The organism is Novosphingobium sp. FG90, from assembly GCF_057808725.1.
The window spans coordinates 1-111551 of sequence record NZ_JBMDIO010000015.1; the positions used below are offsets into that span (position 1 = coordinate 1).

Genomic DNA, 111551 nt, shown 5'->3' on the forward strand with positions numbered 1-111551 from the left:
CGTGACGGGCGTGGTCGGAGGCCTGCTCGGCGGCGTTACCGGTGGTAGCGGAGGCGCAGGCGAGGTCATCACTCCGTTGACCGGCGTAGTCGGCGGTCTTCTCGGCGATACCGGTGCCGGGTCCGGCGCAGGGGGCCTGCTCGCTCCCGTAACCGGGGTCGTGGGCAGTGTAGTGGGTGCCACCGGTTCCGGCACGGGTACGGGCAATGTCCTTGCCCCGGTGACCGGACTGCTCGGCGGGCTGCTGGGGGGCGGCACGGGCAACTGAACTGAGGCCGGCGTGTCCACCGCCTTGTTGCCCTCCCCCTGGTTGGACACGCCGCAGCCCGACCTCGGATGACGAGGTGGGGGGAGGGGGCGGCCCTTGCCGTGGGTCGTCCCCTCTAACTGTTCGAGGAATATGGAAAGGAGTTCGTCATGATCGCCATCGGTTCCCAATCTGTACGCGAGTTGCTGGACACTGCCCGGCAGCTGTTGGAGGAAGAGAGGGCGTTCGCCGCCGCAGAGATGGTCTGCGGGGTTATCGATGCCCTCGAAGACAGCGCTCCCCGGCCGATTGGGGGGCGAATGCCGCCGCGGCGCTTCGGGCACGCACCGATCCGGCTGGGCACTTACCGCAGCTGTGCTTGAGGAAGCGTTCGGACGGTGTGTGGGCTGGTGATAACTGATCGATTTCTACGGATTTTCACCGGGCGTTATTGATTTGGAAACGGAATGACACCTAAGTGAAGGCAACTAGCACCGGATCGACGAATTCGGCGCAGTGGGAGAAGAAGCTCGATGGGCAACGATCAAGCTTTGGTACTGTTGATTGACGATGTTAACGCGATCGTCGAGGAATTGCTGACTTTCATGGCGCTCCATGACATCTGCGCGGTTGGCGTTGCGGATCTTGATCAGGCAATGGCCATGCTCGAGCAGCACCCGTCCATTCGCGTGCTCGCATGCGACGTGCGTCTCGGGAATGAATCGGGCCTGTCGATCGTTGCGCGCATTCGGGCTCACGCAATGCTGAGCCAGCGGGAATTTCGTTACCTTTTCATTACCGGGGACCAGCTCCGACCGGACCCTGAACTCGCGCTGCCGCGCCATCTGGTGCTCACCAAGCCGGTGCAGCCGCAACTGCTGATCAACACGCTGAACACGATGCTTGCCGACTTCGGCGACCTGCACGCAAATGCGGAAGGCCTCGAATGAAACCGAACGAGATCACCCAGCGCGATGTCGAGACGTGGGTGCGCTGCACGCCGACTAACCAGCTCTGCCGCCCGGCCGAAAGGGCCGCGACGCAGGGCGGGTGCGGCATCGATCAGGCCGAGATGCAGCACCTGTTCGAAACGATCGCCGCCAAGGCGCGCCTTGCCGATCTGGGTGAGCAGAGTTCCGAACTTGCGCACGAACTGCGTCAGCCGCTGTTCTCCATCGCCATCGCGAACGAAAACCTGCGCCTGCTGCTCGAACGTGCTGAGGGGATGCAGCCGCAGCTGGGCCGGGCGATCGAGCGGATCGCGGAGCAGGTGCAGCGTGCGCAGACGATCATAGATCATACGCTGGCCTATGCTTCGGGCAATAGCCGCGGCGTCGTGAGCGCGGATTTCGGAATTGCTGCGCGGGATGCGGTGCGGTTTCTGCAGCCGCTGTTCGACAAGACCAACATCGAAGTCGAGCAGTGCCGGGCCGTCACGGCCGCGCATGTCGGCTTGTGTCAGATCGAGGCCGAGCAGGTCCTCGTCAACATCCTGCGCAATGCCGCCGAAAGCATCGAGGTGCGCCGCGAGGCCGGCTGGCAAGGCAGGGGGCGCATTGCCATCCGCATCGATATCGAGGGCGGCACGGCGCGTTGCGTCATTTCGGACAACGGGGCCGGGCTTTCGATGGAACAGGCCCGCGCCGCCTTCCAGCAGTTCTTCACGACCAAGCCGCGTAACGGTACAGGTCTGGGCCTGCACATCTGCCGCCAGGTGCTCGGCAAGATCGGCGGCACCGTCGAGCTCTCGCCGGGCGAAGTGGAGGGCGCCCGGGTGGAAATCGCATTGCCCTTGTTCGCCGGGGGCTGATCCCCCGACAGGTCAGACGTCGTCGCGGCCGAGCCGGATGACGAAGCGCAGCGGCTTGCGGTTCTGCAGGACACAGCGGAACTCGCCGGATGCTTCCTGCGCGACTTGTTCCACCAGCCAGAGCGTTGCGCCATCGATCTGGCGGGCGCGCATCGGGTTGCCATCCTCGTCGATGCAATCGACGGTGATCACTACATGGGCAGGAGTAAGGCTTGCGTTGAGCAGCACTTCGCCCTTGTGCTTGTGCCCGTCCGTGCCGCGGAAGCTGGCAAAGGCGCTGAGCAGGGCCGCCACGGCCATCATCTGCAGGGCGCCGTACTGGCCGGGTACAAGCTGGTCGAGCGCCGCGCCGCGCACGTGCACGGCGACGCCGTGATGGCGCACATTGGAGCGGGTCGTCGCGATCGCGCACTCCAGGGCGCTTTGCACGGTCAACGGCGCGTCTCCTTCGCGACCATCCCGGCCGAACCAGCGGAACAGGCTGAGGATGTGTGCTGCGCCTTCGGTATGGTTGGCGATGCGCCCGACCCGCTCCTGGATCTGCTGGCGGCTCGCCTCGTCGATCTCCAGGTGGCTTACGATGTAGTCCATGTTGGCGTTGGCCATCGAGATGACGTTGAGCGGTTGCGCGAGATCGTGCAGCATCCCGCTGGCGATGCGGCCGAGCAGCAAGTCTCGGGTGACTTCCACCATGCCGCCGTCGCCCCATGCCAGCAACCGGGCATCGACCATGGCGAGATGGCGGGCAATTCCGGCCCCGATGAACGCGGCGCAAAGCGCGGCGACGATGCCGAGGGCTGGGCCGAGGATCGGCCCGGCCAGGAAGTTGAGGAACAGGCACAGGGCACCTGTCGCCATGGCGGCCGGCCAGGACCAGCGCGGGACCCTTAGCAGTGCAGTCGCGAAAGCGCGGGGCAGAAACGCCGCACCACAAAGCAGCAGGAGGTCGGTCCAGAAAATCGACGACGTGACTGCAGCCGTCAACGGAAGCGCCCCGATTGCCAGGAGGATCGCCGAGATGAGCGACAGGCGCGGACAGTGCAGGACGTAGAGCGCTCCGCATGATGCGGCCGAGATCACTCCAGCTCCCGGTGCGTATGGGGCGACAAGCCCGAGTGTCAGCGCGGCCAGCGCTGCGGTCACGGCGTAGAGCTGGGTGCCATCGTTCCACCCCCGGCCCTTGCGGGAGCGTCTGGATGCCGGGCTCGCTGCGCGTGCCTCCATGTTGTCGCCGATCGCTTCCTTAACGGGGATCATTGCCCGTTCCTCAAAGATGCTGCCTTCGTCAAAGTCGTGCCTCATCGTCAGATCGAGAGTCGGGAACCGCGATCGGCGTTCCGGTTCCTGCCCCTCTCAATAAGCAAGCCGAAGCCTGCGTTGGAGATTTATTTCGAAGATTCCCGGAATGTCTTTGTCGACGGTGCGTGGTTGCAAGGTCGGTCGGGACGGTCTGGACATGGTGTTCTTATTGCCTTGGCTATCGGCGCAAGTCACGAAAAGAACCAAAGTGAGGGTTACTTGTTGTTCATCGCGTTCCCCGCGCGCGGCTAATTACGGGCATGTACCACGCTGCACTGGTCCGGCCGCTCATGCGCAGCATCAATCTGCGTGAATCGGCCCCCGCGGTTCCCCTCGCATCGGCTCCTTCTCCATGAGGAAGTGAATCCGGCCCGGGTTACCATTCAGAAATGGATGCGGATCTGTCCCGGCAAGGAACGGTTCGCACTTTTTCTCGGAGTGCAGGGGCAGCACTCCGTTTGCGTAAGCGCAATGGCAAAGGGGAATTGCATGCGCCTGGGTTCGAAAGCGAAGCTGACGATCACTGTCGGGCTCGTTGCCGCCGCAACGTTCGGCTTCCTGGGCATCCGGGAGCTGGGCCGCTCGGCGACGCCGCGCGGTGTTCCGGGGACAGGCCCGGTATCGGGATTGGCTGCAGACGCTTCGCAGGTCGAAGGAGCCGTGCTCGCCGTCGCGACGCGCGACGTGAAGATCGGGGAAACGATCACTGCGGACATGATCCGCAATGCCTCGCTCGATCCTTCGCGTGTGCCCGGCGCAGCGACGCCTGCCGAAGTTGTCGGTCGGGTGGCCACACGCGACATTCGGGCCAACACGCCGATACCGCGCGAAGCGCTGCAGCAGGAAGGCAAGCTGGCCATCCGCGTGCCGGTGGGCATGCGGGCGATCAGTATCGACACCACTGCGGAGATCGCGGTGGCCGGCCTGGTGCGCCCGGGAGACCGGGTCGACGTTCAGGTGGTCTATCCCGGCGAGGATGCGATCGGCGGCGCGCGGGGCAATGGGCGAAGCCGCTCGACCACGCTGTTGCAGATGGTTCCGGTGCTGGCGGTCGGCGAGGTCGTCATCGGTGAGCCGGTCAAGGACGGGGTGACGGGCGCGGTTTCCGCGCCGCCGCCTCCGGCTCGCAATGTTACGCTGGCGCTCGATCCGCAGCAGGTGTCCGAACTCTCGCTCGCGAAGAGCACCGGCGCGCTCTACCTGTCGCTGCGCAATCCCGAGGACAAGCAGGAAGTCGCGACCGCGCAGGTCGCATCCATTCTCGAGGCTCCCTCGGCGGCGGCAAGGCCGACGCCGGCGTTTGCCGCCGCGCCGCCCCCTCGCGCGGCGGCAGCGCCTCCCGCCAGAGCGGCACAGCCTCGCCGCGCTCCCGCCCCCCATGCGATCGAACTGGTGGTCGGCGGCAATCGCGAAACGATCTATTCGGGGAGTGGCGCACAATGAAGGCGCAGTATGCAACGGGATTGCTGGCCTGCGCCTTCGTTCTGGCTCCGGCCGCGGCAAGTGCGCAGGATCAGCGCACGCTTCAGGTGGACGAGGCGCAGACGCTACGCTTCACGCGCTCGATCGCTCGCATCGAAGTCAACCGCGACAACGTCATCGCCGTTTCGGCGCCGACCTCGCAGTCGCTGCGGGTCAGCGGGCAGGGGGCGGGCGACGCCATGCTCGACGTCTATGCGGCGGATGGCTCGATGATCGGGCAGACACAGTTCCACGTCGATCCGCCGGCACCGTCCTATGCGACTTCCAACGGACCCCTGCGTGCGGGCGAGAAAGTGGTGGCCGTCGATGTCCAGTTTGCGGCGGTCTCTTCCTCCACGCTCAAGGCGCTGGGCTTCAGCTTCGCGAAGCTGTCGGGCGATATCCAGGGGGCGCTGGTTCCGTCCAGCAGCCTCAACGGATATTCATTCAACGGTTCAGGCAGCGGGGGCACATCGACGCCCGGTCTCAGCATCGATGCCTCCGCACCCATCCAGAGTGCGTTCAACCTGTTCCTCAGCAGCCGCAATCGCGGCATCGGCGCGGTCCTTTCCGCATTGTCCTCGAATGGGCTCTCGCAGCTTCTCGCGCAACCGACGCTGCTGGTGCGCTCGGGCGAGAAGGCCAGCTTCCTGGCGGGTGGTGAGTTTCCGGTGCCCGTCCCGCAATCGACCGGGGGCAACGGCAACACGATCTCCATCCAGTACAAGGAGTTCGGCGTGCGCCTTTCGGTGACGCCTTATGTGCTGAACGAGAACAGCATCGTCCTGAAGCTGGCGCCCGAAGTCAGCGAGCTTGACTACAACAACGGCGTCCAGCTTCAGGGCTACACGGTGCCGGGCATCCGCCGCCGCTCGACCGAGACGACGGTGGAACTGGGCAGCGGCCAGAGCTTCGTGATCGCCGGGCTCAACTATTCGAACAGCTCGGTCACCAAGGACAAGGTGCCGTTCCTCGGCGACCTGCCCGTGCTGGGGGCTTTCTTCAAGCGGCAGCAGAACCAGAAGGAGCGGCAGGAGCTGATCATCGTCGCCACGCCCCGGCTGGTCGAGCCCGAAGCGGTGAAGCCGATGCTGGCGACCGCCAACAAGCCGGTGGACCCAAGCATCGGGCAGATGATCGTCGGCAACGACGGTGTCGAACAAGGTATCCGGACCTTTGGCGTGGTGAGGCGCTGACATGGCACGCATCCATCTTCTTTCCATCGACCGCGCGCTGGCGCAGCGCATCTCCGACGCGATGGGCGCGCATGTGGCGGTCGAAATGGTGCAGTCTCTCGACGGCGCCGAGTTCGACGGGCCGGGCATCGTCGTCATCGACCACGCCTCGATCCCGGCCGAGCGTGCCATGGCCTCGGTCATCGCCGAAGTCTCGCAGGCGGCGGGCGGGCGCTCGATCGTACTGGCGACCGAGGACATGTACGCGGCCCATGTGCTCCAGGCGATCCGCTCGGGCGCCACGGACGTGATGCCGCGCGGCGCGGTCGCCGCAGAGGTCAGCGAGATCCTCTCGCGCGTGCTCAACACCTCGCTGGCGAGCCACGGGCGGCTCGGCCGTTTTACCCTCGTGCTCGGCACCGACCGCGATGCGACTGCAGTGCTGGCGACCGACATGGCGCTGGCGCACTGCCTCGATGGCACTTCCACGCTGCTGATCGACTGCACGCTGCCGACCAGCACGGCCGAGGCGTACCTCGACCTCAAGGTTGACTACGGGATCGCTTCGGCCATTTCCGACATCGACCGCATGGATGCCAGCCTGCTCGGCGATGCGCTGGCACATCACGAGCGTTCCGGCCTCTCGCTGCTGACGCTCGACGGCGGCACCGGCGCGGAGCCGGTCGGCATCGGGCCGGCCGATATCGTCGGGCTGATCCAGCTTCTGCGCACCAGTTGCGGGCATGTCGTGCTGTGCGGCGGATCGCTGCGCAATGGCGGCCTGCTGCGCGAACTCGCCTCGCAGGCACAGAGCGTCGAGGTGGTGTGCAGCCAGTCGATCCGTGAACTCGACGCCACCCGCCGCCTGCTGGACCGCGTGGCGATGGACACTGCGAGCGCGCAGCGCCTGCGGCTGCTGGTGTGGGAGCACGATCCGCGCATCCTGCTCGACGGCCGCCGCATTGCCGACACGCTCGACATCGATACGGTGCTCGGCGTGCCGGTGGACCACGCGCGCCAGCGCAATGCGCTCAATGCGGGGCGGCCGTTGATGATGGAGCGGGATGGAGGCACTTACGCCCAGGCGATCCGCCGGGCTTGCGGCATCTCCACCCAGGCCAAGGCCACCAACTTCGGCATTGATCGCATGCGGCGGGCCATCCTGCGTTCGGTGGAGCGCAGCGCATGAGCCTGCTCACCAACGACTTCGTGCCGGAGGAAGCACTGGCCGAACCCAAGCGCAAGGCCGCGATCGCCCAGCCCGCAGCCCAGCGGATGAGCGACAGCTACCAGGCGGTAAAGGCTCTGACTTGTGCGCAGGTGATCGAACAGCTCGAGGCCCAGGGCATCACGGCCGAGGCGCTCGACCGGCGTACCCTGAGGCATGAGATCGAGCAGGTCATTAACAGCCGCAGCCGTCGCGGCCAGCTGGCGCTCAACAGCGCCGAGCGGCTGTTGCTGATCGAGGATGTCGAGGACGAGGTGGTCGGTCTCGGTCCGCTCGCCCCGCTGCTGCGCGACACGAGCATCGACGACATCATCGTCAATGGTGCCGGCACCATCTACGCCGAACGCGCGGGGCTGCTGGAGCGGGTCGAAACCCGTTTCCGCGACGACGCGCACCTGATGAACATCATCCAGCGCATCGTCGGCCCGATCGGCCGCCGTGTGGATGAAGCGACGCCCTTCGTCGATGCGCGCCTTGCCGATGGATCCCGAGTCAACATCGTCATCCCGCCGATCGCGCTCGACGGCCCGCTGGTCTCGATCCGCAAGTTCCGGCTGCAGGCGCTGAGCATCGACGACTGCGTCGCGGGCGGCGTGATGAGCCCGGCGATGGCGGGTTTCCTCACCAGCGCGGTGCGGTCGCGGCTCAACATCCTGATCTGCGGAGGCACCGGCGCGGGCAAGTCGACACTGCTCAATGTGCTGTCGAGCTGCATCAGCAACAAGGAACGCCTCGTCACCATCGAGGACGCGGCCGAACTGCAACTGCGGCAGGAGCACGTCGTCCGCCTCGAAACGCGCCCCCCCAATGTCGACGGCAGCCGCGAGGTCAGCGCGCGCGACCTTGTGCGCAATGCGCTGCGTATGCGCCCCGATCGTATCATCCTGGGTGAGGTTCGCGGGGTCGAGGCGGTGGAGATGCTGCAGGCGATGTCCACCGGCCACGACGGTTCGATGGCAACGCTGCACGCCAATACCCCGCGCGACGCGCTCTCCCGCCTGGAGATGCTGCTCGGCTTCGCGGGCCAGCAGAACGACGTGCGCGCGGTGCGCCGCTTCGTCGCCAATTCGATCCACGTCATCGTCAACATCCAGCGGCTTGCCAACGGATCGCGCCGGATCACCTCGGTCGCCGAAGTTACCGGCGTGGAAGGTGAGGCTTACACCCTCAACGAGCTGTTCCACTTCGAGGAGCAGCCGCCGATGTCGGGCGAGGGGCTGCACCGCACCTTGTCGCCGCGCCCCTATCATGCCGCGCGGCTCAAGGATTATGCGAGCCCGGTCGTGGACAAGGATGGTTCGGCATGGTGAAGGGCGGCGCCTATATACTGCTGGCGCTGCTGATCGTGGGCGCCGTGGCATGGCACTGGTTTTCCCAGCGCATGCGCGACCGGGTGACGCTCGACCGCCGGCTGGAGGCGATCGCCTCGCCGGGGGCGGTGACCGTCCGGCCGCTGGCGGCAGTGACCGTGCCCGAGCGCATCGCGCCGCTGCTGGCGCAGGCGCAAGTCGAACTAACCGTGCCCGCGCTGCAGACCCTGATCGGTGTCATGCTGGTTCTGACGCTCATCGTGCTGCTGCTGTTCGGTCCGGCCGCCGCCGTCGTGCTGATCATCGGCGTGCCGATGGTGGCGCTCTCGTGGCTGCAGGCGCGCGCGCGCAAGCGGGTGGATGCCCTGACCGAGGCGCTGCCGCTCTACCTTGACGCCGTGCGCCAGCTTCAGTCGGTGGGCAATTCGCTTTCGCAGGCCCTTGCGCGGGCGCTGGCGGACGCGCCGGAGGCGGTGGCAGCCTATTTCGCGCCGGTCGGACGGCGGCTGGCAATGGGCGCGCCGGTCGCGGAGACCGTGCAGCAGCTTGCCGATCGGCTGCAGGTTCCGGAAGTCTCGATGCTCGCCGCCGCCATTCGCACGAATTTGCGCTACGGCGGTTCGATCGCCTCGGTCTTCGGCAATCTCGCCCATATCCTGCGCGAGCGCGTGCGTATCCGCCGCGACCTGCAGGCGGCGACCTCGGAAGCCAAGGTCAGCGGCAAGGTGCTGATCGCGATGCCGCTGCTGGCGATGACGATGCTGGTGGTGATGAATCCGGCCTATATCGACTTCTTCGTGTCCGATCCGCGTGGGCGTTCGATGTCGATGGTGGCGATCGGGCTGGAAATCATCGGCATCATGATCATCCGTCGCATGATGAGGCTGGCATTCTGATGCCCGGGTTGATCGCCTCGATCTCGCTGGTCGCCGCTATCGCGGGTCTCGCCGTGGCGCTGCTGGGCCTGCGCTGGCTGCAGACCGACACGCAGTTGCGAGCACGGGTCGAGGGCCAGGCGGCGTCGGGAGCTTCAGGCGGGACCTCTGCGGCCCGTGGCTGGCGCACCCTGCGGGCACCCCGCGCGCTGTTGGCGCAGGGGCGCGACAAGGCAGAGATCGAGACGCGCCTGCGCGCGGCCGGCTACTTCGACGCGGGCGCGCTCGACGTCTTCGTGGCGCTGCGGCTGGGCGCGACCCTGCTCGTCATGGTGCTGTCGATGGCGATCTGCTTCGTGGTGACCGGCAATCCGCTGCGGCCGATCTTGCCGACTTTCGCGCTCACGGGCTTCACCTACATCGGCGCCAAGTATGCGCTTCAGATGCGTGCGGCAACGCGCGAACGGGTGCTGACGGCGGAGTTTCCGTTCCTTCTCGACCTCATGCTGATGATGCTGGAAAGCGGCGTCTCGCTCGACCAGTGCTTTCGCGGCATCGCCCGCGACGAGCACGTGGCGGTGCCCAACCACGCGCGGCTGGTGGCGATGCTGGTCGACGACCTCGATCGGGGTCAGGACTATCAGGTCGCGTTCGACCGCTGGGCCACCCGCGTCGGCGTCAGCGGCGCGCGCGAACTGGCGGCGTTGTTCCGGCAGTCGCTGTTCCAGGGCATGGAACTGGTTCCTGCCCTGCGCGAATACATCCGCGAGTTCTCCCAGCGCCGCGTCGCCCGTGCGCGCGAGGCCATCGGCAAGATCACCGTGCGCATGGTCGTGCTCATGCTGGTGTTCTTTATGCCCGCGCTCTTCATCGTCCTGGCCGGACCGCCGGTCGCCGCCATCCTCGACACGCTGCGGAGTACCGGGAAATGATCCGTCGTCTGCTGCCTGCAACAGCGTTTCTTCTTCTTGCTGCCGGCCCGGCGCTGGCGGCCGACCGTTCCGCCGAAGTGCAGGAGGAAAGCTCCACCCGGACGTTGTACCTGACGCTGATCCAGCAGGCCCGCGCAGACGGTCGCGCCCGCGCCGCGCTGGCCTACCTCGACGATTTCGATCGCAAGCATCCCGATGATCCGCAGGCGCGCGTGCTGCGCGTCAACTGCCTGCTCGACCTTGGGCAGGTCGATGCCGCGCGATCTGCGCTGGAGCGCATTCCGGGAAGCGATCGCAGCGGCGCCGCACTTGCCGTGCGCGGACACGTGCTCGCAGCCGAAGGGCAGTGGCCGCAGGCGGCGGTGCAGTATGCCGCGGCATCCCAGGCCAGCCCGGCCGATGCCTTCATCACCAATGCGCTCGGCTATGCGCGGCTGCGTGCGGGACAGACCGCCGAGGCGGTCGAGACGCTGCGGGCGGCCCACGATCTCGCGCCGGCCGACGAAGTCGTGCGCAACAACCTCATCCTCGCACTCACGCTAAACGGGCGGCTGGGTGAGGCAGACGCGCTGCTTTCGGGAATGGCGGACACCAAGGCGAAGGCGCAGCTGCGGCAGCAGGTGGCGGGCGAAGCCGCGCGGATCGCGGCGGCAGGGAGCGGCATGAAACCGGCCGGGTCGTGAGCCGCCTGACGGCGCGCATCCGCCGACTGCGGCGGGACGAGCGGGGCGTGGTCGCGCCCGCGGTGGCGGTGCTCGGCGTGCCCCTGCTTCTTTCCGCCGGGCTCGCGCTCGATGTCGCACTCTACTACAGCGGCAATCGCGAACTGCGCATCGCCACCGAGGCGGCGGCGCTTGCGGCGTCGATGAGGCCGGGCGATGCCCGCACGCTGGCCGAGACCTACCTTCAGCACAACGGTTACGACCCTTCGGTACTTCGCAACGTCGAAATCGGTTACTACTGCGCGAACGACGACAGAAAAGCGGCGGACAACGCCGGTTCGCGCTTCTTCCTGCCCGGTGCCCTGCCTGCCGATTGCGCGGGCAGCGCCGTGCGTCCCAACGCGGTTCGGGTGACCACGGGCAAAGGCAGCCGCCGCTTTCTGACCGGCGTGCTGGGGGACATGAGCCCGATCCCAGACCTTGCCGCCACGGCAAGCGCAGCGCGCATCGACGAGGCCGGCATTTCCGCCACTTCCGGGCTGCTGGACGTCAGCACCATGGGAGTGGGCGGGCTGCTCCACGCGGTCAACGGTGTGCTCGGCGGCTTGCTGGGGATCTCGCTGAACCTGTCCTCATCGCAGATCGAGGCACTGCTGGGCGGCAACGTGGATGCCGGGCTGTTCTTCGACGAACTGGCGGAGCGGTCCGGCTTCGACGGAACTTACGGGGATCTCATCAAGGGGTCCTACGACTTGCGCGATATCGTCGCGGCGGCGGCGGAGGGGGCAGGTCCGGGGAATACCCGCAACGCGCTGAACGCCTTCAACACTTTCGTCCCGGCAGGGCACCGGGTGCCATTGAAGGGTCTGTTCAAGGTCGGCGTGTGGCGCAATATGAAGGTGGGCGAGGCCGACGTGGCGCCTGCCCTTCGCGCGGGCCTCAACGCCTACCAGCTGATCAGCTACGCGGTGCAGGACGATCCGGTCGCGGTCGATCTCTCGCAGGTGATCGCCGCAGTCTCGCCGCCGCCTTTGCTTACCGGTACTCAGGTATCGATCGCCGCTGCGGCGTCGGGACCGGTCAACCGCCCCCGCTTCTCGTTCGGCCCGGCCGGGGAGACCGAGGTCGGCACCTCGATGCTGCGGCTCAAGGTGCAGGTGACGCTGCTGAACCTGCCGCTGGGCGTGGCGAGGGCAAACGTTCCAGTAATTATAGATATCCAGTCGGCGGACGGTGCGATCGACAGCATCGACTGTGCGCCCGGCCGGGACCAGCAGACCAACACCACGGTGCGCGTCATCGGCCACTCGGCGCTGGTCAGCGCCTACATCGGGGACATGCCGAGCTGGGCGATGGACAAGCCGCTGCTGCCGATCAAGGCAGCGGACATCACCAGGACCGAGATCGTCCATGCAGGCATCCCGATCAAGCTGCCGTTGCTGACTCAGCTGATTGACGTGACGATCAAGGGCAGGGCGATCGCCGAGCCGGTGCTGGGAGGCGAGGTCCACGGCAACACGCTGGTCTTCGGGCCGGGCACTATCGGTGGGCCGACCCGTGCCGGTACGCCGCAGTCGGTGCTCAACGAGGCGCGCGTCGGCAATACCGTGCAAGGCCTCGTCAACAGCCTGACGGGGCCGGGCGGGCTGGAATTTGACTGCCTGATCGGACTGTGCTCGCTGGTCCAGCCGCTGCTCGATAGCCAGTTGATCCCGGCTGTCACCCAGCCCGTCACCGGCATCGTCTCCGGCGTGGTCGATCCGCTGCTGACCAATGTCCTCGTGGCCCTCGGCATCCAGCTGGGACACGGCACCTTCTGGGTGGGCGGCGTGCGCTGCGGAGTGCCGGTGCTGATCTAGTTATTGCATGACGTTGCGGGCTGCCCCTTCCGCCCGTGAACGCCTCTCACATCTGAAGGGGTAATGGGGAGTGTGAATTATGATGAATGCAATTATCAACCTGATGGGCCGCCTTCGGAACGACGAGCGTGGTCTTACAGCAGTCGAATACGCAGTGCTGGGCGGCATCGTGGTGCTCGCGATCACTGCGGCTACGGCTACTTTCGGCACCAATCTCACGAATGCGTTCACCAACATGTTTGACTGAGATTCAGGTAGGAGACTCGGAAAATGCGCATGACGGCAAGGACACCGCTCCGACTGCTGAAGTGCGACAGGGGAATAGCGGCGCTGGAGTTTGCCCTGCTGGCTCCGGCGCTGCTCGCCCTGGTGTTCTCGGTGATCATCTATTCCATCTACTTCACGGCGCTGACCGGCGTGAGGCAGGCGGCGGCCGAGGGGGCGAGGGCGGCAGTCGCCGGCCTTTCCCTGAGTGAGCGGGTAACGCTCGCCCGGGAGCGCGCCCAGAAGGTGATCGACAACTACGGTTCGCTGCTGGGCGGCCAGTCACCGCCCGAGATCATGGCGGGCGCGGGCGATACCAGCGGCACGTTCCGGGTCGAGGTGCGCTACGACATGAGCGGAAGCCCGATCATGAAGTACGGCGCCTTCGTGCCTCTTCCCGACAGCAACGTCGAAGCCAGTGTGACGGTGACCAACGGAGGATACTGACATGGAAGCTGCGGGATACTTCTATCTTGCCTTTCTTCTGCTTGTGCTGATCCCGGTCGTGGTCCTGCCCTGGGAAGGGCGGGCCACGCCGGACTGGCTCTATATCGCGCTGGCGACTTTCGGGCTGGTCGGCGCAGTGGCGCTGAACGGTGTTCCCGGACTGATCCGGGCCGGTGCTGCCGGGGTCGGCAGTCTGGTCATCGCCAGCCTCGCCGTGGCGCTGCTTCGGGCACGCACGGGCGCCCGCGTGCTTACCGGCGGTCAGATCAAGCTGCTGGCGGCGGGGTCCACGTGGCTGGGGATCAGCGGAACGTTCGCCATGGTGGCAGTGGCGCTGCTCACCCTGTTCACGCTTGCGGCCTTTCAGAAGGCGGGTGCCGTGCGGCGCCGTCCGGATGCTTCTGCGATTTTAGCTGTAGCAATCGTGTCGGTTGCCATGCAACAACATCTCCCGGGAATGTGACTGGGCGTTCTTAGAATACAATGGAATGGGAAGATGCGATGCCGAAGAATTGGCGGATACGCATTGGTGCGCTTCTTGCTCCACAGAATACTGATGCAGACGACAACGGAGCGGCAATCTCAGGAGACGCAACGCGGATGTCTGAAGTTCCCTCGGCAATGGAAGCCGGTCTGTTTCGCCAGGTCGCCCCGGTGCTTGTCGTCGATGACGATACCGACTGGGGCATGGAGTGCGCCTTCGCCTTGCGGCAGATGGGGTACGAGCCGTTCTTCGCGTCGAACGCGGACGAGGCGCAGGTGCTGTTCCGAACGCACGACATTTCCATCGCGATTGTCGATTATAACCTGCCCGGACTCGACGGCATCGCGCTGATCCGCGAGCTTTCGCGCTATGCCGACGAGCATGATCGCCAGCTTCGCTTCATCATCGCGACGGGTCATGCCTCCAAGGATGTCGCGATAGACGCCATGCGTGCCTCGGCGGCGGACTTTCTGGAAAAGCCGATCAGCCCCGCCGATCTGCGCCGCGCCCTGCAGCGGGTTCAGGGACTTCCCGAGGCGGTGGGTGAGCGCAAGATCCTGCTCGACCGGATGTCGCAGCTGAGCAGCGAGTTGCAGCGCCTTGCCGGCCTGATCGACGAACCTGTGCCTGCGACCTATCCCGGACGACCGGAAAAGGTCGCGCCGGTGCCTGCTGATGGCGACGTCGAGCCCACGCAAATGCGCAAGTTCATCAAGGAACTGCTGCGCAAGGAAAGCAAGCGGCGGGAGATCGGCGGCGGCGAACTCTTTGGTGACCCGACTTGGGCCATGCTGCTCGACTTGCTACTGGCGAAGATCGAGGAGAGACGGGTGTCGGTGTCGAGTGCCTGCATCGCGTCCGGCGCGCCGATGAGCACCGCGTTGCGGCTTGTCCGTCGTCTCGTCGATGAGGACGTGCTGTGCAGACTGCCGGACGAGCAGGACAAGCGGCGACATTTCCTGATTATCAACCCCCGCTTCGAACAGCCGCTCCTCGCCTATCTGACGGAGCAGTTGCGCAGCGGAGGCTAGGCCGGGTGCACGCACCCAACGGTGAGGTCAGGGAAGCGTGATCCGAACCTCTCTGGCGGTGCGATCGATCGCGAAGCCGAAATCCTCGGCTTCGGCCCTGCAGCTCAGCCAGTTACTGCCCGGATTCTCCCAATCGCTGACCGTCATCCGTTCGCCATCACGGGTCTGCCAGGCTACGGGTTCCGGGAAACGCCGGAACAGGCCAAGTCTGGCGGCTCTCGCGGCTGACAGAGCGGCGACGTGGGATTCCAGCGCGGTGTCGCGGGCTTCCCAGTCCACCCACCCGATCGCGTTGTCCTGGCAATAGGCGTTGTTGTTGCCGCGCTGGGTGCGCCCGAACTCGTCCCCGGCGGTCAGCATGATCGTGCCGGTCGAAGCGAACAGGGTGCCGAGCAGGGCCTCCAGATCGCGGTGACGGGTCAGCACGACGGTCGGATCGTCGGTCGGCCCTTCGACGCCGTTGTTCCAGCTGAAGTTCTCACCGTGACCGTCACGATTGTCCTCTCCGTTGGCCTGATTGTGCCGGTGCTCGTAGGCCACCGTGTCGGCCAGCGTGAAGCCGTCATGCGCGGCAAGGAAGTTCACCGAGCGGCAGCCCTCGGCCAGCGATTGTGGGCCGAAGATGTCGCTCGACCCGGCGAGCCGCGTGGCCAGTGGGCCAATATTGCCGCCCCCCTTCCAGAAGCGGCGCACATCGTCCCGGAAGCGGTCGTTCCATTCGAGCCAGTTGGCGGGAAACTGCCCGAGTTGATAGCCGCCGGGGCCGATGTCCCAGGGTTCGGCGATCAGGATCCGGTCGCCGAGCACCGGATCGGCAGCGATCTCGGCGAAGATCGGCGCGGCGGGATCAAAGCCGGGGCCACGCGCCATGATCGGCGCGAGGTCGAAGCGGAACCCGTCGATGCCGCAACGCCCGACGAAATGGCGCATTGTATCGAGCACCAGCCGCCGGACCGCCGGATTGGCGAAATCGAGCGTGTTCCCGCAGCCCGTGTCGTTGATGAGCTGCCCTTCGGGCGCATGCGCGTACATCGCATCGTCGAGCCCGCGCAGCGACAGGATGCCGCCATGCACGTCGCTTTCCCCGGAGTGGTTGAACACCAGGTCGAGCAGCACGCCGATCCCGGCGTCATGGAGTGCCGCCACGGTCCGGCGCAGTTCTTCGACACCGCCGGGGCAAAGGCCCGGATCGAGCGCCATCATCGCGACCGGGTTATAGCCCCACGAATTGACCAGCCCGAGCGGAGGCAGGTGTCGTTCGTCGACCCAGGCGATGATGGGCATCAATTCGATGGCAGTGACGTTGAGCTTCACGAAGTGGGCGAGAACTGCCGGATGTGCGAGTGCGGCCACCGTTCCGCGCAGGCCTTCGGGTACGTCTGGATGGAGCATCGTGAAGGCGCGGACGTTGAGTTCGTAGACGAGACCGCCGCGCGCGAAGCGGGGCGGGTCTGGTGGGCGGCCCTGCTTCGGCGCAGGGATGATTGCGCGCGGAACGATGTCGACGGTATCTTCCCCGAACATGGCCAGGCGCGGGTTCTGTACGAAGCGGCGGTCGAGTTCGACGGCGTAGGGATCTACCAGCAGCTTGGCCGGGTCGAACCAGTACCCCTCATGCGGCGCCCAGCGTCCACTGGCGCGATACCCGTAATGGGAACCGGAATGGTCGCCGGGGAGCACCAGCGTCCAGCTATCGCCATCCCGGCCCATCGAATGGCGCGTTTCCCGGTCGTCATCGAACAGGCAGAGCCACATCGCCTCGGCCCGGGGGGAGCGCACGGTGAAGCGGGTCTCGCCCGCTTGCACGCTGGCGCCGAGAGCCGTCATGCCACCAGAGCGCGATAGAGGTCGGCGTAGGCCTTGCCGCTGGCCTCCCAAGAAAAGTCGCTTTTCATCGCGTTCTTCTGGAGGCGTTCCCAGACTTCGGGCTGCGAATGCAACTGGACGGTGCGGGTGATCGCGGCGGCGAGGTCGTCGTAGGTGACACCGTCGAACTGGACGCCGGTGGCGCAGCCTGCCGCCAGAGCGGCCGGATTTGCGTCGATTACCGTGTCCGCCAGCCCCCCGGTACGCGCGACGACCGGCAGGCAGCCATAGGCGAGGCCGTAAAGCTGCGTCAGGCCGCAAGGCTCGAAACGCGAGGGGATGAGGATCGCGTCGCCGCCGGCCTGCATGCGGTGGGATAGCGCCTCGTCGTAGCCGATGCGGATGCCGATGCGGCCGGGATGGCGGGCGGCGCCTTCGATCAGGGCGCGTTCCAGCGCGGCGTCGCCGGAGCCCAGAAGTGCCAGTCTTCCGCCGATTCCGACGAGGTGGTCGAGCACTTCGGGCAGGACGTCCATGCCCTTCTGCCAGGTCAGGCGGGTGACGACGATGAAGATCGGGCCGTCGCCTTCGTCGAGACCGAATTCGGCCTCCAGAGCGCGCTTGTTGGCGCGACGTTTATCGAGGGTGCGGTGGCTGTAGGGCGCCGCCAAAGCCGCGTCGGAGGCCGGATTCCAGACGTTTGCGTCGATGCCGTTGAGGATGCCGTGGACCGCATCTCCGCGCTCCACGATCAGCCCTTCGAGGCCCATTCCGAACACGCTGGAGCGGATCTCGCGGGCATATGTCGGGCTGACCGTGGTGATCGCATCGGCGCTGGAGAGGCCCGCTTTCAGCATTCCGAGGCCACCGTGGTATTCGACCCCGTCCAGCGCCCATGCGCTTGAAGGAAGTTCAATGCGATCAAAGACTTCAGGAGCAAACCAGCCCTGAAAAGCCATGTTGTGAATGGTTATGACCGAACGGCACCCAGCGGCACTCAGCGGCACGTAACGCAGGTATGCGGGGGCCATGGCGGCCTGCCAGTCGTGCGCATGGAGCACATCGAAGCCCTGTGGCTTGCCCCGCTTGACGATCACCCCGCCTGCGATCTCGGCGGCGGCTTTTCCGAGAGCGGCGAAGCGCTGCCAGTTGTCCGCCCAGTCGATCCCGGCAGCGTCGGAGTAAGGGCCTCCCTCCCGCGAATAGAGCGCCGGGGCATCGAGCACCAGTAGCGGGTGGCCATCGGGCAAGCTGCCCGCCAGCAGCCGCGCCGGGGTACCGAGCAGCGCGTTCCATGCGTGGACTACCTTGGGCCGCCGTCCCAACGCCGCCAGCACCGAGGGGTAGCCGGGCAGCAGCGTGGTCATCTCCACCCCGTGCGGGGCGAGGGCGCCGGGCAGCGTGCCCGCGACGTCGGCAAGGCCGCCGGTCTTGACCAGCGGCACCGCCTCGGAGGCAACGGACAGGACTTTCAGCGAGGTCACGGTTTCACCATCACAGTTTCACCATCACAGGCCCAGCCGGTCGATCATCGGCTTGGTGATCAGGCACACCCCGTTGTCGGTGCGGCGGAAGCGGCGGGCGTCGAGTTCGGGGTCTTCGCCGACCACCAGCCCCTCGGGGATGCGCACGCCGGAATCGATGATCACCCGCTTCAGCCGCGCGCTGCGGCCGATGTTGCAGTAGGGCAGGATCACGCCCTCTTCCACGCTGGAGAAGCTGCCCATCTTCACGCCCGTCATCAGCAGCGAGCGCTTCGCCAGCGCGCCCGAGACGATGCAGTCGTTGGAGATCAGCGAGGAGATCGCATGGCCGCGCCGCCCGTCCTCGTCGTGAACGAACTTGGCGGGGGCGGCGACCACCGAGTCGGACCAGATCGGCCATTCGCGGTCGTACATGTCGAGCTGGGGCACGGTGTCCGTCAGGTCGAGGTTGGCGTCGAAATAGGCGTCGAGGGTGCCCGCATCGCGCCAGTATTCCTCGATCTCCTCGGCCGCGCGGATGCAGCTGTTGGTGAAACGGTGGGCCTGCGCCTTGCCGTGCTTGACGATGTAGGGGATGATGTCTCCGCCGAAGTCGCGCTTGCTGTCGGGATCGGCGGCGTCGCGGCGCAGCTGCTCGAACAGGAAATCGGTGTTGAAGACGTAGATGCCCATGGAGGCCAGCGCCATGTCCTCCTGCCCCGGGATGCCCGGCGGGTCGGCGGGCTTCTCGACGAAGGCGGTGATGCGGTCCTTCTCGTCGACATGCATGACGCCGAAAGCTACCGCCTCCATGCGCGGCACGACGAGGCAGCCCACCGTCACGTCCGCGCCCGAATTGACGTGCTCCTGCAGCATCAGCTCGTAGTCCATCTTGTAGACGTGGTCTCCCGCGAGGATGACCATGTACTTGGGATCGTGGACGGCGATGATGTCGATGTTCTGGTAGACCGCGTCGGCGGTCCCTTCGTACCACAGCAGTTCGGAGATGCGCTGGCTGGCGGGGAGGATGTCGAAGCTCTCGTTACGCTCGGGGCGCATGAAGTTCCACGCCCGCTGCATGTGGCGGATCAGACTATGCGCCTTGTACTGCGTGGCGACGCCGATGCGGCGGATGCCCGAATTGATCGCGTTCGACAGGGCGAAGTCGATGATGCGGGCCTTGCCGCCGAAGTAGACGGCGGGCTTGGCGCGGTTGTCGGTCAGCTCCCTCAAGCGGCTGCCTCGTCCGCCGGCCAGGACATAGGCCATGGCATCGCGCGCGAGCGGCGAGCCGGAAGCTGGTCTCATTTCTTGTCTCTCCGTTGTTATGGGTTGTTACTGGAAACTTGGTCGGTGATGGGATGGGTTTATCGGCTTATCCGGCGTATTCGAGCATGATCGTGGCCAATGGCGGCAAGGTGACCGTAGCCGCACCGTCCAACGCCTTCACCTGCCCAAGGTTACCCTTGCCGGTGCCGCCGTAGTGGACGGAATCGCTGTTGAGCACTTCGCTCCACTTGCCGTCGATCGGCAGGGGAATGCTGTAGCCGGTACGCATGATGGGCGTCATGTTGGCGATCACCGCGACCGGCTTCGCGCCAGGCGCCTTGCGCAGCCAGGCGAAGACGCAATTCTCCTTGTCGTCGACGATCAGCCACTCGAAACCCTCGGGATCGCAGTCCCCGGCGTGAAGCGCGGGCTTGGTTCGGTAGAGGCGGTTCAGGTCCTTCACCAGATTGCGCACACCTTCGTGCGCCGGCGCATCGCGCAGATCCCAGTCGAGTGCGCGCTCCTCGCTCCATTCGCGGCGCTGGGCGAATTCCTGCCCCATGAACAGCAGTTTCTTGCCGGGATAGGCCCACATGAAGGCATAGTAGGCGCGCAAGTTGGCGAACTTCTGCCAGTCGTCGCCGCTCATCTTGGCCAGGAGCGAGCCCTTGCCGTGGACCACTTCATCATGGCTGAGCGGAAGGACGTAGTTTTCCGAGAAGGCGTAGACGAGGCCGAATGTCAGGTCGTCGTGATGGTATTTGCGGTGCACGGAATCGCGCGCCATGTAGCGCAGCGTGTCGTGCATGAAGCCCATGTTCCACTTGAACCCGAAGCCCAGCGCGGTCTCGCGCCCCTTGCCGTCGCCTTCGTAGGCGGGCTGGGTGACGCCGGGCCAGGCGGTCGATTCCTCGGCGATGGTCATGAAGCCGGGGTGCTCGCGGTAGACCGCGCGGTTGACGTCGCGCAGGAATTCCACTGCCTCCCAGTTCTCGCGGCCGCCTTCCTGGTTGGGGATCCACTCGCCTGCCTTGCGCGAATAGTCGCGGTAGAGCATCGAGGCGACAGCATCCACGCGCAACCCGTCGACGTGATAGCGTTCCGCCCAGAACAACGCGTTGTTGAGCAGGAAGCTCTGAACTTCGCGTCGCCCGAAGTTGTAGATCAGCGTGTTCCAGTCAGGATGGAAGCCGAGCTTGGGGTCGGCATGTTCATAGAGCGCGGTGCCGTCGAAGCGGACGAGGCCGTGCTCGTCGGTGGGGAAATGCGCGGGCACCCAGTCGAGCAGGACGCCGATGCCTGCCCGGTGCGCGCCGTCCACGAAGCGGGCGAAGCCGGCGGGCTCCCCGAAGCGGGAGGAGGGGGCGTAGAGGCCGGTCGTCTGGTAACCCCACGAAGGGTCGTAAGGATGTTCGCTGATCGGCATGAATTCGATGTGCGTGAAGCCCATCTCGACCACGTAGGGGATCAGTTCGTCGGCCATCGCGTCCCAGTCGAGGAACCAGTTCCAGCGGTCGCGTTTCCACGATCCGGGATGGACCTCGTAGATCGAGACGGGCACCTTTCGTGCATCGACCGTGGCCCAGTGTTCGCGATGCGCCTTGTCGCCCCAGTCGAGTTTGGCGGGAATGGCGGTGACCGATGCGTTATCGGGCCGGATTTCCGACATGAATGCGAAAGGATCGGCCTTCAGGGGCTGGACCACACCGTCGGCGCCGACGACGTGGTACTTGTAGGCGCGATAATCGCCGATGTCCGGGATGAAGATTTCCCACACGCCGATGTCGGCGCGGGCGCGCATGACGTGGCGCTTCGCATCCCAGTCGTTGAAGTCGCCCACCACGCTGACCTGCCGGGCGTTGGGCGCCCAGACCGCGAAGTGGACGCCGTGTGCGCCTTCATGCTCGATCAGGTGCGCGCCCAGCTTGTCGAACAGACGATAATGCTGGCCTTGCGCGATCAGCAGGTCGTCCATCGGGCCGAGCACCGGGCCGAAAGTGTAGGCATCCGTGACCAGCCAGTCATGCCCGTGCGCGGCGCAGCGGTAGCGGATCGGCTGCGGCTTGATGCGCAACCGACCCTCGAACAGGTAGCGCGGATCGACCTTGTCGAGCTTGCCGAGCCAATGGCCGTCGAGGCTGAACGCCTCGACCTCCTCGGCGCCCGGCAGGATCGCGCGAAGGTGCGTGCCGTCAGGGCCGGCATGGGTTCCAAGAAGCGAGAATGGGTCCGCGTGAGAGCCAAGCAGCAGGGATTCGAGAGCGCTTTCCGTTGGCTTCACAGAACTTTCCAGATGTCCTTGGCATATTCAGAGATGGTCCGGTCGGAAGAGAACCAGCCGACGTTGGCAATGTTCCGGATCGCGGAGGCGCGCCAGCCCGCTTTATTGTCCCACCGCGCGTCGACCTCGCGCTGGGCGGCGGTGTAGCTGTCGAAATCGGCGGCGCACATGAACCAGTCATGCTCGTAGATGCCGTTGACCAATCCTTCGTAGCGGTGCGGATCGTCGTGCGAGAACACGCCCGAGGCGATGGCCGACAGGGCCTGCCCCAGTTCGCGCGATTCCTCGATGATGGCGCGGGGGTTGTAGCCCTCAGCGCGCTTGGCGGCGACTTCCTCGGCGGTGAGGCCGAAGATGACGATGTTCTCGTCGCCGACGTGCTCCTTGATCTCGACGTTGGCGCCGTCGAGCGTGCCGATCGTCAGCGCGCCGTTGAGGGCGAACTTCATGTTGCCGGTGCCCGAGGCTTCCATGCCCGCGGTCGAGATCTGTTCCGACAGGTCGGCGGCGGGGATGATCCGCTCGGCCAGGCTGACATTGTAGTTGGGCACGTAGACGACCTTGAGCAGCCCGCCGACCGAGGGGTCGGAATTGACGCGCCGGGCGATGTCGTTCGCCAGCTTGATGATGAGCTTGGCGTTGTGATAGCTCGACGCCGCCTTGCCGCCGAAGATCTTGACGCGCGGCACCCAGTCGCGCTCCGGATGGCTGCGGATCTGGTCGTAGAGCGCGACCGTCTCGATCAGGTTGAGCAGCTGGCGCTTGTATTCATGGATGCGCTTGATCTGGACGTCGAACATCGCGTCGGGGTCGAGGCGGATGCCCATGGTGCGCTTGATGTAGTCCGCCAGCGCGACCTTGTTCGATCGCTTGACCTCGGCGATGCGCTCGCCCAGCGCGGCGTCGTCGGCCAGTGCGTTGAGGTCGGACAGCTTCGCCGCGTCGTCCAGGAATTCAGGGCCGATGGCGTCCCTGATGACCTTGGTGAGCCCGGGATTGCATTGCTGCAGCCAGCGGCGCGGGGTGACGCCGTTGGTCTTGTTGTTGATCCGCGCGGGGTAGAGCGCGTGGAGATCGGCGAAGACCGTCTCCTTCATCAGATCGGTATGCAGCGCGGCGACGCCGTTGATCGAGTGCGCCCCCACGAACGCGAGGTTCGCCATGCGCACGCGGCGCTCCCCGCTCTCGTCGATGAGGCTGATCGCGGCGATCTGCGCGTCGGTCAGGCCCGCCTTGCGCGCTTCACGCAGGACGCGGCTGTTGATCGCGTAGATGATCTGCATGTGGCGCGGCAGCAGACGCTCGAACAGCGGCAGCGGCCAGGTTTCCAGCGCCTCGGGCAGCAGGGTGTGGTTGGTGTAGGAGATGGTCTTCTTGGTGACCTCCCACGCCTCGTTGAACTCCAGCCCTTCGAGGTCGACCAGCACGCGCATCAGTTCGGCCACGGCGACCGAGGGATGCGTGTCGTTGAGCTGGATCGCGGCCTTTTCGGGCAGGGTGCGGATATCGCCCTCGTACTGGACATGGCGGCGCACGATGTCCTGGATCGAGGCGGCGGTGAAGAAATACTCCTGCCGCAGCCGCAGCTCCTGGCCTGCGGGGCTGGAATCGGCCGGATAGAGCACGCGCACCAGGGCCTCGGCCCGCACCTTCTCGGCCAGCGCGCCGAAGTGGTCGCCGGCGTTGAAGGCATCGAGCTTCAGCGGGTCGATGGGGTTCGCCGTCCACAGCCGCAGCGTGTTCACGCGCTTGCCGCGCCAGCCGACGACGGGCGTATCGACGGCGGTGGCGTCCACTTCCTCGGCCGGATTCCACGTCACTCCGTCGCCCGCCGCGACGACCTCGCCGCCGAAGCCGATGCGGTAGGTGCTCTCCAGCCGCTCGAACTCCCAGGGATTGCCGTGGGCGAGCCAGGTCTCGGGCAGTTCGACCTGCCAGCCGTCGTCGATGCGCTGGCGGAACATGCCGTTCACGTAGCGGATGCCGTAGCCGTAAGCGGGAATGTCCAGCGTCGCGAGGCTCTCCATGAAGCACGCCGCCAGACGCCCGAGGCCGCCGTTGCCGAGCGCCGCGTCGGGCTCCAGCTCCTCCAGTTCGGCAAGGTCGAGGCCGAAGGTGGCCAGCGCCTTCTCCATGTCGCGCGTGACGCCCAGGTTCGAGAGCGCGTCGCGCAGCAGGCGACCGATCAGGAACTCCATCGAGAGATAGTAGACGCGCTTGCCGCCCGCCTCATAAGTTCGCTGGGTCGATTCGATCCACGCATCGATGATGTGATCGCGCAAGGTCAGGATCGACGAGGCGTACCAGTCATGCTGCTTGGCCGCGCGCTGGTCCTTGCCGATGCGGCGGCGAAGGACGCGCAGGATGTCCTTCTCCATCTGCGCCACGGCGTCTTGCTTGATGTCGGACACGGGTTCGCTGGCCATGAGAACTCTCCATAGCAGGCCAGGCCGACGCACCGGGTACGGCTCGACGGGACGGGCCGGGTAACGCAGGACCGGTGGGTGACCTTCCTCCCGCTCCTATGGAGATATGGCTAGCACAGGCTTGCGATGCGGCAAGAGAGATTGTGCAGTGCGGCAATGATTTCCTGACGGGAAAAGACCGGAGCCGCACAAGGCAGCTCCGGTCCCCTGCGCGGACCTAGCGGTCCTCCTCCCAGGTGCAGTCCTTGATCTGTATGCCGAGGTCGGCGACGAGCTGGCGCATTCCCAGCACGTCGAACAGCACTTCGCCTTCGCCGATGCGGCGGCGGAACTCCACTTCCTTGGCGGCGCGCGTCTCGGAATTGGTGACGGCCAGCTCCAGCAGCGCACGCGGGATCGCCAGCACCCCGTCCGAGTCGCCGACGATCACGTCGCCCGGCTCCACCACCACGCCGTCCACCACGATCGGCACGTTCACGGCTGCAGGTCCGCGCTTCTTGGGATGTTCGGGAGAGATCGCAGTGGCCCAGACCGGATAGCCCAGCTCGCGGATCGCATCGACATCGCGCGTGGCGCCATGGACGACGGTTCCGGCGAGGCCCTTCTTCTGTGCGAAAGTGCAGGCGACGTCGCCCCACAAAGCGCCCTGATGGCCGCCTCCGTTGGTCAGGACGAGGACGTCGCCCGCCTGCGCCGTGTAGAGCGCGGCATGGATGGCAAGGTTGTCACCGGGGAAATTCCATGCCGTCACCGCCGGGCCGCAGACCTTCTGGCCGGGCGCGATGGGAACCATCGCGGGGCTCATCAGGCACATGCGGCCGGCGATCTCTCCCAGGCCCTCGTGCAAATCGGCGATACCGAACCGGGCGGCGCGCGCAACGAGGGCGGGGTCGGGGCGGTCCACCCTGGCATAGATCACGGAACTGGTGGGAACGGTCACGGCAGAACCTCCGGATTGAGCAGCGTTGCGGGGACTTCGCCCCGGCTGACGGCGGCGATGACGGCGGCGACGTGGAGCGCCATGTCCTTCATGCCCGCCTCCGTCACGCCCGCGACGTGGGGCGAAAGCAGGCAGCTGCGCAGGCCGAACAGCGGGTGATCGGCGGCGGGGGGCTCATCCTCGAACACGTCGATCCCCGCTCCGGCGATCTGGCCGCAGCGCAGTGCCTCGGCCAGTGCCGCCTCGTTGACGATCCCCCCGCGCGAGCAGTTTACCAGCAGTGCATGGGGCTTCATCATGCCCAGCTCGACAGTGTCGATGAGGTTGAGGGTGGCCTCCGTCAGCGGCGTATGGATGGATACGAGGTCGCACGACAGAACCGTGGCAAGGTCCACCGGCTCCACCCCGGCTGCGCGCACTTCAGCAGCGGACACGGCGGGATCGTAGGCCGACACGTCGCAGCCGAAACCGGCGGCGCAGATCTTCGCCACCTGCCGGGCGATGCGGCCGAAGCCGATCAGGCCGACCCGCGCGCCCGTCAGGTCGCCCAGACGGATGCCCCAGCGTTCGTCCCAGCGACCTTCGCGGACCAGCGCGTCCATGTCGCGCGTGCGGCGCAGGAGGCCCAGCATCAGCGAGACCGCGCCTTCGGCCACTGCGGTGGAATTGTTGCCGCCGGGCGTGTTGGCCACCATCACGCCCTGTGCGCTCGCGGCGGGAATGGCGATGTTGTCCACTCCCGCACCATGCTTCACGATCGCCTTGAGCCCGAGCATCGATCCGAACACCTCCGGCCCCAGCGGGCTGGTGCGGATGACCACCACGGTCGTTTCGTCCACGCGCGGATCGTCCGGCCCGATCACCACATGCGCCGAGGCGATGCGTTCGACTCCTGCGGGATGGATTGGATCGATTATGCAGACGAGTTCTTGGGAACTCATCGGAAAGTCCTCCCCCGGAAGGTCGTGATGTATACCATCGTGGCGATGGGCGTTGCCGGTGTGGTGAAAGTTGTTTGCGGGACCGTCAAGACGCAATAAGTCTTCAGGCCGACAACATGTATCCGATCCGGGCGTTTGCCGTCCGGGCGATCAATCGAAGGAGAGGACGATGTTCGCCGCCCCGCCCGCCGTCACCGCGGAAGTGTTCTGCCGCATCCCCGACAGGTTCCGCCGCTTCGGCGAAAGCACGCAGTGGGCGCAGGTCCAGCTTCATGGCGCCGCCGCCCCGGTGTTCCTGGAGGGGCCGGTGTTCGACGCGGCGGGCAACCTGTGGGTCACCGACATTCCCTGGGGACGGCTGTTCCGGATCAGCCCGGATGGCGAATGCGAGGTCGGCTTCGAGTACGACGGCCAGCCCAACGGCATGAAGTTCCTGGCCGACGGCCGCCTGCTGGTGGCGGACCACCACAAGGGCATGGTGATCTGCGACCCCGCCACCGGCAAGGCGGAGCCGTGGTTCGACCGCTACCTGCTGGAGCCGTTCCTCGGCTGCAACGACCTGACCGTCGCCCGGAACGGAGATGTCTGGTTCACCGACCAGGGCCAGTCCGGCTGGCAGAATCCCAATGGCCGCCTGTTCCGCGTCCGCGCCGGCACAGGACGGCTCGAACTGATGCTGAACGGCATTCCCAGCCCCAACGGCCTCGTGCTCAACAGGGCGGAGACGGCGCTGTACCTTGCCGTGACGCGCGCCAATGCGGTCTGGCGCTGCCCCCTGGTCAACGCCACGGGGGAAGCGGGCGACGAGGTCATCTCCAAGGTGGGCACGTATATCCAGTTGTCCGGCGGATCGGGGCCGGACGGGCTGACCATCGACGAGAACGACAACCTTGTCGTGTGCCATGTCGGCTTCGGGGCGGTCTGGCTGTTCTCCGACCGGGGCGAGCCGATGCTGCGGATCGACGTTCCGGAAGGGCGCTATACCACCAATGCGGCTTATGGCGGGCCGGACAACAGGTGGCTGTTCTTCACGGAATCGAGCACCGGCACCGTCTACAAGGTGCAGATGCCGGTGCCGGGCAGGGAGATCCACCGGGCGCGGATCTGACTTCCCCCTCCCCGAGCTTGCCCGGGGAGGGAGCGTCCGCGCAGCGGGTGGCGGAGGGAGAAGAAACCCCTCCGTCAGCCGGCGATCAGACCGGCAGCCGCGATTCCCGCAAATGCCGCTTCCTCGTCCTTGTCGGACAAGTCGCCGGTCACGCCGACCGCGCCCAGCAGTGCGCCTGCCCCGTCGCGCACCAGCACGCCGCCCGCTGCCGGGATCAGCCTGCCGTGCCATGCGGCCGAGAGCGCGGCCATGAACTGCGGTCGTTCTGCCGCCATGTCGCCCAGCTTGCGGCTGGAAACGCCCATCGCCAGCGCGCCCGCCGCCTTGCCTGCGGCAATGTCGGGGCGGCCATAGCCCGAGCCGTCCTCACGCTCCATGGCGACGAGGTGGCCGCCGGCGTCGAGCACCACGACCGTCAGCGGATTGAGTCCCATCTCGCGGCCCCTGGCACGGGCGGCGGCGATCAGGGTGCGGGACTGGTCGAGGGTAATCATGGACAAGCGCTCTCCGAAAATCAGTGGGCGAACCTTGGGGAAGGCGGCCCCGGCCTGCCCGTCCGCCATGCGATTTACAAGCGTCCGTTTACTCCGCCGCGAGGGGCATCGCCCCGCCGTCGCCCAGCAGGTGCCCGTAGCGCAGGAGGCTGGTGCGCGTGCGCCGGATGTGCATGACGAGCGCGGCCTGCGCAGTCTCGACTTCCCGCTTGGCGATGGCGTCGTAGAGCAACTGGTGCTCCAGGTCGTGCGTGCGCCCTCCCGAACTCTTGGCGCCCGGCGTCGCGCCCGGGCTCGCCATCGCCAGCTTCATGTAGGCACGACGGTAGCTCTGCGTGGTGTCCCATACGCGCTCGACGATCTGCGCCAGCAGCGGGGTCGAATGGCGGCGATACGTGATCCAGTGGAATTCGCGGCCGAGCGCGATCGCCTCGTCGATATCGGTGGTCTGTTCGTTGCGCTCCATCACGGCGCGCAACTCGGCGAGATCGGCCTCGGTCAGGTGAGGGACGCTGTCGGCAAGCAGCAGCGGCTCGATCCGCTCGCGGATTTCGTAGGATACCTCGAGGTCGCGGCGCGTGAGGCTGGTGACCCGCGCTCCCGCATTCGCCCGCATGGTGACAAGCCCGCGCGCCTCCAGGATGCGCAGGGCATCGCGCACCGGGATGCGGCTGGTGGCCAGTTCATCCGCCAGCTCGTCCTGCTTGATCCGTGCGCCGGGGGGCAGCGCGCCCGATAGGATACGTTCGGCGAGGATATCGGCGACGCGCTGGCTGGCGACGCCCTGGGGAACGGCAAGGTCTCTGGTCATGGCGTCGCTTCGCGTTTTGGATACGATCCGGGCCATAGACGGTTACCCGATCCGCGCAAAGGGGTACTTAACGGCACCCAAGGGGTACACAGGGGGTGGATAGAGGGTGCACAGGGCGCCTTGAAGTGACCTGAGGGCCTGCACTTGAGCACCGGTCAGCGCACCATTCCTCTCCATCGCGGGAGAGGGAACCATGCGAAGCGTCGGGCGGGGCACGTGAAGGGGGCGTTCCCCGCCCGGCGGTCGCTCCTCCCCATCGCCGCGCGACAGGGAGGATTAAGAGTGATCACATCGCCGTCACGCCGCCGTCCACGGTGAATTCGCAGCCGGTTACGTAGTTCGCCTCATCGCTGGCGAGGAACAGGTTCATGTTGGCGATGTCCACCGGACTGCCCATGCGCTTCATCGGAATGCCGCCGACGATCTCCTTGAAGCCTTCCGGGTTGTCGCGGCGCGCCACGTCCTGCATCGCCGTCTCGATCATGCCGGGGTGGACCGAGTTGCAGCGGATGCCCTCGGCCGCGCATTCCAGCGCCACGACCTTGGAGAACAGCCGCACGCCGCCCTTGGCAGCGCCATAGGCTCCGCACATCGGCACGCCGACCAGCCCGCCGATCGACGAAAGGTTCACGATCGAGCCGCCGTGCCCGACCTTGCGCATCAGCGCCACCGCGCGCTGGGTGCCGAGGAACACGCTGTCGAGGTTGACCTTGTTCTGCTTCTCCCAGTCGGCGAGCGAGAGTTCCTGCAGCGGCTTGAGAATGGCGATCCCGGCGTTGTTCACCAGCACGTCGAGGCGGCCGTGGCCCTGCTCGATGGTCTGGATCACCTGGTCCCACGAGGCTTCGCTGGTCACGTCCTGCGCATAGGCTTCGGCCTGGCCGCCTGCCTCGCGGATCGACGCGGCGACCCCTTCGGCGTCCTCCAGCCTGAGGTCGGTGATGTAGACGAAGGCACCTTCCTCCGCGAAGCGCTGCGCGGTGGCGGCGCCAAGGCCCCGGGCATTGCCCGCGCCGGTTACCAGAGTGATCTTGCCTTCGAGACGGCCCATTGCATGTATTCCTTCTTCACAGTGAAGGGTGCCCGGCCCAGCCGGCAAGGGCTGAGACCGGGCACCCCATTTCCCCCGCTGGGGTAACAGGTCAGAACTTCACGCCGACGGTCGCTCCGTAGGTGCGCGGTTCCAGCGCCATGCCGAACGAGAACAGCCCCGCCACGGTGAATGCGTGAGTGGTGGTCTTCTCGTTGGCGAGGTTGCGGCCGAAGACGCGGAAGTAGACTTCCTTGTCGCCCATGTCGAAGTTGACGGTCAGGCTGGCGTCGATGAGATCCTGCGTGGTGGTACGCACGCGCGGGTCATTGCCGTTGACGGTAACGTCGGTCACTTCGCCCGCGCCGTTCAGTGTCGGGGTGAGGGAGCCTTGCGAGATCTGCTCGTCATAGGGGCTGATGTGGCGCCAGCCTCCCGTAGCGACGATCTTGCCGAAGCTGGTGGGCACTTCGTAGTCGGCGTTGATCGATGCGGTGAACCTGGGTGCATAGATCAGGCGGTTGGCCGAGTAGTCGAAGGGCACGAGGCCCGCGCCGCAGCTGTTGGCTGCCGCCGTGCCGGCGGCATAGGCGCCGCAGGTCACGAAGTTGCGGAAGTGCGACTTCATGTACGCGGTCGAGGCGGTGATGCGGAACTCCGGCGTGATGCGCAAGGTGGCGTCGGCCTCGATGCCCTTGATCATCGCGCCGCCCGGCACGTTGCCGGTGATCGTCTGGTTGCCGAGCGGGCCGCCGGGCACCGTCAGGTTCTGCTGCATGTCCTTGTAGTCGGAGATGTAGCCTGCGACGTTCAGCTCCAGCATGCGGTCGAACAGTCCGAGCTTGGCGCCCACTTCGTAGGCGTCCACGGTCTCGGGCTGGAAGGGCGTGCTGGCGGTGGCGGCGGTGGCGGCGCGGGGGCTGAAGCCGCCCGAACGATAGCCGCGCGACCAGCTGGCGTAGAGCATGGTGTCGGGGCTGGGGCGCCAGTCGATGCCGACCTTTGGCGTGAACTTGGTGAAGTTCGCGTCGCCGGAACCGATCAGGCCCGCCGTCGCGAAGCTGTTGGTCAGCTTCTTGTTGTCATGGCTCCAGCGACCGCCGAAGGACAGGCGCCACTTGTCGGCGAAGGCCCAGTTGAAGTCGCCGAAGAAGGCGTAGCTGGTGGTCTTGCCGATGTTGGTCTGGGCATTGGTGTCGAACTCCATCGGCGGGATCGAGGGATCGAAGCCGAAGAAGCGCGTCCACTGCGTCAGGCTGTACTTCGAATGGAAGTAGTAGCCGCCCACGACATAGTCGAACCCGGTGAACAGGTTGCCGGCGGCGCGCAGTTCCTGGCTCCACTGGGTGTAGCGCTGGCGACGGTCGACGTAGTAGAGGTCGCTGGAGGAACCGTCGAAGTCCTGCGTCTGCGCTTCCTTGCTGTGGCGCCAGCCGGTGATCGAGCTGAGCTTGATGCCGCCGAGGTCGTAATTCATCTGCAGCGTGGCGTTGGGGGCGCGGTACTTGCTCTTCGCGGGCAGGGTGAACACCGTGTAGAGGTCGGTCGTGTTGTTGCGCCCGCATTCGTTGGCGGGGATCAGGCCGCAGAACAGCTCGGTGCTGTTGGTCAGGTTGCTGACCACCGGCTCGAAGCTCTGCACCACGTTCTCGACCGAAAGCTGGGCGTCGAAGCCCGATCCGGTCGGCTCGAACAGCAGCGCCGCGCCATAGGCATCGGCCTTGCTGCCGCCCGCGCGGGTGTCGCGGATGGCGTTGCGGTAGAAGCCGTCGCTCTCGTTGTGGAAGTACCAGCCCTTGATGCCCCAGGTCTCGCCGTCGCCGTAGTTGACGATGGCCTTGCCCGCCCAGGTGTTCCAGCGGCCGTAGGTGAACTCGGCCTTGGCGCCGGGTTCCATGGTCGGCTTGGTGCGGGTGATGTTGATGACGCCGCCGATCGTGTTGGCGCCGAACAGCGTGCCTTGCGGGCCGCGCAGCACTTCGATCTGGGCGATGTCGAAGGCGTCCTGCAACTGGCCGGTGTTGGTGCCGATCGTCACGCCGTCCACCACGACGCCCACGGTCGGGGTCTGCGACTTCTCGATGTCGGCGTAAGTCAGGCCGCGGATCGAGATGTTGGCCGCCTGCGCGCCCGAATTCTGCTGGGTGATGAGCAGGCCCGGCGCGGCGCCCTGAAGATCGCCGATGTTGGCAGACGCCTTGTTCTCCAGCATCGCCGCGCTGACGGCGGTGATCGCGATCGGGGTTTCCTGCAGCGTTTCCGAGCGGCGGCGGGCCGAAACGATGATCTCGTTCGGATCGACGACGGCGGTATCGGCTGCCTGCGGCGCCGTGTCCTGCGCGAAGGCGGGAGCGGAAATGCTGGTCAGTGCGCTGGTTGCGAGTGCGAGCTTGAAGAGCGCGTTGCTCCGCGCTCCGCGGACATGTGCGGATGCCATCAGTCTATCCTCCCGGTGCGGCCGTGAATCTGTGCGTGGCCGTCTTCCGGTGCTCACTATGCATCGGATTGTTTCGAGCCCTACCTGTCGATTTGCACAGGTGCGGGTTTGTGTCCGAAATCGGACCAGTCGCATGAATAAAGGAGACGATGCCATGGCCGACAACCGGCGATTCCTGCTCGCGCGCAGGCCGGAGGGAACCCCCGTTCCGGACGATTTCATGCTGGTGACCGAAACGGTACCCGCTCCGCCGCCCGGCGGCATCGTCGTGCGCAACCATTACGCCTCGCTGGATCCGGCGCAGCGCGGGTGGATGGACGATGCCGAAAGCTACATGCCGCCGATTCCGCTCGGCGATCCAGTGCGCGCGACGACGGTGGGCGTGGTTCATGCCTCGAACAATTCGGACTTCGCGGTCGGCCAATGGGTCATGGGCCTGAATGCGCTGGAGGACTATTCGGTCGCCATGCCGGGTGGCTTCACGATGCCGATCGACGTGAACGCGGTGGCATCGCCATCGAATTTCCTGTCGGCGCTCGGTGCGGTCGGGCTGACGGCCTATTTCGGGCTGACCGAAGTGGCGAAGCCCCGGCCGGGCGAAACGCTGCTGGTCTCGGGCGCGGCCGGAGCCGTGGGCTCGGCGGTCGGCCAGATCGGCAGGATCATGGGCTGCCGCGTCGTGGGCATCGCGGGGGGCGCGGAGAAATGCCGCCGCCTGATCGAGGACTACGGCTTCGACGCCGCCATCGACTACAAGGGCAAGGACCACGCGAGCCTCGTTTCAGAGATCGCCGCCGCCGCGCCCGACGGCGTCAACGTGGTGTTCGAGAACGTCGGCGGCCCGGTGCTGGAGGCGGAAGTCTTCACCCTCGCGCATCATGCCCGCATCGTGCTGTGCGGGCTCATCGCGGAGTACAATAGCCCCGAGAAGCTGGGCCTGCGCAACCTGTGGCAGATCCTTGCCCGGCGCGCGACGATCCATGGCTTCCTGATCGCCGACTATGCCCACCGCTTTGCCGAAGGCGGCGCGCAGATGGCGCAGTGGCTGGCGCAAGGGAAGCTGCGCGCCGACGAGGACGTGCAGGAGGGGCTGGAGAACGCCTACCCGGCCTTCATGCGCCTGTTCTCAGGGGCGAACACCGGCAAGCTCGTGTTGAAGATCGCATGAGCGGGCGTCTGCAGGGCCGCAGGGCCGTGGTCACCGGCGCGGGTTCGGGCATCGGCGCCGCCGTTGCGAAGCGCCTGGTCGCAGACGGAGCGCAAGTCTTCACGGCGGACGTCCAGGGGGAGGTCGATTTCATCGCGGACCTCACCGGAGCGGACGCCAACGCGCGGCTGGTCGCGGCTGCGGCGGAGAGGATGGGCGGGCTCGACACCGTGGTCCCTTGTGCCGGCATCAGCGCCTTTCACCCGCTGGAGGGGCACGAAGACGCCTATTTCCTGCGCGTTCTGGAGGTGAACCTCGTCGCGGTGTTCCGGCTGGTGCGTGAGGCGACGCCCTGGCTCAAGGCGCATGGTGCGGGGCGGATCGTCACGATCGGCTCGACCACGTCGACTTACGGGGACGAGGGACTTTGCGCCTATTCCGCCTCCAAGCATGCGGTGCTGGGCTTCACCAAGTCGGTCGCGGCGGAACTGGGACCGTTTGGGGTCACCGCCACTTGCGTCCAGCCCGGGGCCATCGATACGCCGATGACGGCCCCCGCCTTCGACCAGATGCCGGAGTATCGAACCTTCTGGGAAGGCAAGGCCCCGCTGCGCCGTCTGGGCCGGCCGCAGGATATCGCCGACGTCGTGGCATTCCTGTGCAGCGAGGACGCCCGCTTCGTGTCCGGCCATGGCCTGTGGGTCGATGGCGGGGCGATGGTGCGGCACTGACGGCTGCGGCGAAAGGGTAATGGTGAGAGCCTGGCCGGCAGGGCGCATCGTGGGCATGACCGTCCCGGCCCTGTCGGGATAGAGGTGGCTTTTGCGTGATGGCGGGTTGGGTGGAAAGTTGCCGCTCCAGAAACAGACCGTCATCCCAGCGAAGGCTGGGACCGTTGTGACCATGATGTGCCCTGTCGGCAGGGCAGTGCGAACTTCATCCCAGCCTCGCCGAAAAGCAGCATGAGGATGAGAGCGGTCCCAGCCTTCGCTGGGATGACGATGATGTTTGGACGACGACTTTGGGGCGCTTGCCGACCGACCGAATTGATCGACGCAGCCTAGGCCGTCAGCCGCCGGTAGCAAGCAGTGAGCGACAGGGCGATCCCCGCGACACCCGCGCCGAACACCATGTCCACAAGGTAATGCGTACCCTCGACCGGCGTGGACAGCAGCATCCCTGCGTTGAGCGCGACGATCCACCAGCGCAGCGCCGGTATCCGCCAGCCCGCCGCGATGTAGAGCACCGCCGCCGCCGTGTGGAAGCTCGGCGCCGAGACGATGCCGCGCAAGTGGCCGAGATCGACGATATGGACCTGATAGGCCCGCAGCGCCGGGATCAGGCCCTCCTGCCACTGCTCGCTCTCGGGCATGTAGGGGATGGCGCTGTGCCACAGGTAGGAGAACGGGCCGATGGCGGGCATCAGGCTGAACAGCAGCAGGGTCAGGACCGTCGCCAGCCAGAACCCGGCGATGAAGCGATAGGCTTCGTCATGCCGCCCGCTCCGCGCCGCGCACCACAGCAGCACGGCGGGCGTGACGTAGATGCTGCGATAGACCACCGTGCCCACCGCCTGCAGCACCGGATGCGCGGCGACGAGGCGGTAGAGGCTCACCCAGTCGAACCCCATCGCCTCGTCGATCGCCTGCAACCGCGCGTCGGCATAGCCGCTGGTCAGCGCCGCCACCGGATAGCTTGCGGTCGCGCCCATCAGCGAGATCATCGTGAAGATCGCCGCGTACTCGCTGAAGTGCGCGAGCGGCAGGGCATGGCGCCAGCGGGTCCGGGGCAGCACGAAGCGTGCGATCAGGGCAAGCAGTCCGGCGGCGTAGAAGGGGCGATTGCCCGCCTGCCACGGATCGATGGCCAGCTGCGCGCGGTGCATCAGCACCGTCAGGACCGCGAGGCTCGCCAGCATCGCCGTCCAGACCTGCACGCGAATCGCCGGACCGGCGCGCCGCAGTTCGGCAAGTGCCGCCGTCGGTGCTGGCTCGGTCAGGGAGCAGGGGGAGGGAACGGCAGGGCCAGAGTGAGGGGCAGTGGTCGCCAACCTCGGCGGCATCGATGGCATTCCTGTCTCGTATCCTCGGCGGCGGCGGGCAAAGGCGCTCGCTGCCGACGAGAACCCCATCGCCGCTTAAGCCGGGATGAACCGGGGACGCAAGCCTGCCTCGGGTGGTCAACGGGCCGGAAATGGCACCGGGTTGGACATGATTGCCGATGACCGTCAGGCGGGGATCAGGCCTGCCTCGATCTTTTCGCGCACGTGGGCGGGCCATTCGACCGGGCGGTGGTCGTTCAGGTCCATACAGACCAGCACGACCTGCGCGCGCAGACGATCGCGGCCCTCTCCAGAGAAGACTACCTCGATCCCGCAGCTGGTGCGGCCGAGGCGCTGGGCGGTGACGGTGATCTCCAGCTGATCGCCGAGGCGGCTGGGCGAGACGAATTCGACATCCAGCTTCACCGTCGGCACGCCGATGTGGTGTTCGAGGTGCATTGCCGCGAAGTCCATGCCGAGGTCCTGCGCGAACCAGTCCTCCACCGCACCGTTCAGCATCTCGAAGTAGCGGGGGTAGAAGACGATCCCCGCCGGGTCGACATGTGCGAAACGCACTTGCGTGGAGGTGGTGAAAGGCATCGGCGAGAGGTCCTAGAGAATGGAAGTCTTGAGCTGGGTCAGCAGGGTCAGAAGCTGGCGCTGGCTGTCCTCGGGAAAGTCGGCGAGGGCTTCGCGCACCCAGCCGTGATGTGCTTCTGCCAGCGCGGTGAACTGGACGCGGCCGTTCGGCGTCAGCGAGACGATGGCCGAGCGCGCGTCCTCGGGATCGGTGCGCGAGGAAACGAGGCCCTGTTCCTGCAGCTGGCGCACGATCGCGGTGACGTTGCCGTTGGAGACCAGCAGCGCGCGCGACAGTTCACCCATGCGCAGGCCGTCCGGTGCGCGGTCGAGCGTCGCGAGGATGTCGAACCGGGGCAGGGTCGTGGAGAACTGGTCCTCGAAATTGCGGCGCAGGCGCTTCTCGATGATCTTGGCGCAGTCGAGCAGACGCACCCAGACGCGCAGGTCAAGCGTGCCGGACGGCGCGGTGCTGCCGGGAATCGTCTTCTCCATCGTCGCCAAGGCTCCTCCTGCTTGTGGAAGTTCCATAGCGGGCGATGCGATTATGTCGATTCCTACGGGCATAAAGTTTCTTTCGGGCGAGGAACCCTGCGTTGGGGCAGACCCTTCGACAAGCTCAGGGTGAGCGGGGTTGGAGAAAACCTCCCGATTCCGCTCAGGAGTAAGTAGATCTCTCAAATCCGCTCAGGCTGAGATTGTCGAAGCCCCGGCCGCAGGGTGCGAGGCTCAGGCCCGCGCGCCCTCTGCCTGCTTCGCGGCGCGCATCGCCATCTGCTGGCCCAGCTTGTAGGGCGCAGGGATCGGCTGCTCCTCATACCCGGCCGAGGCTGCGGCGCGCAGCGTCCACACCGGGTCGAACAGGTGCGTGCGCCCCAGCGCGACGAGATCGGCGCGGCCCGCCGTCAGGATCGAGTTGACCTGATCGGCATCGGCGATGTTGCCCACCGCGATCGTCGGCACGCCTGCCTCGTTGCGGATCTGGTCGGCGAACGGGGTCTGGAACATGCGACCGTAGACCGGGCGGCCTTCGGGCGCGGTCTCACCGGCGGAGACGTCGACGATGTCCACGCCTGCGGCGCGCAGGAGCTTTGCGATCTCGACCGCCTCGGCCGGCGTCACGCCCGCTTCGCCGACCCAATCGTTGGCGGAGATGCGCACCGCCAGCGGCTTGTCCTGCGGCCATGCGGCGCGCACCGCCTCGATGACGCGCAGTGGGAAACGCATGCGGTTTTCAAGGCTGCCGCCGAAGGCATCGTCGCGCGCGTTCATTACCGGGGTGATGAAGGCCGAGAGCAGGTTGCCGTGGCCCGCCTGCACTTCGAGCATGTCGAAGCCGGCCTTGTCGGCAAGCACCGTGGTGGCGACGAACTGCTGGACGATCCGGTCCATGCCGGCCGCGTCGAGCGCTTGCGGCACCGTGCCGCCCTTGCGCCACGCCTGTGCGCTGGCCGAAACGGTGGCCCAGGGCGCGTCCATCGGCACATCGTAGCCTACCGTTTCACCGGGAACCTGACACGCGGCGCGGGCACCGGCATGGCCGATCTGCGCGCAGGTCTTCGCCGCCGAGTGCTGGTGGGCGAACTGGTTGAAGGCGGTCCAGCGCTCGGCTTGGCCATCGTGCCACAGGCCGGGGCAGGCGGGGGTGGTGCGGCCCTCGGGCGCGACGGCGAGCATCTCGGTCACGACCAGACCCGCACCGCCCAATGCGCGTGAGCCGTAGTGGACCGAGTGGAAGTCGTTGGCATAGCCATCGACATCGGCTGAATAGGTCAGCATCGCCGGGATCACGACGCGGTTGGACACCGTCATTCCGCGCAGGGTGTAAGGCGTGAACATCGGCTGCACCGGCACGTTGCGCCCTTCGTTGCCCGCCCAGAACCAGCGTTCCAGCCCTTCCAGCCAGGTGCGGTCGCGCAGGCGCAGGTTCTCGTGGCTGACGCGCTGCGAGCGGGTCATCAGCGAATAGGCGAACTGCGGCAGGTCGAAGCCGAGGTAGCGGTCCAGCGTCTCGAACCACTCGGTCGAATTGCGGGCCGAGTTCTGGATCTTGAGCACCTCGACATGGCGCTCCTCCTGATATTCGGCGAGTGCGGCGGCCAGTTCCTCGCGGCCCGTGATACCGGGGCGGTCGAGAACCTGCGCCAGCTTGATCGCGTCTTCCAGCGCCAGCTTGGTGCCTGAACCGATCGAGAAATGCGCGGTGTGGGCGGCATCCCCAAGCAGCACGACGTTGTCGAACGACCACTGTTTGCAGATCACGCGGCGGAAGTTGATCCACGCGGCGGATCCGCGCAGGTGCGTGGCGTTGGAGATCAGCGGGTGGCCGTCCAGATGGCGCGCGAAGATTGTCTCGCACAGCGCGATCGAATCCACCTGCTCCATCACGTCGAGGCCAAGGCCGGTCCACGTCTCGGGCGAGCATTCGACGATGAAGGTCGAGTGCGTCTCGTCGAAGCGGTAGGCGTGCGCCCAGATCCAGCCTGCGTGAGTCTTCTCGAAGATGAAGGCGAAGGCGTCGAACAGCTTGGTGGTGCCCAGCCAGGAGAACTTGTTGGTCTTGGTCTGGATATCGACGCCGAACTTCTCTTCGTTGGCGGTGCGGACCATCGAATTGATGCCGTCCGCCGCCACGATCAGGTCGAAGTCCGCATAGTGCGACAGGTCGTCGCTGAACTGCGTTTCGAAGTGCATGATCACGCCCAGCTCGGCGGCGCGGGCCTGCAGGATCTGCAGCAGGTGCTTGCGGCCGATGCCGATGAAGCCGTGGCCCGAGGAGCTGACGGTGTTCTCGCCCACGGTGACGTCCACGTCGTCCCAGTGCGCGAAGCTTTCGACGATGGTGGCGGCGCTGACCGGATCGTTGGTCTGCAGGTTCGCCAGCGTCTGGTCGGAGAAGACCACGCCCCAGCCGAACGTGTCGCCCGCGCGGTTGCGCTCGAAGACGTGGACCTCATGCGCGGGGTCGCGCAGCTTCATCGAGATCGCGAAATAGATACCGGCAGGTCCGCCGCCGAGGCACGCAATACGCATAGAGGTCTCTCCTGATTTGCTTCAGGCCTAAACTAATATGGTTGCACGTGCAAGTTTAATCCTCCCCGGTACGGGGAGGGGGACCGCCCGCAGGGTGGTGGAGGGGCACAGGCCGAGTTGCGGGGCTTTTAAGGCGCGCGCAGCGAGGGCGCGCGGCCTCGCGCGTGCCCCTCCACCATGCTTCGCATGGTCCCCCTCCCCCGGTGGGGGAGGATTCAGTCCAGGTTGTCGTAGAGCCGCCCGAGCAGGTCCAGCATCTTCGAAAAGTCCGCCGCCGAGAACCCGCGAATGATCTGCTCATAAAGCGGCGCGGTCACTTCGCGCGCTTGCGCCAGCTTCACGCGGCCTTCCGCCGTCATGCGGATCTCGGTCACGCGGCCGTCCGATTCGCTTGGCGCCGTCTCGATGAGCCCGGCCTTGGTCATGCGCTCGACGATGCGCATCATGGTGGAGAGGTTGATCACCGCCGACTTCGCGACCTGCCCGATCGCCAGCGGCTCATGCTCGCCCAGGATCATCAGCACGCGCCATGTCGGAATGTCGATGCCGATCCCGCGCAGGCCCGACTCGATGACCACGTTGTAGCGGCTCGCGGCCCGGTTCAGCAAATAGAACGGGTAGGCGTCGAGGCGGAAATCCTCCGATCCAGGGTTACCGAAAGGGCGCAAATCCTCGCTCATCCTAGGCTCCAGCGGGCCGAAACGCCCGAGATGACATTTTAGTTGCATATGCAACTTAATCCGATACTCTTCGCCGTAATGGTCCAACAGGAGGCCCAAGTCCATGACAGACGTTCTCGCTACTTTCGCGCAGGCTCTTGCCGCCGGTGACATCACCGTCGTCGATCTGACCCAGACCCTCTCCGAAGACACCCCGCTGCTGGTGCTGCCCGAGCCGTTCGGGCAGACGGCGGCGTTCTCGCGCGAGGAAATCTCGCGCTATGACGAGCGCGGCGTCGCATGGCACTGGAACAACTTCACCGTGGGCGAGCACACCGGCACGCACTTCGATGCGCCGGTCCACTGGGTCTCGGGCAAGGATCTGCCGGACAACACCATCGACAAGGTGCCGCCGCAGAAGCTGGTCGCGCCTGCCGTGGTGCTCGATTTCTCGGCCGAATGCGCCGCGAACCCGGACTTCCTGCTGACGGCCGAGCATATCAGGGGCTGGGAAGCCGAGCACGGCCAGATTCCCGCTGGCGCCTGGGTGCTGTTCCGCACCGACTGGTCGAAGCTGGACGCCGATGCCTACACCAACCGCAGGGAAGACGGCGCCCACACCCCGGGTCCGGACGCCTCCGCCATCCAGTACATCCTCGACCGTGACGCGCTGGGCTTCGGCGTCGAGACGATCGGCACCGACGCGGGCCAGGCGCATCTGCTTGAGCCGATGTATCCGGCGCACACGCTGCTCCACGGCGCGGGCAAGTACGGCCTGCAGTGCCTTGAAAACCTCGACAAGCTGCCCGCCACCGGTGCGATCGTGATTGCCTCGCCGCTCAAGATCCTGGGCGGTTCGGGCAGCCCGCTGCGCGTCCTCGCGCTCGTTTCGGAGTAAGGCACAAGTGGCGGAGCGTTCATTCAAGAAGGAAGTCCTCAAGCTCACCGCGGGTGAGGGCGAGGTCTTCACCGGCGAGGGCATCCTGGCGGTCACCAAGGGGCTGCTGCAGTCGGGCGTTGCCTATGTCGGCGGCTATCAGGGCTCGCCGATCAGTCACCTGATGGACGTCTTCGCCGATGCCAACGACCTGCTCGAAAGCCTCGGCGTCCATTTCGAGGCGAGCGCCTCGGAAGCCACGGCAGCGGCGATGCTGGCGGCCTCGGTCAACTACCCGCTGCGCGGCGCGGTCGCGTGGAAATCGGTGGTGGGCACCAACGTGGCGTCGGACGCGCTGTCCAACGTCTCGTCGGGCGGCGTCACCGGCGGCGCGCTGGTGATCGTGGGCGAGGACTACGGCGAAGGCTCCTCGATCATGCAGGAGCGCACCCACGCCTTCGCGATGAAGTCGCAGATGTGGCTGATCGATCCGCGCCCCAACCTGCCCAGCATCGTCGACTCGGTGGAGCAGGGCTTCCGGCTCTCCGAAGCCTCGAACACGCCCGTAATGCTGCAGTTGCGCGTGCGGTCCTGCCACATGACCGGCTCGTTCGTGGCGAAGGACAACGTGCGCCCGCCGCTGACGGTGGGTGAGGCGGCGGCCAGCCCGGTGCGCGATACCGACCGCATCGTGCTGCCCCCTGCGAACTTCCTCCACGAAGTCGAGAAGATCGAGAAGCGCTGGCCCGCCGGCATCGCCTATGTCCGCGACAACAAGCTGAACGAGTGGTTCGGCCCCGAAGAGAGCGCAGAAGGCATCGGCCTGATCGTGCAGGGCGGCCTTTACAACAACCTCAACCGCGCGATGGAGCTGATCGGGCTGGCGGACTCCTACGGGGTCAGCAAGCTGCCGATCTACTGCATGAACGTGGTCTACCCGGTGATCCCCGAGGAGGTCGCGGCGTTCTGCAAGGGCAAGCGCGCGGTGATGATCCTGGAGGAAGGCCAGCCCGAGTTCATCGAGCATGAACTCAACACGCTGATCCGCCGCGCGGATCTGGACACGCGCATCGTCGGCAAGGACATGCTGCCGCGCTCGGGCGAGTACACCGCCGACGTGATCCGCAAGGGTCTGGCGAAGTTCCTCGAAGCCTACGCCCCCGCGCTGGCGCCGCAGCTGGAAGCGGCCAGCCCGCTGCCCGCGCCGGTCGCCAAGGAAATCCCGCAGCGCCCCGCAGGCTTCTGCACCGGCTGTCCGGAGCGCCCGATCTTCACCGCGATGAAGCTGGTGGAGCGCGAGCTTGGTCCCACGCACGTCTCGGCGGACATCGGCTGCCACCTGTTCTCGATCCTGCCGCCGTTCAACATCGGCAACACGACGATGGGCTATGGCCTCGGCGCGGCGGGTGCCTCGGCGTTCAAGCCCAAGGAGGGCGAGGGGTCAAAGCGCTCGATCGCGATCATGGGCGACGGCGGGTTCTGGCATAACGGCCTGACCTCGGGCGTCGGCAATGCGGTGTTCAACAAGGACGACACCGTCACCATGATCATCGACAACGGCTATTCGGCGGCCACCGGCGGTCAGGATATCCTGTCGTCGCGCGCCGAGAACGCCAATCGCGTGACCAAGAACCCGATCACCAAGGCAGTGCGCGGCGTCGGCGCGAAGTGGGTGCGCGAAACGCACCGGACCTATGATCTCAAGGGCATGACCTCGATGCTGCGCGAAGCGCTGACGACCGAGGAGAAAGGCCCCAAGGTCATCGTCGCGCAGTCCGAATGCATGCTCAACAAGCAGCGGCGCGAGAAGCGGGCGACTTCTGCGAAGCTGAAGGCGGGCGAACGCGTGGTGCGCGAACGCTTCGGCGTCGACAGCGACACCTGCACCGGCGATCACAGCTGCATCCGCCTGTCGGGCTGCCCCTCGCTGACGATCAAGCCCAACCCGGACCCGCTGCGGCAGGACCCAGTGGCGCATGTCGAGAACTCGTGCGTGGGTTGCGGCCTGTGCGGCGAGGTGAGCCATGCGGCGGTGCTGTGCCCCAGCTTCTACCGCGCACACATCGTTGCCAATCCCGGCAAGTTCGAACGCTTCAAGGCCAAGGTGAGCGGCGCCATCATGGCCCGCTGGCAGGCCGGTGCCGACAAGGCCCGCGCGGCACGGGCGTTCTAAAGCCATTCCTCCCCGTTGCGCAGCAATGGGGAGGGAGACCGCCGACGTAGTCGGTGGTGGAGGGGGCGGAACCCAGCCCGTCCCCTCCGTCAGCCCTGACGGGCTGCCACCTCCCCATCGCTTCGCGACAGGGAGGATGAAGCAAGAAAGTGAGAGACACCACCATGACGATCGCCAACGAAAACCGCATCACCATCGCCATCCTCGCCCTCGGCGGACAGGGCGGCGGCGTGCTGGCCGACTGGATTCAGGAAGTCGCCCGCGCCGAGGGCTGGCTGGCGCAGGGCACTTCGGTCCCCGGCGTGGCGCAGCGCACCGGCTCGACCGTGTACTACGTCGAACTGGCGAAGCCGGACGGTTCGGGCCGCCTGCCGGTCATGGCGCAGATGCCGATGCCGGGCGACGTGGACGTGGTTGTCGCCTCCGAACTCATGGAGACGGGCCGGGCGCTGCTGCGCGGGTTCTCGACCGTGGGCCGCACGACGCTGATCGGCTCCACCCACCGCATCTACGCCATCGGCGAGAAGCAGGCGATGGGCGACGGTCGCGGCAATGGCGACAAGATCATCGAGGCCGCGTACCAGCGTTCGAAGCGTTTCATCGGCTTCGACATGGAAGCGGCGACCGACCGTTCGGGCAGCGTCATCAGCGCGATCATGTTCGGCGCGCTGGCGGGCAGCGGCGGGTTGCCGTTCTCGGCGGACACCTATCGCGCGGCGATCGAGCACAGCGGCATCGCGGTGAAGAGCAACCTCAAGGGCTTCCAGGAAGGCTTCGACCGCGCCCAGCAGCCCGTCGCCAGGCCCGACGAGATCGTCCACGACCTCCCCGTGCCCACCACCGAGCAGGGCCGCGCGCTCGCCGCGCGCATCGCCGCGAACCTGCCCGCGCCCGCGCAGGCCAATGCGCTGCACGGCGTCGCCAAGCTGATGGACTGGCAGGACGGCGCTTATGCCGCACTGTATCTCGATCGCCTCGAATCCGTCGCCGCGCTCGATGCCGCGCCGTTCGAACTGACCGCCGAGACCGCGCGCCACCTTGCGCTGTGGATGGCCTACGAGGACACCATCCGCGTCGCCGACCTCAAGACCCGCGCCAGCCGCATCACCCGCGTACGCGGCGAAGTTAAGGCGGGCGACGAGCAGATCCTTTCGATCACCGAATTCATGCACCCGCGCCTGCAGGAAGTGTGCGAGACGCTGCCCGCCGGGATCGGCCGCCGCATCCTCGCCAGCAAGGGCCTGACGAAACTGCTGGGCCGCTTCTTCACCGAGGGGCGCCATGTCGAGACGACCGGCTTGCGCTGGTTCCTGGCGCTGCGGACGGTAGCGGCGATGCGCTCGATCCGCCCGTGTTCGCTGCGCTACATCGAGGAGCAGGAGCGCATCGAGCACTGGCTGGAGCTGGTGCGCGCCGAAGCGGCGAAGGACCGCGAACTGGCGCTGGAACTGGTGCTCTGCCAGCGGCTGATCAAGGGTTACGGCGATACCTTCGAGCGCGGCCTTGGCAACTTCCAGCGCATCGTCGCCGAACACGCCCGCGCCCCGCGCGATGCGGCAGGTATCCGCACTTTGCGCGAACTGGCGCTGGCGGACGACAAGTCGAGCGGGCTGACCGAAGCCCTCGCAGGTTGATCGCGGTATCGGGGCGATCCTTGCGGGATCGCCCCGGTTCGCTCAGTCCTCGGCCCGCTTCGCGCTGTCCCTGAAGGACAGCGCGAACACCACCGCGACCACGGCCGCCAGCGCCGAGGGGATCATCCAGAAGCCGGTCCAGTCGATCGTCCCGCCATTCGCGCCGCCGCTGTGCGCGACGTAGACGGCGTTCGCCAGCAGGCTGCCGATGATCGAGCCGACGCCCCAGGTGACGAGCGCCAGGAACGACTGCGCCCGGCCCCGCGTCTCGGTGGGGAAGCGCTGGTCCACCCAGATCTGCCCGGCGACGAGGAAGAAGTCGAAGCACACCCCGTGCAGCGCCAGCGCCACCAGCAGCATCGGCATATGCGGACCGCCCGCATCGAACCCGAAGGCGAACAGCGCATAGCGCGCGGTCCACGCCAGCATCCCGACGAGCAGCACCGTCTTCATCCCGAACCAGCGCAGGAACAGCGGCAGCAGCAGCAGGAAGCCGACCTCGGAAACCTGCCCGATCGTCTGCACGCCCGCCGCCGCGCCGACGCCCACGCCGACGAGGAACGGGTTGGCATAGGCGTAGTAGAAGCTCAGCGGGATCATCAGCAGCAGCGAACAGCCGATCAGCGCCCAGAACGAACGGTCGCCGCCCCTGATCGCGTCCAGACCCAGCAGCCCGGCGATTCCGGCGCGATCCGAACCGGCGGCCGGAGGCGTGGCAGGCAGGGTGAAGGCATAGAGGCCGTAGAGCACCGATACGCCCGCTGCCATGCGCAGCGGCAGCGCGGTCTCCTCCGCGCCCAGCCACCCGACCAGCAGGCCCGCGACGATCCAGCCGATCGTGCCCAGCACGCGGATCGCGGGAAACTCCTTCGCGGTGTCGGTCATCGCGGCGAAGGCGATCGCATTCGACAGGGCGAGAGTGGGCATGTAGGCCAGCAGTACGCCAAGCGTCAGGGCGAAGACGAGGCCAGGGTCGCTCCCCGCCAGAGACAGTGCGAGCAGCGCGCCGCCGCCGGCCAGATGGAGCACGCCGACCACTTTCTGCGCCGGGAAGTATCGATCCGCAATGGCTCCGACGAACAGCGGCGACAGGATCGCCGCCCAACCCTGCGCGGAAAACATAGTGCCGATCCACGAGCCCAGCCCGGCATGCATCAGGTAGCTGCCGAAGGGCACCCACCAGGCACCCCAGACGAAATACTGAAGAAACATCATCAGCGAGAGGCGCACTCTTGTGCCGATGTCCATTATCCGGTTCCCCTTTTTGTCTTGCGACGCCATTTGCTCTCCGGCGCCCGATATCGGACACAGGATTTTCCATCGGTGGCATCGAGTTCGATCCCAATGGCGGAAAGTGAATTCTGAATTTGCGTGAACAAGAATTTAGTTTATGACTGAATTATCATGGCCGAGGGGCTTCCGCAATGCAATCGCGGCGAAGATCGGCATCAAGACTCAGGAAGTATCATGCAGTTGTCGGGCGATGTCTCCTCGTATCTCGCAGGTCGGCCTTATGATCGCCGCTCCGCGCTGCGTGCCGGGCTTGTGGCAATGGAGGCAATGGCCGGCGCCGCCCTGCTGGGCGGGGTAGCGGGCTGCGCGCCGCAGGATGCGGGGAGCGCGGCGTATGGAGCCCTGGTGGGCGTGTTGATGGGCCACGTCATCCCGCCGGGCGCGACTCCAGGGGGCGGCAATCAAGGCAATACTGAATTCGTTTTGCGGGCGGTCGATGCCGGCCTGATGGGCACGCCGCGCGATACCCTCGCCCGCCTTTCGCAGGCGCTGGACGGCGAGGTGCCGGGACTGTTCGCCACGCAAGGCTTCATGGACCAGTCGCAGGCCCGGCAGGCGGCGATCCTGGCCGAGTACGATGCCCGCATCTTCGCCGCGCCGATCACGTTTCCCTGCCCATGGTTCACCACCAAGGCGCTGATCCTGATGGCCTACTACACGTCTGAAGCCGGGGCGAGCGAGCAGCTCGACTACGAACTGGCCCCCGGTCGCTACGACCGCGACGTTATAGTGACGCCCGCTTTCCGGCCGCTGTCGAACGACTATTCCGCCAACTCCATCAAGAAGAAGATCGCCGGGAAATGAGCGGGACTTTCGATGCCATCGTCATAGGCTCCGGGATCACCGGAGGCTGGGCGGCCAAGGAACTGACCGAGCGTGGCCTCAATGTCCTCCTGCTCGAACGCGGGCGGATGATCGAGCACCAGTCGGGCTATACCAATGAAACCACGCCGCCCTGGGAACTGCCGTTCCGGGGCTTCGGAGACCCGTTGCTCAACGCCGGCGACTACGCCGTGCAGAGCAAGGGCATGGGCTTCACCGAGTGGTCGCGCGACCATTTCGTCAACGACCGGCTCAACCCCTACCAGACCACCGAGACCGACTCGTTCCAGTGGCGCCGCGCCTACCAGCTGGGCGGCCGCTCGCTGGTCTGGGGGCGGCAGTGCTACCGCTGGGGCGACCTCGACTGGGGCGCCAATGCGCGCGACGGGCATGGAACCGACTGGCCTATCCGCTATGCCGACATGGCGCCCTGGTACGACCATGTCGAAAGCTTCATCGGCGTCTCCGGATCGCGCGAAGGGCTGGACCAGTTGCCCGATGGCGTGTTCCAGCCGCCGATGGAACTCAACGTTGTCGAGGCGGAGTTGAAGGAGCGCATCGCCGCGCGCTGGCCCGAGCGGCGGCTCATCATGGGGCGCAGTTCCAACATGACCGAGTCCAAGGGCGACCGGTCGCGCTGTCAGTACCGCAACATCTGCTCGCGCGGGTGCTCCTATGGCGCCTATTTCAGCACGCAGAGTTCCACGCTGCCCGCCGCGCGCGCTACCGGGCGGCTGACGCTGGTGACCGATGCGGTGGTCGACAGCCTCGAATACGATCCCGTCAACCGGCGCGTGAGCGGCGTGCGGGTCCTCGATGCCGCAACGCGCAGCCGCACGGTCTATCGCAGCAACGTGGTTTTCCTGTGCGCCGGAAGCGTCAATTCGATCAGCGTCCTGTTGCGCTCGGCCGATCATGCCAATCCGCACGGGCTCGCCAATTCAAGCGGCACGCTGGGCCGCTATTTCATGGATCATGCGCTGGCGATGTCGGTCGTCGCGCGCATCCGCGGGTTCGAACAGCACGCCTATTACGGCAACCGGCCGGTGGCGATCGTCATCCCGCGTTTCGTCAACCTTGATGGGCAGGATCGCGACATGCTGCGCGGCTATTCCTATCAGGGCAGCGCCACGCGCAGGGGCTGGGCAGACGGCATCGGAACGCCCGGAATCGGCGCCGGCCTGAAGGCGGCCACCAGCCGTCCGGGAGACTGGACGATGCTGCTGGGCGCGTTCGCCGAGTGCCTGCCGATGTCGCACAACCGCGTCACGCTCGATCGCAGCAAGGTGGACAGCCTCGGCATGCCGCAGACGCGCATCGACTTTGCCTATGGCGAAAACGAGCGCAAGCTGGTGGCTCATGCGCTGGAGGAAGCCCGGGCGATGATCGGGCTGATGGATGCCGAGATCCTGTCCGAATCGGCGGATGTCGGGTCGGGCGGCGGCGCGGTGCACGAAATGGGCGGCGCGCGCATGGGCCGCGATCCGCGTACTTCGGTGCTCGATGCGCACAACCGGGCACACGACATCGCCAACCTCTATGTCACTGACGGATCCGCGATGGCCTCGAGTGCGTGCCAGAACCCGTCGTTGACCTACATGGCTCTTACCGCCCGCGCGGCGGCCCATGCGGCCGAGCAGGTGAAGGGCGGCGCGCTGTCGGTTCCTGCCTGAGTGCGGCGGGTCGATGCCTGCCGCCTCGTATAGTGACGATCCAGGCCCCATATCGAATTTGAAAGCAGGAAACAGAGCGCGGCCTCGATGGCGGTCTGGCAGAACGGGCGCATGACGAACGCAGACAGACATATCGACGACACCGCAAGCGATCCGCGCTGGGCGCGGATCGTCGCGCGGGACAGGAGTGCGGACGGGCAGCTGTGGTATTCGGTCGCCACGACCGGCATCTACTGCCGCCCTTCGTGTCCCTCGCGGACCGCCAACCCCCGGAACGTGACGCTGCACGACACGCTGGAGAGCGCGCGGGCGACCGGGTGCCGGCCCTGCAAGCGCTGCAATCCGGAAGGTTTGTCGTCTGACGCGGGTAACGCCGCGCTGGTCGAACAGGCCTGCCGGCTGATCGAGGCATCCGACGAGCCGCTGTCGCTAGGCAACCTCGCCGCCGCGGTGGAACTGAGCCCCGGCTACTTCCATCGCCTGTTCAGGGCGCGGACCGGGCTTACGCCCAAGGCCTACGCCAGCGCCCATCGCGCCCGCAGGGTTCGCGATACGCTTGCCGCGGGAGGCCGCGTGACTGACGCGATCTATGAGGCCGGGTTCAATTCCAATGGCCGCTTCTACGAACAATCCGGCGCGATGCTGGGCATGACGCCGGGACGCTACCGGAGCGGTGGCGCCGACGAAGTGCTGCACTTCGCGGTGGCGCAATGCTCGCTGGGCGCGATCCTCGTGGCTTCGAGCGACAAGGGGGTGGCCTCGATCCTGCTCGGCGACGATCCCGAAGCATTGGTACACGACCTGCAGGATCGCTTTCCCAGGGCCGAACTGGTCGGCGCCGATGCCGGTTACGAGGAGCTGGTCGCCAAGGTCGTCGGCTTTGTCGAGGCGCCGGCGATGGGGCTCGACCTGCCGCTGGATGTGCGCGGGACGGCCTTCCAGCAGCGCGTGTGGCAGGCACTGCGCGAGATTCCGGCAGGGGAGACCGCCACTTACGCCGAAGTCGCGCGCCGGATCGGCTCGCCCACTGCCACCCGGGCGGTCGCGGGGGCATGCGCCGCCAATCCCATCGCCATCGCCATCCCCTGTCACCGGGTGATCCGCAACGACGGTGCGTTGTCGGGCTATCGCTGGGGCGTGGAACGCAAGCGCAGGCTCATCGAGATGGAAGGCGGCGCATGAGCAGCTGCGTGGACGCGCGGATCGCGGTCTGTGACTGGCAGGCGATCGCGGACGATCTCGACCGTGAGGGCTGGGCCGTGCTGCCGGGCCTGCTCGGCACCGCCGAATGCGATGCCATGGCCCGGCTTTATGGTCCGACCGATGCCTTTCGCAGCCACGTCCACATGGCGCGGCACGGCTTTGGCCGGGGCGAGTATCGCTACTTCGCCTATCCGCTGCCGCCGCTGGTCGAGGCGGCGCGCACCGCGCTCTATCCGCATCTCGCTCCGATTGCGAACGGGTGGCACGAGCGGTTGGGCATCGCGGCCCGCTTCCCCGCCGATCATGCCGCTTTTCTGGCGCGCTGCCACGAGGCCGGTCAGAGACGGCCCACGCCGTTGCTGCTGCAATATGGCGAGGGGGACTACAACTGCCTGCACCAGGATCTCTATGGAGACCATGTGTTCCCGCTGCAGGTGGCGGTGCTGTTGTCCGAACCCGGGCGGGACTTCACCGGCGGCGAGTTCGTGTTGACCGAACAGCGACCGCGCATGCAGTCACGCCCGGTGGTGGTGCCGCTCGGCAAGGGTGACGGCGTCCTGTTCGCGGTGAACGTGCGTCCGCACCGGGGCACGCGGGGCGATTATCGCGTAGCGCTGCGCCATGGGGTCAGCACGCTGCGCTCTGGCCGCCGTCACGCGCTGGGTATCATCTTCCACGATGCGGCCTGACCGCCTTGCCGGAATGGCCGAGGCGCTCAGTTCCCCATGGAGGGGAGCGCCATTGTCGCATCGAGCGCCGGGACGCCGTGGGTGGTCGCCCACATCGCCGCCTGAGTCCGGTTGGCGACGTTCAGCTTGCGCAGGATCGCCTTCACGTGAACCTTCACCGTCGCCTCGGTCACCAGCAGCTTGCGGGCGATGCGCTTGTTCGAATAGCCCGCCATCAGGCAGCACAGCACGTCGTTCTCACGCTGGGACAGCTTCGATCCGCTGCCTGACCCGGCGCTGTTCAGGCCGCCCGGGTCGTCGCGCGGCTCGGGCACGGAGACCCTGAAATCCTCGCGCCGCAGCATGTCCGCGACGTCGGGCGGGATGACCTTGTGCCCCAGTGCGGCGAGGCGCAGCAGCGCGATCAGGGTGTCGCACGGCATGTCCTTCACGGCATAGCCCTGCGCGCCATGGTCGAAGCAGTTGAGCATCGAGGCGAGGTCGAACTTCTCCGCGAGGATGAGCGCGCTGGCCATGTCGCGACTTGCCAGCTGCTGAAGGGAGTCGAGCTGTTCCGGCAGGCTGGGCATGTCGACCAGCACCAGATGATCGCTGCGGTCAGGCAGCTCCGGCAAGCCCTCCACGCTGGCGGACGTCGAGACGACCTCGATCCCGCCATCCAGGATTATGCGACGAAGCCCCTCGCGCGAAATCGAGCTGGGATTGATGATGGAGACTGAAATACCCAATGGTCACCCTTCCGAGTCCCAACCCGGGCATTGAGATCCTCAATGTCCGGAATGTTGTTAAAGTGCGGCCTTTCGAGGTCAGTCCTGCCATTCGACGGTACAAGACGACATCCGGCGTCCGAATACTCAGGCGCGGCGTTCTCCCAATTATGGTTCTCGAACTTCTTCCCGGGAGAACGGGATGCATCGGTGTTGTCTTTCCCGATGAACCCCGTCAACCGGCTACGTAGATGACCATATTTGGTGTCGGTCCCCAGCTACATTGGGATTTTTCAGTGTTTTGAGGAAATCGGGCCAGAAAAGCCGATATTTGCGACGAACGGTTCAACGCGGGACATTCAGAGCATGGACTCGTTAACGGTGATGGTGTCACCCGGCATGATGATCAGCGCGGGATCTCCGACCACGACCTTGCGCCCGCCGCCCCAGCTCTTGCGCAGCACGACGACGGTCGCCTTGTTGGCACGGGGCGTGAAACCGCCCGCCTTGGCTATCGCCTGAAGCAGCGACATCTGGCCGGCATAGGTGTATTCGCCCGGCTTGCCGACTTCGCCAAGAATGTAGAACGGGCGGTACGACATCACGTCCACCGCGACATGCGGGTTCAGGACGTAGCCGCCCTGGGTCAGCTTCGTGGTGATCGCGCCGGCCATCTGTTCGGGCGTGCTCCCTGCGACCGACACGTCGGCGATCAGCGGCATCGTCACTGCGCCCGCCGTGCCGACTTCGTATTCGCCGGTCAGCGTGGGTTCGTCGAAGACGGTGACGCGCACCTTGTCCCCGGCGTCGAGGCGCATACCCTGGCTTGCACGTGCATTCGCCTCGGAAACGTCGACGAGGGGATAGTTCTGAGTCGCGCAGCCGGCGCTCAGCGCCGTCGCCAGCAAAACGGCGGCGATAGGGGCGCGGCGGCGTCCGTAGGGCCTGAAAAGTTCCTGGATCATTTCACCCTCCTTGCGAGATCCCCGGTCCAAAGTCGGGGTGAGAGCCAATCCTATCCAAGTACCGTCGCGGTTCCATACCTCTTAGGTTGTGAAGAAAAATCAGTAAGTTCCGGGTCGATAGTCCAAAAGGGGTAGGTGGGTTTACGTCTTATGACCGTTTGCCTGCGGGGCATCGATGCCGTCACTCTGCCCAGCGCCGACCAGTTCTTCTTGTTCGCAAACGAAAAGAGCCCTGGTCATTCGGTTATCGCGACGCAGAGAGGTATTTCCATGGACGGGAATTCGCCCGGGACGCAGGCTCGGACGCAGGAATCCTTCTCGGATGCATATTCGTCCGGCGACGCCCTGCGGGAAGACGCACCGCACCTCGCTCCGATCGTGGCGGGTGCGCGGTCGCGGTGGGATTGCTGGGACCTGCTGGCGCAGCCCGATCACGTACTGGCCCGGCCGTTCGACATCGCCATCGCCACGCTGGCGATCATCGCTTTCCTGCCGCTGTTCATCATCGTCGCCATCGCGATCTGGGTCGATCAGCCGGGGCCGGTGATCTTCTCCCAGCGCCGGGTCGGCCGCAACGGGCGTGGGTTCCCGTGCTTCAAGTTCCGCTCGATGCAGGTCGACGCCGAGCGCAGCCTGGACGGTATCCTGCGCGAGAATCCGCATCTGCGGGCGCAGTGGGAGCGCGATCGCAAGCTGCCCAATGATCCGCGCGTGACCCGCGTAGGCCGGATCATCCGCGTCACCAGCCTCGACGAACTGCCGCAGCTGTTCAATGTGCTGCGCGGAGAGATGAGCATCGTCGGGCCGCGGCCGATCGTCGTCGACGAGATGCCGCGCTACGGGCGGTACATCCATCATTACCTGGCTGTACGTCCGGGACTTACGGGGCTCTGGCAGGTATCGGGACGCAGCAGCGTCACTTACCGGCGCCGCATCGCCGCCGACATCCGGTACACCCGGGCGCGCACGCTGGCCTACGACGCCCGGATACTGGCGGCCACCATCCCTGCCGTCGCGTCCGGGCGAGGATCGTGTTGATGCGGCTGGCATTCATGTCGGCCGTGCCGGGGCGCATTCCGGGACGAAAGCGCTTCCGACGCACCGTTGCGCTCTGGCTTACCGGATCGTTCGTGCCCGCATTCCTGTCGGGAACCGCGAAGGCGCAGGACTATCCGGTCGAAGTGCCCGAATCGGTGGTCGAGCAGACCGACCCCGAAGGCATCCGCCTCGGCGCGATGAAGGTGCTGCCCCGGGTCAACTTCGACCTGCGCTACGACACCAACATCTACAACCAGCGCAGCAAGATCGACGACGGCGTCGCCGTGGTGCGCCCCAGCGTGCGGCTGCAGAGCGACTTTTCCCGCCACGCGCTCCACTTCGACGCCGCCGCCGAGGGCCGCCGCTACCTCGACACCAGCGCCGAGAACAGCAACCAGTGGTCGCTCTCGGGCGGCGGGCGACTGGACTTCGCGGATCGCTTCGTGCTCGACGGCGATTTCGGTGTCGCGCGCAGGATCGAGCGGCGCGGCACGTTCGGCGACCAGTTCTTCACCGACCGCCCGGTATCCTACAACGAGTACGGCGGCGGCCTGCGCCTGTCGCGCGGCGGCGGTATCATCGAGTGGCAGATCGGCGCCAGTTCGCGCAAGCTGGACTATAACGACGCGCGCCAGAACGGGCTCCCGGTCGACCAGTCCTTCCGCGACGTCCGGCGCGATGCCGTGACCTTCCGGGTCGATTATCGCCGCTCCGACACTTTCGGCCTGTTCGTCAGGGCGACCGGCAACCGGCTGGCCTACGACATCGGCACCGGCCGCAATTCCAAGGGCTTCTCCGTGGTCGGCGGCGTCAGCTACCGGATCACGGACCTGGTGACGGCGGAAGCGGCGCTGGGCTACGTCAAGCAGGACACCCGCGATCCGGCGCGCCCGGATATCAGCGCTATGGACTACCACGTCAGCGTCAGCTGGACGCCCACCGCGCGCACCCGCTTCGAACTGAAGGGCGAGCGCACGGTGGAGCGCAGCCCGCTGATGCTGGGCTCCGCCGTCCTGCAGTCCACGCTGGTCGGCAACGCCTCCATCGCGCTCGGCAGCCGGACGCTGGTGGGGCTGGAGGCCGGGTTCCTGCGCAACGAATACGAAGGCTTCGACCGCCGCGAATCGCGCGTCTTCGGCGAGGCTACCGTGACCCGCACGATCTCCACCCGCATTGCCGCCTTCGTCGGCGTGAGCGCGCGGCGGCAGCGCGGGTCAGGCATCAATCCAAGAGAATACGACGGGGCGGCCGTCCGACTGGGAGCCCGGATCGCGATCTGAGGCGCCACACCATCTCCAGCGGCCGGGAAGGGCAGGAGCAGACAATGAACAGTGCACACCAGATTATCAGTGCCGGTCCCGATCCGCGCGATCTCGCGCTGGCGCCAGGGCAATCGCTCATGCTGCCGTCGGCGCGGGTCGACCTTGGCGGGTCGATGGCGTTCTTCCGGCGTCGCTCCGGCCTCATCGCGCTGGTCACGGCGACGGCACTGGCGGTGGGCGCGGCGGTGACGTTCTCGATGCCGATCACCTACACGGCCGAGGCGGTGGTCAGCCTGCTGGCGCCGACCGATACGCCGGATGCCGCTGCCAGCGCGGGGCGGCAGGCCGGGCCTTCGCCGAACAGTTCCTACGTCGATACGCAAGTCGAGACGCTGAAATCACGCGATCTGGCGCAGCGCGTCGCCTCGGCGCTCGGTGTGCTCGACGGCAAGAGCGAGGCCCAGCAGGCCGAGATCGTGACCACGTACCAGAACAACGTCTCGGCCGTGCGCAGCGGCGAGAGCTACGCGCTCAAGGTCGCCTTCAAGGCGCCGGACGGGCAGGAGGCGGCGAAAGTCGCCAACATGTACGTGCAGCAGTTCACCCAGATCGAGGTGAAGGCCGCGCACGAGAGCAATACCGAGACCGCCAAGCTGGTCGCGCCCCGGCTCGAGCAGTTGCGCCAGCAGGCCCATGCCGACACCGAGCGGCTGCAGCGCTACCGCATCGCCAATGGCCTGCTCAGCACTTCGGGCGCTTCCCTGACCGAGCAGGAGATTTCCAGCTACAACCAGGAAGTCACCAAGGCCCGCGCCGAGGCGGCGGAAAGCCAGGCCCGGCTGGCGACGGCGCAGTCGCAGCTGCGCTCGGGCTCGGCGGGCGACGACGTGGGCGAGGCGCTCGGTTCGGGCGTGATCGGCTCGCTGCGCGCGCGGGAATCGCAGATCGGCGGCGAGGTCGCCAACATGCAGGCGCGCTACGGCCCCAACCACCCGCAACTGCTGCGCAGCCAGAGCGAACTTGCCGAAGTGCGCAGCGACATCAAGAACGAGATCACCCGCATCATGTCCAACCTGCAGGCGCAGCGCGACGTCGCGGACCAGCGCCTTGCCTCGCTCAGCTCCAGCCTCGGTGCGGCGCGCGGCAACCTTGCGCGCAACAATGCGGCGATGGTCGGCCTCGACGAACTGGAGCGCAACGCGCAGTCCTCGCAGGCGATGTACGAGACGTACCTCAACAGCTACCGCCAGCTGATCGCGCAGGACGGCACCCAGCGGCCGAACGCCCGCGTGCTCTCGCTGGCCGAAGTGCCGCTGCTGCCAAGTTCGCCCAACATTCCCATGAACATGCTGCTGGCGCTGGTGATCGGCCTTGGCGCCGGGCTTGCCGCCGCCTACGTTGCCGAGGCGCTGTTCCGCGGCGTGACGACGTCGGACGAAGTCGAGCAAGGGCTGGGCAGCCGCTACCTTGGCGCGATCCCGCTGCTCGCCTCGGTCAGCCGCAAGTCGCGGCGCGAGGTGCCCGCGATCACGCAGGAGCCGCGCTCGGCCTTCGCCGAATCGTTCCGCTCGCTGCGCACCTCGATCGAACAGGCGATCTATGGCCCGGCGCAGATCATCGCGGTGACATCGGCGCTGCCCAAGGAGGGCAAGACGACGGTGGCCTCCTGCCTCGCGCAGACGCTGGCGGTCAGCGGGCGCGGCGCGATCCTCGTCGACTGCGACTTGCGCGGGCGCGGCGTCAGCAAGCTGCTGCGCCTCTCGCCCGAGCATCCCGGTCTGATCGAAGTGCTAGAGGGTAAGGTGTCGCTGGCCGATGCGCTGGTGACCGGGGAATCGGGGCTCTGCGTCCTGCCGGTCAAGCCTTCCGACCTTGCGCATGACACGCTGCTGACGGGCGAGACATTCACCCGGCTGCTGCAGGAACTGCGCGCCTGCTTCGACTATGTCGTGATGGACCTGCCGCCGGTGCTACCGATCGCGGCAGGCCGCACGCTGGCGGGCATGGCCGATGCGACGGTGCTGGTGGTGCGCTGGCGCAAGACGATGAAGGGCGCGGCACGCTCTGCCCTCGCCATGCTTCCGCGTGAGACGGTCAACGTTGTCGGCGTGACGATCAACCGCATGGACATGCGCAGGAAGCGCCTCTTCGGCTACTCCGACCCTGCGTATTTCTACCGCGAATACAAGGCGTACTACGCATGACACTGAGCCTGGCCGAACCCCCGGTCGCCGGAAGGCACGGCCGGTTCAGCGCCCCGCGCGTCGCCATCGTCCATTACTGGCTGGTGTCGATGCGCGGCGGGGAGCGGGTGCTGGAGCGGCTGCTCGGCCTGTTCCCCGGTGCGGACGTGTTCACCCACGTCTACGACGAGAGCCGGATGTCGGAAAGCATCCGCAAAGCCAATGTGACGACGACCTGGATTAACGGGCTGCCGTTCTCTCGCCGGTTCTACCAGTATTACCTGCCGCTTATGCCGATGGCATTGGAGCATCTCGACCTGACCGGCTACGACCTTGTGATCAGCAGCGAGAGCGGGCCGGCCAAGGGGGTGATCACCAGCCCGCACGCGCAGCACTTGTGCTATTGCCACTCGCCGATGCGGTATCTGTGGGATCACTACCACCTCTACCGCAAGGACGCGAACCCGATCGCCCGCGCGGCGATGCCGCTGATCTATCACCGGATGCGCCAGTGGGACATGTCCTCCAGCGCGCGGGTGGACACGATCGCGGCCAACAGCAGCTTCATCCGCGAGCGCGTGCGCAAGTTCTGGCGGCGCGAGGCCGAGGTGATCCACCCGCCGGTCGATACGCGCATCTTCACCCCCAGCCTCGACGTGGACGACCACTATCTGTGGGTCGGCCAGATGGTGCCCTACAAGCGGCCCGACCTTGCGGTGGAGGCGTTCAACCGCACCGGGCTGCCGCTGCTCATGGTGGGTGACGGCGGGATGCTCGCGAAGCTCAAGCGCATCGCCGGGCCGAACATCCGCTTCGTCACGCGGCTGGGCTTCAACGAATTGCGGCAGGCCTATGCGCGGGCGCGGGGCCTCGTGTTCACCGCTGAGGAGGACTTCGGCATCGTCCCGGTGGAGGCGATGGCCTCGGGCCGCCCGGTGCTGGCCTACGGGCGCGGCGGCGTGCTCGACAGCGTGGTGCCCGGCGAGACCGGCCTGTTCTTCGAGCGCCAGACGGCAGACTCGCTGGTCGACGGGATCGAGCGGTTCGAGCGCTGGCTCCCCGAATTCGACCCGAGCGTCGCGGTGGCGCAGTCCAATCGCTTCGCGCCCGAGCACTTCGATCGCAAGATTCTTACGGCGGTGGGGCAACTGTCATGAGCTTCACTTTCGTCGGCTTGGTGCAACTTGTGATCGGCTTCGTGCTGCTGTTCCGCTCGATGCCCGCGATGCTGCTGTTCCTGATGGCTTCGGGTCTGTTCGGCGGCGCGGCGGCGCTGACGGTCCCGGCGCTGGGCAACAGTTCGATCCCGCCGATCCAGTTCGCGCTGGTCTTCGTCTATCTGCGGATCATGATGCCGAGCGGCGGCTACTTCGAGTTGTGGCGAGACGGGGTGAAGGACAACTTTCCGCTGGTGCTTTTCACGCTCTACGGCATGGTCGCCGCGCTGGTCGCGCCGCGTATCTTCGCCGGGCAGATCGACGTCGCGCCGATGCGCTTCGACAATGCGCGCAGCCTGTTCGATACGGTGCCGCTGCAGGCCACTTCGCAGAACATCACGGCCTGTGTGTACCTCTTGGGTGCCCTTATGGTCACGTTGAGTGCCTATGTGGCGGTGCGCACGGCGGGCGGAATCGAGGCTCTGGTCAAGGGCGGCGTCGTCATCGGCTGGGTCCACGCGGTGACCGGCCTCATCGCCTCGCAGACCAAGGGCACCTGGGTGCAGGACGTCTTCGCGCTGTTCCGCAACGGCACTTACGCGCAGCTTGACCAGTCATATCAAGGGTTTAACCGGGTGGATGGCTTGTTCCCCGAAGCCTCGGGCTGGGCCGCCTTCGCGCTCGGCTGGTTCGTGTTCAACGCCGAGTGCTGGTATCGCTCGGTCTGGGCGCGCCACACCGGCACGGCGGCCCTGCTATTGGGCGGCGTCCTGTTCCTCAGCACCTCCAGCACCGCCTACGTCGGCCTCGCCAGCTACGCCGCATTCTTCACGGCACGCGCCGCGCTGTTCCCGGCGGGCGCGCAGCCGACCCGGCTTCGTCAGGCGGGCTTTGCGCTCGTCGCGCTGGTGTTCATGGTGGCGGTGGCAATCGCCTTAGTACCTGGAATGGCAGCGAAAATCGGACAGATGGTCATCCATATGACGGTGGACAAGGGCGCCAGCGTGTCCGGCCAGCAGCGCCTGTTCTGGGCCATGCAGGGGGTGACCGCCTTCACCGCCTCGGGCGGTCTTGGCATCGGGCCGGGCAGCTTTCGCTCGTCGAGCCTGTTCATGGCGATCCTGGGTACCATGGGCGTCATCGGCATCGGCACTTTCGCGTGGTATCTCATCAACGTGGTCCGGCCGCTCGGCGCGACCGTAGCCGAAACCGGGCACGAGGCGATGATCGCGGTGATGCGCGCCTGCGCGGTGACGGCGCCGATCATTCTGATCCCGGCGGCGGTGTCCTCTCCCAACAGCCACCCGGGCACCAGCTTCGCGATCTTCGCAGGCGCCGCGCTCGGCCTGAGGCGGATGATTCCGCATGTGGTGAGGAAGCCCGACCTTGCGATCCTCGTCAGCCGCAAGCTCTCCGGGTCGCCGCCGCAAGCCGTTGTAACTGCAGGGTCTTCCAGAGGGTCCGCCTGATGCATTTCCGTTCGATCAACGACCTCTACCGTGACGTCTGGCGAGGTCTGGCGCGTCTGCCGCATGACATTGATCTGGTCGTGGGCGTGCCCCGCAGCGGGATGCTGCCCGCCTCGATGGTGGCCCTCGCGCGTAACCTGCCGCTGGCGGACATCGACGGTTTCGCGCAAGGGCGGCTGCTCTCTTCCGGCCACACCCGGCGGGAGGAAGGCACCGCTTCCCGGTTCGCCCACGTCCTCGTCATCGATGACAGCTGCCGCACCGGCGCCTCCATGCAGGAGGCACGCGCGAAGCTGGCGCACCTCGATTGCCGCATCACGTTCGCGGCGGTCTACGGGCTGCCCAGCAAGTCCGGCGGTGCCGACTTCGTGTTCGAGACTGTCCCCGAACCGCGCGTCTTCGAGTGGAACGTGCTGCATCACCCGATCGTCTCGCGCTCGTGCTTCGACATCGACGGCGTGCTCTGCATCGACCCGACCGAGCGCGAAAACGATGACGGCGCCCGCTACCTCAACTTTCTCGCCAGCGCCGTGCCGCTCCACCGCCCGCGCCGCGAGATCGCGATGCTGGTAACCAGCCGTCTGGAAAAATACCGCGCGCCCACCGAGGACTGGCTCGATCGCCATGGCATCCGCTACCGTGAGCTGCGGATGCTCGACCTCCCCGATGCGGCCACCCGCCGTCGCCTCGGCGCGCACGGCAGCTTCAAGGCCGGGGTCTACCGCGAAGCGGCCTGCGACTTGTTCGTGGAGAGCGAATTGCCTCAGGCGCGCGACATTGCGCGGCTTTCCGGCAAGCCCGTGCTCAGCCTGCAGGACCCGCAGATGCTTGTGCCCGGGATGATCAACCCGCAGGCAATCCGACAGACACTGGCGCCGCGCCGCCTTCGGGCGCGGGTCGGCCGGATGGTCTCGCGCGTGCTGCGGGCGGGGTAGCGGTGAAGCATCAGCAGGTGATCGACGCGGGTAGCGATGAGGCCGTGACGCCCGGTCATCCGCAGCGTCGGCAGGTCTTCGTGCCGGGCGACCTGCACAACCTGGGCGACCTCAAGCTGGTGCTGCAGAACCTTGCGGTCTCGCACGGGGAGGGCGGATTGGTGCGGTACTGGGCGCCGCTTCCCGCAGCGGTGGTCAGACAGGTCGCGGAGGCGGGAGGCGAACTGGCCCCTGGCAAGCGGCTGCTCCACTTCGCGCGGCGGGCCTTCGGGGCACAGCTCGTGATCGGCGGTGGCCAGATCGTGCGGGACAATGTCTCCATCGCGTCGATGTGCGGCCTCGCCTTGGCGGCCGTGAGCGCGCGGGTCGGCGGGGGGCAGGTGGTCACGCGGGGACTTGGGGTGAGCGCGATCCGCTCGCGCTCACGGCGGTTCCTGTGGCGCGTGGTGCTGCGGCGCTGCGCCGTGGTGAACGTGCGCGATGCGGCCTCGGCGCGCAACCTGGGCGAATTGTTGCCGGGCAAGGCAGTGGCGGTGCATGCCGACATGGTGTTCCTTCCGACCGGTGCTTCTCCCGCTCAGGCATTTGACCACCGACGAACCACAGGACGCTGGATCGTCGTCGCGCCCTGCGACGATGGCAGCGAGCGCCGCTCGCTCGACGGCACCGCGCTTGATGCGGTTCTCGACGCGGCGCAGGCGGCATTGCCCGGCGCGCGCGTGGCCATCGCCTGCCACGACCCGCGCGAATCGATGGACAAGGCCTCCGCCGCCCGCCTCGTCAGCCGCTGGCAGGGGCGCCAGCCCCATGTCTTCGACAGCTTCGAACTGGCCGCCCTGACGGAACTCTACCGCGAGGCCGCCCTAGTGGTGACGAATCGCCTGCATTCGCTGATCTTCGCGATCCTCGCCGATGCGCCCGCGCTCGCGATCGAGGACGGTACGGCCAAGGTCCGCGTCGTGGCCGACGACTTCGCGATCCCGCTGATCGGCCGGGAGGAGGCTTGCAAGGCCGGGGCCAAGGTGGCGGCGGCGCTGGCGTTCGACGGTGCGGCGCGCGCGCAGGTCCGGCAGGAGCTGGGGCGCAGGGCCGCGCTCAATCTCGATTGATATCCGAAAGGGCTACTCCCGTTGCGCCGTCGCTCGTCCGCCATGGCACTTCCCGCCGAAGCGGCAGGACGGCATCACGGTAAAGTGCAGTATCCCGCTGCCTCGACATCGGCGCGGCCGTTCGGCCCCGCACGATTCCCGGTAGTCCGGGCGATACGCGCGATGGCGGCGATCATCGCCGCCATCGGCTTGTGCTCCTTCGCCTTGCCGGCAGCCGTGCGCGTACCGCTTTCGGTGACTGCCGTGCATGTACCGGCCTCGCCGCGCAGTCTCACCGTCAAGCCCCCGTTCGGTTCCTCTGCACCGGCGGCCGACACCGCCGGTTCGCCTGAAGAAGCGCACCTGCTCAATAAAGGGCGGCGCTTCGATGCGCTTCCTGGGCTTGCCCAGCCCTTCGCCTTCGCGGGCGGAGAAGAGAACCATGCGCGCGCGCTGACCTGCCTCGCCGCAGCGGGCTGGTATGAGGCGGGTGATGATGCCGCCGGCGAACGCGCGGTGATGCAGGTGGTGCTCAACCGCGTGCGCCACGCGGTCTATCCGGCGAGCGTGTGCGGCGTGGTGTTCCAGGGCTCCGAACTTGCGACCGGCTGCCAGTTCACCTTCACTTGCGACGGCGCGATGACGCGGCGGCCCGCGCCCGAAGCATGGCGGCGAGCGCGGGTACTGGCGGCAGCGGCGCTGTCCGGAGCGGTCGACCCGGCGGTGGGCGACGCCACGCACTACCACGCGGATTACGTCTATCCGTACTGGGCACCGAGCCTCACCAAGGTTGCGCAGGTCGGTGCCCACGTATTCTACCGGTTCGCCGGAGGGCATCTTGTCCGCCCCAACGCGCCCGAGCCCGTGATCGAGCGGCTCGGCGAACTCATGGGATCGCAGCAGGACGGCGCCGGTAGCGCGCTCGTTGCATCGTCAGCCGGTCCCGCGCCCGCGCTGGTGGCGGCACATCCCGGGGTTGCCGTGCCGGGATCCGGCGATGTTCAGGGAGACGCCATACTGCTCGCCGTCGATCCGGGGGTGCCTGCGGGGCGATGGGCAATGGATGCGCTCTCACGCTGTGCGGGCAAGGCCAATTGCCGTGTTGTCGCCTGGCCTTCTCCGGCGATGCTGGAGGCCAACCGCCTGAGGTCGCCGGCGCAGCGCGATTTCCCGGTCTTCGTTTTTATCCGCAACGCCGCGAGCCATCGCGACCTCGCGCTGTGGGACTGCTCTGCCGTGTCGCGTCCGGACGTGCGACAATGCCTGTCGCCTGATCGGGCGGCCATCCAAAGGCTGCTCCAGACCCAGCTTTAAGGTTAAGAAATCGTCAGGTTCCCCGCCTGTGCGCGGACCGGCGCAAGCCCGGGGCTGCGCGTCTCTTTGGCGCTATCCAGCGTGGTGACCCGTAAAGAGCGATCCGATAGGCGGCCGATCCGGATTTGCCATCTGGAGCCACGACAATAATGTCCGAATACGAATTTGCCCTGTCTCGACGTCACCTCATCGGCGCGCTTGCGACCGCACCTCTCCTGCCTTCCATCGCACGGGGCGCTACCCCCTCCATCAGCCGACTGATGGTGCAGGGTCGTCCGCAGGATACCCAATCGCCCTACAAGCTGGCTAACATATTGCCCGCATTAGACAAGCTGGGCGGCGTGCGCAAGATGCGCTGCCGCGAGCCCTACAGCGGAACCGCAGGCTGGGCGACTTACGTGGGCCTTGCAAGGGCGGGCGTGCGGTTCTGCTTCACGCTTTCGGTGCGCGACATCCGCAAGAGCATCGCCGACATGAAGGCGTTTGTGGCGACCGTGCCCAATTCGATCTTCGCCATCGAGTTTCCCAACGAGCCGGATCTCAACCCGGTCACTTACAACGGCGTGACCGACAAGCGCATGGGGTTCCGCACCGGTAATGCACCGGCGCTGATGGCGTTCATCAAGGACTTCCATGCCGCCATCAAGGTGGACCCGGTGTTGCGCTCGATCCCGCTGGTCGCCAGCAACGACTTCATGCAGGCACAGCAGGCGCCATACACCGACTTGGCCAACTCCCACATCTACCCGACCCCGCCCTCCGACGTCGCCGCGCGCGTGGCCGGCTTCAGGCAGAAGGTGGTCGAGAGCAAGGCCACCCAGGGCATCATAACCGAGTGGGGCCGCACCACCGGAGGCAGCGCCAGCAACACCACCTCGCCGCCGGTCACGATCGCCCAGCAGGCGACGTTGCTGGCCTCCGACGTCAAGACGGCGATGGCGCAGTCCTACGTCCACACGATCAGCATCTACGAGCTGTTCTGCTGGAAGGGTACGACCGAGATCACCAATTTCGGCCTGTTCAACAACGACCTGACACCGCGCCCGGCGGTGGCGGCGATCCGCGCTGCGGTAGGCGCGTGAGGATCAGGCCCCGGTTATTGCCGGGGCTGTCCGCCCCTTCCTGAAGCGGGCGAGGGCGGTGCGCGCGAGGCCGAGCAGTTCGGCCTCCGCGCCCGCGCTTCGTCCGCTGCCGATCCACAGCAGGTGGAGCGTGCCAAGATAGGCCAGTGCCCCCAGCGGAGCGAGGACGGCGATGCGTGCGATGGGCACGGCGCCGACCTGCAGCAGTTCGTGATCGGCCGCCAGTACCGCCGCCGCCATCACGACCACGGCCAGGACGGTACGCCGATGCGCCTTCATCTGGTCGAGGATCGACAGCCCCGTCAACTTCGTGACGAGCGCGGAAGTGATGAACAGGCCCAGCACCGAACTCAGCAGGCGTCCCCAGACCAGCCCCATCAGGCCCCAGCCCATCAGCCCCACCGTCACGCAAGGGACGCGCAGCGCCAGTCCCCAGACATCGCGCACGAACAGCGTGCGGGTGGCGCCGTCGGCCATGGCCAGCGGGCGTGATCCGGTCACCAGCGTCTGCAGAGCGTAGCTGAAGCCGATCACCTGTATCAGCGGCACCGTGATCAGCCACTTCTGCCCCAGCGCCACCCGCACCACCGGGTCCGCCAGCAGCATGAAGCCGACCGCGATCGGCAGCGCAACGATACCGATCGCGCCTTGCGCGGTCTGGTAGGCGGTGCGCAATCGGGCGCGGTCGCCCTGCATGCGGGCAAAACTGGGGAACAGCGTCTGGACCAGCGGCGTCGTTGCCTCCCGACTCGGGATGGCGGAGACGTTGTCGGCCATCGAATAGGCGCCGAGCTGCGCGGTCGGCAGGAACAGGCCGATCACCAGCTGGTCGAAGCGCCAGTTCACCACGTTCATAACCTGGCCGAGAAACAGCCAGCTTGAAAAGCCCAGCAGGTCGCGCGAACGCGACAGGGTGAAACGCGGGCGGTAGGGTACGACGATATAGCTCATCACCGTGCCCAGCGCGCCGCCGATCGCCGAGCCGACCACGATTGCCCAGTAGTTGCGCAGCCACAGCGCCAGTGCGACCGAGATCGCCAGAGCCGACAGCTTCTGCACGATCTGCAGCAGGATCATCGGCCGAAAACTCATCGCGCGCATGCGCAACGAAACCAGCGGGTTGGTCAGCCCGGCCAGTGCCCCGGTGATCCCGGACAGGACGAACAGCGGCGCCAGCCGGTCGTCGCCGTAGAGACGGGCCAGCGGCTCGGACGCCAGCGCGAAACCTCCGGCGATGAGCACGGCGCGAACCAGCGACATGGTCCACGCGCTGTCGATATGCGCGGGCGTCACCTCGTCGCGCTGGATCAGGGCCGATCCGACTGAAAGCTCGGTCAGCGCGACCAGCACGCCCAGCACCGTCGTGCAGATGGCGACGAGGCCGAAGTCCTGCGGCGTGAGCAGCCGTGCCAGCACGACCAGCGCGCCGAGATTGGCTAGGTTGGTGGCGATCCGCGTCGCCCCGAGGGCTGCCGCGCCGCGCGCTACGCCTACCTTGCTCATGCGGCGCCGGTGGTCTGCTTGGGTGCCGGTGAGTGCACGCGCATATCGTCCCAGATGCCGCGCACGGTACGCCAGCCGACCGCGAGAGCGCGCTTGTTCGGAGCCTGCAGGAAGGAGCGCAGGATCAGCCACAGCGCCGCGCCGTTGCTGCCGAAGCGGCGCTTGATGTCGGCCTCCACCAGCTTGTGCTGCGAGCGGATGCGCGCCCGTTCGCCCGCACGCTCGACGTCGGCAAGGAGGTTGGCGAAGATGGCGCGGTGGCCGGACAGCACCTTGTTCATGTTGGTCGTGATCCGTTCGTGCGGACCACAGTTGAACCGCACCAGCGGCAGGCGCGCAACCCCCATGGGTCCGATACGGCGCAAACGGAACCACAAGTCCCAGTCCTGGCAACTCGGCAGCTCCGGATTGAACCCGGTTGCCTCCTGCAGCGCCGATCGCCGGATCACCGCGCCAGACGTGCTGCCAAGGCCATTGGCGCAGCGCAAGTCGAGCAGCGAGGGGTTGTCGCGCGGCCGGTGGATCTTCTCCACCTTGATGCCGACGAGGCGAAAGCCGCAGAACAGGCCGACCAGATCGGGCCGCTCCTCCAGAAGCGCGAACTGGCGCTCCAGCTTTTCCGGTTCCCAGGCGTCATCGGAATCGAGGAAGGCGACCCATTCCGACCGCGCCCGTGCGATTCCCGCATTGCGCGCGACATTGGCGCCTCCGTGCTGCATCTCGACCAGTTCGATGGCCGGATCGTCCTGCGCCAGCGTGCGGACCCATTCGATCGTGCCGTCGGTAGACCCGTCATCGACGATGAAAATCCGCGCGACGGGCAGGGTCTGGGCCTTGATGCTGGCGATGGCCTCGGGCAGCAGGTCGCGGCGGTTGTAGGTCGGGATCACCACGTCGATGGTCGGGCTCATCTGCTTCATCGCGGCTGTCCTCCTGAAACCTGTTCGATAACGTCCATCAGGCCCGAGCCCGCCGCTCTCCAGGTGAAGCGCGCGGCGCGGCGGCGGCCTTGCGCGATCTTGAAGCTGCGCAAGGCCGGGTCGTCGCGCAGGCGCGCGATGGCGTCGGTCCACTCCTCCGGCCGGTCGGTTCCGGCGTAGATCGCGGCGTCCCCGCAGGCCTCGGGGATGGCTCCGGCCGGGCTGGCGACGACGGGGCAGTCGCACAGCATCGCTTCGAGCGGGGGGAGCCCGAAGCCTTCGGTACGCGAGGGAAACAGGATCGCCACCGCGCCGCCGAGAAGACTCTTGAGTTCGCCGTCATCAGGACGTCCGGCAAAGATCGTGTCCTCGGGTGGACGGAGGCCCGATGCGGCGAGCGCTTCGCGCTGCGGGCCGACGACCACCAGCCGGGTCGGGGCGGCAGCGCCTGAGGAAAAGGCGTCGAAGACGACTGCGTTGTTCTTGTAGGCCTTGGGGCTGCCGAACAGGACGGCGTAGCTCCCCGGTATCAGGCCAAGGCGTTCGCGCAGGCCGTTGTCCTCGGCCGCGTCGAGGATGTGGTCCGCCCCGTTGGCGATGACGCGCGTGCGCCCCTGATCGGCGATGGCATGCTGGTGCAGCAGGCGGCGGGAGAATTCCGAGACGGTCAGCGTCGCCTTGCTCGATCGCCCCAGCAGCGGCGTCAGCCAGCGGTAGCCGATCCGCTGGCGGGCCGGATAGCCGCAGTCGGAGAACAGGAACTGCACGTCATGGATCATCGTGATCTTGTTGCGGTGGGCGATGGGCGCGAGGTTGGCGAGGTTCACCAGCACCCCGTCGCGGCTCGCCAGCGGCAGGATGACCTGCTCCCAGAACTGGTCGGTTCGGGCGTAGTCACGTCGCTCTATAGCTTGTAGTGGCGGCACCCAGTCGGCTTTTGTCGCCGTCATCAGATAGGCGCGCGGCCGGTGCTCAAGGGGGATCAGCGCCAGCATGCGGTCGCACTCGCGGATCAGCCGGTCGGCGACGCGGTGGACGCCGTTCAGCCCGCCGGAGTAGAATTTGCCGTTGAAGTAGATGGGGCGCGGCATGGTCACATCGTCTCCACGCGGCGCGGGTCGATGCGGCCGGTCACGAGGTCGCGAAGCGCGATGAGGTTGCCCAGCAGGCGCCCGCGCCGGTCGATGTGCGGTTCGGGATAGAAGCTGCGCAGCGCGTTCGACGCGAGGTTCTGCATCAGCAGCCGCTGGCCGAGGTTGGGCTGCATCGTACCCTTGCGCCACAAGTGGACGAGGTTGGCGACTTGCGAATAGCCCAGCCGCTTGCCCGGCGACCGGGCGCTGCGGGTGCCCAGATGGATGCCGGTCAGCCGGTCGCCGGACACCAGCCTGCCGCGCTTGCCGAGCTGGTGCGTGAAGTCGATGTCCTCCTGCCAGCCGTAGAGCGGCAGCGCCTCGTCGAACCACAGCCCTTCGATGGCGGATGTCCGCACCGCCATGTTGCAGCCGTAGAGCGCCTGTCGCGGCCGGAGGGGAGTGAAGGCGGGCAGGGCATGGCCGTCCAGCCTCAATGCGGCGGCGTCGAAGGGGATTTCCTCGCCGTGGATGCCGTCGGCCAGCAGGTCGCCTGTCGCGCCGACGATGGCCTGATCGGCGAAGGTCTGCTCGATCACCGCGAGGTAGTCGTTGTGGACGACGAAATCGTCGTCGAGGAACACTATCACGTCGGTCCTGCCTGCAAGGTCGCGCAAGGCTGCGTTGCGCTGGCGGCAGAGGCCCTTGCTTCCGAAGATCACGCGGGCGGGCATGCGTGCGTTCTCGACGCCCGCGACGTCGTCCGGGCCGGTGGCCGATACGAGGATGCCGTCGGGCAGGCGGGTCTGCCCGGCAAGGCGGTCCACGGTGCGGGCCAGCAGTGGAGCGCGACCGACGGTGGCGAAGACGACGTGGATGCGCATGAGTCTAGACTCCCGCCCTGGCGGCGCGGTGATTGCGGAATGGCAGGACTACGGCGGTCGAGGGAACCTCGGGCGCGTCGCCGACACTGCGCCGGATCGCCGCGAGGAGCCCGGCCCGGCCGCCGTCGAGAAGCCCGGTGTAGCCATCGAGCAGGGCGTCGATCCACGCCTCGGGCGGCATCGCAAGGGAGCGGGTTTGGCGGTGGGCGTTCTCGCTCATCTCCCGGGCGCGCGCATCGTCGGCGAAGATGACGGAAAGCGCGGCGGCGAAAGCGGAGACGTCGCGCGGATCTACGGACAGGCCCGCGCCTGCAGCGACGATGTCCGGTGCGATCAGCGCATCGCGCGATGTGATGACGGGCAGGCCGCTCCACAACGCCTCCACGGCGGCGAGGCCGAACGGTTCGATGTGGCGGCTGGGCATGACGGCGACGCGGGCGTGCCGCGCGAACTGGCCGACCTCGGAAGGCTTGCGGCGTCCGACCCAGGCCATTTCCGGATAACGATGCCGCAAGTCGGCCAGCATCTCGCCGTCACCGATCGCGGTCAGGCGTACTCCGGCGCGGCGGCAGGCTTCGGCCGCGAGGTCGATGCCCTTGGTAGCCTCCATGCGGCCGACGAACAGGACGCTGCGGTTCTCCTCGGCGGGGATGCGCTCGGGAATCCAGGGGACCACGGGATTGGGCACTACCGCCATGTCGCCGTCGCTCAGCCCGGAGCGGGCGAAGTACGGGGCCATGCCGCCGTGGATCAGCAGCAGTGGCGGTGGCGTCGCTCCCAGCACACGGTTCTGGATGCCTTGGCGGGCGCTGCGCCATGCCTTCGATACGGTGCCCCTGCGGTCGCAGGCAGAGGTGAGGCAGGCCGCGCTCATCGGCGTGGCGGCGCAGGGCGCATCGCGTCCGAAATGGAACATCGCGCCGTTGGGGCATGTGAAGAAGAAGTCGTGCGCGTGAACCAGCACGCGCTCGCGCACCGGCCTCAGCGCAGAGAACAGCGCGGGTGAGAGAATCTGCGACCAGCCATGGACGTGGTAGACGGTGCGCGCGGTGTCGTGCCGGGCGATCCAGTCGGCGACCATCGCCGCCGCCGGGCGGTTGTAGAGCCCGTGCACCATCGCCTTGGCCCGGCTGCCTTCCAGCAGCCGCCCATGGCCCAGCGCCACGACTTCGATGCCCTCGGCTTCGAGGTCGCGATTGCCGGTCGATCCGCACAGGAGGGTCACCAACTGCCCGCGCCGTGCGAATTGCGCGGCCGCCTCGAGGGCAAGCTGGGAAGCGCCGCCTTTGGCGTTGGAAAGGTCGTTGATGATCACGATGCGATCGATCATCGGGCCGACGCCTTTCCGGCTGCACCCGCAAGTCGTCCAGCGAGGGTGTGTATGGCCGTGGTCGCACCTTGCAGCAGGCCGGTATGGACCTTCTCCTCGACGCCCTGCTCGATGGCCGTCACCGCGAGGTCGGCAACGTGCATCGGGCTCGTTTCGCGCGGGTCGATGACGAAGGCGCCGCGGCCGGTCAGTTCGAAGAAGCTGCGCAGCTTGCAGTCCCATGCAAAGCCGATCGTCGGCACCCGATAGGAATAGGCCACGATGCAGGCATGAAGGCGATGGGCCAGCACGCAGTCGAACCCGGAGAGGGCATGGGCCAGCTCGCGCGGCTGCGCGAAGTCGGGGGCGAAGGAGATGCCCGGCTCGCGCCCGATCCTGGTCTTCAGGCGGTCGCGGAACAGGCGGTCCTCGGGGCTGCCGTTGGTGAACAGCACGACCTCTCGCCGCAGCGCCGTCAGCTGGCGGGCGACGGCGCGCATCCATGCCTCCAACTGGCCGTCGTCGTGTGCCCCTTCGTGGTGGAGCCGCAGCGCGATCGGCGCGGTCACGCAAAGGCCGACGCGCGGCGGGCCGTCCATGCGCGGCGCGCCGTAGTGCCGGGCGCTGAGCAGGCCGGGATCGGGCGCGATCGCGGCCGGGCCAAGGCCTTCGCAACCCATCGTGGCGGACCAGTTTATCAACGAGCGCTCGTCCCGTACCGATACGTGCAGCAGGCGTGCGGCCCGCAACTGCTCGCCCAGGCGCGCGCGTCCGGCCTCGGACCACTCGGCGGAAACCCCGACGCTGGCGATCGCAACCGGCAAGCGGCGCGCGTTGGCGAGCTTGAGGGCTTCGGCGATCTTGACCGGAAAGTTCTGGTCGACGTCCTGGAACAGCGCTCCGCCGCCGATGACCACGCTGTCGCTGGTAGCCAGTTGCTTCGCCCAGCGCGGCGCGAAACGATGGCGTACCAGCAGCAGGAGCAGCGCGGGAACCAGCACCGCGCGCAGGCGGGCGGGAAGCCTTTCGATGATCGACAGGACTGTGGCCCGGCGCCGTCCATGCGCGGCGCTGAAACTCGTGCGCCCGGCAAGGTCGATGGAAGCCGGCTCTAGGTGCAGGCCGGCGCGGCGCAGTTCGCCTTCGAGGCACTCCGCGATGATCCCGTCGCCCAGGTTCGGGCTGTATTTGACATTGAGGATGGCCACTCTGGTAGTGGCGCGGGTGTCATCGGCAGGATGGTCGATGGCTGGCTCCGGCTGAACTGGCTGCTGATCGTGAGTGTCTTGCGCATTTGCCGGAAGCAGCCGCTTGCACGGCTCCCCGCATGGATCGTCGAGCATCAGTCGGTCGGCGGCTTCCATGGACGATCCTGTTTCCGGTTGCGGACAGACTGCCTCCCGTGCCGCTGGATCGGACGACCGCAACTGCACTGCAACAAGGCCAAGGGTATGGAATCGCGCCGCTTTGGCGAAGAGGTGCGAATGGGGGGCTACCGAAGGGGTAGGCGGTCCGAAAATGGCTGCGGAAAGATCAGGTCGGGGATCAGGCCGGGGATCAGGATAGCGGTCTTCCGTACTCCATCAGGTCGGCCAGCGCGCGCAATTGTCCGGGCAATTCGGCGGTCAATCCGAAGCATTCGTAGAAGTTGACCGTAGCGCCCAGCATCGCCACCGCCACCGTATTGGCCGGAAGGCCGCGTTCCGCCAATCGGCCATAGATCGCGGCGAGTTGGCGCGATACGGGGGCGAAGTCGCGGTAGTCGATGTCCGCGCTGTCGCGAGCGATACGATCGAGGCAATCCCTGACACTGTCGGCCCTGACGCTGTCGGTCTTTGAAGCATCGTGCATATCGACCCCTTCGGTCCGGTTGATGAATCCGAAATTTCCCGGACGCGCCGCCTTCGCCCTCTCCGATGTATCGGGTCATCGATTGTCCGAAGCCATTTCTATGAAGGCGTCATCATTTCTGGTCGCCCTGCGCCTGCCGCTAACCCTTTGGGGCTAGGCCGTTCAGCCCAGTTGCGCGAAAGGGTTGCTGCACGGGTTGTTGGCGAACAGGCCGTGGTATTCCAGATGCCCGGGGTCGGCGGAGCCGTCGTGCCCGGTGGCAAGGACGAATTCGGTCAGCAGCTTGCGGTCGAAGGTATCGAAGCGCTCACCGATGCCCGGCTGCTGGAGCGCCAGGCGCCGGGCGCCGCCGACTGTTTCCAGCAGGCGCAGCGCGCCCGCCTCCATATGGCCGAGATGCCCGTTGCGGGCGCTGAAATCCTTGACGAAGAGGGCGAAGTCGGTGTCGCTCATGGTGAAGGGACCGGCAAGGCGATGCAGGATCGCGCGCATGGCGTCCGCACTGTCGCTGCCTGCCACGAACCCGGCCAGCCCGCCCGTGATGCTGATGCCGGCAACGCCGATCCCGACCAGCGCGGTGCGGCGGCTGATCCCGGTCATGCCAGCACCTGCCGGGCGGCGCGGATCGACATGGCGGCGACGGTCAGGCTGGGGTTGCTGGCCGAGCAGGTCGGAAACACGCTGGACCCGACGACGACGAGGTTGCGCAGGTCATGATGGACCTGCCCGCCATCGACCACGGAATCGCGCGGATCGCCGCCCATGCGCAGGCTACCCTGCAAATGGCTTTCGGTCGGCCGCACCGAGCGACGCTCGATGCGTTCCACCGGTATGCCGGAAAGGATGTCCGGCAGTTGCTTGAACGCCCGCTCGACACCGGCGAGGGCATAGGCGCCGGGCTTGCCGCCGACGACCCCGGCCCGTCCGTCCGGGCCGACCACGACAGCGTTCCGGTCGTCCGGCAGCTCCTCCGCGACGATGACGATCGGCAAGGTCTGGCGCCAGCGCCCGGGCTCGGTCCGGAAGCCGAACTTCCAGCGGTTCTCGAAATAGAGCAGCACCGCGCCGGAACTCTTGCGGAACGGGCCGTCGTAAGCGCCGTAGTCGAGCCCGGTGGTGATCGTGCTGCCGTCGAAGTTGTCGATCCCGTCGAGCATGGCTTCCACCTCGATGCCGTAGGCTTCGTGCAGGCCCTTGCCGACCGGTCCTCGATCGATCCCGGAGCGCAGCAGGATCGCGGGCGAATGGATGGCGTTGGCGCCTAGCACGAAAAGGTCGCCATGCACGGTGAATTCGCGCCCGGCAGAGCGGAATCGCACCGAACGCACGATGCCTCCCGTCGCCTCCAGACGGGTGACCTCGGCGCCGGGGCAGACGCTGACGGAAGCGTGCTGGAACACGTCCATCAACCCGTTGTTGGCCGTGAACTTCGCATCGACGGGGCACAGCGAGCAGCGATGGTTGGCGCAGCAGGACGGCCGCGTCGCGGTCGCCACGCGGGCGCGGGCGGTGGGCATGACGAAGTGCAGGTCGGGCCGGGCGTGCTTCAGCCGCGCATCCGGGGTGGAGGGGTGGTGCGGTGGCTGGGGGAAGGGGCGCGATCGCGGCAGTACCCGCGCCATCGCCTCGTCTCCCGAGATCGCCATGATGTCCTCCGCCTCGCAGTAGAACGGCTCCAGTTCCGCATAGTCGAACGGCCAGTCACGGCCGGTTCCGTAAAGGCTGTGCAGGCGAAAGTCGGTCGGATGAAAGCGCGGGGTCTGCGCGAACCAGCAGTTGGTGCCCCCGCCAAAGCCGATCGTGAAGTTCCACGGGTGATCGCCTTCGTTGGCGAACGTCGAACCCGGTTCGATGCGGCTCTGCCGTCCGTCCTCCCACTGATCGGCATGACTGCGGATTTCCCCCCATTCGAGCACCAGTATCTTGCCCGCACGGCGATGCCGGAGCGCTTCATGGAGGAAGAAGCCCGATCCGAAGCCCGATCCGATCACCACCGTATCGAAATGCTGTCCGGCGACGTCCTCGGCACGGACCTGCGTTTCAAGCCTGGTCATGCGGGAACGGTGACATGCGATGGAGGAGAAGGCAGATGACGATGCGGCTCGGACCGAAATGTTTCCACGATGACCGCGTCCTTGTCGAAGTACCTGAGCTTCAGCGGAGTGAATTTATTCGCGTCAGTCTCTCCAGTTCCGGCGGCGGTGCAAATGGACATGGTGATTAATCCAATGGGATAGCGGATTTGTCATTTGGATTAATCGCAAGGTTTGTCATCGACCATTCTAATCGGAGCATTTTCTTTCCGCTTCCGCCCGCGAAATGGGAGTAATCCTAATGGTGCAGTTGGAGCGGTCGCCGGGATGCGCGATTTATCGAGGCTAGACACAAGGCGGCAACATGGGGGCATGTCGTGGCGACACAGGCATCGATCGACGCAAATCCGCGCATCGGCGCGTCCCACGCCGCGCCAAGACGCGAGGGACGGCCGGTGCCTCGCCTTTTCATCAACGGCCGCTTCCTTGTCCAGCAGGCGACCGGCGTGCAGCGCGCGGCGCGCGAGATCACCGTGGCGCTGGACCGGCTGCTCGGGCGCGGGGCCATCGATGCGGACGTCACGCTGCTGGTGCCGCCGGGGCCGTGGGTGCAGCGCCTTTCGCTGGACCACATCAAGGTCGAGACGGTCGGCAGGTTCGGCGGCGTGCTGTGGGAGCAGTTCGACCTGCCCGGCCATGCGCGCGGCGGGACGCTCCTGTGCCTTGGCAACAGTGCGCCCGCACGGTCGCTGACGGGGCATGACGCCGAGGTGGTGGTGATGGTCCACGACGTCTCGTTCCTCGACCATCCTGGAGCCTACAAGCTGACTTACCGGATCGGGCACCGGATGATGCTGCCGCTGCTGATGCGCGCCGCGCGGGCGATCGTAACCGTATCGGAGACGGAGCGCGAGCGCCTGGCGCGGCTGGCTCCGGCCGCCGCGTCGCGCATCAGCGTTGCCCCCAATGGCGGCTGGAGCACTGACATCGCCGCCTCGACCGGTGAGGTCGAGGGGCTGCCGCCGCCCGGTTACGGCCTCTACGTGGGCTCCCTGTCGCATCGGAAGAACTTCGCGCGCACGCTCGAGGCGGCGATCCGCCTCGCGCGGGAGGACGGCCTGCACTTCGTCTTCGTCGGCGCGACCGGCAGGGTCCTGCGCCAGCCCCGATGCGATGTGCCGGGCGACGTCGCCGACCGGATCCACTTTCTCGGGCAAGTCAACGATGCGGCCAGTCTCGCACGCATCTACCGCGAGGCGCGCTTCCTGCTGTTCCCCTCGCTTTACGAGGCCTGTCCGCTTCCGCCCGTCGAGGCCGCGCATTTCGGCTGCCCGGTGGTGGTCTCTAACATCCCCTCGATGTGGGAGCGCTGCGGGCGGGAAGTGATCTATTGCGATCCGCTTTCGGTGGATTCCATGCTGCGCGGCGTGCGCACCGTGCTGGCGGACTCGGTCTGGCGCGACCGCGCCATCACGGCCGGGCAGGCGATGGCCCGGCGCCAGTGCTGGCAGGATCAGGCGGCGCTGGTTTGCGTTGCCGCACTTGGCGCGGATTGTCTTGCGAACCGGACCTCGGGGGGTGGGGTCACGGTGGCGGCGACGGGGCCTGGCGGCTCCGTCGCCGTTTCAGTCCCGGGCGCGCCCTGAAGCGGCCCTAGGCGGTAGCCGGGACCGACGCGAGAGCAGCGGATGGAACCTCGTCCATAACCGCAAGGCGGTGCCATTGTGCCGCGATTACCGCGACCACCCGTGCGATCTCCGCTCCCGCCAGTCCCGATCCCATCGGCAGGCCGAGAAGCGAGCCGGAAAGCCGGTCGGTGACGGGCAGTTCGTCGCGCGGTACGTCGGCCAGGTGGTCGTGCCAGTGCAGGCCGCGTCCGTACCAGAACCGCGTCTCGATGCCGGCAAGGTCCAACGCGGACTGCAGGGCTTCCGCCGTCGAGGCATCGGCGCACCGATGGACCACGTAGTTGGATGCGACGTGCGGCGCGGTGAGCAAGGTGTCGGCGGTCAGACCGCTTTGCACGAAAGCGGCCCGATAGGCGCGCGCGGCGCGGCTGAAGTCGGCGCGCTTGGCCGCCCATCCGTCCAGCTCGGCAAGGGCGACGGCGGCGTGATACTCGCTCATCTTGCCGTTCAGGCTGGCAGTCTGGCTGTTGCGCGACCCCATGAAGCCGAAGTTGGTCGCCTGCGATGCCCTGGCGGCAAGCGCCGGATCCGGCCACACGACGCAGCCACCCTCGCCGCAACCGAAGGCCTTGGTGGCATGGAAGCTGAGGGCAAGGGGAACGCGCGCGTCGCAGGTCATCGCACCGTCGGCGACTGCCTCGATCGCGGCGGCGGCGTCGATCACCACCTTCACGCCGGTCTCCCGCTGGAACCGCGCCCAGCGCTCTACGTCGATGGGCCGGCCATATGCGGTGACGGGGATGATTACTCCGAACCGCTCGATCAGGGGGTGGCTTGCCAGCTGGTCCGGGTCAAGCGTCCAGCTTTCTTCGCAGATGTCGGCGAGGTAGGGCTGGTAGCCGCACTGGCTCGCCGCTGCGGCGGTGGCCACGAACGTATAGGCGGGGCATACGGCATACGGGCGATCCGGGGTCGCGGTGCCCGCATGGGCCATGATCGCGGCGATGAGCGCCGCCGTGCCGGAACTGGTGGTGATGATGCTGCCGTCGATCAGACCGAAGGACGTTTGCAGGCGCTTCTGCAGCGACCTGACCAGCGGCCCCTGGTTCGAGTACATGCGCGCCTGGTCGATCTGGCGCAAGTAAGGCGCGACCGCGTCGGTGGTCGGCAGGCGCGGTTCGTAGGCCAGAAGGCGTCGTCGGATCCGGGGCATGAAAGCCGTCAGCCGATGGGAAAGCTCGTCCGGCGCGGCGCCGTCGATCATGCGCAGCTGGCCGAAATCCCCCGGCAGATCGGGGTCGTCGAGCGGGTGCGCAGCGGGCGCGATGGGCTTGAAGAGGCCGATGGCGATGTCTCCCTTTGTCTTTGCGATTACGGCCTCAGCGCCGGGTTGAGAGCGAACTGGCGCGCGCGGCCGCTGCCGGATTCGCGTATCGTCGCCTTGTACGCGCGGCGGACCGCCCTGACCGCGGCACCCGGGGTGACCAGCAGAGGCAGGGCGAAGGTCCAGAAGCGCGGCAGTGCGAAGTAGCGGCGCAGCAGATAGGCCGTCGCCAGCACGACGTCGCGTGATGTCGTGCCTTCGGTCTTGGCATTGACGATGCGCGCGATCACGTGTGTGTCGAAAATCCGCCGGGCCATCGCACGCCGGACGCGGCGGTCCTGGGGGAACAACAGTTGCGCGATCTCGTCATAGGCGCGCACGTCGACTTTCAGCCGCTCCAGCCATCCGACGCGGCGCTTGAGCTGGTCGTTGCCTGAACGGAATCCCACGCAGGGCTCCTCGACGACGCCCCAGCGGCCTTTCTCGCCGACGGCCAGGCCTGCGATGTAGACTTGCGAATAGAGGTTCGTCATCGTCCGGGCACGCGGATCGACGGCAGCTGCCTCCCAATCGCGGCGCCGCACGAGGGTGGCCGAGATGAAACCGAGCAATTCGGCCAGATGGCTGAATGCCGGGCCGATGCCGGTGAAGCACTGGGTCCGGGGCATCTTGCGGATGCCCGTCATCCTGCGCATGGTGACGTCGTAGTCGATAACGCCGACGGTCAGGGCTACCGCGTCCGGCCAGGCCGACAGTGCCGCGAGCACCCGGCGGATGCCGCCTCGCTCGATCCGGTCGTCGTCTCCCATCAGCCACACGTAGTCACCCGTCGCCCGCGCGGCCACGGCGGCTATGTTGCCGTCGACCCCGACATTGATCGGGTGCCGGAAGTAGGTGAAATGCTCAAGCCGGTCGGCATAAGCCCCGGCGACCGCCTCGGTATCGTCGGGAGAGGCATCGTCACCGACGACCACTTCCACGTCCGCGCAATTTTCGGCGAGGATGCTGTCGAGCAGTTCCGCCAGACAGGCCGAGCGATTGTAGGTGGGAACGCAAATCGAAAGCGTGGGCATACGATTTCCAGAATGTGAGGCTTGGCCTCCCGCGAGTGAAAATACATCATACGCAACGATCTGCGTCCAGCCGTAGACGGCATTAGTATTACTGCGTTATTGTAACCAATGGCCGATTTGCAGGGCTTGGAACTGCCTGTATTGGTATCGGGAGGATAATTTTGGCTCCCGGTTTATCGGAATGCGCATGCGGCTTTGTGGGCACTTGTGATCACCGGTTCCGCCGATGCGGCGGCATGGCAGCGGGCTCAAGGTGAGCCTTCGGGATTGTGCCACTGGCAGGGGCCGGACCGTTTCGGTAGACCGTCCTTCACCATGTTCGCCACTATCCATCACGTCGCCCTGATTTGCACCGACTACGCCGTGTCCCGGCGCTTCTATGCGGAAATCCTCGGACTGGAGATAATCCGTGAGGTTTACCGGGAGGAGCGCCAGTCATGGAAGTGCGACTTGCGCATCGGCGCGGCCCAACTGGAACTGTTCTCGTTCCCGGAGCCGGCCGCGCGCCCTTCGTATCCTGAAGCTGCCGGGCTGCGCCATCTCGCCTTCGCGACCGCAGACATCGACGCGGCTGTCGCGCAGCTGGCGGAACACGGCGTCACTTGCGAACCATTACGCCGGGACGAGCATACAGGAGCGCGTTTCACGTTCTTCAGTGATCCCGACGGTCTGCCCCTGGAACTCTACGAGCAGTCCGCCGGGCACTAATCCCGGCAGAGCGCGCGCAGGTGCGTCGTCGGCCCCGGCAGGCCGGGAATATCGACCTTCATGCGCAGTACCGCGCCCGAGCGCGGCGCATCGGTGTTGCCGCCGGTACTGACGTAGAGCCAGTCCGGATCGTGGCTGCCGAAAGCGACGCTGACGACATGCGGATAAGGGAGAGGCAGGTCTTCGGTCTGCGTCCCGTCCGGGGCAAAGCGACGCAGGCGAGCAGTATTCCAGCAGGCGGTCCAGAGGTTACCGGCGGTATCCAGCGTCAGCCCGTCGCCGTCGTCCAGTTCCACCAGCAGTTCGCCCGCTCCGGGCAGGCCGTCCGGCGCAAGCGGATAGCGCCAGATGCCGCGTGTCGTTTCCATGTGGTAGAGCCACGTCCCGCAAGGGCTCGTCGCGATACCGTTGGATGCGACCACGTCGCGCCGCAGCACGGTGACTTCGCCTTCGCAAGACATGTGGAAGAGCAGTCCGGGTGCGGGGCGCTCGCCGGTTTCGAAGATCGCTTCGAAATCGATGGTGCCGGCGAAGAGACCGCCGCGTCCGTCGCCTTCCATGTCGTTGACCGCGACGACCGGGATGTCTTCGATCCGAGTCAGGACGGCGCGCGTGGTGCCCGTCGCCGGGTCAAGCGCGACGATGCCGCCTTGCCCGCTGCACAGGACTTTGCCGGAATCGTCGAAAACGATGCCGCCCACCCATAGCCGGTCGGGCAGCATCAGTTCCGTCTCCCGCCCCGGCCTGTTGCGGTATACGCCTTTCCCGGTGAGATCCGCGAACCAGACCTCGCCCTCGGCGGAAATGCGCGGTGCCTCGATGAAGTCGTGGCCTTCGGCGACGACCTCGAACGGGGGCAGGGTCATGAGGGGCGCCGTGGACGAGCCGCTGCCGGTCAGGCCGCCTCCGCCTTGGCGGCCGCGGCGGCGTTGAAGGCGGCAGGATCGTAATAGTACGGCTTGATCTCGCAGCACTTGCCGTCGCGGAAGCGGAACATCTCGCACAGTTCTGCGGGGGCCAGCGCGGGATCGGCGAAACGCATCGTCAGCACCGCGATCGCGCTGTCCTTCCCGGTCAGCAGGTCGCTGCGATCGAGCGCGACGACGTCGGCCATGCCCATGGCCTTGGCGAACAGGTCCTGCAGGCCGGTCTTGCCGCGATAGGCACCGGCCATTGGGAGGGAATCGGCTTCATAGGCCACGAAATCGTCGGTGAGCATTGCGTTCGCCGTCTCCCAGTCGCCCGCGCCTGCTGCGGCGTAGAGGGCATCGACGAGCCGGGCGATCTCTTCGGGGGACATGCTCATGAATCCTGCTCCACATCTGTTTGGGAAGGAGTTTGCCCCCGGTCCTGAGGAGACGAACCTAGCGTTTAGACCAGCCTTCCGCTCAGGCCCGGCGCGGGTAAGCAGGGGGGATGGGAAAGGTAAGACAGATATTGCTGGCGCGGCGCCCCGAAGGGATGCCGGTGCCCGAGGACTTCACGCTGGCAGAGGCGGAAATGCCCGAGCCAGGCGACGGCGAATTCCTGGTGGCCATGCGCGTCGGGTCGGTGGACCCGGCGATCCGCGGCTTCCTCGACGATCGGCCGAGCTACATCGAGCCGGTCGCGCTGGGTGCGCCGATCAACGGCATGTCGCTGGGCGAAGTCGTACAGTCCAACAATGCGGACTACCCGGTCGGCACGTTCGTGCGCGCCTTTGCCACCTGGCAGGACCACTATATCCTCTCGGGCGAAAGCTGGGGGCTGGAGACGGTGCACCAGCAGCCGGGGACGGACCTGCATCACTACATGGGCGCGCTCGGCCCGGTCGGGCTGACCGCGTGGGTAGGCCTTTTCGCGGTGGGCGAGGCGAAAGCGGGCGAGACCGTGCTTGTCAGTGCCGCCGCCGGGGCGACGGGCTCGACCGTGGGCCAGATCGCCAAGGCCAGGGGTTGCCGCGTAATCGGCATCGTCGGTTCTCCCGAGAAGGCCGAGGTCATCCGCGAACTCGGTTTCGATGCCGCGATCGATTACCGTGCCACCCCCGACATCGCGGCCGAAATCGCGAAAGTCGCGCCCGAGGGGATCGACGTCTATTTCGACAACGTCGGCGGCGAGATGCTGGAAGCAATTCTGCCGCTGATGCGCCTCCACGGCCGCGTCGCGGTGTGCGGGATGATCGGCCAGTACAATGACGCTGACCATCCCTACGGCGTCAAGACGCTCTGGCAACTGGTGGTGAACCGCATCAAGATGCAGGGCTTCATCACTTACGATTACCCGGATGTGCTGGCCGAGGCGCAGGCAGAACTGGACCAGTGGGTAGCAGAGGGCAAGCTCCGCCCGCTGGCCAACTTGCGCGACGGGTTCGAGAATCTGCCTGCTGCCTTCATCGACCTCATGTCGGGCCGTACCATCGGCAAGACGCTGGTTTGCATCTGAGTTCTGGATACGATGGCTACCATGAGCGAAACCTTCCATTCCGTCATCGCCGAGGTCGACTTCCCCGAGGAGGGCAAGGCCGCGATCATGCTGGGCGGCTGGAGCGTGCTGATCGTGAAGGTCGAGGACGGCTTTCGCGCCGTTAACGACCGCTGCACCCATCAGGCCGCGCTGCTCTCGCCCGGCCGCGTGCGGCGCGGGGCGATCATGTGCCCGCTGCACGGCGCCCGCTTCGAGGCCGCTACCGGCCGCTGCATCGGCGGCGCCTATGCGGACCTGCGCGTGTTCCCGCTGCGGATCGAGGGCGGCATGATCGAGGTGGCGGTGCCCGACGAGGCGCCGGGGCCGAACGAGCGGCCGGTGGGGGCGTAATTACTCGCACAAGGCATAGTTTCGCGCGCCGGAGCAGGGGCTAGCATCTGCCTGAAACGATTTGGGAGAATGCTGAAATGCCCTTTACCGGCCCGTTCGAGGACCGCCTCGCCATTCGCGAACTGCTTGAGACTTACGCCGACGCGGTGACGCGCCGCGACTCCGAAGCCTGGGGCGCGACTTGGGCCGAGGACGCGGAATGGTCGCTGCCGGACTATCCGGAACTGGGCACCACCAAGGGCCGCCCGGCCATCGTCGCCATGTGGATTGAGGCGATGAAGGCCTATCCCGGAATCATGTTCGAGGCATGGCCCGGCTCGGTCGAGGTCAGCGGCGATAGCGCGGTGATGCGCAGCTATACCTCCGAGGTCTACGATCAGGACGGGATCACCATGCGCGATCGCGGCGTCTACGAGGACACTTGCGTCAAGATCGACGGCAAGTGGCTGTTCAAGAGCCGCTCGTTCCGCAACATCCACCGCCAGCACGCCCCGCGCGGGGTGTAGATATCCCGACCCAAGTCGCTTTTGCGGATGGGGCTTTGAGGGGCTGAGCCTGACCCTTCGACAAGCTCAGGGTGAGCGGGGTTAGTATAAACCTCTCAAAACCCGCTCAGGCTGAGCCTGTCGAAGCCCCATCTGCTGGGCACTGTTTAAGAGCTTACCAAAGCTTCACGCGCTTTTCGGGCGGCAGGTACAGCTTGTCGCCCGGCTTGATGTCGAACGCCTTGTACCAGGCGTCGATGTTGCGCACGGTCAGCGCGCGGTACTGGCCCGGTGCGTGGGGATTGCCGATGACCTGACGGCGCAGCGCGCCTTCGCGGGTCTTATCGCCCCAGCTCTGGGCAAAGGCGATGAAGAAGCGCTGGTCGCCGGTGTAGCCGTCGATAATCGGCAGTTCCTTGCCGCCCAGCGCCTCACGATAGGCGTCGTAGGCGGCGGCGAGGCCGGCCACGTCGGCGCCGTTTTCACCCAGTTCCAGCTTGCCGTTGAGGTGCAGGTCGGGGAACGGCTGATAGGCGTCGTACTGCGCGACCAGAGCCTGCGTCTGCGTCTCGAAGTGGGCGAGGTCTTCCTTCGTCCACCAGTCGCGCAGGATGCCGTTGCCGTCCACCGCCGCGCCGCTGGCGTCGAAGCTGTGGCTGATCTCGTGCCCGATAACCGCGCCGATCGCGCCGTAGTTGGAAGCGAGGTCGGCGGCGGGATCGAAGAACGGCTTCTGCAGGATCGCGGCGGGGAAGTTCAGCGCGTTCTGCACCGGCAGGTTCACCGCGTTGACCAGCTGCGGGGTCATCCACCACTCGCCCCGGTCTTGCGGCTTGCCCAGCTTGGAAATCTGCTGGAGCGTGTAGCCGTGGATCGCCGACATGCGGTTGGCGTAAGCCTGACCCGGCTTGATGACGATCATCGAGGTGTCGGGCCACACGTCGGGATAGCCGACCGCGACCACCATGCCTTCCAGCTTCGCCTTGGCCTCGGTGCGCGTCGCCGGGCTCATCCAGTCGAGCGCGTCGATGCGGCGGGCGAAGGCATGCTTGATGCGGGTGGACATGTCCTCCACCTGCGCCTTGGCGGCAGGCGGGAAGTATTCGCGCACATAGAGCTTGCCGAAGGGCATGCCGAGGTCGCTGTTGACCGAGGCCAGCGCCCGCTTCTCGCGCGTTTTCTGCTGGGGCGTGCCGGACAGGTTGGTGTCGAAGAACGCGAAGTGCAGGGCGTCGAACTTGCCCGGCAGCACGTCGGTCTGCGCGTTGATGCGGTGGAAGGCCAGCCAGTCCTTCCAGGCGTCCAGCGGCTCCGAGCCGACGAGCGCGGCAAGGCCGGTGATCGCGGAGGGGCTGTAGACGTCGAAAGTCTGCTGCGCGGGCATGTGCGCGGCGGTGAAGTAGGCGTCCCAGTCCATGCCGGGGGCCTTCGCGGCGAACTCGGCGCGGGTCCACAGGGTGCCGCCTTGCGTGAAGTCGGCGGTGTCGGCCTTGCTCGGGTGGGCCTGCGCGATCTTCGTTTCCAGCGCCAGGATGCGCGCGGCGCGGGCCTCGGGCTGGTCGAGGCCGGACAGGCGCAGCAGGTCGGCGATGTACTTCAGGTAGTCGGCCCTGATCTTGACCATGCGCGGCTCGGCCGAGACGTAGTATTCGCGGTCGGGCAGGGCGATGCCGCCCTGGAACAGGTAGGGCACCACTTCGTCGCTCTTGAGCGCCTTGGTGATGAACAGGCCGAACAGGTTCTCGGTCGACATGTCGTTGTTGTTGTTGAACAGGTCGAGGTCGGCCTCGGTCTGGTCGCCCAGCACCTTGACCAGCGCGGCCTTGTCCTTGATCCCGGCATAGCGCGTCAGGTCGGCCTTGAGCGGCGTGATGCCCAGCTTGTCGATCGCGGCGGTGTCGAGGTAGGCGCGCCAGTAGTCGCCGATCTTCGCCTCGTCGGTGCCGGGCTTCTGCTTGGCGCCGAGGATCTTCTGGATGAGTGCGGTCTGCTGGCGTTCGGTCTCGTCGGCGGCGACGGTGTGGGCGCCGATGCGGCTGCGGTCGGCGGGAATTTCGGCCTTGGCCAGCCACGCGCCGTTGGCGAACAGGTAGAACTCGTCGCCGGGCTTCACCGAAGTATCCATCGCGGCTTCGTTGATGCCTGCGGGTTCGGTGGCGGCGATGGCGAGAGGCGCGGCGCAGAGCAGCAGCGCGGCGAGGAAGGTGCGGGGGGTCTTCATCGGGCAGTCCTTTCGCGGCGCCGGGGTGCCGTGCCGGTTCTGTCATGCCGGTGACCTAGCGCCGGATCGGGCCGCCGCATACGGAAAAGTTGCGCTGCGGCGCAACAAATGAGCGTTGTGCTGATGGGGCTTCGACAAGCTCAGCCTGAGCGGAATTTGAAGATTTGCTCTCAAAACCGCTCAGGCTGAGCTTGTCGAAGCCCCATCGATCCAGGACCGAAGTCCCGAACCAATGGGGCTGCAATTCAGAACCGCTTGGTCACTTCCACCATAACGGTGCGGGGCAGGGTGCCGAAGCCGAGCTGGTCGGCCTTCACGCCCGCGGCAGTGCCGGTGCCGCCGCCGGTCGAGGGGCCGTCGACCACGCCGGTCACGTAGAAGCGGTTGGTCAGGTTCTTGCCGATCAGCGCGATCTGCCAGTTGTCGTCCTCGGCGCCGAAGCGGATGCCGGCGTCGAGCGTCACATACTTGCTCTGGCGCGACAGCGGGTTGCCGAAGCCCGAGGCGAGGTAGCTGGCCGAATACTTGCTATCGATGTTGAAGCCCAGCTTGTTGGCCGATCCGATCGACATCTCGTAACCGATGCCGAGGTTGCCGGTCCAGCGCGGAGCCACCGAAAGCGGCGCGCCGGTCAGGTCCTGACGGCTGTTGCCCGACAGGTTGCAGCCTTCCGCCGGGGTCTGGCCTGCATAGCAGGGGGCCAGCGGGAAGTCGATGTACGTGGCCTTGTCGTAGTTGATCGAGCCATGGATATCGAGCCCGGCGATGCCGTTGGGCGCGAACTCGAACTCGGCCTCGACGCCCTTGGTACGCGCGTCGGCGGTAAGGGTCTGGAAAGCGAAGATCGGCGAGTTGAAGAAGTCGACCTGCAGGTTCTTGTACTTGTAGCTGAACGCCGTCACGTTGAAGCGCAGCTGGCGGTCGAGCAGGGTGGACTTGAAGCCGATCTCGAAGCCTTCCGCCTTCTCCGGATCGAAGGTGAGGTCGGCGGTGGGGTCGGTCGAGAACTTCGAGTTGATGCCGCCGTTGGAGAAGCCGCCCGACTTGTAGGCGGTCTTGTAAGCGCCGTAGACCATGAGGTCGGGGGTCGGCTTCCAGGTCAGCGTGGCTTCGGGCGACCAGTTGGTGAAGTGCTGGCGCGCGGTCACTTCGCCGAGGCCGTCGGGGTCGTTCTGGTCGCGGAAGATGCCCAGAACCAGCGGGTTGTTGTAGGGCTGGGTGAAGAAGCTGTTCTTCGTCTCGTCGGTGTAGCGCACGCCGCCTGCGAGTTCGAGGCCCGGCAGGATCTTGTAGGTCGCCTGACCGAACACGGCCATCGTCTCGCCCTTGGTAAAGCTGTTCTTGGCGGTGGTGACGTATTCGTAGCCTGCGGGTGCGTCCGAGTTGGAGACGCCGCCGGTCAGCACGTACTGGTCGAAATCACGCCGCGTCTTCTGGTAGAGCATGCCCAGCATGAAGTTGAACGGCCCGTCGAACTGCGACAGCGCGCGCAGTTCCTGGCTGAACGCCTTCCACGAGGAATTCTCGGTCGCCCAGGTCGGGCCGATGCCGTTCTCGCTGCCGCCCGACTGGAAATCGCAGGCGCAGGCCCAGCGGTTATTGTTCCACTGGTAGTTGGTGACTGACGAAATCTGCAACTGGTCCGCGTCGTAGGTGAGGTTCAGGGTACCGCCTGCCGAACGGTACTTGTTGTAGAGCGAGCCGTCCTTCTTCGCGTAAGGATACGTGGCCGCGATGTCGGCAGGCATGTTGTTCTGGTGGGTAACGAAGTCCTTGCCGCAGGCATAGCCGTTGAGCTGCGAGGTATCGCCATCCCCGCACCGGTAGGCGACATAGTTCCATGAAGAGTTGTTGACCGTGCTCTGGTCGAAGCTGCCCTTGAGGGTGGCGGTGAAGCGGTCGGTCGGTTCCCACTTCAGGGTGGCGCGGGTGAGGAATTCCTCTTCGCCCGGCGCCTTGCGTGCGGCGGGCTGGGCGACATGGGTGGTCGCATCGCCGGCGCCGCCTGCGAGGATGCTGGCGGAATCGATCTCGGTGTAGTTGATGGGATCGGCGACGTTGCGATAGTAGCCGCCGTCCATCTTGGTGTAGCGCGCGGCAATGCGGAAGCCGAGGGTGTCGCTCAGCGGGCCGGACAGGAAGCCTTCGAGGCGGTATTGCTGGCTCTTGATCTCGTAGCCGCCCTTGACCATGCCTTCGAACGTGGCGGTCGGGTCGGCGCTGGTGATCGAGATCACGCCAGCGGTGGCGTTCTTGCCGAAGAACAGCGCCTGCGGGCCTTTGAGCACCTCGACGCGGGCGAGGTCGAAGAAGCCCTCGTTGATGACGCGGCCCTGGCCGTAGTAGGCGCCGTCCACCACGACCGCGACCGACTGCTCGATGCCGATCGAGGTTGAGGACGAGCCGATGCCTCGCAGGGTGAGCTGCGCGCCCGAACCGTTGGAGGCGCGGCCGACGCTGAACTGCGGGGCGATCGCCGTGATCTTCTCGACGCTGGTGACATCGCGCGTGGCGATCTGCTCAGCCGAGATGGCGGTGACGGCGACCGGCACGTCCTGCACCGTCTCCTGCCGCTTGCGGGCGGTGACGATGATGTCGTTGAGGCCGCCCTGTTGCTGCTGGGCTGCGTCGTCCTGAGCGGCGATGGCGGGCACAGCTGCATCCTGCGCCATCGCGGGAGCCGCGATCATCGTCAGCGCCGTCGACATGAGCATGGCGGATTTGGGAACTCGCATTTCAGTAACCTCCCGAATTTTTGTAATCGTTCTTGTTCGCTGCCTAGACCCGCAGCAATCGGGACATGTCCTGTGCAAACGGATAGCCCTATCAGTTTGGACAGGTGGCCTCGACATGCCCCGGCGCGAGGGTGCGATCCGGGACCGCTGGCCGTGACCAGCCTTGCTGCGGCGAGGCCTCGTTCCGGCGGGAGGCGCCTGAAGATAGCCGCCGGTCCCGGATCAAGTCCGGGACAACGGGGCAGAGGAGACCTGAATTGACGCGCTGCCGTTTCTGGCGACTGGATCGCCATCCGGAAGGAAATACCGATTTCGCCCGCTTCCTGAGCCTGCAGGAGGAAGAAAGCGCTCCGTTGAACGAAGGCGAGGTGCGCATCGCGGTCGAGTGGTTGTCGATGGATGCGGGCACGCGCATGTGGATGAGCCCGCGTACCGATGGATATCAGCCGCCGCTGCCGCTGGGATCGAAGATGGTCGGCCTGGTGCTCGGCCGGGTGACCGAAAGCGCGGATGCGGCCTATCCGGTCGGCGCGCTGGTGCGCGGCTTCGGGCAGTGGGCCGACGTCGCCACCGTGGTCCCGGCACTGACCGGGCTGGAAGTCGTCGATGAGACGGTCGCCGACCCGCGCCAGCACTTCGGGGCGCTCGGCATGAATGCCTGGACGGCCTTCGTCGGCGTCAGGGAAGTCGCGGCGGTGAAGCCCGGGGAATGGCTGGTGGTTTCCGCTGCGGCGGGGGCGACTGGCAGTCTCGCCTGTCAGGTGGGCCGCAACCTTGGCGCCAAGGTCGTGGGCATCGCGGGCGGGGCGGACAAATGCCGCTACCTGATCGAAGAGGTCGGCGTCGACATGGCGATCGACTACCGCAGCGAGGATGTGGCTGCACGCCTGGCGCAAGTGCCGGGCGGGATTAACGCCTTCTTCGACAACGTCGGCGGCCCGATCCTCGACGCCGTCCTGGGCAACATGGCCCATTACGGCCGCGTGGCGGTGTGCGGCATGGTGGCGGGATACGACACCGATGCGCCGATGCCGGGACCGGCAAAGTTCGATCAGGTGCTGATGCGGCGCCTGCGGATCGAGGGATTCTTCATCCCCGACTTCCTTCATCGCGGCGCGGAATTCATGCCGCAGCTGCGCGAATGGCTCGACGCCGGAAAGCTGGCCGTCCGCTTCGATGAAACCGCCGGGCTGGAGAACGTCCTCACCGCTTACGAGCGGATGCTGACCGGCAAGAACATCGGCAAGGTGGTCGTGAAGCTCTGATGCCGACCATCCGCCATCGCGCCCCCATCCAGTGCCTCGTCGCGGTGCGCGGGCATCCGTTCGATCGCACTGCGTTCGACGCGCTGTTTCAATCGATGGAAGGCATCAGCGCGACGATGGTGGACCAGCCGGCAGCCGCGAAGCTGATGAACCCGGAAGGGATGCGCGGGTTCGATGCGCTGGTCCTCTACGACATGCCGGGCCTCGACTTCGAGGCGGGCGCGGGCGCGCCGCTGCACCTCGATCCGCCGCCGGGACTGGCCGAGGGCTTCCGTGCGCTGCTGGAGGATGGCAAGGGCGTCGTTGCGCTGCATCATGCGCTGGCGGGCTGGCCGACCTGGGACGAGTACCATGAATGGTTGGGCGGGCGGTTCCTCTACCACCCCGGGACAGTGCGCGGACGGCGCGTACTCGACAGCGGCTATGCACACGGCGTGACATACGAGGCGGTGGTCCTTGCGGATCATCCGGTGACGGCAGGCCTGCCGCCACGCTTCGCGCTGACCGACGAAACATACCTTGCGGAGATCTTCGCGGAGGACGTGACGCCCCTGTTGCGGGCCGACATTCCCTTCACGCGCGAACAGTTCTTCTCCGCCGAACTGGCGGTCGGCGGCAGCATGTACGACCGTGGGGGATGGGATCACCCGCCGGGCAGCGACCTGATCGGATGGACGCGCGAAGTGGCAAGCAGCCGGCTCTTCTATCTTCAGCCGGGCGATGGACCATCCGTCTACGACGATCCCAATTACCGGCGGCTGGTGGAGAACGCGATCCGCTGGGTCGCGTGAGCCTAGAGGGTGCTGCTTATGAGTTTACGCCCTGGTCCTTCGCCGTGAGGCAATCGAGCCAGGCGCGCGCCTGCTTGGGTTCGCCCACGGCCTGCGAATCCACCGGTCCACGCTGGCGCAGGAATTCTTGGTGCAGTTCGAAGGGTTCCATGAAAAGCTGTTCGCGCGCGGCGTCGATCTCTTCGGCGAGTTCGGTCAGCTCGGTGATCGTCGGGGCTACGGCGGTGCGGGCTGCGCGATCGGCGTTGTGGTCGAACAGGCCCCACTTTCCTGCGGCGCATATCTTGAGCGCAGCGATCAGCGCCTCGCGATAATCGACTTCGAGGTCGGCGCGGCGGGTATCGAGGCGTTCGAGACGGTCTGCTTTGGCCATGAGGTGCGGTAGAGCGGGGCTGTGCGGACTGCAAGTGCAATGGCAGGCGCCAGCCCAAATGCTGACGCAAGGGGCACTCCCCTCAGTGCTGCGCCCACTCCACCCGGTAGAGGTCGAAGCGGCGATCCTTGAGGTTCTGCACCGCGCCCGACTGGCGTGCGGTCAGCAGCGCGTCGAGGCTGAGGTCGGAGATCGCGATCGTCTCGGTGTTGGGCGCGGTGTCCGCCGCCACGCCGTCGCGGGCGAAGGGGAAGTCGCTGGGCGTCAGGATCGCGCTTTCGGCGTAGTGGACGTCCATGTTCTCGACGTTGGGCAGGTTGCCCACCACGCCCGAGGTGACGACATAGCACTGGTTCTCCACCGCGCGGGCCTGCGCGCAGTAGCGCACCCGCAGGTAGCCGCGCCGCTCGTCGGTGCAGAACGGCACGAACAGCATCAGCGCGCCCTGGTTGACGAGGTGGCGCGCGAGTTCGGGGAACTCGCTGTCGTAGCAGATCATCACCCCGATCGGTCCGCAGTCGGTGGGGATGACGTTGGCGCCGTAGCCGCCCTTGATGTTCCACCAGCGCCGTTCGGAGGGCGTCGGGTGCAGCTTTTGCGTTTCATGCACTGCACCGTCGCGCAGGAAGGTGTAGGCGATGTTGCGGATCTCGCTCTTGCCGCCGCCCAGCTTGACGCGGGTAGGATGTGAGCCGCCGATGATGTTGATGTTGTAGCTGACCGCCATGCGCTGCATGAACTCGACGAAGCGCTCGGTGTACTCCGCGATCTTCTCGATCGCCTCGACCGGCTGCAGCTTCTTCTCCTCGATCGAGAGCAGTTCGAGGGTGAACAGCTCGGGGAAGGCCACGAAGTCGCTCTCGTAGTCGGCGGCGACGTCGATCCAGTATTCGACCTGGGCCTCGAACTCGTCGATCGTGTCGATCTTGCGCATCTGGAACTGCACGGTGGCGACGCGCACGCTGGAGGGGACGCGCTCCTTGAGGCCGGGGATCGCCTTGCCGGTGTCGAGCGGGGCCAGCGGGTTGGTCCAGTACATGAGGACCGCATTGCCGCCGCTCTCGCGGTCGGCCGGGATGTAGTCAGGCAGGATACCGCGCGGCTCGTAGCCCTCGTTCATCTGGAAGTTGATGACCTGATCGCGGATCTTCTTGTCGCGCACCGCCTGCACGTAATCGGCCGGATCGGGGTACTGGCGCTTGCGGCGGTAGTAGCCGGGCATGCGGCCCGCGAAGGCGATGCCCTTCAGCTCGAAATACTGGCAGACCTCGCGCCGCTTGCGGTAGAGGCGCTGGCCGATGCGCAGGCGGCGATAGTCGGGATCGACGCAGACCTCGAAGCCGTAGAGCACGTCGCCCTCGGGCGCGGGCGGGCGGCCATAGCCGCCGTTGCTGATCTCTTCCCAGGTGTGCGGCTTGAAGGCGAGGTCGGAGGTGACGATCATCGTCGCGCAGTGGCCGACGACCTTGCCTTCGTATTCGGCGACGAACTGGCCTTCGGGGAAATTGATGACCTGTCCGCGGATCTCGGCGCGGGTGAAGGCGTCGGCCTTGCCGTAGACCTTGACGGAGAGGCGGGCGATCGCGGCGGCGTCCGCGACGGTCGCTTCGCGGATGATGAGCTTGGCTTTGGTCTGGTCCATGAGCGCTGTTCTACGCATTGCGGCGCACAAGGTTCCAGCCCGTAATCCTCTGGAGCGGATTCATTTTTTCTCAGGTCGCCCGGGATACATGGGGCGGCGGGGTCGTTGTCTAGGGTGAAAGGAGACTGCCCCCATGAGTGCAACCCTTTACGCTCTCGCGCTGTTCGCCTGTTCGGACGACGGCACGGCCTGTCAGCGTCTGGAGACGCCGGTGCAGACTTACGAGACGCGCGGTTCCTGCGATGCCGGTATCGACAATGCGCTTGATACTGAGGCTGCCCGCAAGGCCGAGGCGCCCGCCGTCTACGCTCAGTGCCTGACAAATCGGCAGATGGCCTCGATCGGCAAGGGCACCATCGACCTTACGCGGGTCAATGGCGCGCGATTTGCCAGCGCAGGGTTCTGAATCTGTGCAAATCCAACAGACTGTGACCTGCCAACCCCGCTCAGCCTGAGCCTGTCGAAGGCCCCGAGGCTAGGCGCCATGCCGGATGCTTCGACAAGCTCAGCATGAGCGGTGAAGGGGGAGGCCGGTGGGCCGATCACCCCCGGCCGCGATAGCCCGGCACGCCCTGGTCAGGCACCCAGAGCCCGGCGGGCGGCGCGTCGGACTGCCAGAACACGTCGATCGGGATGCCGCCGCGCGGATACCAGTAGCCGCCGATGCGCAGCCACAGCGGCTTCATCTCGTCGAACAGGCGCTGGCCGATGCCGACGGTGACGTCCTCGTGGAAGGCGCCATGGTTGCGGAACGAGCCGAGGAACAGCTTGAGGCTCTTCGATTCGACGATGGTTTCGCCGGGAGCATAGTCGATGACCAGGTGCGCGAAGTCGGGTTGTCCGGTCACCGGGCAGAGCGAGGTGAATTCAGGCGCGGCAAAACGGACGAGATAGAGGCTGCCGACGCGCGGGTTCGGGACGTAATCGAGCCGGGCCTCCTCAGGCGAAGCGGGAAGCCCGCTCTGCTGGCCGAGGTGGAGGGGGAGAGAGGTGTCAGTCATGATCCGGCAATGCCGCCAAGGGCGCGCGAACGCAAGTATGTCACCGGTGGCCCATATGTCACACCGTCGGTGGACGATGGCAGGCCACACCTTGTCGTGCGGCCGGGAGGCATTAACTGAGGGTTCACACGAAGTTTGGCGAAGACCGAAGATACCATGAGGGGCAAGAATTCGATCATAGCGCGCGCGGCGATCTCGACCGCGCTGGCCGTAATCCTGGCGGGATCGCTCTGCGCCCCTGCCGTCCATGCCCAGGCGGCCAATTCCGGAAGTACTTGGAGTCTTCCCGAACCGACCGCGACCCCGAGCACTCGTGCCCAAGGCCCTGTGGATCCGCAGAACCCGGTCGTGCGGCCGCGCAATTCGGCGTCCGAGCATGCCCAGAACCCTCCTTCCGCCCCGATCCAGACACCGCCGCCGACCATCAACATCCCCGCGCCGCAGGTTCGGTCGCCAGCCAGCCAGCCCGCGCGCGTTCAGTCCGAGCGCACTCAGTCCCCGCGCGTTGAGCCGTCCACGACGCCGCGGGTCCGGCCGTCGGCGGCAGCGGCGCCCGGCGCCGTCGCGCCGGAACCGCGCGCATCCGCAACGCCGGTGCCGCAGAACACCCCGTCCGTACCGGTCGCTCAGGACCCGAACCCTGCGCCATCCCCGCAGCAAGCTCCTTCCGCCGGGCCGACCGCCGCAGCGCAGCCCCTCGGCCCGGCAACGAAGGCGGGCTGGCCCGCATGGGTATGGGCGATCCCGGCGGTGCTGGCCGTTCTTGGCGTGCTGGCCTTCGTGCTGCGCCGCAAGCGCCCGGCCGAAGAGGTCGAGGATTGGTCCGAAGCGCCGGCCGTCGCTGCGGAACCGGTCGCGCCTCCCGCCCCGAAGGCGGCGGCCGCCGTACCGTCACCTGACTTCGCGCCGCCGCCTGCGCCTGCTGCCCGCGCCGATGTATCGCAACCTTCGGCCAGTCCCGCGCCAGATAGTCCGGCACCAGACGGGCCGACACCGGACGGCCTTGAGATCGCCGTCGAACCGGTGGGCCTGCGCCTCTCGCTGGTCTTCGCGACGCTGCAGTATCGCGTGACGCTGACAGCGGCTCACGACCTTCCGGCAGGTCATCTGATCGGCGACATGATCGGTGCGCATGGCTCGCTGACCTCCGAGCAGCAACTCGCGCCATCGCCCGAAACGCTGACGCGGCTGAAGCCGGTGCCTGCATTGACTGCCGGAGAAAGCATAACCCTGACCGGCGAAGTGCAGTTGCCACTGAGCGCGATCCGGCCCCTTCAGCGCGCGAATGCGTCCTTCTTCGTGCCGTTGCTGCGCCTTTGTGTCGTCTTCGCGGAGAATGCAGCAGCCGTCCGGCGGGTCTTCACGCTCGGGATTTCGGGCGGAATCTCGGATGGCAGGGCGCTGGCCCCGCTGCGACTCGACACCGGACCGATGGAACACCGCGAACTCGGCGCGCGCGAGGTGGCCGAGGCAAGGGCCTATCCGGTTCTGCCCGATGGCCAGCGCCGCGCTGCGGGGTGAGGCGGGTTTCCTTCTCGCTCCGGTTTCGCCTACTGTCGGCGCTCCCCACATGCGGAGACGACATTGAGCAGCACGAATGCCCCCCGAACTCTCTCTAACGCCACCGTCATCGTCGGTGCGGGGCGGCGCAGCGAATGGACCGGACCGGTCGTAAACCCGCCGGTCTGGCGCGCCAGCACGCACCTCTACGAGAACACCGCCTCCCTGGCGCAGGGGCCGCGCACGAACGAGGACGGGCGCTTCTTCTATGGGCGTCGCGGCGCCCCTACCCAGTGGGCGCTGGCCGACGCGCTGACCGCGCTGGAGCCCGGCGCGGCGGGGACGGTGCTCTATCCTTCGGGCGTTGCCGCCATCGCCGGCGTCATGCTGACGCTGCTGCGCCCCGGCGACGTCGTGCTGATCACCGACAATGCCTATGACCCGACTCGCTCGATGGGCAAGGGACTGCTCACCGACCTGGGGATCGAGACGCGCTTCTTCGACCCGCTGGACCTCGACGCCTATGAGGCCGCCTTCTGCGATCGCACCCGCGCGGTCCTGCTTGAAGCGCCCGGAAGCCTTTCGATGGAGATGTGTGACCTGCCCGCGCTGGCCCGTGTCGCGCGGGCGAAGGGCGCGGTCTCGGTGCTCGACAATACCTGGGCCAGCCCGCTCGGGTTCGCGGGGCTGAGCCACGGGATCGACGTGGTCCTGATGGCCTTGACCAAGCATGTCGGCGGCCATTCGGACCTGATGATGGGCAGCGCCAGCGCTGGCCCGGACCTCTACGCGAAACTGCGGGCGCGTGCGCAGCAACTCGGCACCGTGGTCTCGCCGGACGATGCGGCGCTTGCCCTGCGCGGTCTGCGCAGCCTGCACTTGCGCCTCGCTCACGAGACGCAAAGCGCGTTGGCGATCGCGCGGTGGCTTGCGGGCCGGCCGGAAGTGGCGCAAGTGCTCTGTCCTATGCTCCCCGGCGCGCCCGGGCATGACTTGTGGAAGCGTGACTTCACTGGCGGCTGCGGCTTGTTCAGCTTTACCTTCAGGGGCGGTGACGCCGCCGCCCGCAACCGTTTCATCGATGCACTGACGCTGTTCGGCATCGGCTATTCCTGGGGCGGGTTCGAGAGCCTGGCGATCCCCATCGAGCCTTCTGCCTACCGCAGCCGCATGGCCTGGCCGCCTGCTCCTGCCGGGACAGACGACCGATACGGTGTGCGCCTTGCCATCGGGCTCGAAGCACCGGAAGACCTCATCGCCGACATCGAGCAGGCGCTGGGCGCGTGGCGGCAGCCGTGACCGCGTCCGTGGTCGCGGCCGCTACGGCGAGTCCGGCACCGACCGCGACAGCAACCGCCGTCGTGATCGAGCATGCCGAGCCCGTCGCGGGCGCAGAGGGCATCAAGAACGTCGTCTCGGCGCGCAGCGACACCATCGGCAACATCGTCGACACGCTCGACAAGCTGGCGGTGCAGGTCGGCTCCAGCCGCATTTCGTTGTGGGATCTGACCGTGATCGTCGCGGTTCTTGCACTGGTGATTTCCGTCGCCTGGGCAACTAGTCGCCTGTCGAGCCGCCTGCTCTCGCGTGCAACGCGCCTCGACATGACGCAGCGCCTGCTGACCGAGAAGATGGTCAGCCTGTTCATCTGGACCGTGGCGATCCTCGTCGGCATCGACGTGCTGGGCATCGACCTGACGGCGTTGACCGTGTTCTCGGGCGCTTTCGGCCTTGCCATCGGTTTCGGCCTGCAGAAGACTTTCGGCAACCTGATCGCCGGGATCATCCTGCTGATGGACAAGTCGATCAAGCCCGGTGACGTCATCGCGATCGCCGACCAGAGCGGGCAGTACACGTTCGGCCAGATCCGCCGCATCGGCATCCGCGCCGTCTCGCTCACCACGCGCGACCAGAAGGAATATCTGATCCCGAACGAGAACCTGATGATCAATCAGGTCGAGAACTGGTCATATTCGTCGAAGAACGTGCGTATCCAAGTCCCGGTCGTGGTCCCCTATGCCGCCGATATCGAGCTTGCCGAGAAGCTGATGCTGGAGGCAGCGGGTGCCGTGAAACGTGTCCTCAAGGCCCCGCCGCCAACCGTCTGGCTCGACAGCTTTGCGGAGAATGGAGTCGCGTTTGTGATCCATGTTTGGATCACTGACCCCGAAGAAGGCACTGGAAACGTGCGTTCTGATGTCCTCAAAGGGCTCTGGAGGCTTATGCGCGAGAACGGCATCAAGGTGCCTTTCCCTCAGCGCGATCTCAACCTTCGCGATACTGAAACGATGCGCGAGTTGATCGCCGCGCTTCGCTCCGACGAGGGGAAAAGCCCCTGAACTGATCACGTATACCTACCTGATCAAGCTCAATCCGGAAAGGCTTTCCGGTATCCAAATTTCGCCTTATTTATGTCCGAAACGCTATTTGGATACTATTTGGATACCGATCTTTCGGATACCCGGGGGCGAGATGGCTACCAAGACCCAATTGACCGTTGCCATGTTGAAGGCGGCCGAGTCCGCACGAAAGCCTGCGAGGCTCCTAGACACGACCAAGGGTCTTACCTTCGTGGTCGGCGCGAGGGGAGGCGCATGGCAGTGGCAAGGCAAGATCAACAAGAAGCCGAAGAAGGTTGGGGGAGGTCGGTTCGAGGACGGGCGCGGGGTATCCTTGGCGGCAGCGCGTGCATGGGCTAATGACATCAATGCTCGGGTGGCTCGTGGCGAGAACCCGTTTGAGGACGACGAGGGCGCAACCGATGGGATTGTGCTCGTACAGCCGATGCGGCCGGTCATGACCTGTCAGGAAGCGTGGACAGCCTATCTTCATGAGTCTGGTGAAGCTGGCGGCAACGCGGAGAAGACGCTGATCGACAAGCGCCAGACGTGGGATCGCCTTTTTGCTCATACCATCGGCGAAAGCCTTCTCACGGATGTGACGTTTCTTGAGCTAGCCGACATTGTGGACCCGCTGAAGGCGAAGGGGAGGCGGGCGGCCTTCAACAATGCAGTCCGGTATGTGAAAAGATTCTTTAAGTGGGCGGAAGAATCGGAAGCGCGGACTGGGCTGTCGGACTCACCGGCTCGACGGCTCAAGACAGAAAAGCAGAACATGCGTGATCGTTATCTGAACGAGGTTGAGGTCCGATGGCTGTGGGACATGGTTGGCGAACTTGACGCTACGTCCCGTGCCTATTTCCTTGTTCTACTCCTCACCGGCCAGCGCCGCGATGAGGTTCGTGAACTGGTCCGCGGCGAATTGGATATGAGCCGTCCTTGGATGGACCTCTCCGAGGCACGGATGAAGTCGGGGTATCCACATATTACGCCTTTTGCTGACAAGGCCCGGGACCTCATTGCCGGTCGGCTCGCCGCCCACAACTATCGTTACGTGTTCCCTTCGTTGCGTGCATATGTCGACGAAGCGGCATATACGATCTATGACTTGGGAAATGCGCTGGACTTTCTCAATGCGGCGATGGAGCGAAAGGCGAAGGCGGCAGGATTGACCTATGAGCGCTGGACCGCACACGATCTCCGCCGCACGTTTTCAACCCTTGCGAACGGTATCCTCGACGATGAGGAGGACACCGTTCTCGACGAGAACCACATCGAACGAGTCATGGCCCATAAGGTAGGTGGGAAGGTGTCGAATACCTATAACAAACATCAATATGTCAAGGAGAAGCGAAGGGTCCTTCGGGTATGGGAGGACGAGGTTCGCAGGATTGTCGGCAACGAGGCGTTCAGTCGCTACTGACATGGGAGAGGTCAGGCTCGACCCTAACACTTCATGATCGACATTCTACAAAGGCCGGGCGCGAAATGGTCGACTCACACCATGACCGACGGGAGATGCACGAAGGACGCTATTCCCGGTTCGCATGGTAGGCCGCAGGATCGCGGCACCAGAGCTCGAATTCGTCGGCTCGCCAACCGACAGCTCGGGGACCAAGTGGTATCTGGCGAGGAAAGGTTCCGCTGGATATCTTGCGATACAAGGTTGTCCGCGAAAGCCCACTTCTCGCAAGAACGACCTTTATTCGCAAAAAGGCAGGTTGCTCCATCATAGCTGTCCTTCGTTCGGGAGATACTAGAGTACCGCCAAGCACAAACACGGGGAAGGGTAGGGGCACTTCAGTGCCGGTTTGCGGCACCGCATTCAGCACGATCTGGTTTCAACGCCGCCGTACTGACTTGGGTGCTGACCCCCTCCACACTTTGAGAGGACGGCCAGAGTAACGTCCACAACGTGGTGGAGCGCGACGCGATCGCTTCCAATCGTCGCTTGTATCGCCAGCTGCAACACCGGTTATTATATTCTTAGCACAAGGCCCGCGAGTTCCGGACGCTTGGCGCGGCTTTGGGATATCCGCCTGGTCAACCCAGACCGCGAGAAAAAGTCCTCAGGCTCCGAAACGACGTTCGACAGGGACCTATTTGGCAGCGATGAAATCGAATCCGCGTTTCTCGTGTTCAGAAAGTAGTCCTTCTCTACCTTGTTATCAGTTGACACTCCCGATTCGCTCCCGACAGCCTATGGACAGCTTGGATTTGACCGCTCCATAATAGCTGCTGATCTCCTAACCGCCATAGGCGGGATCTCTCGCCCTCCGAACGAACATTTGTGCGGCGCCTTGATGACAGTCAGCTTCGAGCCTGTCTTGAACCTCATGCGTAACGAGCGACACGGCGGATAAGAACGATGACAGCGGCGGCATTCAGTAACGCAGTTCTTGATTTGATGGTTCGCTCGAAGTCCTTTGCTAGGGTGCAGACGCAGCTTGGCCGAGTCCGGTCGGCAAAAACCACTCGCGCCACACGTCCTCGTAGATATTTGGCAAATGCGCCAGGCATCGCCAGAGTTCAAATACGTCCTCCTGCTTCATTTGCTCGAAGAACTCTTCGTTGCGGAAGCTATCCGGTACTGCGTCCTCGCGTAGTGTGAGGCAACCCGGTTGCTCGGTCTCCAGAAACTGCCGAAGCCGCTCGCCGTAATATGCGATCGGCTTACACATCTCGGTGTCGTCCCAGAAATCGTACCGGACGATCCGCTCGGCAAAATAGCGGGCGAGCGGTAGCCACTCCCCATTGTCGCGGTACTGAAGCTCGGAATACTGGTATCGGAACCGCTGGAACGCGGCGAGCAGCTTGGCGCGCTTCCCATACCAGCGCAGGCCAGACAGACCGACTTCGGACCCAATCTCCGTCCAGACTGGGACGTGGATCACACGCGATCCCGCTGTTCGATAGTCGGCGTGCCGGGGGATCAGGACCTTGTCAATATAGTCGTTGAGGCAGACGTACGAACAACGTTGCCGGGCGAGATCGGCGACCACCAATAGCACCGGCACGCCGATCCCCATGCGCTCGACGGTGACCAGCTCGCTCAGCTCGAGCTGAATCCGGTAAGTCTCGATCGTTCCGATCTTGTCCTTCCGGTTGAGCTGCTCGGGACCTTTCTCGACGTTGGAGCGCCCGTAGATGTCAAGTGAATGGACGTCGGGCTCCGCTGCACTTTTCAGCTGGACGAACACATGCTCGCCTAGCGTTTCATAGGTGGCACCGCCCTTAACTGCCGCGCCACCAGCGTTCGCCGCCTTGAAAGTCTCGATCGTGAAATCGAGCCCGTAATCGGGCCGATATTCCCGAAGCAGCCAATGGCGCGGCAGCTTCGCGCGCAGGAGACTGATCCCGTCCTGATCGGTCAGATGCTGGTCCGCTCTTTTCTTCCCGACCGACACAGCAGCGCAACCTTTTCAACGCAGAATTTGATCAGACCACAATCGGCACGATGATTGCCCCTGTCAATCAGGCCACATGCACGCAGCTGGCAATTGGCAGCTCCGGCAGAGGTCGGATGTTCACCACAGACAATGGAAACGGTCGGCTCTGGTCGACCGCTGGCGGAAAAGCAGAACGTCTGCTGCTGGGGATCGAAAATTGGGCGCTGAACGTCCGGCAAAAGGGTCGGCTGCGGAATCAAGACTGGGCCGCGATCACTATAGCGGAATGGTCCGTTGTAGCATCGATCGGAACGCCGGCCTCTTTGCGCTCGGAGTAGCGGTCGACGAGTTGCGCCGCGTGCGGCCTCATCAGCACGGTGAAGCGCACCAGTTCCTCCATCACATCGACTATGCGCTCGTAATAGCTCGATGCCCGCATCCGGCCGTCCTCGTCGAACTCCTTGTATGCCATCGCCACCGACGACTGGTTTGGGATCGTGAACATCCGCATCCAGCGGCCCAGCAGGCGCAGTGAATTCACGGCGTTGAACGATTGCGAGCCGCCGGATACCTGCATGACTGCAAGCGTGCGCCCCTGCGTTGGCCGCATTCCGCGCATCTGGAGCGGCAGATGATCAATCTGCGTCTTTATGATGCCGCTGATCTGGCCGTGCCGCTCCGGGCTGCACCAGACCATGCCTTCCGACCACAGCGCGTGCTCGCGCAGTTCATGCACGGCCGGGTGATCGTCTCCCGCCACCTGATCGGGCAATGGCAGATCGCTGGGATCGAAAATCCGCGTCTCGGCGCCGAAGAATTGCAGCAGGCGCGCCGCCTCCTCCACGGCGAGGCGCGAGAAAGAGCGTTCCCGCAGCGAACCGTAGAGCAGGAGAATGCGCGGAGGCGGTTGGTCCGGGCCAAGGCCTGCGGCGGGACGAGCCAGCGCGAAAGCCTTTTCCAGCGCAGGAAGATGAGCAGGGGCGGCAAGCTCGCGCAGTCTCATGTGGGAATACCTTTCTCGTACCAGGGGCGGGTCCGCTTCACCAAGGCGACGATCGACAGCATCACCGGCACTTCGACCAGCACACCCACGACCGTTGCCAGTGCGGCACCGGAACTGAGGCCAAAGATGCTGATGGCAGCGGCCACAGCCAGTTCGAAGAAGTTGGAGGCGCCGATCAGCGCCGAAGGGCCAGCGACGCACCATGCCACGCCGAAACGGCGGCTGAGCCAATAGGCGATGCCGGCATTGAAATAGACCTGAAACAGGATTGGCACGGCAATCAGCGCGATCACCAGCGGCTGTCGGATGATCTGCTCGCCCTGAAAGCCGAACAATAGAACCAGCGTCAAGAGCAGGCTCGAAAGGCTGATCGGGCCAATGGCGGACAGAAATTGCTGGAGCCGCTTATCACCGCTGCGAAGGAGCGCGCGGCGGAGCAATTGCGAGATTACCACCGGGACGACGATGTAGAGGCCCACCGACAGCGCCAGCGTGCTCCACGGCACGGTGATCGATGCGACGCCCAGCAGCAGACCCACGAGCGGCGCGAAGGCAAAGACCATGATCAGGTCGTTCAGCGCGACCTGGCTCAAGGTGTAGTTTGGCTCGCCCTCGACGAGGTTGGACCAGACGAAGACCATCGCGGTGCAAGGCGCTGCAGCCAGCAGGATCAGCCCGGCGATGTAGGACGACGATGCGCCTTCAGGCAGCATCGGCGCGAACAGATAGCCGAGAAAGAAAGTGCCGAGCAGCGCCATCGAGAATGGCTTGATCGCCCAGTTCACTACGAGGGTGACGCCGATGCCCCGCCAGTGCTGCCGAAGGCTATAGAGCGCGCCGAAATCGACCCGCAGCAGCATCGGGATGATCATCAGCCAGATCAGGCCCGCCACCACGAGGTTGACGTTGGCGATCTCCAGCGCTGCGATCGCCTCGAAGGCGCCCGGCAGCAAGTGGCCGAGACCGATCCCCACTACGATGCACAGGGCTACCCAAAGCGAGAGATAGCGCTCGAATAGCGACATGGTCGTCAGCCCTTCCCAGGAGAGACAGGCGCGGTCAAAATACCGCAGCCCAAGGCGATCTGCATGTAAACCGTGTCGAGCCAGCGGCTGGCCTTCCAGCCCATGCCCGTCAAGCGTCCAGCGTGCTCAAAGCCGCAGGAGCCGTGCAGCCCGACGGAGGCCGGTTCACCTCCGCCGATGACGGCGACTATCTGCCGGAAGCCATAAGCTTCGGCGGCTCCCAGCAGGGTCTTGAGCAGCAATTTGCCGATGCCACCACCGCGCCGGTCGTGCGCCACGTAGATACTGTTCTCGCAGGCATAGGCGTAGGCGGGGCGATCCCGGAACTGCGTGGCGTAGGCATAGCCGACCACTTGATCGCCATCGCAGGCGACGAGGAACGGCCAACTCCGGCCAGTTACCGTCAAGATCTTCTCGACGGTCTCGTCCTCGGTCGGCGGTACGACTTCGTAGGTCGCCGTGCCATGCAAGACATGATGGGTGTAGATGGCCGCAATGGCCCGCGCATCGCCGACCGTTGCGCTGCGAACCGAAAGGGTCATCGCCGGGTCTCTTCCACGACTTCGCCGTCTTCCTTGACGAAGGTGCTGCGCTGCTCGGTTGGCAGAAGATCCAGCACTTCTTCGGAGGGGCGGCAGAGCTTCACGCCCAGCGGCGACACCACCAGCGGCCGATTGATGAGGATGGGATGCTCCATCATCGCGTCGATCAGGGCCTCGTCCGTCAAGGTCTCGTCGCCGAGGCCCAGTTCGGCATAAGGCGTACCCTTCTCGCGCAGCAGAGCGCGCGGGGTGATGCCGGCTCGCTCGATGAGCCCGACCAGCAGCGCGCGATTTGGCGGCGTCTTCAGATACTCGACGACATGAGGCTCGATGCCCGCATTGCGGATCATGGCCAGGGCATTACGAGATGTCCCGCAAAGCGGGTTATGGTAGATCACGATATCGGTCATTGTTGCCTCTTCAGCAGCAGGTGAGTTCGGCCATAAGCGGCTCGCACAGTTCAGCGCGCCCCTGGCAGCAATCCTTGGCCAGATAGACCATGAGGCCGCGCAGCGCGTCGAGGTTGGCGCGCTGGATCTGTTGGCGACCGCGCTTCTCGGACAGCACCAGCCCGGCCTTCGCCATCACGGCAAGATGCGTCGAGAACGTGCTCTGGGTCAGCCTCGATGCCTCAACCAGTTCGCCGGTCGACAGACCTTCAGGCTCGTGCCGGATCAGCAGGCGGAACGCTTCGAGCCGCGTCGGATGGCTGAGAGCAGAGAGAATCAAGAGTGCATCGCTGGTGTCCATGCATCGTAATTATCCGATGCAATCAAGCCGGTCAACAAAAGATCGGCTATTTCCGATGTCTGATTTTGGGAAGTATGGCGGACGTGAACAAGTCTGCGACCCGAAGCCGCCTTTCCGGAATAGGTCACTCTTGGGTATCCAGAAAGGTAAAGCTGACGGGCTGCACCTGGGGACGCAAAATTTGCGCTCGAGCGTCCATTAAGCGTCGGCCGCAGAAAGGATTGCTAAGCGCCCGCCGCCACGGTCCCGAGATAGAAAAGATTTCTTAAGTTGTTCAACGCGGAGAAGGGCCTTTCGACGACGCCTTGCTCATTGACTTTCCTCTCCGTGAGTGTCGCGGGGGTAAGGTGGTCAATTCGTTCTGGGCAATACGGCCTGGCCGTTTGCGCAAGCGGCCGTCCCCTCCATGCCTGCCACTTGCACGGGCGCCGAGCAGGCGATGCGCACGGTCCCGTGGGTGCCGCTGAACTGAACCTGGGTGCTGGATCCCATCGCGAGATGGGCGGTGACCTTCGCCAGCGAGTCGACAAGGACCGCGCCTGAGCGGCGGACATAGCTTGCGTCCACGACTGTGATCTCGTCCGGAGCCGTGTTTTCGTCGCGGCGCACGGGGCGGCTGACAGCCAGGATGTAGGCGTCAGTGTCGAGCCCGGCGATCGTGGCGTTGGCATTGCGATGGCGAAGTCGTCCGTCTGCCAGAAGGTTGAAGTAGACCTCGGTGATGCGATCGGCGCCGGTGATGCGCACGCCGATCCAGTTCGTGCCTTCGAGGCGTTCGATCCGCGACGGGGACATGCCATCGTTGTGGGGCTGCAGGGCAACCAGAAACTTCTCGCGATCGCTTTTCCCGACCGGCTGGAAGCCGAGGTAGGCCTGCTTTATCTTCGGGTCCTCGTCGGCGAGGCCCTCATGGCCGACGAGGCGCAGTGCATAAGGATAGTCGGTCGGCAGGCCGCCGTCCGGCAGAGCCGCCGGGAACAGCGGCGTGACGTCGACGCCGGCGTCCGCGTCGCGAATTTCGACTGTCCTGCCTTTGCGCGTCGCCGTCCCGCTATGATGCAGCAGCCACTCAAACTGTCCGGGATCGCGGCTGCGCAAGTCGTCGATGAGGAGGATCGTGTCTCCCACCCAAAGGATATTGCGGTAGTTGCGCTGGAAATATCGGCTCGTCGGACCGGTGGCATCCGCCCAGGCATAGCGAATGTTGGGCGTATCGAGCACATGGTCGATCGTGCCCATCGAAGCCGACCCGTCGTACAGGTCGCTGGCGGGCTCCGCCCGGCCATCGATGGTGACGACGTTGTGGGCTTCGCTTTGCCGGTAGTAGCCATCGTATTCCGGCGTCGAGTAGCCCGAATGGCCGGAATCCGCGATGAGCGTGCGCCCCTTGTGGTAGAGGATGAAACTGCCGGCGTCGGCATGGTTGTGGTTCCAGGTGAACCCGGACTTGACCCCGAGGAGCGTCGCATCGGGGGACCAGTCGCTGCGCATGGTCAGCAGGCCCTGTTCGCGCGATACGTACGTGCGCGATGTCGTGGTGGACGAAGATGCTGAGGCGCGCGCCGAGGCGTCAGGGAAATAGGGAAGGTTGGTGGCATCCTTCCACGCATCCTTCGCGGGCACGCCGGAGAAGCCAGCGATATACTTCAGGTACTCGGGATTGTGGTCGCCGAGCGCCCACAGGTCGGCCAAGGTGTGGCAACCGCAACTTGGCGGGCGGCTGTCACCGAAATTGAGCGACACCCATCCCTCGTTGCGGGGATAGCTGGTGGCGAGAAAATAGCCTGCTATCTTGTCGAGACCCTTGATGGGGGAAGGCGCGGTTCCCATCGCCTCGGTCCACGAGCGGCGAAAAAGCATGAGGCTGTGCAATGCCAGTTCGGCATAGGAGACAGTTTCCGAGTAGGCGCCGTCACGGCCGAAGGTGGGTGGCTTGCTGCCCATGCGGGTGCCCGGAAACTCGAACCATTCCACGCTCGCTTCGTCGATGCGGCGAGCCCACTCGAGGCCACGAGCATCATCCTCGCGCACGGCCAGCGCGGCGACGCCCGCGCCGAAGACGATATGCGCCCACCAGTTATGTCCCATCGTGTCGAGCGCATGGATGCGCCTTGCGCCATCGATCCAGTCGTCCATGATCGGGAGGATAGCGCCGCGGATGAGGCCCTGGACGATGGTCTGGCGCTCGGCCTGCGACAGCGTGTCGCGCACGGCGTCATAAGCAATGCCGGTGCTGGCGGCGGCATAACCCATACCGAGATCGGATCTCCAGGGCGGTTCGCGGCGCGCGAGGGGGGTGTCGGTCAGCCAGTCTTTTCTGGCCGCGCGCTGCAGCAGGAGGGCCTTGGCTCCTTGCGCGTACTTCGCCTGTCCCGTGACGCGGAATGCGAGCCCTAGCGCTTCCAGAGCACTGTCGATCTCGCGGTCGCCGCGCGGGGTCGAAGTCAGCGCCTTGTCCGCCGTCTTGCGCAGGGCATTCCAGCGGGCGCGTGCTTCGGGGTCGCTGGCGACGAGTTGCTTCACCCGCGCGATGTTGGCGGGATTGAATGCCAGGGAGGCAGGCGATGCTCCGGTCTGCTCGTATGCCTGGCCCTGTGCCATCGCGGGCGCGGCTGACAGTATCACGGCCATGGCGGCCAGGGCGCTTCGCATCATCTCATCCATTCCCCGTCCAGGCCGTGGCGCCTGGACAATTTGCTTTGAGGTTCATTGTCAGGCCCATGATCACCTCACGCGCTCGAAGAGGATCGCCTGGCCGCCGCTCGGCTGCATCGCGACGGTCAGAATGGCAGCGGCATCCACCTCGCGCCGGGCGATGTCCACCTTGGTCCGTCGGGGCTCCGGCGCTCGGGAACCGTCCGCAAAGACCATCGCCTGCCATTTGCCTTCGCCCAGGAAGGCGAGCGGGATCTGGATCGTGCGGGCCTCCTCGTTCGTCATCGCGCCCAGGAACCAACGATTGCTGCTTCGCCGCGCGACCGCCACATATTCGCCGGGCTCGCCGCCAATCGCGCGGGTTTCGTCCCAGGTCGTGGGACATTCGTCGAACCATTGCAGCGCGGGCCAGCTGCCGGCGCGGTACTTGGCCGGAGCGTCGTACCAGTAGAGGAACGTCAGCGGATTATAATAGACGGCCGCCATCGCCAGTTGGTGCGCGTTGGTGGTCTTGTTCATGTAGTGGTCGTAGCAGATCGTATAGTCGATCGGACCCGAAAGCGCGCGGGTGAAGGGCAGGGTGACGTTGTGCCTTGCGGTAGGGAACTGTTCGTTGCCGCGCACGCCTTCGAGTGCGACGTAGTTCGGCAAGGTCCGCTCCAGCCCGGCGGGACGAAGGTTGTCGTGCAGGTTAACCAGGAGGCGGTTGTCGCCGCAGGTCTTCACGAGGTTGTAGATCCAGTCCACATCCTCCTGCCGTCCTTCCCAGATGAAGCCGAACTTGATCCCGGCGATGCCCCACTTGCGGTATGTGGCGACGATGGCATCGAGCTGACGCATCGCGGGCACGCGGTCGACGTAGACGATGGTGCCAATCCCCTTCGCGCGCGCGGCGGCAACGATGCCCTCGATGTCGAAACCGTCGATGGGGCGGGTCGCATCACTGGGGTCGGTGCCGTCGCCATACCAGTGCGCGTCGAACTCGATGTAGTCGAGCTTGCGTTCGTAGGCGAAGGCGATGCCTTCCATCGCGCCTGCGTTCGAATAGGGCTTGCGGATCCGGAAGGCGCGGCCCGGGCGGATCCAGTCTTCGGAGCCCAGCCTGTCCGGCGTGGCAAGCGTGGGGACGAGCCCGGCCTTGTCGATCAGCGCGGCAGGACGTTCGCCGACCATTATGACGCGCCAGGGCGTCGTGAAAGGTGCTTCGACGGCGAACAGGGGAGCGGCATGGGTGTCGCCGGGCCCCGAATAGCCGGTGGCGCGGCCGGGGAAGTGCATCAGGCGGCTGACCATGGTCTGCTCGTCCTCACCCGGAGCGAACATCATGCGCGGGTAGTGCAGCCGGTCGGATTCGCATAGCAGCATGGCAAGGCCCGCACGTGTCTGGGCCAGCGCCGGCGTGTCGGCCAGCGCGCCCTTGTCGGTGCTGGCGGTCAATTCGGGATGGGGCGCAGGCGCTATGCGGCCTGGCGAGGACACAGCGTATTCGCCTTCGTCGCGGCTGGTCCACACACGCGTTCCGGTTGGCATGCGGAATTCGATCTGCTCGCCGCCCAGCGTTATGGATTTCTTTGGCGCGGAGATCAGGACGAAGCGGCAGGCGATCCCGTCGTTGTGCGCGAACAGGCGGATTGCGAAGCGGATGCGCGTCCGGCGGTCCTCGAAGCGCGCTTCCAGCTGGCTAGCCCTGCCGTCATAGCGCGCGGCGATCCCATACGGCGGCTGCCAGGTGCCATCGATGGCGGTAATCTCCGAGCCAAGGAATTTCGCATCCGGTCCGAGGCGTTTGCCATCGTCAAGCACGAGTGCCAAGCGCGATGGTTCCAGCATGACGGCATCGCCATGCCGGGCGGCCCAGCGCGGGTGCTCGCGGCGCGATGCGGGAACGAGCAGTTCGAGCGTGGTGCGTCCATCGGGCGATGAGACGGTCAGGCGCCGCCCCTCTGGCGCGACCTCGGAGCGGGCCGCGGGGATGGTCGCGGCTATCCCTGTAGCGGCAGCGCCAAGGCTTGCCAGGATGGTGCGGCGATTTGTCTTCATGCTTATTCTCTCTCCCGGTGGGCGTACCGCATCAGCGGATGCGCAAGCTCTCGACATGCTTGCCCACCACCATATCCGCCGCCTGCGGGGTGTCGATGCCCTGGCCAGCTATGCTGAGGTTCTCGATCGTGACGTTGCGAACCGCGGTCTTCGCGGAAAGGCCCGAGATGATCGACTGGCTCGGCATGCCTTCGCCAGTGAAGGTGACGTTGCGGATGGTAACTCCGTCGATCCCGCGTCCCGGCGCCTTGTTGTAGCGCGCGTTGTCGCCAGCGACGATGTTGATCAGCTTGCCCTCCTCGATCCGGTCGACGCGGATGTTACTGAACGTGATATTGCGGATGAGGGTGCTGTCGCCCGAGTAGGCGGCGATGACGCCCTCCCAGTCGGGATCGTCTTCGTCCAGGTTGGCGATGTCGATGTTGTCGAAGGTCACGTCGCGGATCGTGCGCGGGTCGGCATTGTCGCCGAAATGCCCGATGTAGAGCGCGTGGGCCACGTCGTTCCAGATGCGCAGGTTGCGAACCGAGATGTCGAACGTGTCCCCCGGCGGGTTGATATCGGGAATGCCCGTCTGCGCCGCCCGCTGGCGGCACAGCGGACAGTCGGCGACGGCATAGACCACTACTGCGTCGTCGGATACGCGCAGATAGCCGCCATCGACCGAGACATGTTGCGAGGTCGAGATGTTGATCCCGTCCGACCACTTGCCTGAGGTGAACCCGGTTATGCCGCGTACTGAGACATTGCTGGAGTTGCGGATGTTGATGACCCGCGCGGCGTCCTTGCGGTCGCTGTTGACGAGGATGAGGTCGGAGATCGCGACGTTCTGCGCTTTCTCGAGGTCGATCCCCCGTCCGGGATCCCAGAGCATCCCGCGCCCCGATATCTTGACGTCCTTCACGCCTTCCAGTGCGAAGGCGCCTTTCAGGACGGCTCCGCCTGCAAGGTAGATGCGCTCTCCCGACTTGACCGGGAACACGTCGCTGCCCTCAGGCGGGACATGGAGCCCGGGTTCGAAAACGCGCACGTTCGGACCGTTCGGTGCGGCTGCGGGCACGGCGCCGGCCAAGATGTGCAGATTGTGAAGCCGGTCGTCATCGAACTGGAGCGAGAAGCTCTCCGGACGGGTCAGCGTCATGCGCACCAGACTTCCGTTGCGTTCTGGCTTCACTGCGCTCGACAGTGGTGCAACGGTGATATTATCGAAGCGGCCGTTATTCTTGAGGACTTCGATTTCCACGGTGCCCTGAAAATCGAAATACACCATGGAGGCATTCTGCCTCGTGTCCGTGTCGACCTGTACGCGGTACTCGTAGAGATCCTGCCATGCTCCGCCCGGCTTGCGCACGCGGACGGTGAAGTCGTCGTTATGCGCGGCATAGAGCAGTCCCTTCGGCACGGGATAGACCTGCAGAGCATCGTCCGCCGCGAGAACGGCAGGGGCCGCCGCGCAGGACAATGCGATAGCGGCAAGGCCGATGCCGGTCCGGCGCAGGATCGCGGGTTTGCGCATCGAAGTGGCTCCTGAGCTGTGCGATCGCATCAGAAATTCGCTGTCCCGGTCAGGAAGAACGAGCGCGGCTGGGTGGTAAGGATACCAGTGGTCGCATTGGGGTACATGCTGATGATCTGGGCCTGCGACAGTCCCGAGACTGGCAGGTTAGGGTTCTGGATGGAGAAGATGCCGATGTCGTTGAACACGTTGTTGACGTTGAAGCCGAGGCGGAAGTCGGGCGTCACTTCGTAGGATAGCGACAGGTCGGTCTGAGTCTGCGTGGGGAACGTCGTCAGCCCCGTGAAGCTCGACGGACGGGAGCCCAGATAGGTGAAGTTGACGAGAGCCGTGAACGGACCCGTCGCGTATTCCACGCCGATGCGTCCCTGCACCTTTGCAAGGTTCTCAAGCTTGCTGTCAGGATAGGCTTCCAGCTGATCGTCTGCCCGGCCCGTCTGCCCCATGTTCCAGTTGTACCATTCGAGCGCCTTGCCCTTCTGGAGCGTCACGGCCGCCGTCAGCCGCAGCTGGCGCGTCACGCGGACATCGCCCTCGATCTCGACCCCGTAGACCCTTGTCTTGTTGAAGGCGGGCGTGGTTACGTAAGTCGTGCCGTCAAGGTCGGTCCCCTGGCCGACGACGTTCACCTTGTCGAGCAGGGTGAGGAACGGGGTCAGCGTCAAGCGAACAGCAGGGCTCACATAGCTGAAGCCCGCTTCGTACTGGGTGATCAGCGGCGGCGTGATCGGCTGGTTCTGCGCCTTGAACACGGTGTCGTACCCGCCCCAAAGTCCGTCGCCGTTCTTCTTGCCGCGGGCGTAGCGGACATAGGCCGAGAAGCGATCGGAGAAACGGTAGTTGGCGGCCGCCGTATAGTTCACGAAGCTCAACTTCTTGTCGAAGGGCACTTCGCGGTTCAGCACGCCCACGAGATTGTCGTAGATCGTCAGCGGGTCGCCATCGACGCCGCCGTAAGCGCGGTCGCGCGCCTGCGGGTTCGCCGAGGCAAGCAGGTTCGTGCCCTTGTAGCCGAAGCGCTCGTAGCGGATGCCGGCGTCCAGGGTGAGATGGTCGGTCGCCTTCCAGTTGAGGCCGCCGAACAGCGAGGTCGAGCGGTTCTTCACGGTGTTGCGTACCGGCGCGGTACCGATGGAACCGAACCCGGCGGGATTGGTCATCTGATAGGCATTGCCGGTCGCGGCGTCGGTGAATGTGACTTGGGTTGCCTCCATGTCGGACTCGATCGGGGCGATGTAGCCGCCGGGCGGCAGCAGTTCGCGCACGAACTTCGAACGCGAGAGATAGCCACCGGCGGTCACGGTCAGACGGCCGATCCGCTTGGAAATCGTCAACTGATCGATGAACGACTGCTCGTCGAAATCGGTCGAGGTGCCGGTCCCCGAAATGACGCCGTTGGCCAGAACCTGCTGGTTGGGCAGGTTGTTGGTCAGCACCGTGTAGCCGCTCGCGGCGCTGGCTACGCGGGCGAGCAACTGGCCGTTGCTGCCGGTCACCGTGATCGTTCCCGGAACGCGGCTGAGCCCCGCGGCGCTGAAGCCCAGGTTGTTCCACAGGTTCTGGTTGTCCAGGCCGTAGGTTCCGACGCCGTTCTGGTTGAGCTTCAGGCGGTTGTCGTTGAACCGGAAATGGTTGCTGATCTGGAGCGTGTCATCGACATCGTGCTCCCACTTGAGGCCCACGGTCCGCGCGACGGTGTGGTCGAGATTGTCCGGATCGAAGCGCTGGCTGTCCACGACGCCCGACCCGGGAATGGTGAAGGCCGATTTGCGGCCCAGCGTGTAGTTGTCGTAGCGCGACATGCCGGACGCGATCTGCGGATCGTCGAACCCGATCGAGGGGATCCGCTCGGAATCGTAGGATCCGTTGTGATCGTCGAGATACTTGCCGTAGAGGACCAGTGAGCCGGAGCCGTAGTTCCAGCCCAGCGATGCCTTGATCTGCCCACCCCGGTTGAACGGATAGGCGGTCGGCCGTGCGCCGAACGAACGGCGATAGAACCCGCCTATCGACCCGTAGACGCCGCTTTCGCCGAATTCAGTGCCGTAGTAGGCGTCCGCACGCTGATAGGGCTGGCTTTTGCCCTCGAGACCGAGGCGAACCGAAGCCACGCCTCCATCGTGATCGGTGAGGGCGTTCTTGGAGATGTAGTTGAACAGGCCGCCGGGCGCGTTCGGCCCCGTGACGGTCGCGCTGCCTCCGCGCAGCGCCTCGACGCGCTTCAGCGTCAGGTCCTGACGATAGAAACTGTCAGGCTGGAAGCCGCTGCCCTGGATGCCGATCACCGGCAGTCCATCGTCGAGCAATGCAACGAAGTAATAGCCCGACGTTGCCGACTGCGTTCCGACCGACAAGCCGCGCGCATAGACAATGTTGCGCGCCTCCCCGATCGATGAGTTCACATAGACACCTGGCACGTTCTTCAGAAGGTCTGCCGCACTGACCGGGGCCGAGCGTTGCACTGTGTCGGAATCGATGGTCGAGATTGCAACAGCGGCGTCGCGCTTGGCCGTGCGGTTGAGCACGCCGGTGACGATGATCTCGTTCGCGGAGGCATCCTGCGGAGCCGGGGGCGCAGGGGCGGCGTCCTGGGCAAGAGCCGGAAATGCCGAGCATGAGGCCAGAAGCAGTGAAGCCAGTCTGGCGGTCGTGGATACGCGTCCGCGGCAGCGGAGCGAGGCGTTGCGATTCATGAGCGCTCTCCCGAGGGCGTCTGGTTGTTGCAAGGCTGATATCGATATCATTCGATGCGCGCAAGGGGATATCGATACCATGGGTTTGTCTTTCCGATGTTTCGAGGTGGGACGACTTGCGCGCTGGCCTAGCGCCGCACGTCGCCGCCACTGGCCGAGAACGCCTCAAGTTCGTCCGGTCCAACAAGGCACATGTCACCCGGCACGGTATGCTTGAGCACGGTGTAGGCCAGCCCCGCCTGCGCGGTGGCGACGAGGTCCGCGCCCTGCAGCCACTTGTGCAGCACGCCCGCCGCGAGCGCGTCGCCGGTGCCGATGCGGTCGACGATACCGGTGACGTCGACCTCGCTGGTCTGGTGCGCCGCGTCCCGCGCATCGAGGCGCGCAGCGATGCGGTGGTGGCCGGAATTGACCACATGCCGCGCGGTCGAGGCGATCAGCTGCAACTTGGGAAACGCCTCGAAGGCGGCCAGCGCGGCCTCGCGCCGCCGGTCGGAGCCGTCCCCGGAGAACGCCTTGCCGAGCAGCAGCGAGATGTCGCGGTGGTTGCCGATCATGACCGTCGCCGACTGCATCAGGTCGGTCAGGATCGCGCGCGGGTCACTGTCCCACGCATCCCACAGGAGTGCGCGGTAGTTGCCGTCGAAACAGATGGGCACGCCGGCGCTTGTCGCCGCGGCGACGGCGGCTTGCGCAAGCGCGACGCCTCCGGGGCCGAGCGCCGGCGTGATGCCCGACAGGTGGAGCAGTCGGGCGCCCTCGAGCGCGGAGGCGAAGTCGAACTGGTCCGCCCTGGAGGCCGCGAACACACTGCCCGCCCGATCGTAAGTGATCGACGAGGGCCTCAAGCCCGCTCCGCTTTCGAGGAAATAGAGGCCCATGCGACCGGCATCGCGCGCCACGTGGGCGGTATCGATCCCGGCGGCATTGAGGGCCGCGCGCGCCTTGTCGCCCAGCGGGCTGGACGGCAGGCGCGTCAGCATCTTCACGTCATGGCCCAGCGAGGCGAGCCCCGCCGCGACATTGGCCTCGGCCCCGCCGACGACCATGTCCAGCGCATCGCACTGCACCGTCAGCCGCGCGCCGGGCGTGGCGAAGCGCAACAGCACTTCGCCGAATGTGACGACATGGCCGGAAGCGCTATGGGTCATCAGCGCGCCAGCCAGCCGCCGTCGACGGCCAGAACCTGCCCGGTCACATAGTCCGACGCCTGCGAGGCGAGGAACACGGCGGCGCCCGCGATATCCTCGGGACGGCCCCAGCGGCCGGTCGGGATACGCTCGAGGATCTGGCGGTTGCGCGTCTCGTCGGCAACGAGCGCGGCGGTGTTGTTGGTGGTGATGTAGCCCGGCGCGATCGCGTTGACCTGCA

97 protein-coding genes and 2 pseudogenes are annotated in these 111551 nt (G+C 66.0%); 47 read left to right on the forward strand and 52 right to left on the reverse strand.

Translation table 11 applies throughout. The features are described 5' to 3' along the window. The 4 genes and pseudogenes from ACODRZ_RS14340 to ACODRZ_RS14355 form a co-directional block, all read left to right on the forward strand. Nucleotides 1-268 (forward strand): annotated as a pseudogene (locus ACODRZ_RS14340) (hypothetical protein); the annotation flags it as partial. Nucleotides 269-417: 149 nt separating this feature from the next. After that, the gene (locus tag ACODRZ_RS14345; RefSeq protein WP_488971516.1) at nucleotides 418-630 is read left to right on the forward strand and encodes a hypothetical protein; all 213 of its coding nucleotides are present in this window, start codon (nucleotides 418-420) and stop codon (nucleotides 628-630) included. A 150-nt stretch (nucleotides 631-780) separates the two neighbouring features. Then, complete coding sequence (locus tag ACODRZ_RS14350) at nucleotides 781-1197, forward strand: response regulator (RefSeq protein WP_488971517.1); 417 nt, start codon at nucleotides 781-783, stop codon at nucleotides 1195-1197. Then, nucleotides 1194-2057 carry a sensor histidine kinase gene (locus ACODRZ_RS14355; protein WP_488971518.1) on the forward strand — a complete coding sequence of 288 codons (864 nt, stop codon included), beginning with the start codon at nucleotides 1194-1196 and terminating at the stop codon, nucleotides 2055-2057. Before ACODRZ_RS14350 ends, ACODRZ_RS14355 begins: the two co-directional genes overlap by 4 nt. Before the next feature lie 12 nt (nucleotides 2058-2069). On the opposite strand, the gene ACODRZ_RS14360 is transcribed toward ACODRZ_RS14355, so the two are convergent. Then, the gene (locus ACODRZ_RS14360) at nucleotides 2070-3314 is read right to left on the reverse strand and encodes a hypothetical protein (protein ID WP_488971519.1); all 1245 of its coding nucleotides are present in this window, start codon (nucleotides 3312-3314) and stop codon (nucleotides 2070-2072) included. A 531-nt stretch (nucleotides 3315-3845) separates the two neighbouring features. Here ACODRZ_RS14360 and cpaB point away from each other — a divergent pair. The 12 genes from cpaB (at nucleotide 3846) to ACODRZ_RS14420 (ending at nucleotide 15084) form a co-directional block, all read left to right on the forward strand. Beyond that, complete coding sequence (gene cpaB / locus ACODRZ_RS14365; RefSeq protein WP_488971520.1) at nucleotides 3846-4799, forward strand: Flp pilus assembly protein CpaB; 954 nt, start codon at nucleotides 3846-3848, stop codon at nucleotides 4797-4799. Beyond that, a complete protein-coding gene (locus ACODRZ_RS14370) occupies nucleotides 4796-6013 on the forward strand; it encodes a type II and III secretion system protein family protein (protein ID WP_488971521.1) in 1218 nt (405 codons plus the stop codon). Before cpaB ends, ACODRZ_RS14370 begins: the two co-directional genes overlap by 4 nt. A 1-nt stretch (nucleotide 6014) precedes the next feature. Continuing rightward, nucleotides 6015-7181: a CpaE/TadZ family protein gene (locus ACODRZ_RS14375; RefSeq protein ID WP_488971522.1), complete on the forward strand. Its 1167-nt coding sequence runs from the start codon at nucleotides 6015-6017 to the stop codon at nucleotides 7179-7181. Further along, entirely contained in the window at nucleotides 7178-8530 is a 1353-nt protein-coding gene (locus ACODRZ_RS14380; RefSeq protein WP_488971523.1) for a TadA family conjugal transfer-associated ATPase, read from the forward strand. The genes ACODRZ_RS14375 and ACODRZ_RS14380 overlap by 4 nt, the downstream gene beginning before the upstream one ends. After that, entirely contained in the window at nucleotides 8524-9426 is a 903-nt protein-coding gene (locus ACODRZ_RS14385; protein ID WP_488971524.1) for a type II secretion system F family protein, read from the forward strand. Before ACODRZ_RS14380 ends, ACODRZ_RS14385 begins: the two co-directional genes overlap by 7 nt. Continuing rightward, the gene (locus tag ACODRZ_RS14390; RefSeq protein WP_488971525.1) at nucleotides 9426-10337 is read left to right on the forward strand and encodes a type II secretion system F family protein; all 912 of its coding nucleotides are present in this window, start codon (nucleotides 9426-9428) and stop codon (nucleotides 10335-10337) included. The genes ACODRZ_RS14385 and ACODRZ_RS14390 overlap by 1 nt, the downstream gene beginning before the upstream one ends. Next, on the forward strand, nucleotides 10334-11020 hold the full coding sequence (locus ACODRZ_RS14395) for a tetratricopeptide repeat protein (RefSeq protein ID WP_488971526.1): 687 nt from the start codon (nucleotides 10334-10336) through the stop codon (nucleotides 11018-11020). Before ACODRZ_RS14390 ends, ACODRZ_RS14395 begins: the two co-directional genes overlap by 4 nt. Continuing rightward, nucleotides 11017-12858 carry a pilus assembly protein TadG-related protein gene (locus ACODRZ_RS14400; RefSeq protein ID WP_488971527.1) on the forward strand — a complete coding sequence of 614 codons (1842 nt, stop codon included), beginning with the start codon at nucleotides 11017-11019 and terminating at the stop codon, nucleotides 12856-12858. Before ACODRZ_RS14395 ends, ACODRZ_RS14400 begins: the two co-directional genes overlap by 4 nt. 79 nt (nucleotides 12859-12937) lie before the next feature. Then, complete coding sequence (locus tag ACODRZ_RS14405) at nucleotides 12938-13105, forward strand: Flp family type IVb pilin (RefSeq protein WP_488971528.1); 168 nt, start codon at nucleotides 12938-12940, stop codon at nucleotides 13103-13105. Nucleotides 13106-13128: 23 nt separating this feature from the next. Next, nucleotides 13129-13569, forward strand: coding sequence for a TadE/TadG family type IV pilus assembly protein (locus tag ACODRZ_RS14410; RefSeq protein ID WP_488971529.1), 441 nt, complete (start codon nucleotides 13129-13131; stop codon nucleotides 13567-13569). A gap of 1 nt (nucleotide 13570) precedes the next feature. Next, on the forward strand, nucleotides 13571-14032 hold the full coding sequence (locus tag ACODRZ_RS14415; RefSeq protein ID WP_488971530.1) for a hypothetical protein: 462 nt from the start codon (nucleotides 13571-13573) through the stop codon (nucleotides 14030-14032). Between the two features lie 137 nt (nucleotides 14033-14169). Continuing rightward, nucleotides 14170-15084 (forward strand): response regulator, encoded by a 915-nt coding sequence (locus tag ACODRZ_RS14420; RefSeq protein ID WP_488971531.1) that lies wholly within the window; start codon nucleotides 14170-14172, stop codon nucleotides 15082-15084. A gap of 27 nt (nucleotides 15085-15111) precedes the next feature. Here ACODRZ_RS14420 and glgX read toward each other — a convergent pair whose 3' ends face one another. From glgX to ACODRZ_RS14455, 7 genes are all read right to left on the reverse strand, one after another. Beyond that, nucleotides 15112-16911, reverse strand: coding sequence for a glycogen debranching protein GlgX (glgX, locus tag ACODRZ_RS14425; protein WP_488971532.1), 1800 nt, complete (start codon nucleotides 16909-16911; stop codon nucleotides 15112-15114). Further along, entirely contained in the window at nucleotides 16908-18374 is a 1467-nt protein-coding gene (glgA, locus tag ACODRZ_RS14430; RefSeq protein WP_488971533.1) for a glycogen synthase GlgA, read from the reverse strand. Before glgA ends, glgX begins: the two co-directional genes overlap by 4 nt. 24 nt (nucleotides 18375-18398) lie before the next feature. Then, nucleotides 18399-19661: a glucose-1-phosphate adenylyltransferase gene (glgC, locus tag ACODRZ_RS14435; RefSeq protein ID WP_488971534.1), complete on the reverse strand. Its 1263-nt coding sequence runs from the start codon at nucleotides 19659-19661 to the stop codon at nucleotides 18399-18401. 67 nt (nucleotides 19662-19728) lie between these two features. Next, on the reverse strand, nucleotides 19729-21903 hold the full coding sequence (gene glgB / locus ACODRZ_RS14440; RefSeq protein WP_488971535.1) for a 1,4-alpha-glucan branching protein GlgB: 2175 nt from the start codon (nucleotides 21901-21903) through the stop codon (nucleotides 19729-19731). Continuing rightward, nucleotides 21900-24329 carry a glycogen/starch/alpha-glucan phosphorylase gene (locus ACODRZ_RS14445; protein ID WP_488971536.1) on the reverse strand — a complete coding sequence of 810 codons (2430 nt, stop codon included), beginning with the start codon at nucleotides 24327-24329 and terminating at the stop codon, nucleotides 21900-21902. Before ACODRZ_RS14445 ends, glgB begins: the two co-directional genes overlap by 4 nt. A gap of 217 nt (nucleotides 24330-24546) precedes the next feature. After that, complete coding sequence (locus ACODRZ_RS14450) at nucleotides 24547-25269, reverse strand: 4-carboxy-4-hydroxy-2-oxoadipate aldolase/oxaloacetate decarboxylase (protein ID WP_488971537.1); 723 nt, start codon at nucleotides 25267-25269, stop codon at nucleotides 24547-24549. Then, nucleotides 25266-26210: a hydroxyacid dehydrogenase gene (locus ACODRZ_RS14455; RefSeq protein ID WP_488971538.1), complete on the reverse strand. Its 945-nt coding sequence runs from the start codon at nucleotides 26208-26210 to the stop codon at nucleotides 25266-25268. The genes ACODRZ_RS14450 and ACODRZ_RS14455 overlap by 4 nt, the downstream gene beginning before the upstream one ends. A gap of 169 nt (nucleotides 26211-26379) precedes the next feature. Here ACODRZ_RS14455 and ACODRZ_RS14460 point away from each other — a divergent pair, with 169 nt between their 5' ends. Beyond that, nucleotides 26380-27318: an SMP-30/gluconolactonase/LRE family protein gene (locus ACODRZ_RS14460; protein WP_488971539.1), complete on the forward strand. Its 939-nt coding sequence runs from the start codon at nucleotides 26380-26382 to the stop codon at nucleotides 27316-27318. Between the two features lie 74 nt (nucleotides 27319-27392). Here ACODRZ_RS14460 and ACODRZ_RS14465 read toward each other — a convergent pair whose 3' ends face one another. From ACODRZ_RS14465 to ACODRZ_RS14480, 4 genes are all read right to left on the reverse strand, one after another. Beyond that, nucleotides 27393-27812 (reverse strand): GlcG/HbpS family heme-binding protein, encoded by a 420-nt coding sequence (locus ACODRZ_RS14465; protein WP_488971612.1) that lies wholly within the window; start codon nucleotides 27810-27812, stop codon nucleotides 27393-27395. Between the two features lie 88 nt (nucleotides 27813-27900). Continuing rightward, on the reverse strand, nucleotides 27901-28623 hold the full coding sequence (locus tag ACODRZ_RS14470; RefSeq protein WP_488971540.1) for a GntR family transcriptional regulator: 723 nt from the start codon (nucleotides 28621-28623) through the stop codon (nucleotides 27901-27903). Between the two features lie 286 nt (nucleotides 28624-28909). Then, complete coding sequence (locus ACODRZ_RS14475) at nucleotides 28910-29674, reverse strand: SDR family NAD(P)-dependent oxidoreductase (RefSeq protein WP_488971541.1); 765 nt, start codon at nucleotides 29672-29674, stop codon at nucleotides 28910-28912. A 91-nt stretch (nucleotides 29675-29765) separates the two neighbouring features. After that, on the reverse strand, nucleotides 29766-32090 hold the full coding sequence (locus tag ACODRZ_RS14480) for a TonB-dependent receptor (RefSeq protein WP_488971542.1): 2325 nt from the start codon (nucleotides 32088-32090) through the stop codon (nucleotides 29766-29768). Between the two features lie 154 nt (nucleotides 32091-32244). Here ACODRZ_RS14480 and ACODRZ_RS14485 point away from each other — a divergent pair, with 154 nt between their 5' ends. Together ACODRZ_RS14485 and ACODRZ_RS14490 are read left to right on the forward strand one after the other, a co-directional pair. Further along, a complete protein-coding gene (locus ACODRZ_RS14485) occupies nucleotides 32245-33258 on the forward strand; it encodes an NADP-dependent oxidoreductase (RefSeq protein WP_488971543.1) in 1014 nt (337 codons plus the stop codon). Beyond that, nucleotides 33255-33968 (forward strand): SDR family NAD(P)-dependent oxidoreductase, encoded by a 714-nt coding sequence (locus ACODRZ_RS14490; protein WP_488971544.1) that lies wholly within the window; start codon nucleotides 33255-33257, stop codon nucleotides 33966-33968. The genes ACODRZ_RS14485 and ACODRZ_RS14490 overlap by 4 nt, the downstream gene beginning before the upstream one ends. A gap of 329 nt (nucleotides 33969-34297) precedes the next feature. On the opposite strand, the gene ACODRZ_RS14495 is transcribed toward ACODRZ_RS14490, so the two are convergent. From ACODRZ_RS14495 to ACODRZ_RS14515, 5 genes are all read right to left on the reverse strand, one after another. Beyond that, entirely contained in the window at nucleotides 34298-35299 is a 1002-nt protein-coding gene (locus tag ACODRZ_RS14495) for a phosphatase PAP2 family protein (RefSeq protein WP_488971545.1), read from the reverse strand. Between the two features lie 165 nt (nucleotides 35300-35464). Beyond that, nucleotides 35465-35878 (reverse strand): acyl-CoA thioesterase, encoded by a 414-nt coding sequence (locus ACODRZ_RS14500; RefSeq protein ID WP_488971546.1) that lies wholly within the window; start codon nucleotides 35876-35878, stop codon nucleotides 35465-35467. A 12-nt stretch (nucleotides 35879-35890) separates the two neighbouring features. Continuing rightward, nucleotides 35891-36352, reverse strand: a complete 462-nt coding sequence (locus ACODRZ_RS14505; RefSeq protein ID WP_488971547.1) for a MarR family winged helix-turn-helix transcriptional regulator — start codon at nucleotides 36350-36352, stop codon at nucleotides 35891-35893. 234 nt (nucleotides 36353-36586) lie between these two features. Then, complete coding sequence (locus tag ACODRZ_RS14510) at nucleotides 36587-38890, reverse strand: bifunctional salicylyl-CoA 5-hydroxylase/oxidoreductase (RefSeq protein WP_488971548.1); 2304 nt, start codon at nucleotides 38888-38890, stop codon at nucleotides 36587-36589. Nucleotides 38891-39105: 215 nt separating this feature from the next. Next, nucleotides 39106-39570: a MarR family winged helix-turn-helix transcriptional regulator gene (locus tag ACODRZ_RS14515; protein WP_488971549.1), complete on the reverse strand. Its 465-nt coding sequence runs from the start codon at nucleotides 39568-39570 to the stop codon at nucleotides 39106-39108. Between the two features lie 103 nt (nucleotides 39571-39673). On the opposite strand from ACODRZ_RS14515, the gene ACODRZ_RS14520 reads away from it, so the two are divergent. The 3 genes from ACODRZ_RS14520 to ACODRZ_RS14530 all read left to right on the forward strand — a co-directional run bounded on the left by ACODRZ_RS14520 (nucleotide 39674) and on the right by ACODRZ_RS14530 (nucleotide 44233). Then, on the forward strand, nucleotides 39674-40447 hold the full coding sequence (locus tag ACODRZ_RS14520; RefSeq protein ID WP_488971550.1) for a cyclase family protein: 774 nt from the start codon (nucleotides 39674-39676) through the stop codon (nucleotides 40445-40447). Nucleotides 40448-40454: 7 nt separating this feature from the next. Continuing rightward, nucleotides 40455-42599 (forward strand): thiamine pyrophosphate-dependent enzyme, encoded by a 2145-nt coding sequence (locus ACODRZ_RS14525; protein ID WP_488971551.1) that lies wholly within the window; start codon nucleotides 40455-40457, stop codon nucleotides 42597-42599. 164 nt (nucleotides 42600-42763) lie between these two features. Continuing rightward, nucleotides 42764-44233, forward strand: coding sequence for an indolepyruvate oxidoreductase subunit beta family protein (locus ACODRZ_RS14530; RefSeq protein ID WP_488971552.1), 1470 nt, complete (start codon nucleotides 42764-42766; stop codon nucleotides 44231-44233). A gap of 42 nt (nucleotides 44234-44275) precedes the next feature. Here the strand turns inward: ACODRZ_RS14530 and ACODRZ_RS14535 are convergent, their stop codons facing one another. Next, complete coding sequence (locus tag ACODRZ_RS14535; protein WP_488971553.1) at nucleotides 44276-45481, reverse strand: MFS transporter; 1206 nt, start codon at nucleotides 45479-45481, stop codon at nucleotides 44276-44278. Between the two features lie 219 nt (nucleotides 45482-45700). Between ACODRZ_RS14535 and ACODRZ_RS14540 the strand changes: the two genes are divergently transcribed. The 4 genes from ACODRZ_RS14540 to ACODRZ_RS14555 all read left to right on the forward strand — a co-directional run bounded on the left by ACODRZ_RS14540 (nucleotide 45701) and on the right by ACODRZ_RS14555 (nucleotide 49913). Continuing rightward, nucleotides 45701-46330 (forward strand): gluconate 2-dehydrogenase subunit 3 family protein, encoded by a 630-nt coding sequence (locus tag ACODRZ_RS14540; protein WP_488971554.1) that lies wholly within the window; start codon nucleotides 45701-45703, stop codon nucleotides 46328-46330. Next, the gene (locus tag ACODRZ_RS14545; RefSeq protein ID WP_488971555.1) at nucleotides 46327-48021 is read left to right on the forward strand and encodes an FAD-dependent oxidoreductase; all 1695 of its coding nucleotides are present in this window, start codon (nucleotides 46327-46329) and stop codon (nucleotides 48019-48021) included. The genes ACODRZ_RS14540 and ACODRZ_RS14545 overlap by 4 nt, the downstream gene beginning before the upstream one ends. A 111-nt stretch (nucleotides 48022-48132) precedes the next feature. Further along, nucleotides 48133-49203, forward strand: coding sequence for a bifunctional DNA-binding transcriptional regulator/O6-methylguanine-DNA methyltransferase Ada (ada, locus tag ACODRZ_RS14550; protein ID WP_488971556.1), 1071 nt, complete (start codon nucleotides 48133-48135; stop codon nucleotides 49201-49203). Continuing rightward, the gene (locus ACODRZ_RS14555) at nucleotides 49200-49913 is read left to right on the forward strand and encodes a 2OG-Fe(II) oxygenase (RefSeq protein ID WP_488971557.1); all 714 of its coding nucleotides are present in this window, start codon (nucleotides 49200-49202) and stop codon (nucleotides 49911-49913) included. Before ada ends, ACODRZ_RS14555 begins: the two co-directional genes overlap by 4 nt. Before the next feature lie 26 nt (nucleotides 49914-49939). Here ACODRZ_RS14555 and ACODRZ_RS14560 read toward each other — a convergent pair whose 3' ends face one another. Together ACODRZ_RS14560 and ACODRZ_RS14565 are read right to left on the reverse strand one after the other, a co-directional pair. Continuing rightward, nucleotides 49940-50641 carry a LuxR C-terminal-related transcriptional regulator gene (locus tag ACODRZ_RS14560; protein ID WP_488971558.1) on the reverse strand — a complete coding sequence of 234 codons (702 nt, stop codon included), beginning with the start codon at nucleotides 50639-50641 and terminating at the stop codon, nucleotides 49940-49942. Nucleotides 50642-50979: 338 nt separating this feature from the next. Then, nucleotides 50980-51585: a polysaccharide biosynthesis/export family protein gene (locus ACODRZ_RS14565; RefSeq protein ID WP_488971559.1), complete on the reverse strand. Its 606-nt coding sequence runs from the start codon at nucleotides 51583-51585 to the stop codon at nucleotides 50980-50982. A 270-nt stretch (nucleotides 51586-51855) separates the two neighbouring features. On the opposite strand from ACODRZ_RS14565, the gene ACODRZ_RS14570 reads away from it, so the two are divergent. The 9 genes from ACODRZ_RS14570 to ACODRZ_RS14610 all read left to right on the forward strand — a co-directional run bounded on the left by ACODRZ_RS14570 (nucleotide 51856) and on the right by ACODRZ_RS14610 (nucleotide 63113). Continuing rightward, entirely contained in the window at nucleotides 51856-52623 is a 768-nt protein-coding gene (locus ACODRZ_RS14570) for a sugar transferase (protein ID WP_488971560.1), read from the forward strand. Then, entirely contained in the window at nucleotides 52623-53903 is a 1281-nt protein-coding gene (locus ACODRZ_RS14575; RefSeq protein WP_488971561.1) for an outer membrane beta-barrel protein, read from the forward strand. Before ACODRZ_RS14570 ends, ACODRZ_RS14575 begins: the two co-directional genes overlap by 1 nt. Nucleotides 53904-53947: 44 nt before the next feature. After that, a complete protein-coding gene (locus ACODRZ_RS14580) occupies nucleotides 53948-56089 on the forward strand; it encodes a GumC family protein (RefSeq protein WP_488971562.1) in 2142 nt (713 codons plus the stop codon). After that, nucleotides 56086-57225 carry a glycosyltransferase gene (locus ACODRZ_RS14585; protein WP_488971563.1) on the forward strand — a complete coding sequence of 380 codons (1140 nt, stop codon included), beginning with the start codon at nucleotides 56086-56088 and terminating at the stop codon, nucleotides 57223-57225. The genes ACODRZ_RS14580 and ACODRZ_RS14585 overlap by 4 nt, the downstream gene beginning before the upstream one ends. Then, nucleotides 57222-58694 carry a glycoside hydrolase gene (locus tag ACODRZ_RS14590; protein WP_488971564.1) on the forward strand — a complete coding sequence of 491 codons (1473 nt, stop codon included), beginning with the start codon at nucleotides 57222-57224 and terminating at the stop codon, nucleotides 58692-58694. Before ACODRZ_RS14585 ends, ACODRZ_RS14590 begins: the two co-directional genes overlap by 4 nt. Continuing rightward, a complete protein-coding gene (locus tag ACODRZ_RS14595; protein ID WP_488971565.1) occupies nucleotides 58694-59629 on the forward strand; it encodes a phosphoribosyltransferase family protein in 936 nt (311 codons plus the stop codon). The genes ACODRZ_RS14590 and ACODRZ_RS14595 overlap by 1 nt, the downstream gene beginning before the upstream one ends. Before the next feature lie 2 nt (nucleotides 59630-59631). Then, nucleotides 59632-60738, forward strand: a complete 1107-nt coding sequence (locus tag ACODRZ_RS14600) for a polysaccharide pyruvyl transferase family protein (RefSeq protein ID WP_488971566.1) — start codon at nucleotides 59632-59634, stop codon at nucleotides 60736-60738. A gap of 42 nt (nucleotides 60739-60780) precedes the next feature. Beyond that, nucleotides 60781-62031, forward strand: coding sequence for a cell wall hydrolase (locus tag ACODRZ_RS14605; RefSeq protein ID WP_488971567.1), 1251 nt, complete (start codon nucleotides 60781-60783; stop codon nucleotides 62029-62031). A 149-nt stretch (nucleotides 62032-62180) separates the two neighbouring features. After that, nucleotides 62181-63113: a calcium-binding protein gene (locus ACODRZ_RS14610; RefSeq protein WP_488971568.1), complete on the forward strand. Its 933-nt coding sequence runs from the start codon at nucleotides 62181-62183 to the stop codon at nucleotides 63111-63113. Nucleotides 63114-63116: 3 nt separating this feature from the next. On the opposite strand, the gene ACODRZ_RS14615 is transcribed toward ACODRZ_RS14610, so the two are convergent. From ACODRZ_RS14615 to ACODRZ_RS14655, 9 genes are all read right to left on the reverse strand, one after another. Beyond that, nucleotides 63117-64616: a lipopolysaccharide biosynthesis protein gene (locus tag ACODRZ_RS14615; RefSeq protein WP_488971569.1), complete on the reverse strand. Its 1500-nt coding sequence runs from the start codon at nucleotides 64614-64616 to the stop codon at nucleotides 63117-63119. Beyond that, a complete protein-coding gene (locus ACODRZ_RS14620; protein WP_488971570.1) occupies nucleotides 64613-65536 on the reverse strand; it encodes a glycosyltransferase family 2 protein in 924 nt (307 codons plus the stop codon). Before ACODRZ_RS14620 ends, ACODRZ_RS14615 begins: the two co-directional genes overlap by 4 nt. Next, nucleotides 65533-66627, reverse strand: a complete 1095-nt coding sequence (locus tag ACODRZ_RS14625; protein ID WP_488971571.1) for a glycosyltransferase family 4 protein — start codon at nucleotides 66625-66627, stop codon at nucleotides 65533-65535. The genes ACODRZ_RS14620 and ACODRZ_RS14625 overlap by 4 nt, the downstream gene beginning before the upstream one ends. Nucleotides 66628-66629: 2 nt before the next feature. Beyond that, nucleotides 66630-67493 carry a glycosyltransferase family 2 protein gene (locus ACODRZ_RS14630; RefSeq protein ID WP_488971572.1) on the reverse strand — a complete coding sequence of 288 codons (864 nt, stop codon included), beginning with the start codon at nucleotides 67491-67493 and terminating at the stop codon, nucleotides 66630-66632. A 4-nt stretch (nucleotides 67494-67497) separates the two neighbouring features. Then, on the reverse strand, nucleotides 67498-68823 hold the full coding sequence (locus ACODRZ_RS14635; protein WP_488971573.1) for a glycosyltransferase family 4 protein: 1326 nt from the start codon (nucleotides 68821-68823) through the stop codon (nucleotides 67498-67500). Continuing rightward, entirely contained in the window at nucleotides 68820-70166 is a 1347-nt protein-coding gene (locus ACODRZ_RS14640; protein WP_488971574.1) for a polysaccharide pyruvyl transferase family protein, read from the reverse strand. Before ACODRZ_RS14640 ends, ACODRZ_RS14635 begins: the two co-directional genes overlap by 4 nt. 193 nt (nucleotides 70167-70359) lie before the next feature. After that, nucleotides 70360-70653 (reverse strand): hypothetical protein, encoded by a 294-nt coding sequence (locus ACODRZ_RS14645; protein ID WP_488971575.1) that lies wholly within the window; start codon nucleotides 70651-70653, stop codon nucleotides 70360-70362. A 162-nt stretch (nucleotides 70654-70815) separates the two neighbouring features. Further along, entirely contained in the window at nucleotides 70816-71253 is a 438-nt protein-coding gene (locus tag ACODRZ_RS14650; RefSeq protein ID WP_488971576.1) for a hypothetical protein, read from the reverse strand. After that, a complete protein-coding gene (locus ACODRZ_RS14655) occupies nucleotides 71250-72707 on the reverse strand; it encodes a GMC oxidoreductase (RefSeq protein WP_488971577.1) in 1458 nt (485 codons plus the stop codon). Before ACODRZ_RS14655 ends, ACODRZ_RS14650 begins: the two co-directional genes overlap by 4 nt. Before the next feature lie 434 nt (nucleotides 72708-73141). Between ACODRZ_RS14655 and ACODRZ_RS14660 the strand changes: the two genes are divergently transcribed. Continuing rightward, entirely contained in the window at nucleotides 73142-74332 is a 1191-nt protein-coding gene (locus tag ACODRZ_RS14660; protein WP_488971578.1) for a glycosyltransferase family 4 protein, read from the forward strand. Between the two features lie 7 nt (nucleotides 74333-74339). Here ACODRZ_RS14660 and ACODRZ_RS14665 read toward each other — a convergent pair whose 3' ends face one another. Together ACODRZ_RS14665 and ACODRZ_RS14670 are read right to left on the reverse strand one after the other, a co-directional pair. Further along, nucleotides 74340-75578, reverse strand: a complete 1239-nt coding sequence (locus ACODRZ_RS14665; RefSeq protein WP_488971579.1) for a DegT/DnrJ/EryC1/StrS family aminotransferase — start codon at nucleotides 75576-75578, stop codon at nucleotides 74340-74342. Nucleotides 75579-75685: 107 nt separating this feature from the next. Further along, the gene (locus ACODRZ_RS14670; protein WP_488971580.1) at nucleotides 75686-76711 is read right to left on the reverse strand and encodes a glycosyltransferase family 2 protein; all 1026 of its coding nucleotides are present in this window, start codon (nucleotides 76709-76711) and stop codon (nucleotides 75686-75688) included. A 315-nt stretch (nucleotides 76712-77026) separates the two neighbouring features. On the opposite strand from ACODRZ_RS14670, the gene gloA2 reads away from it, so the two are divergent. Further along, nucleotides 77027-77419 (forward strand): SMU1112c/YaeR family gloxylase I-like metalloprotein, encoded by a 393-nt coding sequence (gene gloA2, locus ACODRZ_RS14675; RefSeq protein ID WP_488971581.1) that lies wholly within the window; start codon nucleotides 77027-77029, stop codon nucleotides 77417-77419. Here the strand turns inward: gloA2 and ACODRZ_RS14680 are convergent. Beyond that, nucleotides 77416-78285, reverse strand: coding sequence for an SMP-30/gluconolactonase/LRE family protein (locus ACODRZ_RS14680; RefSeq protein ID WP_488971582.1), 870 nt, complete (start codon nucleotides 78283-78285; stop codon nucleotides 77416-77418). The two genes, gloA2 and ACODRZ_RS14680, sit on opposite strands and share 4 nt — an antisense overlap. Before the next feature lie 29 nt (nucleotides 78286-78314). Then, complete coding sequence (locus tag ACODRZ_RS14685) at nucleotides 78315-78725, reverse strand: nuclear transport factor 2 family protein (RefSeq protein WP_488971583.1); 411 nt, start codon at nucleotides 78723-78725, stop codon at nucleotides 78315-78317. A gap of 110 nt (nucleotides 78726-78835) precedes the next feature. Between ACODRZ_RS14685 and ACODRZ_RS14690 the strand changes: the two genes are divergently transcribed. The 3 genes from ACODRZ_RS14690 (at nucleotide 78836) to ACODRZ_RS14700 (ending at nucleotide 80721) form a co-directional block, all read left to right on the forward strand. Then, entirely contained in the window at nucleotides 78836-79843 is a 1008-nt protein-coding gene (locus tag ACODRZ_RS14690) for an NADP-dependent oxidoreductase (RefSeq protein ID WP_488971584.1), read from the forward strand. A gap of 21 nt (nucleotides 79844-79864) precedes the next feature. Continuing rightward, nucleotides 79865-80215, forward strand: a complete 351-nt coding sequence (locus ACODRZ_RS14695) for a Rieske (2Fe-2S) protein (RefSeq protein WP_488971585.1) — start codon at nucleotides 79865-79867, stop codon at nucleotides 80213-80215. A gap of 77 nt (nucleotides 80216-80292) precedes the next feature. Further along, a complete protein-coding gene (locus ACODRZ_RS14700; protein ID WP_488971586.1) occupies nucleotides 80293-80721 on the forward strand; it encodes a nuclear transport factor 2 family protein in 429 nt (142 codons plus the stop codon). Nucleotides 80722-80875: 154 nt separating this feature from the next. Here the strand turns inward: ACODRZ_RS14700 and ACODRZ_RS14705 are convergent, their stop codons facing one another. After that, nucleotides 80876-82921 carry a M13 family metallopeptidase gene (locus ACODRZ_RS14705; RefSeq protein ID WP_488971587.1) on the reverse strand — a complete coding sequence of 682 codons (2046 nt, stop codon included), beginning with the start codon at nucleotides 82919-82921 and terminating at the stop codon, nucleotides 80876-80878. A gap of 245 nt (nucleotides 82922-83166) precedes the next feature. Continuing rightward, nucleotides 83167-85656 carry a TonB-dependent receptor gene (locus ACODRZ_RS14710; RefSeq protein WP_488971588.1) on the reverse strand — a complete coding sequence of 830 codons (2490 nt, stop codon included), beginning with the start codon at nucleotides 85654-85656 and terminating at the stop codon, nucleotides 83167-83169. A 257-nt stretch (nucleotides 85657-85913) separates the two neighbouring features. Between ACODRZ_RS14710 and ACODRZ_RS14715 the strand changes: the two genes are divergently transcribed. Next, complete coding sequence (locus tag ACODRZ_RS14715; RefSeq protein ID WP_488971589.1) at nucleotides 85914-86921, forward strand: NADP-dependent oxidoreductase; 1008 nt, start codon at nucleotides 85914-85916, stop codon at nucleotides 86919-86921. After that, nucleotides 86921-87712, forward strand: a complete 792-nt coding sequence (locus ACODRZ_RS14720; protein ID WP_488971590.1) for a ThuA domain-containing protein — start codon at nucleotides 86921-86923, stop codon at nucleotides 87710-87712. Before ACODRZ_RS14715 ends, ACODRZ_RS14720 begins: the two co-directional genes overlap by 1 nt. Nucleotides 87713-87728: 16 nt before the next feature. Here the strand turns inward: ACODRZ_RS14720 and ACODRZ_RS14725 are convergent, their stop codons facing one another. Beyond that, entirely contained in the window at nucleotides 87729-88085 is a 357-nt protein-coding gene (locus tag ACODRZ_RS14725; protein ID WP_488971591.1) for a hypothetical protein, read from the reverse strand. Between the two features lie 82 nt (nucleotides 88086-88167). Continuing rightward, on the reverse strand, nucleotides 88168-89727 hold the full coding sequence (locus ACODRZ_RS14730; RefSeq protein ID WP_488971592.1) for a carbon-nitrogen hydrolase family protein: 1560 nt from the start codon (nucleotides 89725-89727) through the stop codon (nucleotides 88168-88170). A gap of 133 nt (nucleotides 89728-89860) precedes the next feature. On the opposite strand from ACODRZ_RS14730, the gene ACODRZ_RS14735 reads away from it, so the two are divergent. Then, nucleotides 89861-90133, forward strand: a complete 273-nt coding sequence (locus ACODRZ_RS14735; RefSeq protein WP_488971593.1) for a hypothetical protein — start codon at nucleotides 89861-89863, stop codon at nucleotides 90131-90133. A gap of 136 nt (nucleotides 90134-90269) precedes the next feature. On the opposite strand, the gene queF is transcribed toward ACODRZ_RS14735, so the two are convergent. Further along, nucleotides 90270-90728 carry a preQ(1) synthase gene (gene queF / locus ACODRZ_RS14740; protein WP_488971594.1) on the reverse strand — a complete coding sequence of 153 codons (459 nt, stop codon included), beginning with the start codon at nucleotides 90726-90728 and terminating at the stop codon, nucleotides 90270-90272. Between the two features lie 156 nt (nucleotides 90729-90884). Between queF and ACODRZ_RS14745 the strand changes: the two genes are divergently transcribed. From ACODRZ_RS14745 to ACODRZ_RS14760, 4 genes are all read left to right on the forward strand, one after another. Beyond that, a complete protein-coding gene (locus tag ACODRZ_RS14745) occupies nucleotides 90885-92249 on the forward strand; it encodes a hypothetical protein (protein ID WP_488971595.1) in 1365 nt (454 codons plus the stop codon). Between the two features lie 63 nt (nucleotides 92250-92312). Further along, a complete protein-coding gene (gene metC, locus ACODRZ_RS14750; RefSeq protein ID WP_488971596.1) occupies nucleotides 92313-93527 on the forward strand; it encodes a cystathionine beta-lyase in 1215 nt (404 codons plus the stop codon). Beyond that, nucleotides 93512-94567, forward strand: coding sequence for a mechanosensitive ion channel family protein (locus tag ACODRZ_RS14755; protein WP_488971597.1), 1056 nt, complete (start codon nucleotides 93512-93514; stop codon nucleotides 94565-94567). Before metC ends, ACODRZ_RS14755 begins: the two co-directional genes overlap by 16 nt. A 133-nt stretch (nucleotides 94568-94700) precedes the next feature. After that, nucleotides 94701-95990, forward strand: coding sequence for a tyrosine-type recombinase/integrase (locus tag ACODRZ_RS14760; RefSeq protein WP_488971598.1), 1290 nt, complete (start codon nucleotides 94701-94703; stop codon nucleotides 95988-95990). A 109-nt stretch (nucleotides 95991-96099) separates the two neighbouring features. Here the strand turns inward: ACODRZ_RS14760 and ACODRZ_RS14765 are convergent, their stop codons facing one another. The 14 genes and pseudogenes from ACODRZ_RS14765 to ACODRZ_RS14830 all read right to left on the reverse strand — a co-directional run. Further along, nucleotides 96100-96300 carry a helix-turn-helix transcriptional regulator gene (locus tag ACODRZ_RS14765; RefSeq protein WP_488971599.1) on the reverse strand — a complete coding sequence of 67 codons (201 nt, stop codon included), beginning with the start codon at nucleotides 96298-96300 and terminating at the stop codon, nucleotides 96100-96102. 601 nt (nucleotides 96301-96901) lie between these two features. Then, a pseudogene (locus ACODRZ_RS14770) lies at nucleotides 96902-97000 on the reverse strand (IS5/IS1182 family transposase); the annotation flags it as partial. Next, nucleotides 96997-97974 (reverse strand): DUF4365 domain-containing protein, encoded by a 978-nt coding sequence (locus ACODRZ_RS14775; RefSeq protein ID WP_488971600.1) that lies wholly within the window; start codon nucleotides 97972-97974, stop codon nucleotides 96997-96999. The pseudogene ACODRZ_RS14770 and the gene ACODRZ_RS14775, both read right to left, overlap by 4 nt. 238 nt (nucleotides 97975-98212) lie before the next feature. After that, entirely contained in the window at nucleotides 98213-98959 is a 747-nt protein-coding gene (gene arsH, locus ACODRZ_RS14780) for an arsenical resistance protein ArsH (RefSeq protein WP_488971601.1), read from the reverse strand. After that, nucleotides 98956-99984, reverse strand: a complete 1029-nt coding sequence (gene arsB, locus ACODRZ_RS14785) for an ACR3 family arsenite efflux transporter (RefSeq protein ID WP_488971602.1) — start codon at nucleotides 99982-99984, stop codon at nucleotides 98956-98958. The genes arsH and arsB overlap by 4 nt, the downstream gene beginning before the upstream one ends. 5 nt (nucleotides 99985-99989) lie before the next feature. Then, nucleotides 99990-100526 carry a GNAT family N-acetyltransferase gene (locus tag ACODRZ_RS14790; RefSeq protein ID WP_488971603.1) on the reverse strand — a complete coding sequence of 179 codons (537 nt, stop codon included), beginning with the start codon at nucleotides 100524-100526 and terminating at the stop codon, nucleotides 99990-99992. After that, nucleotides 100523-100936 (reverse strand): arsenate reductase (glutaredoxin), encoded by a 414-nt coding sequence (gene arsC / locus ACODRZ_RS14795; protein WP_488971604.1) that lies wholly within the window; start codon nucleotides 100934-100936, stop codon nucleotides 100523-100525. The genes ACODRZ_RS14790 and arsC overlap by 4 nt, the downstream gene beginning before the upstream one ends. 10 nt (nucleotides 100937-100946) lie before the next feature. After that, nucleotides 100947-101276, reverse strand: coding sequence for an ArsR/SmtB family transcription factor (locus ACODRZ_RS14800; protein WP_488971605.1), 330 nt, complete (start codon nucleotides 101274-101276; stop codon nucleotides 100947-100949). A gap of 351 nt (nucleotides 101277-101627) precedes the next feature. Continuing rightward, complete coding sequence (locus ACODRZ_RS14805; protein WP_488971606.1) at nucleotides 101628-103931, reverse strand: heparinase II/III domain-containing protein; 2304 nt, start codon at nucleotides 103929-103931, stop codon at nucleotides 101628-101630. Nucleotides 103932-104000: 69 nt separating this feature from the next. Next, a complete protein-coding gene (locus ACODRZ_RS14810) occupies nucleotides 104001-105971 on the reverse strand; it encodes a glycoside hydrolase family 97 protein (RefSeq protein ID WP_488971607.1) in 1971 nt (656 codons plus the stop codon). A gap of 31 nt (nucleotides 105972-106002) precedes the next feature. After that, a complete protein-coding gene (locus ACODRZ_RS14815; protein WP_488971608.1) occupies nucleotides 106003-107487 on the reverse strand; it encodes a glycosyl hydrolase family 28 protein in 1485 nt (494 codons plus the stop codon). A 29-nt stretch (nucleotides 107488-107516) separates the two neighbouring features. Then, the gene (locus ACODRZ_RS14820) at nucleotides 107517-110180 is read right to left on the reverse strand and encodes a TonB-dependent receptor (protein ID WP_488971609.1); all 2664 of its coding nucleotides are present in this window, start codon (nucleotides 110178-110180) and stop codon (nucleotides 107517-107519) included. Between the two features lie 128 nt (nucleotides 110181-110308). Continuing rightward, on the reverse strand, nucleotides 110309-111331 hold the full coding sequence (locus ACODRZ_RS14825; protein ID WP_488971610.1) for a sugar kinase: 1023 nt from the start codon (nucleotides 111329-111331) through the stop codon (nucleotides 110309-110311). Further along, nucleotides 111331-111551: SDR family oxidoreductase (locus ACODRZ_RS14830; RefSeq protein WP_488971611.1), on the reverse strand; the 221-nt coding region annotated here is incomplete at its 5' end. The genes ACODRZ_RS14825 and ACODRZ_RS14830, both read right to left, overlap by 1 nt.

What these genes read in the sequence shown, in the direction of transcription:
- ACODRZ_RS14360 (WP_488971519.1), bottom strand. Translation starts at nt 3,314, where the DNA reads ATGATCCCCGTTAAGGAAGCGATCGGCGACAACATGGAGGCACGCGCA.
- ACODRZ_RS14565 (WP_488971559.1), bottom strand. Translation starts at nt 51,585, where the DNA reads ATGATCCAGGAACTTTTCAGGCCCTACGGACGCCGCCGCGCCCCTATC.
- ACODRZ_RS14395 (WP_488971526.1), top strand. Translation starts at nt 10,334, where the DNA reads ATGATCCGTCGTCTGCTGCCTGCAACAGCGTTTCTTCTTCTTGCTGCC.
- ACODRZ_RS14735 (WP_488971593.1), top strand. Translation starts at nt 89,861, where the DNA reads ATGAGTGCAACCCTTTACGCTCTCGCGCTGTTCGCCTGTTCGGACGAC.
- ACODRZ_RS14765 (WP_488971599.1), bottom strand. Translation starts at nt 96,300, where the DNA reads ATGATGGAGCAACCTGCCTTTTTGCGAATAAAGGTCGTTCTTGCGAGA.
- ACODRZ_RS14730 (WP_488971592.1), bottom strand. Translation starts at nt 89,727, where the DNA reads ATGGACCAGACCAAAGCCAAGCTCATCATCCGCGAAGCGACCGTCGCG.
- ACODRZ_RS14575 (WP_488971561.1), top strand. Translation starts at nt 52,623, where the DNA reads ATGCGGCTGGCATTCATGTCGGCCGTGCCGGGGCGCATTCCGGGACGA.
- ACODRZ_RS14760 (WP_488971598.1), top strand. Translation starts at nt 94,701, where the DNA reads ATGGCTACCAAGACCCAATTGACCGTTGCCATGTTGAAGGCGGCCGAG.
- ACODRZ_RS14470 (WP_488971540.1), bottom strand. Translation starts at nt 28,623, where the DNA reads ATGACCAGAGACCTTGCCGTTCCCCAGGGCGTCGCCAGCCAGCGCGTC.
- ACODRZ_RS14345 (WP_488971516.1), top strand. Translation starts at nt 418, where the DNA reads ATGATCGCCATCGGTTCCCAATCTGTACGCGAGTTGCTGGACACTGCC.
- ACODRZ_RS14640 (WP_488971574.1), bottom strand. Translation starts at nt 70,166, where the DNA reads ATGGAAGCCGCCGACCGACTGATGCTCGACGATCCATGCGGGGAGCCG.
- ACODRZ_RS14590 (WP_488971564.1), top strand. Translation starts at nt 57,222, where the DNA reads ATGAGCTTCACTTTCGTCGGCTTGGTGCAACTTGTGATCGGCTTCGTG.
- ACODRZ_RS14370 (WP_488971521.1), top strand. Translation starts at nt 4,796, where the DNA reads ATGAAGGCGCAGTATGCAACGGGATTGCTGGCCTGCGCCTTCGTTCTG.
- ACODRZ_RS14655 (WP_488971577.1), bottom strand. Translation starts at nt 72,707, where the DNA reads ATGACCAGGCTTGAAACGCAGGTCCGTGCCGAGGACGTCGCCGGACAG.
- ACODRZ_RS14520 (WP_488971550.1), top strand. Translation starts at nt 39,674, where the DNA reads ATGACAGACGTTCTCGCTACTTTCGCGCAGGCTCTTGCCGCCGGTGAC.
- ACODRZ_RS14595 (WP_488971565.1), top strand. Translation starts at nt 58,694, where the DNA reads ATGCATTTCCGTTCGATCAACGACCTCTACCGTGACGTCTGGCGAGGT.
- ACODRZ_RS14410 (WP_488971529.1), top strand. Translation starts at nt 13,129, where the DNA reads ATGCGCATGACGGCAAGGACACCGCTCCGACTGCTGAAGTGCGACAGG.
- ACODRZ_RS14500 (WP_488971546.1), bottom strand. Translation starts at nt 35,878, where the DNA reads ATGCCTTTCACCACCTCCACGCAAGTGCGTTTCGCACATGTCGACCCG.
- ACODRZ_RS14610 (WP_488971568.1), top strand. Translation starts at nt 62,181, where the DNA reads ATGTCCGAATACGAATTTGCCCTGTCTCGACGTCACCTCATCGGCGCG.
- ACODRZ_RS14645 (WP_488971575.1), bottom strand. Translation starts at nt 70,653, where the DNA reads ATGCACGATGCTTCAAAGACCGACAGCGTCAGGGCCGACAGTGTCAGG.
- ACODRZ_RS14800 (WP_488971605.1), bottom strand. Translation starts at nt 101,276, where the DNA reads ATGGACACCAGCGATGCACTCTTGATTCTCTCTGCTCTCAGCCATCCG.
- ACODRZ_RS14635 (WP_488971573.1), bottom strand. Translation starts at nt 68,823, where the DNA reads ATGATCGATCGCATCGTGATCATCAACGACCTTTCCAACGCCAAAGGC.
- ACODRZ_RS14415 (WP_488971530.1), top strand. Translation starts at nt 13,571, where the DNA reads ATGGAAGCTGCGGGATACTTCTATCTTGCCTTTCTTCTGCTTGTGCTG.
- ACODRZ_RS14540 (WP_488971554.1), top strand. Translation starts at nt 45,701, where the DNA reads ATGCAGTTGTCGGGCGATGTCTCCTCGTATCTCGCAGGTCGGCCTTAT.
- ACODRZ_RS14580 (WP_488971562.1), top strand. Translation starts at nt 53,948, where the DNA reads ATGAACAGTGCACACCAGATTATCAGTGCCGGTCCCGATCCGCGCGAT.
- ACODRZ_RS14485 (WP_488971543.1), top strand. Translation starts at nt 32,245, where the DNA reads ATGGCCGACAACCGGCGATTCCTGCTCGCGCGCAGGCCGGAGGGAACC.
- ACODRZ_RS14665 (WP_488971579.1), bottom strand. Translation starts at nt 75,578, where the DNA reads ATGATCGACGGCGCCGCGCCGGACGAGCTTTCCCATCGGCTGACGGCT.
- glgX (WP_488971532.1), bottom strand. Translation starts at nt 16,911, where the DNA reads ATGACGGCTCTCGGCGCCAGCGTGCAAGCGGGCGAGACCCGCTTCACC.
- ACODRZ_RS14670 (WP_488971580.1), bottom strand. Translation starts at nt 76,711, where the DNA reads ATGCCCACGCTTTCGATTTGCGTTCCCACCTACAATCGCTCGGCCTGT.
- ACODRZ_RS14490 (WP_488971544.1), top strand. Translation starts at nt 33,255, where the DNA reads ATGAGCGGGCGTCTGCAGGGCCGCAGGGCCGTGGTCACCGGCGCGGGT.
- ACODRZ_RS14745 (WP_488971595.1), top strand. Translation starts at nt 90,885, where the DNA reads ATGAGGGGCAAGAATTCGATCATAGCGCGCGCGGCGATCTCGACCGCG.
- cpaB (WP_488971520.1), top strand. Translation starts at nt 3,846, where the DNA reads ATGCGCCTGGGTTCGAAAGCGAAGCTGACGATCACTGTCGGGCTCGTT.
- ACODRZ_RS14620 (WP_488971570.1), bottom strand. Translation starts at nt 65,536, where the DNA reads ATGAAGCAGATGAGCCCGACCATCGACGTGGTGATCCCGACCTACAAC.
- ACODRZ_RS14725 (WP_488971591.1), bottom strand. Translation starts at nt 88,085, where the DNA reads ATGGCCAAAGCAGACCGTCTCGAACGCCTCGATACCCGCCGCGCCGAC.
- ACODRZ_RS14695 (WP_488971585.1), top strand. Translation starts at nt 79,865, where the DNA reads ATGAGCGAAACCTTCCATTCCGTCATCGCCGAGGTCGACTTCCCCGAG.
- ACODRZ_RS14510 (WP_488971548.1), bottom strand. Translation starts at nt 38,890, where the DNA reads ATGCGTATTGCGTGCCTCGGCGGCGGACCTGCCGGTATCTATTTCGCG.
- ACODRZ_RS14555 (WP_488971557.1), top strand. Translation starts at nt 49,200, where the DNA reads ATGAGCAGCTGCGTGGACGCGCGGATCGCGGTCTGTGACTGGCAGGCG.
- ACODRZ_RS14790 (WP_488971603.1), bottom strand. Translation starts at nt 100,526, where the DNA reads ATGACCCTTTCGGTTCGCAGCGCAACGGTCGGCGATGCGCGGGCCATT.
- ACODRZ_RS14710 (WP_488971588.1), bottom strand. Translation starts at nt 85,656, where the DNA reads ATGCGAGTTCCCAAATCCGCCATGCTCATGTCGACGGCGCTGACGATG.
- ACODRZ_RS14615 (WP_488971569.1), bottom strand. Translation starts at nt 64,616, where the DNA reads ATGAGCAAGGTAGGCGTAGCGCGCGGCGCGGCAGCCCTCGGGGCGACG.
- ACODRZ_RS14685 (WP_488971583.1), bottom strand. Translation starts at nt 78,725, where the DNA reads ATGAGCATGTCCCCCGAAGAGATCGCCCGGCTCGTCGATGCCCTCTAC.
- ACODRZ_RS14460 (WP_488971539.1), top strand. Translation starts at nt 26,380, where the DNA reads ATGTTCGCCGCCCCGCCCGCCGTCACCGCGGAAGTGTTCTGCCGCATC.
- ACODRZ_RS14680 (WP_488971582.1), bottom strand. Translation starts at nt 78,285, where the DNA reads ATGACCCTGCCCCCGTTCGAGGTCGTCGCCGAAGGCCACGACTTCATC.
- ACODRZ_RS14825 (WP_488971610.1), bottom strand. Translation starts at nt 111,331, where the DNA reads ATGACCCATAGCGCTTCCGGCCATGTCGTCACATTCGGCGAAGTGCTG.
- ACODRZ_RS14390 (WP_488971525.1), top strand. Translation starts at nt 9,426, where the DNA reads ATGCCCGGGTTGATCGCCTCGATCTCGCTGGTCGCCGCTATCGCGGGT.
- ACODRZ_RS14720 (WP_488971590.1), top strand. Translation starts at nt 86,921, where the DNA reads ATGCCGACCATCCGCCATCGCGCCCCCATCCAGTGCCTCGTCGCGGTG.
- ACODRZ_RS14650 (WP_488971576.1), bottom strand. Translation starts at nt 71,253, where the DNA reads ATGACCGGGATCAGCCGCCGCACCGCGCTGGTCGGGATCGGCGTTGCC.
- ACODRZ_RS14385 (WP_488971524.1), top strand. Translation starts at nt 8,524, where the DNA reads ATGGTGAAGGGCGGCGCCTATATACTGCTGGCGCTGCTGATCGTGGGC.
- ACODRZ_RS14445 (WP_488971536.1), bottom strand. Translation starts at nt 24,329, where the DNA reads ATGGCCAGCGAACCCGTGTCCGACATCAAGCAAGACGCCGTGGCGCAG.
- ACODRZ_RS14465 (WP_488971612.1), bottom strand. Translation starts at nt 27,812, where the DNA reads ATGATTACCCTCGACCAGTCCCGCACCCTGATCGCCGCCGCCCGTGCC.
- ACODRZ_RS14815 (WP_488971608.1), bottom strand. Translation starts at nt 107,487, where the DNA reads ATGCGCAAACCCGCGATCCTGCGCCGGACCGGCATCGGCCTTGCCGCT.
- ada (WP_488971556.1), top strand. Translation starts at nt 48,133, where the DNA reads ATGACGAACGCAGACAGACATATCGACGACACCGCAAGCGATCCGCGC.
- ACODRZ_RS14605 (WP_488971567.1), top strand. Translation starts at nt 60,781, where the DNA reads ATGGCACTTCCCGCCGAAGCGGCAGGACGGCATCACGGTAAAGTGCAG.
- ACODRZ_RS14505 (WP_488971547.1), bottom strand. Translation starts at nt 36,352, where the DNA reads ATGGAGAAGACGATTCCCGGCAGCACCGCGCCGTCCGGCACGCTTGAC.
- arsB (WP_488971602.1), bottom strand. Translation starts at nt 99,984, where the DNA reads ATGTCGCTATTCGAGCGCTATCTCTCGCTTTGGGTAGCCCTGTGCATC.
- ACODRZ_RS14355 (WP_488971518.1), top strand. Translation starts at nt 1,194, where the DNA reads ATGAAACCGAACGAGATCACCCAGCGCGATGTCGAGACGTGGGTGCGC.
- ACODRZ_RS14530 (WP_488971552.1), top strand. Translation starts at nt 42,764, where the DNA reads ATGACGATCGCCAACGAAAACCGCATCACCATCGCCATCCTCGCCCTC.
- ACODRZ_RS14805 (WP_488971606.1), bottom strand. Translation starts at nt 103,931, where the DNA reads ATGATGCGAAGCGCCCTGGCCGCCATGGCCGTGATACTGTCAGCCGCG.
- ACODRZ_RS14690 (WP_488971584.1), top strand. Translation starts at nt 78,836, where the DNA reads ATGGGAAAGGTAAGACAGATATTGCTGGCGCGGCGCCCCGAAGGGATG.
- ACODRZ_RS14625 (WP_488971571.1), bottom strand. Translation starts at nt 66,627, where the DNA reads ATGCCGCGCCCCATCTACTTCAACGGCAAATTCTACTCCGGCGGGCTG.
- ACODRZ_RS14810 (WP_488971607.1), bottom strand. Translation starts at nt 105,971, where the DNA reads ATGAAGACAAATCGCCGCACCATCCTGGCAAGCCTTGGCGCTGCCGCT.
- queF (WP_488971594.1), bottom strand. Translation starts at nt 90,728, where the DNA reads ATGACTGACACCTCTCTCCCCCTCCACCTCGGCCAGCAGAGCGGGCTT.
- ACODRZ_RS14545 (WP_488971555.1), top strand. Translation starts at nt 46,327, where the DNA reads ATGAGCGGGACTTTCGATGCCATCGTCATAGGCTCCGGGATCACCGGA.
- ACODRZ_RS14420 (WP_488971531.1), top strand. Translation starts at nt 14,170, where the DNA reads ATGTCTGAAGTTCCCTCGGCAATGGAAGCCGGTCTGTTTCGCCAGGTC.
- gloA2 (WP_488971581.1), top strand. Translation starts at nt 77,027, where the DNA reads ATGTTCGCCACTATCCATCACGTCGCCCTGATTTGCACCGACTACGCC.
- ACODRZ_RS14585 (WP_488971563.1), top strand. Translation starts at nt 56,086, where the DNA reads ATGACACTGAGCCTGGCCGAACCCCCGGTCGCCGGAAGGCACGGCCGG.
- ACODRZ_RS14350 (WP_488971517.1), top strand. Translation starts at nt 781, where the DNA reads ATGGGCAACGATCAAGCTTTGGTACTGTTGATTGACGATGTTAACGCG.
- ACODRZ_RS14475 (WP_488971541.1), bottom strand. Translation starts at nt 29,674, where the DNA reads ATGGGCCGTCTCGAAGGCAAGATCACTCTGGTAACCGGCGCGGGCAAT.
- ACODRZ_RS14480 (WP_488971542.1), bottom strand. Translation starts at nt 32,090, where the DNA reads ATGGCATCCGCACATGTCCGCGGAGCGCGGAGCAACGCGCTCTTCAAG.
- ACODRZ_RS14705 (WP_488971587.1), bottom strand. Translation starts at nt 82,921, where the DNA reads ATGAAGACCCCCCGCACCTTCCTCGCCGCGCTGCTGCTCTGCGCCGCG.
- arsC (WP_488971604.1), bottom strand. Translation starts at nt 100,936, where the DNA reads ATGACCGATATCGTGATCTACCATAACCCGCTTTGCGGGACATCTCGT.
- ACODRZ_RS14700 (WP_488971586.1), top strand. Translation starts at nt 80,293, where the DNA reads ATGCCCTTTACCGGCCCGTTCGAGGACCGCCTCGCCATTCGCGAACTG.
- ACODRZ_RS14630 (WP_488971572.1), bottom strand. Translation starts at nt 67,493, where the DNA reads ATGCGCATCCACGTCGTCTTCGCCACCGTCGGTCGCGCTCCACTGCTG.
- ACODRZ_RS14405 (WP_488971528.1), top strand. Translation starts at nt 12,938, where the DNA reads ATGATGAATGCAATTATCAACCTGATGGGCCGCCTTCGGAACGACGAG.
- ACODRZ_RS14515 (WP_488971549.1), bottom strand. Translation starts at nt 39,570, where the DNA reads ATGAGCGAGGATTTGCGCCCTTTCGGTAACCCTGGATCGGAGGATTTC.
- ACODRZ_RS14570 (WP_488971560.1), top strand. Translation starts at nt 51,856, where the DNA reads ATGGACGGGAATTCGCCCGGGACGCAGGCTCGGACGCAGGAATCCTTC.
- ACODRZ_RS14375 (WP_488971522.1), top strand. Translation starts at nt 6,015, where the DNA reads ATGGCACGCATCCATCTTCTTTCCATCGACCGCGCGCTGGCGCAGCGC.
- ACODRZ_RS14535 (WP_488971553.1), bottom strand. Translation starts at nt 45,481, where the DNA reads ATGGACATCGGCACAAGAGTGCGCCTCTCGCTGATGATGTTTCTTCAG.
- ACODRZ_RS14820 (WP_488971609.1), bottom strand. Translation starts at nt 110,180, where the DNA reads ATGAATCGCAACGCCTCGCTCCGCTGCCGCGGACGCGTATCCACGACC.
- glgC (WP_488971534.1), bottom strand. Translation starts at nt 19,661, where the DNA reads ATGAGACCAGCTTCCGGCTCGCCGCTCGCGCGCGATGCCATGGCCTAT.
- ACODRZ_RS14380 (WP_488971523.1), top strand. Translation starts at nt 7,178, where the DNA reads ATGAGCCTGCTCACCAACGACTTCGTGCCGGAGGAAGCACTGGCCGAA.
- ACODRZ_RS14495 (WP_488971545.1), bottom strand. Translation starts at nt 35,299, where the DNA reads ATGCCGCCGAGGTTGGCGACCACTGCCCCTCACTCTGGCCCTGCCGTT.
- arsH (WP_488971601.1), bottom strand. Translation starts at nt 98,959, where the DNA reads ATGAGACTGCGCGAGCTTGCCGCCCCTGCTCATCTTCCTGCGCTGGAA.
- ACODRZ_RS14455 (WP_488971538.1), bottom strand. Translation starts at nt 26,210, where the DNA reads ATGAGTTCCCAAGAACTCGTCTGCATAATCGATCCAATCCATCCCGCA.